This window comes from Janthinobacterium sp. SUN026, from assembly GCF_030397625.1.
Taxonomy (GTDB): Bacteria; Pseudomonadota; Gammaproteobacteria; order Burkholderiales; family Burkholderiaceae_D; genus Janthinobacterium; species Janthinobacterium kumbetense.
On sequence record NZ_JAPQNU010000001.1, the window covers coordinates 1698744 to 1810442 of the forward strand.

The window sequence follows — 111699 nt, forward strand, 5'->3', positions numbered from 1 at the left end:
CAGGTCGAAGGGCTTGCTGATGAAGTCGCGCGCGCCCGCTTCCAGGGCGGCGATCTTGAAACTCGGTTGCGCCGTCAGGGCCAGCACGGGCAGGTAGCCGCCATGTTCGATTTCTTTCAAGCCTTTCATGACCTGGAAACCATTGAGTTCCGGCATTTGCAGGTCGAGCAAGATCAGGTCGTAGCAATGCTCCCGGTGCAGGGGGCAAACCTGGGCCGGACGCATGGTGGCCGTGACGTTGGTATAGCCGGCATCGCGCAGGATTTCCAGCATCAGGTCGACATTGTCGGGTGAATCGTCGACGACCAAAATTTTGGCTTTCAAAATCTCATCTTGGCTGGGCATGTAAGGTCTCGGTTATACGGTCTATGCAACGCTGGCTTCTACCGCAGATGATGGGCTGACGGCGGTGGAAAAGATAGTAGCGCCTTGCAACAAGATAGGGCGCACAACTGCGCATGAACTCGCTTCTGCCGTTCTCCCCGGCCAAGGTCGCCGCTTCCAGCCTGCCGTGCAGGTGTGCTTCTGCATTTCAGTGTAGCAAACTTCAGCTTAGTTGCTTGTAGGACAGTGCCGCGTCTGAAAGTAGGAAGGCTGACCCATGAAAATAGTCATTTTGTACTGCACTATTTATTTCTTTGCATCATCTTTTTAAGATGGTGTTTTGCGCTCCCGTCCCTGGCGCGCAGCGGCCAGCTGCGCCACGGCCGCCACCAGTCCGGCCGGGTCGAGCGGCTTCGAGATCCAGGCCTGGAAGCCGCTGTCGAGCGCCCGCTGGCGATCTTGCGGCTGTGCAAACGCCGTCAGCGCCAGCGCGGGCAGCCGGGCCAACTCCGGGGCGGCGTGCGCGCGCACTTGCGCCAGCAAGTCGAAACCGTCGGCCTCGGGCATGCCGATGTCGCTGACCAGCACATCCGGGCGCACCTGCTCCAGCAGTTGCAGCGCTTGCGCCACGCCGCCGGCGCCGTGCACTTCGGCATTGTTGTCGCGCAAGATGCGTTCCGTCAGTTCGCGCGCGTCGGCGTCGTCATCGACCAGCAGCACCTTGACGCCGCGCAAGTCATCGTTGGAGGGTAGGGCGCTGCCCGCCTGGCGCGCGGCGGCCGGCGTGCCCAGCGGCAGGCGCACGGTAAAGCTGGCGCCCTGCATGTCACCGGCGCTGCTGACGGTGACCGTGCCGCCATGCTGCTCCACCAGGTGCTTGACGATCGCCAATCCCAGCCCCAGGCCGCCGTGCCGGCGCGTGGTGGAGGCATCGGCCTGGCGGAAGCGGTCGAACACGTGCGGCAGGAAATCCTTCTTGATGCCGACGCCGTTGTCGGCCACCGTGATGGACAGGCGCGACGCCTCGCGGCGCACGCCGATGTCGACCCGCCCCCCTTGCGGCGTGAACTTCAGCGCATTCGACAGCAGGTTCCAGATCACTTGCTGGATACGGCTGGGGTCGCCCGTGATGGTGCCCGCATCGCTGGCGATGTTGCAGTGGATGGCGATGTGCTTGGCGTCGGCCGCCGGGCGCAGGGTTTCGATGGCCGAGGCGATGATGCTGGCGGGCGCCAGGGTTTGCAGGTCGAGCAATACCTTGTCGGAGGTGATGCGGCTCATGTCGAGCAAGTCCTCGATCAGCTGCGCCTGCGCGCGCGCATTGCGTTCGATGCTTTGCAGGCCGCGGTGCAGGTCGGCCTGGTCGCGCGTGCCGCGCCGCAGCACCTGGGCCCAGCCGAGGATGGCCGACAGGGGCGTGCGCAGTTCATGCGACAGGGTGGCGAGAAAATCGTCTTTCAGCTGGTTCGTGCGCTCGGCCTCGGCGCGCGCCTCGCGTTCGCTGTCGAGCAGTACCTTGCGCTCTTCGGCCGCGCGCGTGGCGGCCGCGTACAGGCGCGTATTGTCGAGCGCGACGGCGGCCTGGGCCGCGATGGCCGAGACGATGCGTTCGCTGCGCGCGCTGAACATGCCCGCCTGCGGATGGCCGAGCAGCAAGCGCCCCAGCAACAGGCCCGAGCGCGAGCTGACGGGCAGGCTCAGGCAGCTGCGCAGCGGCGGCGCGCCATCGGCGCTGGCATCGGGCGCGGCCAGCAAGTCGTTCTGGCGCATGGCCGGCCCCTGGCGCAGTTCGGTGGCGATGGCCTCGGCCTGGCGCAGGCTGATGCCGTTGACGGCGCGCGCCGAGGGCAGGGGCGCGGCGCTGTCGGGGATCTCGCCCGCATCGTCATAGTAGAAGGCGCCGAAGCGCGCGCCGCTGATGCGCGTGGCCGCATCGACGGTTTCCTGCAGCAGGGCGGGCAAGTCGAGGGTGCCGGCCAGGGCCGCCCCTGTATTGTTGAGCAATTCGAGCACGCGCGTTTCATCGCGCAAGGCTTCCTGCGCGCGCTTGACCTGGTCGACGTCGGTGCTCGTGCCAAACCAGCGCAGCAGCTGGCCGCCCTGGTCGCGCACGGGATTGGCGCGCGTCAGGAACCAGCGGTACTGGCCGTCGGCGCCGCGGATGGGAAATTCCATTTCGAAGGGCGTGCCGTCGCGCAAGGCAGCCTTCCACGCGTGCAGCATGGGTGGCAAATGCTGCGCGTGATAGGCGATGCTCCAGCCGTCGCCCGCCATCTGTTCGGCGCTGGTGCCCGTGTAGTCGTGCCAGCGCTGGTTGTACCAGGCAATGGTGCCGTCGAAGCTGGCGATCCAGGCCAGTTGCGGGATGGAATTGGCCAGCGCGCGCAAGTCTTCCTCGCTGTGGCGCAAGCTTTCCTCGGCCGCCTTGCGCTGGCTGATGTCCTGGATGTACGTGGTCAAGCCATCGCTGGAAGGGAAGATGCGCACTTCCAGCCAGCGCCCCAGCGGCCGGTACAGCAGTTCAAAGCTGCTGCTGTGCTGCTGCGCCATGGCGCGCCGGTATTGCACTTCCAGTTCCGTCCCCTGCAGGGCGGGGCAGGCTTGCCACAGGCTGCTGCCCGCCAGGCTGGCGCCGGGCGGATGCTGCGGTGCGAGCATGTCGGCGCCGCGCGTGTTGATATAGCGGATGGTCCAGTCGCGGTCGAGCAGGCAAAAGCCATCGGTGATGCTTTCCATTAAGTTTGCCAGGCGCTCGCCGGAGAGGCTCAGCGGCGCTGATGGGGGCAGCAGATCTTGCGTGCGGTCAGGCTTGGCCATCGGAAATCCTGCAACAGTGAGTCTGCCGCACGGGCTCTTGCCCCGCCGGGCCGCCGCCGCTAAGCTCAGTTAAATGGGTCATGATGGTCAATGCCCGCGCCATGAATGAGGGGAGGCACAAGCGCCCCTGTCTGGCTGGTATTGTAGCCCCAAGCGGCGCAGCGCCACCGCACGCTTGCGCGTTGCCTGCAGATAGCACTGGACAGGCTGGAAAGCAGTCCCTATAATCCCGCTTCTTTCGAGACAGCAACTTCTCGATTCGCTGGAGGCTCCTGTGAAAGCAGAAGTGTCCATCGATAAAAAGGCGTCAGCTTTTTAGCAGTGAAAAGGTAGTCGATCATGCGGGGCGGTATTCTGCAAAATCAGCTAAGCGATTGAAAAATCGAACTTTTCAAAGCGAAATGAATACGCTATAATGTTTGCCTGCGCGGCTGTAGCTCAGCTGGATAGAGTACTTGGCTACGAACCAAGGGGTCGTGGGTTCAATTCCTGCCAGCCGCACCAGAATACTGAAAATCAGACTTTGCCTGGTTTTGTTGTAACAAGTTTCACCTCCATGTCGTTAGTGGAATGTTGTAGAAGTTTTGCGGCTGTAGCTCAGCTGGATAGAGTACTTGGCTACGAACCAAGGGGTCGTGGGTTCAATTCCTGCCAGCCGCACCAGTATTGCCAGCATCGGGTTTTTCCCGTGTTGATGAAAGTTTCAAGCTTCGCGCCGTCCGGCGAAGTGTGTCAGAGTTTGCGGCTGTAGCTCAGCTGGATAGAGTACTTGGCTACGAACCAAGGGGTCGTGGGTTCAATTCCTGCCAGCCGCACCAGTATCAGCAGTAAAGAAAAACCCGGAAAGTTCGCTTTCCGGGTTTTTTTTCGTCCGGCGCAACTGCAGCGGGCCGCCGACGGCGCGGCCTGCCGCAGTTGCGCCAATATCCCATCAATTCGGATACGGCTGGCCCGAGGACGCCTGGTTGCCCAGGACGATGGTGGTCACCCACAGCCCGCCATTCGTCACCGGGCCGGTGAACTTGAACAGCGAGCCGCCCGACTGCGCCGGGTCCGCCACATTCGACGCCAGGCTATTCAATCCCGAGGTCGTGAAGGTGCACGCGGTTTCTTGCCCAACAGCATTTTGTTCCGCGTTCAGCACGGGCGTGGCGCCATTGAACAGGTACAGGCCGCAATTGTCCATTTTCGATCCGTAGGTGGCGGACTGCGTGTAATTGAAGGTCACCGCGCCATCGAGCAGGGTGGCGGCCGGGATGGACGACAGTTTCGCCGGCGTGATGCTGGTGATCGTGGCGAACAGGCTGGCCTGGTTTGCCCGGGCAAACGCTTTCGACAGCGGCACGGCATTAATCTGGAAGGGGAAGGCGCTGACGGGGCCGTTCGCTGTCTTCAGGGTCCAGACATACACCTTGCCAGGCGCCACTTTCGTCTCGTCGATGCAGGCTGTGCCGGCGCCCAGGCCCGGCGTGCCGGCGGGCAAGCTGGCCAGGTCCTGGCAGCTCTGGATCGCTTCCGCGTTATTGTAGAAGGCGCTGGCAGCGCCATTGCTGTCGGCAATCCGCATGTGGGTGTAGCCCGTGGCTGGCAGGATCAGCTGCAATTTGCTGCCGGCCGTGCCCGGTATCTGGAAGTCGCCGAATGTCGTCAGGCCCGGTCCCCGCACGTCGATCTTGTTGATGGCCGGATTGTCCTGCAGTACGGTGTCGAGCTCGACGTGCGCAGCCCATTCGCGCGCAAAGGTGGCCGCGCCCGCACTGTCGAGGCTGCGCTGGATGCGCGCATTCATGTGCATGTCCAGGTGGCCGCTGCCGGCCAGTTTCCAGCCGCCGGCACAGGCGCTGGTATCGCTCGTCTTGACCAGCTTCCAGTTGAGCATGCCTGCATCTGTTCCTATGCGCAACTGTACCCAAGCGCTGCTCGGCTTGCCTGCGGTGAAGCCGATGGCCGTCGCCCCGGCGCCCAGGCGGTTGTTGATGAAGTCGGCGACGCGCGATGTCGAGGTGCTGCTCGACGACGTCAGCGTAGCGATTTCATCCGTGCTCAACGGTTGCATGTTGACGCTGGCCAAGCCCAGCGCTTCGATGGTCAGCCCGGCATGGGCGGCCTGGTCCGTGCTGGTCAGGGCCGACACGATTTCCGCCTGGCCCACACCCGTCCCTATATTGAAGGCGCTGTCGATGAACGGCGACACGGCCGCCGTCGACGGCGCGACGAAGCCCGTCTTCGGATACAGGGCGCTGAGCGAAGCCATGCAGGCGCGGATTTCCGGCAAGACGCTGGCCGCGGCGTTTGCCTTGAGCAAGTCGGCATCCGATGGCGGCGTCGCTGCGGGGATGGTGGCGGCGCCGCCGGCGGCTGCAGGCAAGGTCACGCTGCCCAGCGTGCTGTTGGTGGCAATCAGGGTGACCGTTGCCATCGCGCCTTGCGCTTCCGCGGGTGCGACGAGGATCTGGTCCAGCACGGCATCCATGCCCGTGCCGTTGGCAGCAAAGGCGCCCGTCAGCGGATTGGTGTTGCTGGCGTTAATCGGTTTGATCATGGCGACGACTGCGGCGATGGCCGCGTCGAGCCGTTGCTGGGTCGCGGCACTGGCCAGCGCCGCGGTGCAGGCGGCCGGGACGGCATTGGCGACGGGCGCGCAAACGCTTGCCAGGGCGGCGCCGCCGGGCTGGCCCGACGCCGTGGAAACGATCAGGTCGGTCAGCGGCGTGATATTGACGGTTTGTCCCGCTGCCGTGGCGATGGAATTCATGGTCACTTGCTTGCCGCCGGCCGTGCCGGTGATGCTGAGGAGAAAGGGCGCCGTCATGCCGCCCACGTCGAGCGTGTATGCCCCGCCGGCGCCGGTACTGACGGCCACGGATACTTTGCCCTTGCTATCGATGGCAATCACGCTGCCCGCGACGGGCGCGCCGACGGCGGCGGTGCCGCTGAGCGTCGTGGCTGGCGGCGGTACAACGGGCACGACGGGAGGGATGGGCGCAACGGGTGCGACCGGGTCGGCGGGGCTGCTGCTGCCGCCGCCGCACGCGGCCAGCATGAGGGCGGCGGCGCAGGCGGCAGCCAGAGGCAATAATTTGTGCAAGTTCTTCTTCATGGTATCCCCTTAGTATTTTTATTAAAATTACTGCTAGTAAACATTCTCAAAGTTTTCCATGAATTGCAATTTATTTTTCTTGGATGCATTAATAATGAGCAACAAGTAACAAAGCTGTCGGTTTCGCGCCGCAGTCTGAAAAGAAATGTGATGAAATGAGCAAGACTGCGGCGTGCGTGTGCCGCCGCAAGACAGGAGTGGCCGCCAATTGTGAAATATCGCCGCCACGCCTTTGCCATTCTGCAAAGCCCTGCTATAATCTTGTCTTAGGCGGCTGTAGCTCAGCTGGATAGAGTACTTGGCTACGAACCAAGGGGTCGTGGGTTCAATTCCTGCCAGCCGCACCAGAATATTGGGGGTCAGATTGTAAAATCTGATCCCCTTTTTCGTTTCCGAATGGATTTACGCAGCGCCCGTGGCGCCGCGCCGGTATTGCTGGCGAAACGCGCGCGGCGTCACCTGCCTGGCGGCGCGGAACTGGCGGTTGAAATGCGCGAGGTTGCGGTAGCCCGCCTCTTGCGCGATGACGGCGATGGCCAGATTGCTTTCGATCAGCTGTTGGCAAGCGCGGCCGATGCGCAGCCGCGCCAGGTACTCGCCGGGCGTGCAATGCGCGTGGCGCTTGAAACAGCGGTGGAAGGCGCCCAGCGACAGGGCCGCCCGCTGCGCCAGCGTTTCCAGTGCAATCTCTTCCCGGAAATGCGCGTGCATGAAGTCAAACACGATTGCCATGCGCTTTTGCTGCCCATCGGCATGCACCGGCGCCAGCGCTTCCGAGGCCAGCGGCTGCGCACCGCCATCGCCAGCCAGGTCCAGCAGCACGTCGAGCAGCAGCGGCAGGCGCTGCGGCACGGGCAGCGCATTCAATTGCAGCAGTTTCTCTGCGCTGCGCGCGCTCGTTGCCGGCGAAAAATGCAGGGCAGGGCCGGCGCGGCGCGCCAGTTGCCGCACGCCGTGCAACTCCGGAAAACAGGCCGCCAGCTGTTCCACCCATTCCAGCGAAAACCACACGACGACGGCCAGCATCGGCTGCGTGCTGTCGATGCGCTCGCTGGCCGACCAGGTGTGCGGCAAATTCGGCCCCAGCAGCACCAGGTCGCCCGGTTCGAAGTCGCCCAGGTGGTCGCCGATATAGCGTTGCCCCCGCGCATTGACCGTCAGGGTCAGCTCGAATTGCGGGTGGTAATGCCAGAGGAAGGGAATCGCATCGAGTTCGCGCCACAGCAAGCCCCAGGAGTGGCCCGTCGGAATCGTGACTTGTTCAAATAAAGGCGTCATCGTGACGTTTTAAGGAGGACGATGGTCAGGATAGTATCAGTTTTGGTTGCTGCGCACGCATTTTACGCGGCACTGCCGGAGCACAATCTGTCCACACCAACACAGGAGACAGCGATGCAAAACCGATATCAATACGGCGAAGACCGTCCCGGCAATCCATCCGTGGCTTACACGGAACAAACCCAGTTGCGCGACATACAAAAACAGCTGCCCCTGCGCGTGCTGTCCGACAGCGATTTCCTGCACTGGCAAACCTACGGTTACGTCATCGTCAAGGATGCCGTGACGCCGGAACAGGTGCGCCGCACGACCGATTTCCTGTGGGAATTCCAGGGACTGGACCAGCACAACCCCTCCACCTGGAACCGGGACCAGCTGCGCGACCACGCGATGAAAGAGCTCAACGGTTCCGGCATGGTCGAGGCCTATCACAACCAGACCCTGTGGGATAACCGCCAGACCCAGCGCGTGTATGACGCCTTTGTCGACATCTGGGACCGTCAGGATTTGTGGGTGACCATCGACCGCGCCAACCTGAACACGCCGAACAATGGCAAGCGCAAGTTCGGCGGCTTCATCCACTGGGATGCCGACACCACGCTCGACCCGCTGCCCGTCAACGTGCAGGGCGTGCTGGCCCTGTCCGATACTTCGCCCGACAGCGGCGGCTTTCAATGCTATCCGGAATTGTTCAACAACTTGCTGGCGTGGCGCAAGACCGTGCCGGAAGACCGCAACCCGTGGCAGCCTGACCTGGCGACGGTGCCGTACCCGATGGAATTCATCGCCATGAAGAAAGGGGAGTTGTTGATCTTCAACAGCCTGCTGGCGCATGGCATCCGCCCGAACACATCGACGGACCAGGTGCGCCTGGCGCAATACATTTCCTTCACGCCAGCGCAGGAAGACAATCAAGCCTTGCGCGACTGGAGAGTGCAAAGCTGGCGCGAGCGCAGCGCGCCGCAAGGCTATGCGTTTCCTGGCGACCCCGAGGAAAAGGAACAGCTGCGCTATCCGCAGGCGCAGCTGACTGCGCTGGGCGAGAAGATCCTCGGCGCGCGCGACTGGTAAGTGTGGCGCCAGGTCCGGTGGCATTGCCTGCCGGATAGACAATTGCAGGCAAATGCACGATCATGGTTCGACTTGCCATCGACCGAGGAAACGCATGAGTATCATCACCTGCATCGAAGACTTGCGCGTGCTGGCCCAGAAACGGGTGCCGCGCATGTTTTACGACTACGCCGATTCCGGCTCCTGGACGGAATCGACGTACCGCGCCAACAACAGCGATTTCGCGAAGATCAAATTCCGCCAGCGCGTGGCCGTCAACCTGGAAAACCGCAGCCTGGCTTCGACCATGGTGGGCCAGCACGTAGCGATGCCGGTGGCCCTGTCGCCCACGGGCTTGACGGGCATGCAGCATGCGGATGGCGAAATCCTCGCGGCCCAGGCGGCCGAGCGCTTCGGCGTGCCGTTCACCCTGTCGACCATGAGCATCTGCTCGATCGAGGACGTGGCGGCGAACACGACGAAACCGTTCTGGTTCCAGCTATACGTGATGAAAGACCGCGAATTCATCAACCGCCTGATCGACCGCGCCAAGGCCGCCAAGTGCGGCGCGCTGGTATTGACGCTGGACTTGCAGGTGCTGGGCCAGCGCCACAAGGACTTGCGCAACGGCTTGTCGGCGCCGCCGAAACTGACCATCCCCAACATCCTCAACATGGCTACCAAGCCGCGCTGGGTGGCGGGCATGCTGGGCACGAAACGGCGCGGCTTCGGCAACATCGTCGGCCACGCCACGTCCGTGTCGGATATGTCGTCCCTGTCGGCCTGGACGCAGCAGCAGTTCGACCTGAGCCTGTCGTGGGCGGACGTGGAATGGATCAAGCAGCGCTGGGGCGGAAAACTCATCATCAAGGGCATCATGGACCCGGAAGATGCGCGCCTGGCCGTGGAAAGCGGCGCCGACGCGCTGATCGTCTCGAACCACGGCGGACGCCAGCTCGACGGCGCGCAATCGTCGATCGAAGCCTTGCCCGCCATCGTCGACGCCGTCGGCAGCCAGATCGAAGTGCACATGGACGGCGGCATCCGCTCGGGCCAGGACGTGATCAAGGCCGTGGCGCTGGGCGCGAAAGGCGTGTACATCGGCCGCCCGTTCCTGTACGGCCTGGGCGCCATGGGCGGGCCGGGTGTCACCAAGTGCCTGGACATCATCCGCAACGAACTGGACTTGACGATGGCGTTCTGCGGCTTGCGCGACCTGCAGCAGGTGGACAAGAAAATCCTGCTGCCGGGAACGTTTTAAGCGGCAATCCGCACGATTTCAAAACCTTCCGATGCCTGGGGCGGCACGAAGTGGCGCGTGATGTCATCAAATTGCGCGTCGCTGGTGGAAAACGGGTGCAGCCCGCTGGCATTGCGCTGGCGCAAGCGCGCCTTGCATTCCTCATCCGTCACGTCGAGGTAATGCAGCACGTGCGGCGTGCCCGCCTGCTGGAACAGGTCGCGCATCCAGGCGCGGCTGGCCGGCGTATTCGCGGGAAAATCGAGGACGACGGACACGCCCGCCTGCAGCATCTGCAGGGCCAAAGGGGCGATGGCCGCGCGCAGCCGCGCAGCGCAAGCCGCGTAGTCGGCCAGGCTGGCGATCTGGCCCGGATACAGTTGCGCCAGCAAGCTGTCTTCGCTGATGCGCACGGTGTGCGGCGCCGCCGCAAGGCGGGTGGTCAGGGTGGATTTGCCCGAGGCAATCTTGCCGCACACGAGGTGCAGGGTGGGGGAAGCGGTGGTGCTGGAGGTAGGGGACATGGTCGCTCGCTAGAAAGAAATAATGCCTGCGAGACGTCTTGCTCTATTGCTGCAAATCAAAGCCGCCTCCCGGGCGGCTTTGGCAATCTCAGTCCTGCCAAGCCACCATCGGTCGAATGGCGGCAATAATCGATGGCAGGGGCGGGAATGGCGATTGCATGACTGAACGATGCCATGGAATGGCGGGCGCTGTCAATTGTCCAGGCGCGTCCACGGCTCGCGGAACGCGGCCGCATCGAGCGGCTGCGCATGTGGGTCGTCGTGCTGGAACAGGCCGCCGATCAGCATATCCTGGATGGCGCCCGTGAAACCGCCGTATGGCGAGGCGCTACCCCACTGGCGTTGCGTGTGGGCGAAGACGACGGCGTCTTGCTGCGCCGCCAGCTGCGTCAAGGCGTGCCGCAAGGCGGCGGCCGCTTCCGGACCCATGTCCGTGGCGATGGCGCACACCAGGCGCTGGCCAAATTGCAAGGGTTTGTCTGCCAGTCCCAGCAGCGACTCATTGGCCAGGGCGAGGAACACATCGGGCGCCTGGTCGTCCTTTTCGCAAATGGTCCAGGTGGGCGCCCACGCTTCCAGGCTCATGAAGCGGGCGTCGCGTGTTTCCGGCGTATGCGTCCACTTCGCGTGCGACTTGTCGTCCCAGCCCAGGCGGCCAAAGGAAATCGGCTTGCCTTTGGGATTGTATTGATGGCTGCGCACGCCGGGCTTGCCCCTCGCGCTTGCCTGCGCCATGAGCCCATCGAGGCCGGCGGCGAACGGCGTCCATTGCGCCGCATCCCACAGCGGCGCCGCAGCGGGCGCGGCCAGCAGCAGGAATACCTCGTAATCACGTGAAAAAAACGCCATGCAGCTTCCTCGGCAAATGGATGGAAAATTATGTCGCAATATTATAGTGGCGCTTGCGACAAGGCGGCGCGCTGGCTGGGGCGCAGCAGGTAGACGCCGTACAGGCACAGGGGCAGCACGGCCAGCAGGGCGATATACGGCAGGATAGACGCGCCGTCTTCGGCCGGGTTGGGCAAGGTGGCCGTCACCAGCGCGTAGTCCCACAAGCCATGCACGAGCACCATGGGCCAGATGGAGCGGGTGCGCAGGCGGATGGCCGCGTAGCCGACGCCTTGCAGGGTGGCGGCCACGGCTTGCCACAGGGCGCCGCTGACGTCGCCCGTGGCCAGGCCGTTGGCCGTATGGGCCAGGCCGAACAGTGCCGAGGACATCAGGACGGCGGGCCAGACGGCGTAGCGCTCCAGCATGCCTTGCAGCAATATGGCGCGGAACATCAGCTCTTCCGAGACGGCCACCAGGGCCGCATTGCAAGCGACGATCAGCAGCACGCGCGGCTGCGGCCAGCCGCCGGCCCAGGCCAGCAACAGCATCAGCAGCGCATACAGCAGGGGCGGCGAGACGAGCCACAGCGTTTTCCATGGCTGCGGCGCGCACAGGCCCGCCGCGCGGCGCCGGCTTGAGGCCAGCAGCAGCGCCAGCGCGAACAGGGCGGCCAGCGCCCACGACAGGCCGATACGGCCGGTGACGGCGGCGCCCGGCAAGGCGTAGCCGGCCGCTTCCAGCCAGCGGCCGCCCAGGCTCAAGCCCAGCCAGATGGCCAGTGCGATGAGGGTGACCGGCATGGTGAGGGCGATTCTTTTTCCTGGCATGGGCGGCGTCATGCTGCTGGCCCGCCGCCGCTGACGCGGTTGCGGCCCGTATTTTTCGACTGGTACAGCAGGGCATCGGCCTGGCGTATCAGCTCGCTGCTGTCGCTGCAGCGCTCCCGTGCGGGCTGCAGCGTGGCTGCGCCCAGACTGACGGTCACGACACCGTTCGCGCTGGCTGCATGGGGAATCTGCAAGGCTTCCACGCCCGAGCGGATGGCTTCCGCCACGTCCAGCGCGCCCGCAGCGTTGGTGGCGGGCATGATCACGGCGAACTCTTCGCCGCCATAGCGTGCCGCCAGGTCTTCGGTCCGGCCGACGCTGCGGGCCACGGCGCCGGCAACTGCCTGCAGGCACTCGTCGCCCGCCACGTGGCCATATTGGTCGTTGAATTTCTTGAAGAAATCCACGTCGAGCATGATCAGCGACACTTCATGGCCGCTGCGCTGGGCGCGCTTCAATTCCTGTGCCAGCGTCTCGTCGAAACAGCGGCGGTTGGCCAGCCCCGTCAAGCCGTCTTGCGACGCCCGCGCCGCCAGGTCCGCATTCGCGTGCCGCAGCTCCGCCGTGGCCAGGCGCAGGCTGGCTTCGATGCGGTCGCGTACGGCAATCTGCCGCATCAACTTGCGGAACAGGTAGATCAGCGCCGCTCCCGCCGCCAGCGACGCCAGCACGATTTGCATGCTCAGCCGTTGCCACTCGGCAAAGACGTCTTCCTTCGATAGCCCCGCCGCCACGATAACGGGAAAGCGTTCCAGGTGGCGATAGCTGTACAGCCGTTCGATTTCGTCCACCTTCGCCGTCATCATGGCCGTGCCGACAGGTCCTTTTTCGCGGTAGGCGCGCAAGAGTGCGCCCGACGAAATATCCATGCCGATGACATTGGGCTGGAACGGCCGCCGGTAAATCAGCGTGCCGTCATCGAGGGCAAAGAATGCCGTGCCCGTGTTGCCAAGGTTGAGGCTATCGTAGATGCGTTCGAAGGAGGCAAGCCCCAGGGTGACCAGCACCACGCCGGCAAAGGAACCGTCCGCCAACTCCACCCGGCGCGACACGGGCAAGACCCATTGCCCGCTGGATTTGCTGCGCACGGGCGCACTGATGCGGCTGCTCAGCTGCGCATGCGTCTTGTGATAGGTGAAATAATCGCGGTCGGCGTTGTTGCCGTCCTGCCTGGCGCCGGACGAGGTGGCCAGCCAATCCCCCTGGCTGTCAAAAATGAAGACGCCGGCAATTTCCACGATATTCCTCGACAACTGCTGCAGGTGCGATTGCAATCGCTCGCCGGTGGCGTCATTATTGCCTTCGTTGCGGATGTGTTCGACGATATCTTCCAGCATGACATCGGCGACTTCCAGTTCCATGTAGGCTTGCGTGGCAAGGGCGCGCGCCATGTTCTCCGTCGCCGCGTTGCTCTCGCGCAGGCGGACTTCGCGCGAAGACCAGACGATCCAGATGGTCATGCCCAGCAGCATGGCGCACATGCAGAAGAAGGCGATGCTGGCCCAGACGATCACTGGCCGCTTGTGCTTGCTCAAGACCTCGGGCTGCGCCGGCAGGGTGCCCGCTGCGTCCTTGTTTGTTGCATCCTTTACTGCATCCATAGGCGAATCATGAAGTTGCATCAATGATATGGTGGAAATATTGCCATACTACATTAAAAGCAGGCGTACAAAATTGCCACATCGTTATAGTTGCATGGAATAATAAGCCTTCGTCCGTTTGCCGCCAGACTGGAGAGCCATGACCTACAGCAAGACAATCACCACTGAACGATTGATCCTGCGCAAGCCGCAACCATCGGATGAGGCGGCGCAGTTCGCCATGCATTCCGATCCCGAAGTGATGCGCTATTTCAGCGAACCGCCCTGGGAAGACACGGGCCGCGCCACGCGCCAGATTGCCGAGGACATCGCCGCTTTCGAGAAAGAGGAATTCTTCCGCTTCGCCGTCGAACTGAAGGCGACGGGCGAATACCTGGGCAGCTGCAGCCTGTTTTCCGAGCACCGCCAGAACCGCCGCGCCGAGATCGGCTACGCGCTGGGCCGCCCGTACTGGGGCAAGGGTTACATGCACGAAGCGCTGTCGGCGCTGCTGGAATTCGCCTTCATCGAGCGCGACCTGAACCGCCTGGAAGCCGATATCGACCCGCACAACGCCGGTTCGGCCAGCGCCCTGGAACGCCAGGGTTTCAACAAGGAAGGTTTTCTGCCCGAACGCTGGATCGTCGGTGGCCAGGTCAGCGACTCGGCGCTGTATGGCTTGCTGCGCCGCGAGTGGGAAGCGCGGCGCAAGGGCGCCGCGTGAGCGGACAGGTTGGCGGCGCGTTCCAGCGATCGCCAGGCCGCAGCTGAGGAGGATGCCAGGCGATGATCGCTGTCGATTTACCCGCTTCAGGCCACCCGCTGGTGACCTTGCGCCCGCTGGAACGCAGCGACGCGTCCGCCTGGTATGCCTACCTGGCCGACCCTGCCGTCGTGGAGCACACGAGCTGGAACTTGCAGTGCGCCGACGATCTGCAGGCCAATTTCGATGACTATGCATCGGCCCAGCCATCGTCGTCCATACGGCTGGCCGTCGTGCTGCGCGACGGGGGCCGGCTGGTGGGCACGATTGGCTTCAATGCCATTTCCCCGCAGCACGGCACGGCTGAAATCGCCTACGACCTTGCCCCTGCCGTGTGGGGGCAGGGCGTGGCCATGTCCGTCGTGAACGCTGTCGTGGATTGGGGTTTCCAGCGCCTCGGCTTTCTGCGCATCCAGGCAACCGTGCTGGAAAGCAATGAACGATCGATGCGCGTGCTCGAGCGCTGCGCTTTCGAGCGGGAAGGCTATCTGCGCTGCTACCGGCAAATTCGCGGAAGATCCGGCAACTTCTGGCTATACGCGCGCATTGCCGGCGTGCGATGAACAAACTTCCCCTGAGTATCCTGCTGGTGGAAGACCACCTGGCCATCGCGCGCCAGGTGCTCGATTTCCTCGACGGCTTGCGCTGGCAGACGGACCATGCGGGCACGGGCGCGCTGGCCGTGCAATTGGCCACGCGCAACAGCTATGACGTGGTGCTGCTGGACCTGAACTTGCCCGACATGGATGGTTTGCAAGTGTGCCGCGCCATCAAGGCGGCCGCGCCCAGCAATGTGCCGATTTTGATGTTGACGGCGCGCGACGCGTACGAAGACAAGGCGTGCGGTTTTCGCGACGGCGCCGACGATTATTTGACCAAGCCGTTCGACTTGCGCGAAGTGGCCTTGCGCTGCGAAGCGCTGGCGCGCCGGCAGCAGTTGCACGTGCACCAGGAAATGCGCGTGGGACCGTTCACCTTGCAGACGCGCGCAGGGCGCGCCCTGTATGGCGACGCATCGCTGCCATTGACGCAGACGGGTTTTAAAATTCTGCTGCTGCTGTGTCGTGAATACCCGCACGCCGTCTCGCGCTCGGCCTTGCTGCAACAGCTGTGGGGCAGCCAGCCGCCCGACAGCGATGCGCTCAAATCGCACATCTATGCGCTGCGCAAGCAGCTGGAGTTGCTTGGCGGGGCTGGCGCGGCGGGCATGCTGGTGACCATACCGCAGCTGGGCTACCGCCTGGCCTTCGACGCTGCGGCATCGTCATGAGCCAGTCGATCCGGCAGCGCCTGTTTGCCGCCCTGGCCGGCTTCACCATCCTGCTGTGCCTATGCTACACGGGCCTGGCGCTGGTGATTGCCTACGTCACGGAAGACATGCTGGTGCAGCGCCTGCTCGAGCGCGAAGCGGCGGCCGTCAGCATGCGCTGGCAGCAGCACGACAAGCTTACGCCTTCTGGCAGCGACCTCATCACGGTTTATGGCAGTTACCTTGACTTGCCTCAAGCGGTGCGTGCGCACGTGCCGCCGTCCGCCCCGCGCGGGGAAGTGTTTACGACGACGGGCCAGCATTATCACGTGCTGGCGCTGGATATCGTTGCCGCTGGCCAGCCGCAGCGCGCATACCTGCTGGCCGACGTGGCGCCCGTGCTGGTGGTCTCGCGCCTGGCGCGGGAAGTGGGCGGTGTCGTGGCTGGCGTGGCGCTGGCGCTGATCGGCCTGGCCCTGCTGCTGGCGTACTGGCTGGCGCGGCGCCTCGTGCTGCCCTTGCAGAGATTGGCCCAGGAAGCGCGCCGGCTGGCGCCCGGCAGCACCGTCCATTTCAGCGAGCGCGACCGCCCCGACGAGATCGGTTTCCTGGCGCGCCGCCTGGAAACCACCTTTGCCGACTTGCAGGCGGTGTTGCGGCGCGAACAGGCTTTTACCCGCGACGTCAGCCACGAATTGCGCACGCCGCTGACCCTCATGTGCAACACCCTGGCGCTGGACTATGTGCAGCCGCTGGGCAAGCAGGAGCAGGCGCAGCTGCGGCAATCCACGGACGAGATGCGCGCCACCATCGACGTGCTGTTCGCGCTGGCGCGGGCCGAGCAATTGCCGGGCGACGTGGTCGAATTGCGCAGTTGCATCGAGCAATGCCTGCTGCGCCTGCTCGACGAACACCCTTGGAATGCCAGCCTGCTGACCCTGGACTTGCCCGAGCGGCTGGAGGTGGTCGGCAACCCGCAACTGGTCATGTTGCTCCTGAATAATTGCCTGGCGAATGCGTTGTTCCATGGCGGCCCCGATAGCCGCATCGGTATTGCGTTTGCACAAGGTTGCCTGAGCATCCAGAATACCGTGCAGCCGGGGCAAGCGCCACGCATCCACGGTTTCGCGCATGGTCAGGACCTGCTGCTGCGCCTGGCAAAAGCCATGCACTGGGACATTGTTTTCCATCCGGGCGCGACGCAGTTCCGTGTCGCCATCGTTCTGGCCCGGGCGCAATAAAGTCGGTGGATTTCACCGCGATTTCACCTGCCCTTGCATATGCTGGCTGCTCTTTTACTTGAAGGGAAGCCCATGAAAATCGCCGTCAGCCTGTTCATCCTGTCCTGCCTGTCCATGCCCGTGCTGGCCCAGGTGCAATCGCTGCAGCTCAAGGACGAAAAACGCCGCTACATTGTCTACACACCGGCTGCGTATCAAAGCCAACCTCAGAAGACCTTTCCCGTCGTCTTCAATTTCCATGGCGGCGGCATGAGCATGGCGGAACAAATGCTGTACACGCAGATGAACAAGACGGCCGAGCGGCACCAGTTCATCGTTGTGTATCCGCAAGGTATCAAGCAGGATTGGAACGTGGGCTTCGGCATGGATTACCTGGCGGGCACGGACGACGTCGGCTTTACGCAAGCGATGTTGAGCAAACTCAAACAGGATTACCGCATCGATGAGCAGCGCGTGTATGCCACGGGCCTGTCGCGCGGCGGTTTCTTTGCCCTGCGGCTGGCGGCCGAGCTGCCGCAACAGTTCGCCGCCGCCGCCTCGGTGGGGGCGCCCATGCCGGAACCGGTACGGCAGCATCACAAGAAGACGGGCAAGGTCGGCATGCTGCTGATACAGGGCACGGCCGACAAGGTCGTGCTGTTCGAGGGCAAGGCCGCCAGCTATCTGTCGGCGGAAGATACGTTCGATTACTGGCGCCAGCACAACGGCATCGAAGGTGCCAGGCCGCAGCCGCGCCTGCTCCCTGGCCCCGCAGGCGACGCCACGCAAGTGAGCTGGCTGGAGCAGGGCGCCGCTGGCGCCAGCGTGGCCTTGATCACCGTCAAGGAGGGCGGCCACACGTGGCCGGGCGCCGATGCTTTCAACGTCGGCCTGCCCATCGGCAAGACCACGCGCGCCATCGATGCGAATGAGGTCATGTGGGAGTTTTTCAGCCGCCATCGCCGTTGACGCCATGCTAGGATGGCGGCGCATGGCGTAACCATCAGGCAACAGGAAAGGCAGGCACAGTGGCATTATCAACAGCAGGCATCGCGGCCATGGCCGCGGCAATCTTTGCCAAGCCCGGCGCGGCCGTGGCGCAGGCGTATTCGCAGATGGAGCGGGAAACGCTGTATTTCCACTCGCCTGCCGAGCTGTGCGCGTATGCGGCCAGGCTGGAGGCCGAAGGGGCCGGCGAGGTGTTCCTTGCCGTGCATTACCCGGACATGGCCGGGCACTTTGCCCCGCGCCGTATCGCCCTCGACCCGGCCAAGTGCGGCGGCCTCACCTACCGTTACGTGTGCGAAGGCTGGGGCGTCATCCGCGTCTACCTGCGCCTGTTCAGCGGCAAGGGACTGGCCTCGCATGTGAGCGCCAATTCGCAGAAGCGGGCGGAAAAATGGCAGCCCCTTTACCCGGACTTTGGCCAGACCGATGCCTGGGACTGGGCCGCCGTGGGCCGCCATGAACGCCGCCTGATCCGCGTGCTGAAGCAGGCCGTGGCGCACGATGCGGCGGCAGGAGGCTCGGCATGACAGGCGTGACGCCCATCCACCCGGCCGCCATCTTTTGCCGTTCCCTGGCGCAGCTTTCCGCCATGCTGGACAAGACCGGCACCGAGCCGCACATGCTGGCGGCGCGCCTGCACCCGGACATGCTGCCGTTCGCCCAGCAAGTGCGCGCGGCCGTGAGCTTTTCCCTGCGCGGCTGTTGCCCGCTGGCGGGGTTGGAGGTAGCCGATTTCAGCGCCGCCGCCAGCCTGCAGGAACAGATCGCACACACCATGCGCTACCTCAAGGACATTCCCGTGGAGCGCTTTGACGGGCCGCCAGACCGCATCTGCCGCGACCGCGCCGGCTTCACCGACATCGCGCTGCCGGCCGATGAATTCTTGCAGCTGTACATACTGCCGAATTTCTACTTTCACTTCAGCATGGCGTATGCGATTGCGCGCAGCGCCGGCGCGGCCATCGGCAAGGGCGATTTCGATGGCTATCACGCGTATGCGCCGGGGTTTTCCTTCGAGCGGCCTGCCGCGCCGTAGTTCCTATAAGCCCGCGTCTTTCCACGCCGCCAGCCCCAGCCGCTTCAACAGCCGGCCCGACAGCCCGCAGCTCCAGCAACTGATCTGGATTTGCCGCTGCCGCGCCGGGTCCGCATGCCAGGCTTGCTCGGCGTAGGCGAGCAGGGCGTCGCTGAGGGCAGAGTTGTCGGCGACGGGCGGCAGGCGCGACATCAATTCAAGCACGCCGTGGGTGGCCTCCTTGATCTGCAGCAAACCGGCCAGCAGGGCGCGCAGCACGGCGCCGTCGATGTTGCTGCTCGCTTGCGTGAAACGCTGCTGCCAGCACGGGCTGCGCGCCCGCCACAGGGCCAGCAGCGCAGGCACGTCGGCGGACTGCAGTTGCCCGATCAGCTCGTCCGCCTCGAGAAACAGGTCGAGGCGGTCGTATTCATCGTCGTCGCTGCACAGCAGTGCATCGAGTTCCTGCAAGACGTTCATGCCACCACGTTCGTGGGCGCACCCCGTTCGAACGCTTCCACGTTGCCGATCAGGATGTCGGCCAGTTTCTGCATGGCCTCGCCGCTGGCCCAGGCCGTGTGCGGCGTGAGGATGAAGTTGGGCAGGCGCAAATTGAGCAGCGGGTTGTCGGGCGGGGGCGGCTCCTTGGACAGCACGTCGAAACCGGCGCCGGCGATCACGCCGTTTTTCAAGGCCTCCGCCAGTGCCGCTTCATCGACGAGGCCGCCCCGCGCCGTGTTGATCAGCAGCGACGTGGGCTGCATGCGCGCCAGTTCCTTTGCTCCGATGATGTTGCGCGTGGTGTCCGTCAGCGGCAGGTGCAGGCTCAGCACGTCGGAACTGGACAGCAATTCGTCGAAGCCCACTTCCTTCACGCCATCTTCATTGATGGGCGAACGGTTGTGCACGATCACCTGCATGCCGAAGGCGCGGCCCAGCTGGGCCACGGACTTGCCCAGCGCGCCGTAGCCCAGCAAACCCAGGCGGCTGCCGGCCAGGTCGCGGATCGGGTGGCCGAACAGGCAGAAGCGGTCGGACGCCTGCCACAGTCCCGCTTCCACGTCGGCGCGGTAGGCAACGAGCTGGCGGCGCAGGGCCAGCATCAGCGCCAGGGTATGTTCGGGCACGGTGGCGCGCGCATAGTCGCGGATATTCGCCACGACGATGCCCCGCTCGCGGCAGGCGGCCAGGTCGAGGATATCCGTGCCCGTGGCGGCCACGGCGATCATTTGCAGGTCCGGCAACTGCGCCAGCTCGGCCGCGCGCAGCGGCACCTTGTTCGTGATAGCGATCGTGGCGCCTTGCAGGCGAGCCACCGTCTGTTCGCTGCCCCTGGTGTGCGCATGTTCTTCCCAGCTGTGGGCGAAGGCGGGCGGGCGCACGGTGGCGATCAGGCTGTCGCGGTCGAGAAAGACGATGCGGTGCGGGTGCGGCGATGTGCTTGCTGCGGTCATGGCTGGGCCTCGGTCTGGGTGGCGCGCGCGCTGGGAAGGCTGCTCTTGCCTTTCAGTTGCGTGGCCGGGTGGTTGGTAAACATGTCGGCGACCCATTCGACAAACACGCGCACCTTGGCCGACAGATGGCGGTTGGGCGGATAGATCACGTGGATGGGCAGCGGGTCGGATTCCCATTCGCTGAGCAATTCCACCATTTTGCCTTGTTCTATCAGGGGCGCAAGCATGAAATGCGTCATTTGCACGATGCCCAGGCCCGCCAGTCCGGCGGCCGTGTAGGCATTCGAGTCGTTCAGGGCGATATGGCTGGGCATGGCGATCTGGATGCGGTCGCCGGCGCGCGTGAAATCCCAATCGAAGGTTTTACCGGTCTTGGCGGAGAAAAAATTCACGCCTCGGTGCTGCGCCAGGTCGTCCGGATGCAGCGGCGTGCCGTGCTGCGCCAGGTAGCCGGGCGAGGCGCACGTCATGAAGTGCAGCACGCCGACCCGGCGCGCGATCAGGTTCAGGTCGCCCAATTCGCCGCCGCGCACGGCGCAATCGACGCCTTCCTCGATCAGGTCGACGGGGCGGTCGCTGCAGCCCAGTTCCAGCGAGATGTCCGGATAGCGGGCAAAGAAATCGGGCAGGGCGGGGATGATCAGTTCGCTGGCCAGGGCCGTGGGCGCATCCACGCGCAGCCGCCCGCTGGGGCTCAAACGCGTGCGCGACAGCGATTCCTCCGCTTCGCGCACGTCCGACAGGATGCGCACGCAGCGTTCGTAATACGCGGCGCCATCGGACGTGATGCTGACGTGGCGCGTGGTGCGGTTGAGCAACTTAACCGACAGGCTCGCTTCCAGCGACTGGATCAGGGTCGAGACGGTGGCTTTCGGCAGCTGCATGTTTTCCGCCGCGCGCGTAAAGCCGCCCGCATCGACGACTTGGATGAAAACTTCCATGGCTTGCAGCTTATTCACTTAATTCCTTATCACTTTATGCTTGATTATTCATAATCCTGAACAATCAATTCGTCATTGCACTCTTTATCAGATTGTAGATCAAGTCTATAGTTGTTGTACTGCAGCATAAATGTAGATGCCGCAGGAAGTTCACAGGAGAAAAATCATGGGTCATCGGAATGGAATCTTTGCAGTGCTCGCTCTCGCTATGAGCTCGCTCGCTCTGGCCGCGATGGTATCGACGGATGCATACTCGATGGCGGCGCAAAGCGAAGCCAGCGGTTATAGCGCCCTGACCCATGAAGTGGGCGGCGTCGCCCTGTTGTGCCTGAACGACACGGTGCTCGATGCTGCGGTGCAGCCGGTGGTGGCGCAATGAGTTTTGCCGACACCGCTGCCGAACTGGCACCTGGCCAGGCGCTGAAGATACGCGATATCCAGGTGCAGGGCGCGCAGGATGCGCTCGGCGCGCGCGTCTACACGGCCGGCGTGCCGGGCGCCAAGCAGCCGAACCTGATGGTTTTCTTCCATGGCGGCGGCTTTGTCGACGGCGACTTGGACGATGCGGACGACTTCCTGCGCTGCCTCGTGCTGAGCAATCCCGACCACGTGGTGCTGGCCGCGAACTACACGCTGGCCCGCGTGCGGCCATTTCCCGCCGCCGTGGAAGACGCGCATGCCGTGCTGCTGTGGGCAAAAAAGAACAAGTCTAAGCTGGGCTGGACGGGCAAGCAGATGGTGGTGTCGGGCATCGAGGCGGGCGCCAACCTGGCCGCCGTATGCGCCATGATGTCGCGCGACCGGGGCGGACCGCCCCTCGCGGGCCAGGTGCTGATCATGCCCATGCTCGACCCCGGCCTGTCGACCTGCTCGATGCGCTCCTTGCCGACCTGTCCCGACCTGGCCGAAGTGGCGGACCAGTGCGCCGCCGCCTACCGCGGCTACCTGCCGAATGCCGCTGACCGTACCCACCCGTACGCGTCGCCATTGCAGTCGAGCCGCCTGAAGAACCTGCCGCCAGCCTTGATCTTGTCCAGCGAAGACGACCCATTGCGCGACGAGGCTGAACAATACGGCAGCAAACTGATCGCTTGCGGCATCAAGACGACCGTGCGGCGCATGGCCGCCGCGCCGCTGCAAGACGCCACCGCCCGCAATGAGTGTGCGTGCAAGGTACAGGTATTGAGCGAAATTAGCAGTTTCGTCGCCGGACTGGGGCAGGAGCCCGAGTCATGACGCCGCCATCCGCGGCACCGCAAAAAAACTTACACTAATCAGTTTACTTTTTGAGTTTTGGTTGCTACACTACGCAGTGTAGTTCCCTTCCTGCCTGAGTTGTGCGTTCGCACAGCCAGCTTCGTCGTCCCCGTCCGCTTTTAAGCAGCTGGCGGCCTGTTTACCTTTGATCGAGCGCCGTCGGGCGCCATGGCACCACCATTCACTTTTTCAGTTGGGTTGCTTCCTGCCGCCCATACCATTAGAAATTTTCATAAAACAGGGAAATAAAATGAAAAACGTTCAACAATTTTCCACTCTGCTGAAGCCCCTGGCTGCCTCGCTCGCGCTGGCAGGTCTGGTGGCCGTGAGCCTGGCCGGCTGCGATTCGGCCAATAGCAAGGTGCCCGACGCGCCAGCGGCCGGCGGCCCGCCCATCTCGGCCGCCGCCGTGGTGGAAAAACAGATCACGGAAACGCAGGAATTCTCGGGCCGCCTGGAAGCGATCGAGCGCGTGGAAATCCGCTCGCGAGTCGGCGGCTTCATCACGGCCGTCAATTTCAAGCCGGGCAGCGAAGTCAAAAAAGGCGACGTGCTGTTCGTCATCGACCCGCGCCCATTCCAGGCCGAAGTGTCGCGCGCCGAAGGCACGGCCGCCTCCGCCCGCGCCAAGGCGGAACTGGCCAAGCTGGAACTGTCGCGTGCTGAAAAGCTGCTGGCCGAAAAAGCCATCGCCCAGCGCGAATTCGATGAAAAGGCATCGGGCTTGAAAGAGCTGGACGCGAATGCCCGCTCGGCGCAAGCCGCATATGAAGCGGCCAGGCTGAACCTGTCGTACACGCAGGTGCAGGCTCCGATCAGCGGCCGCGTCAGCAAGGCGGAAATCACCGTCGGCAACCTGATCGACGCTTCCGCCATCCTCACTTCCGTGGTGTCGACGGACCGCATCTACGCCAGCTTCGACGGCGATGAAGATACGTATCTGCGCGTGGCCGGCACGGCGCAAAAGGGCACGCCCGTCACCGTCAAGGTGGGCCTGGCCAACGAAACGGGCTTCCCGCATGAAGGCAAGCTGGAATTCGTCGACAACCAGCTCGACCCGGCCACGGGCAGCGTGCGCATGCGCGCCACCTTCGCCAACGCCGAGCGCCAGCTGGTGCCGGGCCTGTTCGCGCGCATCCAGCTCGACGGCGGCAACGGCCCGCAGGCGCAAAGCACGGCGCTGTTGATCAGCGACCGCGCCGTCGGCACGGATCAAAGCCGCAAATATGTGTACGTGGTGGGCGCCGACAACAAGGCCGAATACCGCGCCGTCAAGCTGGGCCCGAATTCGGACGGCTTGCGCGTGGTGCGCGAAGGCCTGAAGGCGGGCGAAAAGATCGTCGTCAACGGCTTGCAGCGCGTGCGTCCAGGCGCACCCGTGACGCCGCAGATGGTGGCCATGGATTTCGACCCGACCGCGCCTGTCGCTCCCGCAAAACCTGAAGTAAAAGACGCCAAGATCGCCGCGAAAGCAGCATCGACTTCCAAGGAATAAACATGAATTTTTCCCGCTTTTTCATCGACAAGCCGATTTTCGCGGCGGTGCTGTCGATTGTCATATTCGTGGCCGGGCTGCTGTCGATTTTCGGCCTGCCCATCTCCGAATATCCCGACGTCGTGCCGCCATCCGTGGTGGTGCGCGCGCAATACCCGGGCGCCAACCCGAAAGTGATCGCCGAAACCGTGGCCGCGCCGCTCGAAGAGCAGATCAACGGCGTCGAGAACATGCTCTACATGTCCTCGCAAAACACGTCCGATGGCGCGATGATGCTGACCGTGACCTTCAAGATCGGCACCAACGTCGAGCAGGCCGAGACGCAGGTGCAGAACCGCGTGCAGCGCGCCTTGCCGCGCCTGCCCGAGGAAGTGCGCCAGATCGGCGTGACGACCGTCAAATCGTCGCCCAACCTGACCATGGTGGTGCATCTGGTCTCGCCGAACAAGCGCTATGACGACATGTATCTGCGTAACTACGCGGTGCTGAACGTCAAGGACCAACTGGCACGTCTGCCCGGCATGGGCGACATCCAGATCTTCGGCGCCGGCGACTACGCCATGCGCATCTGGCTCGACCCGCAGAAAGTGGCGGCGCGCGGCATGACGGCCAATGACGTCGTCGACGCCATCCGCGAGCAGAACGTGCAGGTGGCTGCCGGTGTCATCGGCGCTTCGCCGGCGAAAAACTCGGACTTCCAGCTGACCGTCAATACCCAGGGCCGCCTGCAGACGCCCGAGGAATTCGGCGCCATCATCGTGCGCACGAATGCCGACGGCGCCGTCACGCACCTGAAAGACGTGGCGCGCGTGGAAATGGGCGCCAACAGCTACTCGCTGCGTTCGCTGCTGAACAATAATCCGGCCGTCGGCATGGGTATTTTCGAAGCGCCGAACGCCAACGCGCTGCAATTGTCGTCCGACGTGCGGGCCAAGATGGACGAACTGAAGAAAGACTTCCCGCAAGGCGTGGAATACCGCATCGAGTACGACCCGACGCAGTTCGTGCGCTCGTCCATCGAAGCCGTGATCCATACCCTGCTGGAAGCCATTGCCCTGGTGGTGCTGGTGGTGATCATCTTCCTGCAAACCTGGCGCGCCTCGATCATTCCGCTGCTGGCCGTTCCCGTGTCGATTGTCGGTACCTTTGCCGTGATGCTGGGCTTTGGCTTCTCGATCAACACGCTGTCGCTGTTCGGCCTCGTGCTGGCCATCGGTATCGTCGTCGATGACGCCATCGTGGTGGTGGAAAACGTCGAGCGCAACATTGAGGAAGGCTTGTCGCCGCGCGACGCCACCATCCAGGCCATGAAAGAGGTCAGCGGTCCTATCGTCGCCATCGCCCTCGTGCTGTGCGCCGTGTTCGTGCCGATCGCCTTCGTGCCAGGTTTGTCCGGCGAGTTTTACCGCCAGTTCGCGCTGACGATCGCCATTTCGACCGTGATTTCCGCTTTCAGTTCGCTGACCCTGGCGCCAGCCCTGTCGGCTGCGCTGCTGAAACCGCACGATGCACCGAAAGACGCGCTGACGCGCGGCATGGACATGGTCTTCGGCCGCTTCTTCGCCTGGTTCAACCGCTTCTTCGGCCGCGCTTCGCACCGCTATGAAGCAGGCGTGAAGGGCGTGTTGGGCCGCAAGAGCGCGTCGCTGGGCGTGTATGCGCTGCTGGTCGTTGCCGCCATCTTCACCTTCAAGTCCGTGCCGGCCGGCTTCGTGCCGGCGCAGGATAAGCAATACCTGGTGGGTTTTGCGCAATTGCCTGACGCCGCTTCGCTGGACCGCACGGAAGATGTCGTGCGCCGCATGTCCGACGTCATCAAGTCGGTGCCTGGCGTCGAATCGACCATCGCCTTCCCCGGCCTGTCGATCAACGACTTCACCAATGCGCCGAACGCCGGCATCGTGTTCGCCACCCTGAAGCCGTTCGATGAGCGCGGCAGCAAGGAATTGTCGGGCGGCGCCATCGCGGCCGAGATCAACAAGCGCCTGGGCGGCATCCAGGACGCCTTCATCATGGTCTTCCCGCCACCGCCCGTCAACGGCCTCGGTACCATCGGCGGCTTCAAGATGATGATCGAAGACCGCGGCAACCTCGGTTACGACGCGCTGTACAACGCCACCCAGTCGCTGGCCGCGAAAGCGTACCAGACGCCGGAACTGGCGGGCGTGTTCTCGGGCTACCAGATCAACGTGCCGCAGCTGTTCGCCGACGTCGACCGCGTGAAAGCCAAGCAGATGGGCGTGCAGCTGCAAACGATTTACCAGACCTTGCAGATCAACCTCGGTTCGCTGTACGTGAACGACTTCAACCAGTTTGGCCGCACCTACCAGGTGCGCGTGCAAGCCGATGCCGCGTTCCGTTCGCATGCCCAGGATATCGCGCAGCTGAAAGTGCGTAATGACAAAGGCGAAATGATCCCGCTGTCGTCGTTGATGCGCGTCAAGGATAGCTATGGTCCGGACCGCGTACAGCGCTACAACGCGTATGCTGCAGCCGATTTCAACGGCGGTGCCGCGCCTGGCGTGTCGAGCGGCCAGGCGCAAGCCGCGCTGGAACGCATCGCCAAGGAAGTGCTGCCGCAGGGGATTTCGTATGAGTGGACGGAGCTGACCTACCAGGACATCTTGTCCGGCAATACGATGATCTACGTCTTCCCGCTGTGCGTGCTGCTGGTGTTCCTCGTGCTGGCCGCCCAGTATGAAAGCTGGACCCTGCCGCTGGCCGTGATTTTGATCGTGCCGATGTCCATCCTGTGCGCCTTGCTGGGCGTCAAATTGACCGGTGGCGACAACAACGTGTTTACCCAGATCGCGCTGTTCGTGCTGGTGGGGCTGGCGTCGAAGAATGCGATTCTGATCGTGGAATTTGCCCGCGAACTGGAAGAGCATGGCCGCACCGTCGTGCAAGCGGCGCTGGAAGCGTGCCGCCTGCGTCTGCGTCCGATCCTGATGACGTCGATCGCCTTCATCATGGGCGTGGTGCCCCTCGTGTTCTCGCACGGCGCCGGTTCGGAAATGCGCCATGCGATGGGTGTGGCGGTCTTCGCCGGCATGCTGGGCGTGACCTTCTTCGGCCTGTTCCTGACGCCCGTGTTCTATGTATTGCTGCGCACCCTGGCGCAGCGTTTTGAGAAAAAACCAGCCGATGCTGCCGCCAAGCCTGCCGCCGCGCCAGCATTGAACCTGGAAGGAGATATATATTGAAAACCAAGGAAATCATCTGGCGCGTCAAGCCTGTGCTGACCGCCATGGCCGCAGCCGTGCTGCTGGCCGCCTGCGCGGCGCCCGAGTTCAAGCAGCCGCAGATCGAGACGCCGACGGCGTTCAAGGAAGTGCAGACGGCGGCGGACGGCACGCGCTGGAAGCAGGGCGTGCCAGCCGAGCGCCAGGCGCGCGGCGAATGGTGGCTGGCCTTCAATGATCCGGCCCTCACAAGCCTGATCAACGAGGCCACGCAGGCCAATGCCAACCTGGCCGTCGCTGCCGCCCGCGTCAAGCAGGCGAGGGCGATTGCCGGCATCGCCGAAGCGGACCGCATCCCGCAAGTGGGCGTGAACGTGGGCGGCCAGCGCAACCGCGCCTCCGCCGTGTCGCTCGGCTTGCCGAACGGCGCGCCGGTGGCGGCCACGAATGTCTACCAGGCGAATCTGACGGCCAGCTACGAAGTCGATTTGTTCGGCCGGGTGGCATCGAATGTCAGCGCCTCGCGCAGCGATGCGCTGGCCGTGGAAGCGACCTATCGCTCGGTGCTGCTGTCCTTGCAGGCCGACGTGGCGCAAACCTACTTCCAGCTGCGCGCCACGGATGCGGAACTGGCGACCCTGGAGCAGACGGTGCGCCTGCGCGAGGAAAGCGTGCATGTGAACCAGCGCCGCTATGACCTGGGCGACATCGGCGAATTCGACCTGTCCCGTGCCCGCACGGAACTGTCGACCACGCGCGCCGAAGCCATCGGCCTGCAGCGCCAGCGCGCGACCAGCGAACATGCGCTGGCCGTCCTGCTGGGTAAACCGGCCGCCAGCTTCACGGCGACCGTCAACCCGCTGCAGGACAGCGGCTTCCTGCCCGTGATCCCGGCCGGCATGCCGTCGTCCCTGCTGGAGCGCCGTCCCGACATCGCGTCGGCGCAGCGCACCATGGAAGCGTCGAATGCGCGCATCGGCGTGGCGAAATCGGCCATGTTCCCCGCGTTGACCTTGAACGCTTCCGGTGGCGGTGCGTCCGATACGTTCTCGGACATCTTCAAGTGGAGCAGCCGCTCCTGGCTGCTGGGCGCCCTGATGTCGATGCCCATCATCGATGGCGGACGCAATAAAGCTGCCGTGAGCCGCAGCGAAGCGCAGCTGGAAGAGTCGGTGGCGACGTATCGCCAGAGCGTGCTGGTGGCGTTCGCCGAGGTGGAAGACAACCTGGCCGGCCTGCGCATCCTGTCGGGCCAGACGCAGCAGATCGACGAAGCCGTCGTCTCGGCGCGCCGCTCGGCCGACCTGGCGCAAAAGCTGTACGACGCGGGCCGTTCCAGCTACCTCGATCTGCTGGACGCACAGCGCAACCTGGCGGCCATCGAGCGCAATGCCGTGCAATTGCGCGGCAACCGCGCCGTCACCACGGTGGCGCTGATCCGCGCCCTGGGCGGCGGCTGGGGCGAGACGGAGCCGCAGGTGGCGGCCAACTGATTTCCGGCACCGCGGGCTGGCATGTCCGGCCCGCGGCAAGGAAAACATCGTCAAAACGGCGTCGTGCGCTTGCATGGCGCCGTTTTTTTGTTTTCAGCGAGTTGAATCCGTTTGCGGCAAGGCCGCGTAAGTACTCCTGCAATCACGCAAACGCAGTCATCCAGGAGATACCATCATGCGCACCTTTATTCCCGCAGCACTGTTTGTCACCGCCTTTACTTCCCTGCTGGCCGCCAGCGCACCGTTTGCCGCCGACATGACGACCATGGTGGGTGGCCAGAGCATGTATCCCAGCAAGGACATCGTCGACAACGCCGTCAATTCGGCCGACCACACGACCCTGGTCGCTGCCGTCAAGGCGGCCGGCCTGGTCGATACCTTGAAAGGCAAGGGCCCGTTCACCGTGTTCGCGCCGACGAATGCGGCCTTCGGCAAGCTGCCGGCCGGTACCGTCGACACTCTGGTGAAACCGGAAAACAAGGCGACCCTGACGAAAATCCTCACCTACCACGTGGTACCGGGCAAATACGACTTCAAGGCGCTGGCGAAGGAGATCAAGATGCATGATGGGAAGGCGACCCTTTCCACGGCCAGCGGGGGCAAGCTGATGTTCGCCATGAACGGCATGCACAACATCGTCGTGATGGACGAGGGCGGCAATAGCGCCAACATCAGCACCTATGATGTGTATCAATCGAATGGCGTGATCAATGTCATTGACACGGTCTTGATGCCGAAATAAGCGGACGAAAGAGAGTACGAAATAGCGGACGAAAAAAAAGACAGGGAAAACCCTGTCTTTTTTGCCTGCATGGCGCCGATTACTTGGCTGGCGCTGCTGCTGGTGCGGAAGCTGCCGCTGCGGCCGGAGCTGCTGGCGTTGCCGGTGCTGCTTTCTTCGCCTTGTGATGCTTGGCTTTCTTGTGCGCGGCCGGTTTGACGGCGGCTGGCGCTTCAGCCTTGGCTGCTGGTGCGACGGCGGCGGCAGAAGCTGCTGGAGCGGCCGGTGCTGCAGGTGCGGCTGGCGTCTGGGCGAAAGCGGCGGTGGCGAACAGGCTGGCGATCAGGGTGGCGATAACTTTTTTCATGATGAAATCCTATAAGGTAATGGTGCGAATAAAAATCGGGTGCTGATGGACTGGATTACTTGCTTGCTGCAGGCGCTGCTTCAGCGGTGGCCGACGCCAGTTTGGCATCTGCCTTGGCCTTGGTTTTTTTCGCAGTGTGATGCGCCTTGGCCTTGGTGGTGGCAGCTTCCGTTTTTGCGCTGGCGACTTCCGTTTTCGCGGCGACGACAGCTTTCGCTTCCTTGGCGTCAGCCTTGACGACGGCCTTGGTGTGGGCTGCTTCCACTTTGGCGGGAACCGAGGCTGCGGGAGCTGCTGGCGTTTGAGCAAAGGCAGCGGTTGCGAACAGGCCGGCGATCAGGGTAGCAATTACTTTTTTCATGGTGCAGTCCTCAGTGGTGGTTTGTCTGGTATGTCTGTTGGTGCCGGGATGATTCCCGTGTCACTGAGCATAAAACGCGCCCCCGGACGCTTGCGTTGACGGTCATTACAATCGCTTACATCTGCGTGGCATCCGCGGCCAAAATGGCTTTCAGGATGTCTTCCGAACGGCGCTGCCCGTAGCCCTTGCCGTATGCGCTCGATGCGATGCTCACCACCATGCGGCGCGCCGGTATCACGTAGATCTTGTTGCCGCCATTGCCCGAGGCGAAATGCACGGCGATCTTTTTCCCGGCCACGTCCTGCGTCTTCGCGTACCAGAAATAGCCGTAGCTGTCGGCATAGCGGTCGACGGCGCCGATGGCCACGCGCGGCGCCAGCGCTGCCTTGAGCCAGGCGGCGTCGATCACTCTCTTGCCGTCAAATACGCCGTCGTCCAGCACCATCTGGCCGATTTTTGCCGTATCGCGCGCGCGCAGCGACAGGTTGCCCTGGCCTTTAGGGTGGCGTGCCACGTCGCGGCCCCAGCTCCAGCGCGTGATGCCCAGCGGCGCGAATAGCGCCTTGGCGGCGTAGTCTTCCAGGTCGGCACCGCTGGCGTTTTCCACCACGCGCCCGGCAATGTACGAACCCAGCGAGTTGTAGCGGTAGATGCTGCCCGGCTTTGTTGCGGCCGGCACGCCGCGCACGAAGGCGGCGGGGTCGGGCGCTGCATCGAGCTTGTCTTCATTGCCGGGCGAGTGTTCGTCTTCATCGAAGGCGGCCAGGCCCGAACGCATGGTCAGCAAGTCGTCGAGGACGACCTTGCCCGCCGGGCTGGCAGCGACTTCGGGCCAGTAGCCGCCCACCGTTTTTGTTGTCGCCAGCTGGCCGCGCGCCACGGCCGCACCGACCAGCAGCGCGGTGATGCTCTTGCCAGCCGAGCGGATGTCGTGCAGGGTGTCGGCCGTCTCGCCGTTGTAATAGCGCTCGGCGACGATGGCCCCGTCGCGCAGCACGACGACGGCGCGCAAGTCGTCATGGCTGTCGCCATCCTGGGCTTGCAGGACTTGATCGAGGGTGGCGGGGGCGCTGTCCTGCGCCAGGACAGGGCATGACAGGAAGAGGGCACTCAATAGTGAAAACGGCAGGCGGCGCATGGACAGCTCTCGTGGCGATGGTCGGATTGCCAGTGTCGCCCAATTGCGCCGTTTTGTCGCGCGCAAGCTGGCCTGTTCGATGAAGTTTGCGTGAAGGCGCGCCGGACGAGCGCCATGCAAAAAAGGACAGCCGAAGCTGTCCCTGGTACTGGAAGTGGCCACGCAAGCGCAGACCCGGCGGATGCGCTTGCGTGGCTACATTTGGCTTACTTTGCCGGTGTGGCAGCAACTGCGGCGTCCGCTTTTGCCGCATCCGCTTTTACCTTGGCTTTGCCGGCCTTGTGATGGGCCTTGGCCTTGGTGGCTTTGGCGTCGGCCTTGGCGCTGGCGACATCGGCTTTCGCATCGGCTGCGACGACCGCTTCCTTGGCGTCCGCTTTCACGACAGCCTTGGTTTCCTTGGCCTCTGCCTTGGCGACGGCTTTCGTGTGGGCCGCTTCCGCCTTGGCGGGAACCGACGCTGCCGGGGCGGCAGGGGTTTGGGCGAAGGCTGCGGTAGCGAACAGGCCGGCGATGAGGGTAGCGATAACTTTTTTCATTTTATTTTCCTGGCAAGTGGTAAGTGATGGTGTGTCGATGATTACTTGGTGGCTGCTGGCGCTGGTACAGATGCTGGCGCTGCAGCGGTGGCCGAAGCCAGTTTTGCGTCGGCCTTGGCCTTGGTTTTCTTGGCTTTGTGGTGCGCCTTGGCCTTGGTGGCAGTTGCTTCCGTTTTTGCGCTGGCCACTTCCGTTTTCGCGGCGACGACGGCTTTCGCTTCTTTTGCATCCGCTTTCACGACGGCTTGCGCTTCCTTGGCGTCGGCTTTGACGACAGCCTTGGTGTGCGCCGCTTCCACTTTGGCGGGGACCGACGCTGCCGGGGTTTGGGCAAAGGCTGCGGTAGCGAACAGGCCGGCGATCAGGGTAACAATTGCTTTTTTCATGGTGCAGTCCTCTGTGGTGGTTTGTCTGGTATGTCTGTCGGTGCCGGGATGATTCCCGTGTCACTGAGCAGAAAACGCGCCCCGAAAGGTTATGGTTGACCTTGTTTACACTTTCTTACAATCAGGTGATTTAAGCGACGTTCATTGAAGAAGGCGGTATGAAAATGCAAAAAGACAGCCGAAGCTGTCTTTTTGTGTGGCGCTGAAAATGCGCGGAGGGAATTACTTGGCTGCTGCTGCGGTCGCTTCAGTCTTGGCTTCGTCAGCCTTGGCTTTGGCTTTTTTCGCTTTGTGATGGGCTTTTGCCTTGGTGGCGGCTGCGTCGGCCTTGGCGCTGGCGACATCGGCCTTGGCATCGGCGGCGACGACTGCTTCTTTAGCATCGGCTTTGACTACGGCTTTGGTTTCCTTGGCTTCTGCTTTTGCCACTTCCTTGGTGTGCTTGGCTTCGGCCTTGGCAGGCACGGCTGGCGTTTGAGCAAAGGCTGCGGTAGCGAACAAGCCGGCGATCAGAGTAGCGATTACTTTTTTCATGGTGCAGTTCCTCGAGAAGTGGGGTTGTAGTTCAGGAGATGCATTTCCCCTGTCACTGAGCCAAAAACGCGCCGCACGGCAATCGCGTTGACAACGATTTGATCTAATTACAAACACTTACATTTGCCGGGGCGGGCGCTCTGTTAGCTGGCGTACCGCGCCAGGTGCCGCGGCGGCCTAGACTCAAGGCCACGCGCCGTTCCGGGGACGGTGTCAAGCTCAAATGCGGGCTGCGCCAGGAATTCGACACCGGCGGCGGCCCGATCGACAGGGAGAAGACGATGCAGAACACCTCCACGCCGGACGGCGCCTTGCCGGCCAGTTTCAGGGTCAGCCATGCGGACCGGGTCATCGACAGGGACAGCGGCGCCAGGAAGATCGATCTGGTGCGCTATTACGCGCTGGTGGGCAGGCTGATGCTCGTGCACCTGCGCAGCCGGCCCGTGTCGCTCGTGCGCGCGCCGGCCGGCGTGGGCGGCGAGTTGTTCTTCCAGAAACATGCGGAGTCGTCGGCCATGCCCGGCGTCAAGCAGCTCGATGCCCGGCTGGACCCCGGGCACCCGCCCATGCTGGCAGTGGCCAGCCTGCAAGGCTTGCTGGCGGCGGCGCAGTGGAATGTGGTGGAGTTTCACACGCAAAATGCGCTGGCCAGCGCCTACGACACGCCGAACCGCCTGGTGTTCGACCTGGACCCGGGCAAGGGCGTGGCCTGGCCAGCCATCCGGGAAGCGGCCGTGCTGCTGCGGGCCTTTTTGACGCAGCTGGGCTTGCCCGCGTTCCTGAAAACCAGCGGCGGCAAGGGCTTGCACGTCGTCGTGCCGATCCGCCCGCAACACGACTGGGAGACGGTGAAGGCGTTTTCGCAAGCCATCGTGGCGCACATGGCGCAGCACATCCCGGCGCGTTTTGTCGTCAAGAGCGGTCCCGCCAACCGGGTCGGCAAGATTTTCATCGATTATTTGCGCAATGGCCGGGGCGCCACCACCGTGTGCGCCTGGTCGGCCCGCACGCGTTCCGGGCTGGGCATTTCCGTGCCGCTGGCCTGGGATGAGCTCGACAAGCTGAAAGCGGGCGACCAATGGAACGTGGGCAATGTCCACAGCCGCCTCGACGTGGGCAACGCGCCGTGGAATGGCTATGCGCGCAGCGCGAAGGGACTCGATGCGGCGATGAAAAAGCTGGCCTTCAGTCCTCTTGCCTGAACGGCAGGACGGCGCGCGCCAGCTGCAGCGCTTCCTCGATGGCCGCGTTGAGCAGGGTGATTTCGACGGGCTTGGTCAGGTAGCGGAAAAAGCCCGCGGCCAGGCCATGCCGGATATCGCCCTTCATGGCATTCGCCGTCAGGGCGATGACGGGGATGTGTGCCGTGCGCGTATCGTTGCGCAGGATGCGCTGCGCCTGGTTGCCATTCATGCCGGGCAGGTTGATATCCATCAAGATCACGTCGGGGCGGCGTTCCAGCGCCAGCGCGATGCCCTGGCGGGCGTCGGTGGCCGAAATCAAGCGCAGGTGGGGCAGGAAGCTGACGATGTCTTCCACCAGGCGCAGGCTGGCCGGATTGTCTTCCACGTACAGCAGCAGCGCCTGGCCGCCGGCATCGTCCCCGGCATCGACGGCATCGCCGGCGGCTACGGGCAGGCATTCCGTTTCCGCCTGCCCGGCGGGCGGCGCAGTCATCGTATCGAGTTCGATCCAGAACACGCTGCCCACGCCGAGGCAGCTGTGCACGCCCATGTTGCCGCCCATTAGCTCCACCAGGCGCTTGGTGACGACCAGGCCGATGCCCGTGCCTTCCTCGCTGCCCGCCTCCTGTCCCAGGCGGTTAAACGGCTGGAACAGCTCGGCCATCTGCGCGTCGTCCAGTCCCTTGCCCGTGTCGCGGATGGCGATGCGCACGCGTTGCGCCTCGGGCTGCGAGACTTCCAGCTCCACCTTGCCGGCCGGACGGTTGTACTTGATGGCGTTTGACAGCAGGTTCAGCAGCACTTGCTTGAGGCGCGTATGGTCGGCCCTGAGCGTCAGCGCCTCGCAGGCTGGAAACACCAGGTGAATCTGGCGCTGCTGCGCCTGTTCTTCCACCATCACGCGCACTTCCTCGATCAGCGCGGGCAGCGTCACCGCTTCCATCGACAGGCTCAGACTGCCTGATTCGATCTTCGCCAGGTCGAGGATTTCATTGATCAGGGTGAGCAGGTGGCGGCCCGAGGTGACGATGTTTTGCACGAAGGTGCGCTTTTGCAGCGCGGTCGCGGGCAGGGCTTCATTGGCCAGCAGCTGGGCGAAACCGAGGATGGCGTTCAGCGGCGTGCGCAGTTCATGCGACATGCTGGTGAGAAAGCGGTCCTTCGCCTGGCTGGCCCGTTCCAGCTCGATTTTCTGTTCGTTCAGCGTGCGCTCGATGCGCTTGCGTTCCGTGATGTCGCGGATGGCCGACGAAACCAGCATGCCTTCCTCCGTTTCCAGCGGCGACAGGCTGATTTCGACGGGAAACTCGGTGCCGTCGCGGCGCAAGCCGTACAGTTCCAGGCCCGCGCCCATGGAGCGGGCGCGCGGCGCCGTGGAAAAGGCCTGGCGGTGGCGCGGATGGTCGGTCGCGTAGCGGGCCGGGATCAGCACTTCCACATTGCGCCCGAGCAACTCCGCGCGCGAGTAGCCGAACAGGCGTTCCGTTTGCGAGTTGACGAGCACGATCTCGCCATCGCCGTTGACGATGACGATGGCGTCCGGCGCCGATTCGAGCAAGCCGCGGAACTTTTGCTCGGCCCGGCGGCGGTCGCTGACATCGCGGATGGCGCTGATGACGAAGGTGCCGATTTCCGTCTGGATGGGCGACAGGCTGATTTCCACGGGGAATTCGACGTTGTCCTTGCGCAAGCCCAGCAATTCCAGGTCGGCGCCCATGGTGCGCGTGCGCGGCTGGTCGAAATAGCGCGCGCGGTGCCCCACGTGCGCATGGCGCAGGCGCTGCGGCAGCAGGCTATCGATTTGCCTGCCGCTCAATTCGCCTTCTTCATAGCCGAACAGGTGTTGCGCCTGCTGGTTGGCCAGCACGATGGCGCCCGTCGCATTGACCATGATGACGCTGTCCGGCGTCGACTCGAACAGCACGCGGTAGCGCGCGTCGACGAACTGGGCGTCGCGCGCCGCCTTCAGCAAGGTCGTGTCCTTCATGGTGGAAATCAGGTAGCGGGGGCCGTCCGGCGCGGCTTGTGCGGCCTGGCAAGCCACGTCGACGTAGATGAGTTCGCCATCCTTGCGCCGCCGCAGCGATTCGCGGTCGTAGCTGCCGTGCAGGGCCAGCTGTTCGGCGATCAGCGGGCCAGCCTCGGCCTGTCCCGGCAGCGAGATCAGTTCCCACAGCGTGCGGCCCAGCGTTTCGTCGCTGGCATAGCCGAAAATGCGCTGCGCCCCGGCCGTCCAGCGCACGACGACATGGTCTTCGTTCGTGATGACAACGCCGCCAGGGGCGCCGCTGAGGATAAGCTGATCTAACTCGGCATCCATTTTTCCGTACGCATGACAGGGCTTGCCGGGTGGCAGGCTGTGTGCATAACGTAGCGAGAAGCCTGCTCAAAGTCAATGCATTTATCTTCCTGGCGATGCGCCCGCAGCGGGTGCGTGGTTCAGGCCGTCTTGCGCAAGTTCCCGCGCGCCATCGCTCAATCCCCTGCGCTGCCGGTGACGGGCAGGACGATGCCGCTGATGTAGCTGGAACAGGCGGGCGAGGCCAGGAAGACGTAGGCGGGCGACAGTTCCTCGGGCTGGGCCGGGCGGCGCATGTCCGTGTCCGCGCCGAATTGCCGGATGTCCTCGGGCGACTTGTCGGCCGGGTTGAGCGGCGTCCACACGGGGCCGGGCGCGATGGCGTTGACGCGGATGCCCTTGTCCATCAAGTTGCCGGCCAGCGCCATGGTAAATGCGTGGATGGCGCCCTTGGTGGTGGAATAGTCGAGCAAGTGCTTCGAGCCGCGCAAGCCCGTCACGGAGCCCGTGTTGATGATGGACGCACCGCGCTGCAAGTGGGGCAGCACGGCCTTGGCCATGTGAAAGTAGCCGTAGACATTGGTTTTCATGGTGAGGTCGAAGCGTTCCTCGCTCAGCTCCAGCAGCGATTCGGCGTGTTCCTGGAAGGCGGCGTTATTGACCAGCACGTCGATATGGCTGAACTTGTCCAATACCTGGCTGACGGCTTGCTGGCAAAAGCCCTGGTCGCGCACGTCGCCGGCAATCAACAGGCAGCTCTGGCCTTCCGCTTCCACGTAGCGCTTGGTTTCGTGGGCGTCCGCGTGCTCGTTCAAGTAAATGATGGCGACATCGGCCCCTTCGCGCGCATACAGCACGGCCACGGCGCGGCCGATGCCCGAATCGCCGCCCGTGACGATGGCCACCATGCCGGCCAGCTTGCCGCTGCCGCAGTAGTCGGGGGCCAGGAAACGGGGTTGCAGCTGCATCTGCCCTTCGACGCCCGGCTTGTCCAGGTGCTGGGCGGGCAGGGGAGGCGCCGGCTGGCTGCGGCTGCCCGTCTGCACGGGGGATTTGCTGTCGCGTTTGTCTTGCCTGGCGGCATCGGGCTGTTTATCTTTCTGATCTTGCTCCTGCTGGATGCTGCGCTGCAAATTGCCGGCGGACTGGTCCTTGTTCTCGTTCATGCTGGCCTCCCTGGAAACGACTATCCAGTATCGGCGCGGCACCCGCATCGAACGGTGCGCTTGCTAACAGAGTGGCGCAAACGGGTGCAAAGTTATATGATGGTTGACATAAATGTGGGAGGCAGCATGAAAGTGAGCAGGGAGCAGGCGGCGCTGAACCGCGAGCGCATCGTGGAGGTGGCGGCAAGGTTGTTCCGCGAAAAGGGCTATGACGGCATCGGCGTGGCCGACCTGATGAAGAACGCGGGCCTCACGCATGGCGGCTTCTATGGCCATTTCGCGTCCAAGGAAGACTTGATGATCGAGGCGTGCCAGCATGCCTTGAATAAGTCGCTGGAAGGTTGGCGGGCGAAGGTCGCCAGCGACCCGCAGCGGGCGCTGCCGGCGATTATCGACAACTACCTCACCCCGAAACACCGCGACCAGCCCGGCGGCGGCTGCCCGGCGGCGGCCATGGGCGTCGACGTGGCGCGCATGTCGCCCGGCGCGCGTCCCGCGTTTACCCAGGCCACGCAGCAGCAGTTCGCCTTGCTGCAGGGCTTGCTGCCCGACGGCGCGCCGGAAGAGCAGCGCCAGCAGGCCATCGCCACGTTTGCCGCCATGGTGGGCGCCATGGTGCTGGCCCGTTCCGTCGATGACGAGTCCCTGTCGGGGGAAATCCTCGACGCCGTGAAGGCGCAATTGCTGCAAGACTGATCCCGTGCCCCCTGTCAGCCGGCCTCGTCGCATGATAGGCTTCGGTTTTCAGATTTCGGGATCATTCATGCTGCTCTGGCTCAGGCAATACCGGCGTCCTCTGTTGGCCGGAGACATCACCGCCGGTATCGTGGTCGCCATGATGATGGTGCCGCAAGGCATGGCTTACGCGTTGGTGGCCGGCTTGCCGCCCGTGGTGGGCATCTACGCCAGCATTTTGCCGCCCGTGCTGTACGCCCTGGTCGGCAGCAGCATGACACAATCCGTGGGGCCCATGGCCATCGTTTCCCTGATGACGGCCGCCGCCCTGGCGCCGCTGGCCGACCCCGGCTCCTCCCTGTATATCGTGCTGGCCGCCCAGCTGGCTTTCATCAGCGGCCTCGTCCTGCTGCTGTGCGGCGTGCTGCGCCTGGGCTTCATGGCCAGTTTCCTGTCGCGCCCCGTGATCAGCGGTTTCAGCAATGGCGCCGCGATATTGATCATCTGGGGCCAGATCACGCCCTTGCTGGGGGCGACGCTTCCCCACTGGCATGCGCCCAGCCTCGTGCTTGGGCTGTCCGGCCTGCTGTTCCTGTGGCTGGCCAAGCGGTACGCGTCGCGCCTGCTGCGGCGCTGCGGCCTGAACCAGGTGGCGGCCGACGTAGGCGCGCGCCTGGCGCCGATGGCGCTGGTGCTGGCCGGCATCGCGCTCGTTGCCTATGGCGGCCTGGAAGCGATGGGCGTGCAGACGACGGGCCACGTGCCCAGCGGCTTGCCGGGCCTGAACCTGGCGACCTCGAGCGCCCATTGGCGCACTTTGCTGTCGCCAGCGCTCTTGATCGCCTTCATCATCTTCCTGATGAGCATGTCCGCCGCACAGACCCTGGCGCAAAAACGGGGCGAAAAGCTGCATACCAACCGCGAACTGCTGGGCCTGGGCGCGGCCAACGTGGCCAGCGCGCTGTCAGGCGGTTTCCCCGTCACGGGCTCGATTTCGCGCTCGGCCGTCAATTTCCAGGCGGGCGCCAACACGCCGCTGGCCAGCATCATCACGGCCGGCTTGCTGGCGCTGGCGCTGGTGGCGCCCACGGGCTGGCTGGCCCTGCTGCCGCTGCCCGTGCTGGCGGCCACCATCATCTTTGCCGTGTCCAGCCTGCTGGACTGGGACACCTTGAAACTGTCGTGGCGCTACGACCGCAGCGATGCGCTGGCCCTGCTGGCGACGACGGCCGGTGTGCTGGTGCTGGGCGTGGAAGCAGGCGTGGTGATCGGCGTGCTGTTGTCGATGGGCACCCTGATCTGGCGCGCCAGCCGCCCGCACATCGCCGTGCTGGGGCGTATCCCGAACAGTGAGCACTTCCGCAACGTGGAGCGCTATGAAGCGCAAACTCTGCCGGACGTCTTGCTGTTACGCATAGATGCGGGCTTGTTCTTCGGCAATGTCGAGGCCGTGACGGAGAGGGTGGAAGACGAATTGCGCGGCCACCCGACGGCGCGCCACCTGGTGCTGGTGCTGTCAGCCGTCAACCAGATCGACAGCACGGCCTTGCTGGGCTTGATTGAACTCAATAGCGCGCTGGCCAAGCGCGGCATCAGCCTGAACCTGGCAGAAGTGAAGGGCCCCGTGATGGACCGTTTGCGCCAGAGCAGTTTATTGAAAGACTTGAGCGGCAAGCTGTACCTGAGCACGGCGCTGGCGACAAACGATTTGAGCGGGAAAAAGAGTGGAGAACCGGCATGACGATGGAATTGAATCTGCATGGCGAACCGCGCGCCGTTGACACCATCGCTGCGCTGGAACAGGCGCTGCAGGAGGCGCGAACTCTGGCCCAGTGCGAACTGTGGCTGACCCTGGCCGCGGATGCGGAACAGGGCCCGGCCCTGTGCATGCTGCGCAATGGCGGCAACGCCTGGCTGATGTATCTGTCGGGGCAAGACGATCTCAGTTACCACTCGCTGGGCGACGAGGAGGCGGACGGCGGCTGCAGCTACCTGTTGGCCAATGGCCAGGTGGACGAGTATCCGGAAGCGTGGTGCGTGGAGGTGGAAGAATGCCAGCACGCCTTCGTCGCATTCTTCAAGACAGCCGGGGCGCGGCCGGCCGCCATCGCGTGGGAGGCCGATTGAGATGCCGCAAACCATCATCGCCGACATCGACAAGGACTTGCTGGCCGCGCTGGACGCCAGGGCAGGGTTATTGACGCTGCGCGCCATCCTGTTGCGCTACCGCGCCAGCGGCGTGACGGCGCAGCAAGTGGCCGGCTTGCTGCAGGAATTGCGTTCCGCCACACAAGAGGGGCCGCTGGAAGACGTGATACTGGACGCCCTCGACATGGTGACAGGCTGGTGCACGCCGCAGCTGCGGGTATGGGACGAGGCAGGAGGCGAGCATGCATCCTGACAAGTTCAAACAGGTGGCGGGGCTACAGTCCGCCGAGCGCCATGCCTACTTTGTGCGCAAGGTAGCCGATACGCAAGAAGTGTGGGGTTTGCACCATGACGGCTGGGCCACGGCGCAGCTTGACGGCAAGGTGGCGATACCGTTCTGGCCGGAAGCGGCATTCGCGCAAGCGTGCGCCAGCGGCGACTGGGAACATTTCCAGGCGCGCGCCATCGGGCTCGATGATTTTCTGGCTAAATGGCTGCCCGGCATGGCGGAGAATAAACAGTTGGCTTTCGTGTTTCCCGTGCCGCAAGGCAGCGCCAGCATCGCGGCGCCGGGCGACTTGCTGGCCGACCTGCGAGAGGAAGCCAGATAATATGAATAATCAGGAAGAGCGCCTGGACGCCTGGTATGACGGCTCGGCCATCTGCCTGATCGCCGTCGGCGCGCAAGGCGACCCGCTGGACCTGGGCGGCGATGAAGTGCGCGCGCTGATCGCGAAACTGCAGCAATGCCTGGCCGAGTCCGAAGCCGGCCAAGACTGAAGGCTCAGGCGGCCGCCAGCGCCTTTTCCATCGCCACGCTGGCCAGGCTGATGCCGCTGGGGTGCGCATACGCTTCCTCTCGCAAGGAAATAAACCCTGCGGCCCGGTAAAACGGCACGGCATTGAGCGATGCGGACAGGTGCAGACGCGCAATGCCGCGCCCGCGCGCCAGTTGCTCCAGCGCCGCCAGCAGCCGCTTGCCGATGCCGAGTCCCGCGCGCGCCGGATCGACGAACACGGCCTCCACTTCCTGCTTGTCCGCATCGAGCATGGCGTAGCCAGCGATGGTTTCGTTCTGCATCGCCACGACGCCGCCACCCGCGGCCAGCATGGCGGCATACGCCGGCGGCACAGGTGTAGCCGTCCACGCAGTAATTTGCTCCGGCGCATAATGCGTGGCGCAACTGACCCGCACGGCCACCGTGCGCAGGGCCCACAGGGCGTCGATATCGGAATCAAGGGCGGGGCGCAGGGTGATGGTCATGGACGCTTTCCGGGCAAAAGACCATGCTAGCGCAATGTCTGGCAGCACGCCAGCAAGAGTTCATGCCGCGCTCAGCCAGCAGATGACCGGCGGCGCCTGGGTCATATAGAAAGACATGGCAATCACCAAAAGATTGCCCTAAGGAATAGACTTGCCCCTGCAGTTGACGTTATCATGTTTTTGTAAGTGTCGGTGGCTGAGCAGTCAGCGCATAGTTGAAACATGGTGACAGGCGGGGGTGAGCATGGGCATGGCGAAGGATGCGTGAGGTGCCTGGCGGCGGGCTGGGCAGGGCAGCGGTGCGCCGCTGTGGCTGCGCATTGCTGCTGGTATGCTGTGTTGCCGCGGCCCCTGCCGCCGTGCCGGCCGCGACGCCGGCCTCGGCGGCGCCGCACCAGGGGCAGCGCGTGCTGTTCCTCAACGCTTACGATTACGGCCGCGCCGGCGTGGAATCGTACACGCGCACCTATGTGGCCGCCATGGCCGCCGCGGGCCTGGCCAGCGAAGACATCATGGTCGAGCACCTGAACCTGAATACCCAGGGCGACCCGGCGCTGCGCAATGAGATGCGCGATTTGTTGCTTTTAAGATACACCAAGATGATGGGCCGCAAGGCCGACCTGATCATCGCCATGCAGCAGCCGGCGCTCGATTTGTTGCTGTCGGACCTGGCGCCGCTGGCGCGCGGCGTGCCCGTGCTGGCGATCAATACCTCGGGCAAGGCCTTGCCGGCCGGCAGTCCGTCTTCCATCTGGCAGCAAAAGGCGAACGTCGATTTTGCCGGCACGCTGGCGCAAGCCATGGCGCTGTTCCCGGAGACCAAGACCATCGTCATGGCCGTCGGCGCCAGCGAGGCCGACCAGGCCCTGAAGCGCAACATGCAGCAGGCGGCGCAGGCGTGGCAGGGCAAGGTGGCCATGCGCTACCTCGATGACCTGACCCTGGAACAGATGCGCGCGGCCGTGGCGCGCTTGCCCGCCGATACGCTGCTGGTGGCGGGCAATGTCAACCGCGACGTGGACGGCAATATCGCCACGCCGGTGCAGTTTGCGGCCCAGCTGGCGCGGCTGGCCAATGTGCCCGCCTTTGGCATGTATAACGCGACGGTCGGCAAGGGCATCCTGGGCGGCTCCATCCTGCACATCGAGCGGGCCGCGCAGCAGGTGGCGCAGATGTCGCTGGCCGTGTTGGCCGGCAAGGCGCCTGCCGCGCCGGGCGCCTTGCTGCCGCCGGCGCACCCGGTGCCCATGTATGACTGGGAACAGCTGCAGCGCTGGGATGCGGATATCAGCCGGCTGCCGCCGCACACCCTGTTCTTCAACCGTCCGCCGCAGCTGTGGCACGAGCACCGCGTCGCCGTGCTGTCGGCCGGCGCCGTATTTCTCGCCATGGCGTGCATGCTGAGCGCCTTGCTGCTGCAGCGCCGCCGCCTGCGCCGCGCCGAGAGCGATGCGCGCGAAAGCGAGCAGCGCTTCCGCATCCTCGTCGAGCATGCGCCCGAAGCCATCGTCGTGTATGACCTGGACCTGGACCGCTTCATCGACGCCAACAGCAGCGCGCAGCGCATGCTGGGGATGTCGCGCGAAGCGCTGCTGGCGCGCGGGCCGTTCGACCTGTACACGGGCGAGCAGCCCGATGGCCTGCCGCTGGGACTGATGATGGAAGAGCATCTGCGCCGCGCCATGCTGGGGGAACCGATCCTGGTCGAGCGCAATGTGCGGCGCGCCGACGGCAGCATCTTTCCCTGCGAAGTGCGGCTGGTGCGCCTGCCGATGGAAGGGCGGCGCCTGGTGCGCAGCGGCATCGTCGACATTTCCGAGCGCAAGCACAGCGAGCAGGAACTGCTCGGCTACCGCGACCACCTGGAAGAGCTGGTGCAGCAGCGCACGGCGGCCCTGTCGGTGGCCGTCACCGAGGCCGAATCGGCGAACCGCGCGAAAAGCGTCTTCCTGGCCAACATGAGCCACGAATTGCGTACGCCCTTGAATTCCGTGATCGGCTTTTCGCAGATGATGGCCGATTCGAGCAGCATGTTCGAGGAAGAAAAGCATAACCTGGCCATCATCAACCGCGCCGGCCATCATTTGTTGACCTTGATCAACGATATCCTGGAATTGTCGAAAATCGAGGCGGGCCGCATGCAGCTGCAAGCGGGGCCCGTGGACTTGAACGGCTTGCTCGACGAGGTGCTCGAGATGGTGCGCATGCGCTCCGGCGACCAGGGCATCGCGCTGCGGCTGGAGCGTTCCGGCGTGCCGCCGCTGGTGCGCCTCGACGGCGCCAAGCTGCGCCAGGTGCTGCTCAATTTGCTGTCGAACGCGCTCAAGTTCATCGAGCAGGGCAGCGTGACCCTGTCGCTGGCCTGCCAGGCAGACAAGGATGGGCAAGTGGCGCTGGCGTTTGCCGTGCGCGATACGGGCAGCGGCATCGCGCAAGAGGACCTGGAACGCATCTTCGAACCGTTCGTGCAGGCCGACAGCGCCGTGGCGCAGGCCGGCACGGGACTGGGGCTGACCATTTCGCGCGAATTCGTGCGCCTGATGGGCGGCGAGCTGCGCGTCGAGTCGACCTTGGGGGCCGGCTCCGTGTTCCACTTCGACTTGCGCGCGCCCTGCGTGCAGTGCCCTGCCGCTGCACCGCTGGCGCCGGGCCGCGTGGCGCGCCTGTCGGCGGGCCAGCGCGGGCGTACGGTGCTGCTGGTCGACGATGACGACAACTGCCGCAAGCTGCTGGCTGGCTTGCTGGCGCCGCTGGGCTTCCAGCTGCAGGAGGCGGCGGGCGGCGTGCAGGCGCAAGCCATGCTGGCGGCGCAGCGCTACGACATGGTGCTCAGCGACTGGCGCATGCCGGACATGGATGGCCTGGCGCTGACGCGCTGGCTGCGCGCGCAGCCGGCGCTGGTGCAGCCGCGCCTGGTGATCATGACCGCCTCCGCCTTCGAGGAAGAAAAGCAGGAGGCGCTGGCCGCCGGCGCCGACGGCTTCCTGCGCAAGCCGATCGAACAGGAACACCTGTTCGCCATGCTGGAGCAGCAACTGGGCGTGCGCTTCCAGCGCACCGCCGCCGCGCCGCCGCGCGTGCCGGCGGCCGCCTTCGACCTGCAGCAGGCGCTGGGCCAGCTGGGCGCGGCCGAACGGCAGGCGCTGCTCGAATCCGTGCGGGCCCTCGATTTGCGGCGCAGCGCCATCGTGCTGGCCGGCGTGGCGACCAGCCTGCCGCAGCTGGCCGCGCACATCGCCGCCATGCTGGAACAGCACCAGTACCAGCCGCTGTGCGCCTTGCTGGCGCAGCTGGCCAGCGAACCGCAGGGCGAAGACGCATGACGGTTCACGCATCCAAGGGCGCGCGCCTGGGCGGCGTCTCCATCGTGCTGGCCGTCAGCGTGGCGCTGACCTTTGTCGTCACTGCGCTGCTGCTGGTGTTTGCCGTGCTGTTTTACCAGTCCGAACGCGAGCAGCGCTGGCAGCAGCTGCACCGCAGCCTGGCCCTGAGCGCCGACCAGCTGGCCGTGGCTATCGAACTGCCCTTGTGGAATCTCGATGAAAAGCAGATGCAGGCCATCATGCGCAGCACGCTGGGCAAGCGCGACCTGGTGGCCAGCTCCCTGACGCCGGGCATCGGCAAGGAAGCGCTGGTCCTGCGCCGCACGGCGACCGGCGCCATCGGCAGTTTCTCCTCGCTGTCCGCGGAACCCGGCTGGCTGGTGCAGCGGCGCCCCGTGACGATGGGCGGGCAAGTCATCGGCAACGTGGCCGTGTATGCGACGCCGGCCCTGCTGCACGCGCAGCTGCGGCAACGCGCGCTGGGCATCGGCGCCATGATCGTGGCGCTCGACGTGATCCTGGTGGCCAGCATCTGGCTGCTCATGTGGTGTCTGATGCTCAAGCCCCTGAAGGCGATCGGCCAGTATGCGGCCGGCGTCCAGGCAGGGCAGAGCGAAGCGGCCGGCACGCCGCCGAAAGCGTGGTTCCTGGGCGAGCTGCGCACGCTGTACCGTTCCATCCGCGACATGGTGGCGCTGCTCGACAGCCGCTACCGCGCCTTGCAGCGCAGCGAGGAGCGCGTGCAGATGGCCACCGGCGCGGCCAGCATCGGCATCTGGGACTGGAACGTCATCAACGATGCCTTGCAGTGGGACGAGCAGATGTATGCGCAGTTCAAGGCCGATGCGGACAGCGCGATGGCGCCGGCGGCGATCTGGCGCGCGGCCCTGATGCCGGACGACGTGCCGGCGGCCAAGGAGGCCCTGCGCGCCGCGCTGGGCGCCGGCCAGGCCTTCACGCACGAGTACCGCATCCTGTGGCCCGATGGCGCCATCCGATACATCAAGGCCGATGCCGTGATCTTCCGCGACGGGCAGGGGCGGCCCATGCGCCTGGTGGGTTCGAACTACGACATCACGGCGCACCGCGAGGCCGAACTGGAACTGCTGCGCCACCGCCATCACCTGGAAGAACTGGTGGCCGAGCGCACGAGCGCCCTGTCGGTGGCCGTCAGCCAGGCGCAGGCGGCGAACCGCGCCAAGAGCACCTTCCTGGCGAACATGAGCCACGAACTGCGCACGCCCTTGAATTCCGTGATCGGCTTTTCGCGCCTGATGGCCGCCTCGCCGAACATGCAGGACGATGAAAAGCGCAACCTGGCCATCATCCACCGCTCCGGCAATCACTTATTGACGTTGATCAATGAAATCCTCGAACTGTCGAAGGGCGAGGCGGGGCGCCTGCACGCGCAGACGGCCGTGGTGGCGCTGGCGCCCCTGCTGCAGGAAGTGATGGACATGCTGGGCATGCGCGCCGAGCAGCAGGGGCTGGCCTTGCGCCTCGATTGCGCCGATGTGCCGGCGGCCGTGCTGCTTGACGCGACGCGTTTGCGCCAGGTGCTGCTGAACCTGATGTCGAACGCCGTCAAGTTTGCCGGCGGCGGCGAGGTCGCCTTGCGCGTGCGCGGCGAGCGGCGCGATGACGCCACGTGGCGCCTGTCGTTCGCCGTCAGCGACACGGGCATCGGCATCGCCCCGGAAGACCAGCAGCGCATCTTCGAGCCTTTCGTGCAGGCCGACAGCGCGGGACCGAAGGATGGCACGGGCCTGGGCCTGGCCATCTCGCGCGAATTCGTGCAATTGATGAAAGGCGAACTGACGGTGGAATCCATGCCGGGGCAGGGCGCCACCTTCCGTTTCAGCATACCCGCGCAGGCGGCCGAGGCACCCGTGGCGGCGCCCGTGCCGCTGCCCGTGGCGCCGGCGCCCGAGGCGCCGCCGGCATTGCGGGCGCAAGACTTGCTGCTGCTGGCCGGGGAAGAGCGCGCCGCCTTGCTGGTGGCGCTGCGCGAATTGAACCTGGCCAGGGTGGCCCTGCTGCTGGGCGCCTTGCCGCCGGCGGCCGCGCCCGTGCTGGCGCCGCTGCAGGCGATGCTTGACCAGCATCAATACCGTCAGCTGTGCGACTTGCTGGAGAATGAGGGCGCGCTGGCGCACGCTTGAAAAGTGTGGGCTGACAACATCGGATTCGCTGAAAAGACGGACTAAGTGCCGCCGATGGATGGTGCTAAATTGCAATAAAGATTATGATGATAGTACGTAGTTCATCGCAAAGAAATGTCTTGTCCAGCGCGGCAACGGACCGCCGCGCCTCATCCAAAGCTGAGAGAACTGCTACATGCACCGCGATTTTTCGGAAGTGAATTCGAAGGGCGAAGTACTGATCGTTGAAGATACGCCGGCTTCGCTGAAGCTGTTGAGCGATTTGCTGGGCGGCGCCGGCTATGCGGTGCGCCAGGCGCCGAACGGCGAACTGGCCCTGTGGACGGCCCAGGCGCGCCCGCCCGAGCTGATCCTGCTCGATGTGCGCATGCCCGGCCTCGACGGCTTTGAAGTGTGCCGCCGCCTGAAGGAAATACCGTCCCTGCGCCAGGTGCCGGTGATCTTCCTGTCGGCCCAGTACGACACGGACGACAAGGTGCGCGGCTTCGCGCTGGGCGCCGTCGATTTCATCGCCAAACCCTTCCAGGCCGAGGAAATCCTGGCCCGCACGGACGCCCACGTGCGCCTGGCGCGGGCGCAGCTGCAGCTGGCGCAGGAGCGCGCCAACCTGGAACGGCGCGTGGCCGAACGCACGGCCGAACTGGAGCAGGTGGCCAGCACGCTGGCGCGCGAAGTGCAGATCCGCCGCGCCAATGAAGAATTGCTGCGCCTGTCGGGCCAGGTCTTCGAAGCGACGCAGGACGCCATCCTGATCACCGATCCGGCCGGCGTCATCGTCACGGCCAATCCCGCCTTTACGCGCATCACCGGCTACGCGGCGCAGGAAGTGGTGGGCACGGACATTTTGCGCCTGCACGCCGAATACACGGGCGAGGCCGTGCTGCTGGCCCTGCGCCAGGGCTTGCGCAGCAGCGGCTGCTGGTCGGGCGAGGTGCAGACGCGGCGCAGGAGCGGCGACACCTATCCCTGCCTGCTTAGCGTCTCCACCGTGCACGGCCCCGACGGCGCCGTCGTCAACTACATCGGCGTCTTCCTCGACATCAGCGAGCGCAAGGCCGAGCAGCATCTGATCGATTTCCTCTCCTACCACGACGCGTTGACGGGCTTGCCGAACCGCGTGCTGCTGCGCGAGCGCTTCGAACAGGCGCGCGCGAACGCCCTGCGCGACAGCCAGCAGGTGGTGCTGATGTGCCTGGATCTGGACCGCTTCAAGAACATCAACGATTCGCACGGCCAGGCCGTGGGCGACAAGGCGCTGCAAGTGGTGGCGCGTTTCCTGTCCGGCTGCGTGCGCGAAGGCGACACGGTGGTACGCCAGGGCGGCGACGAATTCCAGATCCTGCTGCAGGACGATGCCCTGCTGGGGCGCACGCTTGCGCTGGCGCAAACCATCCTGGCCGGCTTGCGCGAGGAACTCAGCGTCGATGGCGAGCGCCTGGCGCTGACGACCAGCATCGGCATCGCCATGTGTCCGGCCGATGGCGACAGCCTCGACGACGTGCTGCGCCACGCCGACACGGCCCTCGTGCGCGCCAAGGAAATGGGGCGCGACCATTACGCCTTCTTCACGGAGCGCATGGGCAGCGACATCCGCGCCCGCCTGGCGATGCAGCAGCAGCTGCGCGGCGCCATCGGCCGCGATGAATTCGAAGTGCACTACCAGCCGCAGATGTGCTTGCGCACGGGCGCCTTGCTGGGCGCGGAAGCCTTGCTGCGCTGGGATAACCCGGTGCTGGGCAAGGTGCCGCCCGGCCTGTTCATCGCGCTGGCCGAGGAATATGGCTCGATCACGGCCATCGGCGAATGGGTGCTCGAAAGCGTCTGTGCGCAAATCCGCGCCTGGCACGACGCGGGCCTGGGCAGCATCAAGGTGGCCGTCAACCTGTCCGGCAAGCAGTTCGCGCAAGACCGCACGGTGCCGTTCGTCGAGGCGGCCTTGCGCAAATACGCCATCGCGCCCGCCTGCCTGGGCATCGAAATCACGGAAAGCACGGTGATGGGCGACCCGGACAAGGCCGTGGCGGCCCTCACGCGCCTGAAGGATATCGGCGTGGGCATTTCGCTCGACGACTTCGGCACCGGCTATTCCAGCCTGGGCTACCTGAAACGCTTCCCCATCGACGTGCTGAAGATCGACAAATCGTTCGTCGACGACGTCACCACCAGCAGCAGCGATGCGGCCATCGCCCGTTCCGTCATTTCGCTGGCGCATAACCTGGACATGCGCGTCATCGCCGAAGGCGTGGAAACGCGCGCACAGGTGGATTTTTTGACGGAGCACGGCTGCGACGAAATGCAGGGCTATTATTTCAGCCGCCCCCTGGCCGCGGAAGCCTTCACGGCGCTGCTGCGCGAACGGCGCGTGCTGACGGTGGCGCCGGCAGCCGTGTCGGCATAAGAGCACCCCGCGCCGCGCCTGCACTGTAATTGCACTGATATGGTGCGGGCGCCGCAATGCGGTGCATGATTCTCACGTTTCTTCCCTCTGACGCTGGCATGCATCCTGCTTTGTAGATCGTTATTTACACGATTGCAGTGCATGCCAGACAGCCCACATTTCGCAACGCCTTCTGCCGCCAGCGCGCACAGCGCCTGGCAGGCGCATTTGCGCCTGGGCTTTGCGCTGCACGATGGCGTCAGCCGCCTCGTCGAGCGCACGCACAGCGGCCCCCTGCGCGTGCAAAAGCCCCTGTATCCGGAAGGCGCTGCCGTTTGCCACGCCATCATCATCCATCCGCCCGGCGGCGTGGTGGGCGGCGACCAGCTGGCCGTTGACGCCACGGTGGGCGAGGGCGCGCACGCCTTGCTCACGTCGCCGGGCGCCGCCAAGTGGTACCGCGCGAACGGCCATGTCTCGGGCCAGCACCTCGTGCTGCGCGCCGGCAGCGGCGCCGCCATCGAGTGGCTGCCGCAGGAAAGCATTTTCTTTGACCAGGCTTGCGTGCGCCTGCGCCACGAGGTGGAACTGGCGCCGGACGCCCGCTACATCGGCTGCGACATCGTTTGCCTGGGCCGCGGCGCCTCGGGTGAAATGTTCAACATGGGCAGCATCAGCCAGCAGGTGCAGATACGCCGCGGCGGCAAGCTGCTGTGGTGGGAGCAGGGCGTGCTGGCCGCCGACGGCGCCCTGATGGCCAGCCCGCTGGGATTGGGGGGCCACACGGTGTGCGCTACCCTGATCGCCGTCGGCATGCCCGTTTCTCCCGCCGTGCTGGCGGCCGTGCGCGAGATCGCCGTACCGGCCGGCGCCGCGTTTGGCGCCACCCACATGAAAGCGCTGGTGGTGGTGCGCCTGCTGTGCGGCGACAGCGAGGCGGCGCGCCGCATCATGCTGGCCGCCTGGCAGCTGCTGCGTCCCGCCATGCTGGGACGCGACGCCGTCGTGCCCCGTATCTGGAACACTTAATCAGGAAAGAAGCGCAAGGAAAACCATGGACCTGACTCCCCGCGAAAAAGACAAGCTGCTCATTTTTACGGCCGCGCTGCTGGCCGAACGGCGCCTGGCGCGCGGCTTGAAGCTCAATTATCCGGAAGCGGTGGCCCTGATCAGCGCCGCCATCATGGAAGGCGCGCGCGACGGCAAGTCGGTGGCGCAGCTGATGTCGGACGGTACGAAGATTCTGTCGCGCGCCGACGTCATGGACGGCATCGCCGAGATGATCCCCGATATCCAGGTGGAAGCGACTTTCCCCGACGGCAGCAAGCTGGTGACCGTGCACCACCCGATACCGTAGTTTTGATTGCATGGCAGGGCGCCATCCGCGCCGTGCCTGTGTGGCGCCGGCGATCCGCCGGCCAGCGTAGAGCGCTTTGACGAAGGAAAACATTATGACCCCAGGCGAATACAAATTGGAAGAAGGCGAAATCAGCCTCAATGCGGGCCGCGCCACGGCTACCGTGGTGGTGGCCAACCGGGGCGACCGGCCGATCCAGGTGGGCTCGCATTTCCACTTTTTCGAGGTCAACCCGGCGCTGGCCTTCGAGCGCTGGCGCGCCTATGGCATGCGCCTCAATATCACGGCCGGCACGGCCGTGCGCTTCGAACCGGGCCAGCAGCGCACGGTGGAACTGGTGGCGCTGGCGGGCGAACGCAAGGTCTACGGCTTCAATGGCGCAGTGATGGGTGAACTGCAAGACACTCCACCGGGAAAGGATTGAGATGGCCAGCATTCCCCGCAGCGCGTACGCCGAAATGTTCGGCCCCACCAAGGGCGACCGCATCCGCCTGGCCGACACGGAACTGTTCATCGAGATCGAGCATGACTACGCGATCTACGGCGAAGAGGTGAAATTCGGCGGCGGCAAGGTGATCCGCGACGGCATGGGCCAGTCGCAGCGCTGCGCGGCCGAGGTGATGGACACCGTCATCACGAATGCCGTCATCCTCGACCACTGGGGCATCGTGAAGGCGGACATCGGCCTGAAAAACGGCCTGATTTTCGGCATCGGCAAGGCGGGCAACCCGGACATCCAGCCCGGCGTCACCCTCCCCATCGGCGGCGCGACGGAAATCATCGCCGGCGAAGGCATGATCGTTACGGCCGGCGGCGTCGACACGCATATCCACTTCATCTGCCCGCAGCAGATCGAGGAAGCGCTGATGAGCGGCGTGACCACCATGCTGGGCGGCGGCACGGGGCCGGCCGTGGGCACGGCCGCCACTACCTGCACGCCGGGGCCGTGGCATTTGCACGCCATGCTGGCGGCCGCCGACGCCTTCCCGATGAACCTGGGCTTCATGGGAAAAGGGAACGTCAGCTTGCCGCTGCCCCTGGAAGAGCAGGTGCGCGCGGGCGCCATCGGCCTGAAACTGCACGAAGACTGGGGCAGCACGCCGGCCGCCATCGACAATTGCCTGTCCGTGGCCGACCGCATGGATATCCAGGTGGCGCTGCACAGCGATACCCTCAACGAGGGCGGCTTCCTGGAACACACGCTGGCGGCCTTCAAGGACCGCACCATCCACACGTTTCACACGGAAGGGGCGGGCGGCGGCCATGCGCCCGACATCATCGCCGCCGTCGGGCAAGCCAACGTGCTGCCCTCGTCGACCAACCCCACGCGCCCGTTCACCGTCAACACGCTCGACGAGCACCTGGACATGCTGATGGTGTGCCACCACCTCGATCCGGCCATCGCCGAAGACGTGGCGTTCGCCGAGTCGCGCATCCGCCGCGAAACCATCGCCGCCGAAGACATCCTGCACGATATCGGCGCCATCTCGATGATGTCGTCCGACTCGCAAGCCATGGGCAGGGTGGGCGAAGTTATCATGCGCACCTGGCAGACGGCGCACAAGATGAAGGTGCAGCGGGGCGCGCTGGCGCCCGACACGGCGCGCAGCGACAATTTCCGCGCCAAGCGCTATATCGCCAAGTACACGATCAATCCGGCCATCACGCATGGCATTTCGCACGTGGTGGGCTCGCTCGAGGCGGGCAAGATCGCCGACATCGTGCTGTGGAAGCCGGCCTTCTTCGGCGTCAAGCCATCGATGATTTTAAAAGGCGGCATGATCGCGGCCGCGCAGATGGGCGACCCGAACGCCTCGATTCCCACGCCCCAGCCCGTGCACTACCGCATGATGTTCGGCGCCTTCGGCGGCGGCCTGAAAAAGTCGTTTACGTTTGTCTCGCAGGCGGCCTACGACCTCGATATCGGCCACCAGCTCAAACTCAACAAATCCGTCATCGCCGTGAAGAACATGCGCGGCTTGCGCAAGCACGACATGGTCCACAACAGCGCCACGCCGCACATGGAAGTGGATCCGGAAACCTACGCCGTGCGCGCCGACGGCCAGCTGCTCGTGTGCGAGGCGGCATCCGTATTGCCCATGGCGCAGCGTTATTTTCTATTTTAAGCGGGAGACAAGCATGCTCACTTTGCATACCAAACTGACGGCTGACGACCATCGCGCCGCCGTCGCCCAACTGGTGCTGCCCTACGACCAGCGCGAAAAATGCCGGCTGCGCGCCGTGCTGTCGAATGGCGAGGATGTCGCCGTGTTCACCGTGCGCGGCACGGTGCTGCGCGACGGCGAACGCATGACGGGGCCGGAAGGAACTGTGGTGCAGATCGTCGCCGCGCGCGAACCGACCTATCTGGTGCAGTGCGCGGATGCGCATACCCTGCTGCGCTGCGCCTTCCACCTTGGGAACCGCCACACGCAGGCGCAGGTGGGCGACGGCTTTTTGCGCATCCGCAAGGACGTGGTGCTCAAGGAGATGCTGGAAGGCTTGCAAGCGACTGTGACGGAAGAAAGCGCGCCGTTCGAGCCGGAGGCGGGCGCGTATGGCGGCGGCCATGGCCACCACGACGGCCACGGCCAGCATTTGCTGGCACCCGTGCCGCTGCGGCAAAAGATCCACCGCCCCGGTGATACGCCGGGCGCGCCAGGCGCCGCATGATGCAGGCGTCGGCCCTGCTGCATCTGCTGCAGTTCGCCAGCCCGGCCTTGCCGATCGGCGCCTACAGCTATTCGCAGGGGCTGGAAGCGGCGCTGGAGTCAAACCTGGTGACGGATGCGGCCACGGCGCGCGAATGGATCGCCCAGCATCTGGCCCAGGTGGTGGCGCGCTGGGAGGCGCCCCTGTGCTGGCGCTTGATGCAAGCCTTCGAAGCGCAGGATCTGCGCGCCGTGCAGCGCTGGAGCGAGCGTTTCATCGCTTCGCGCGACACGGCGGAATTTCGCGCCGAAACCATCCAGATGGGATATTCGCTGACCAAATTGCTGGCCGAGCTGGGCGTGGCCGACGGCGTGCTGATCGACATGCTGCAGGGCCAGCCGGAAGTGGCCCTGCCCACCGCGTATGCCTGCGCCGTGGCGGCGCTGGCCATTCCGCGCGAAGAGGCGTTGCTGGCCATGCTGTTCGCGTGGGCGGAAAACCAGGTGCTTGTCTGCGTGAAATCCGTGCCGCTGGGGCAGGTGGCGGGCCAGCGGCTGCTGCTGTCGCTGCGGCCGGACCTGGAAGCGGCGGCCTTCACGGCGCAAACCTTGCAAGACGACGAGATGGGCAACTGGGCGCCTGGCCTGTCGCTGCTGTCGATGCGGCACGAAGTGCAGTACAGCCGACTGTACCGCTCCTGAACACTACCACGAGAGACTACAACATGACATCGATTACCTCAAACCCCCTGCGCGTAGGCATCGGCGGCCCCGTCGGCTCGGGCAAGACGGCCCTGTGCGAAATGCTGTGCAAGGGCATGCGCGAGCGCTACGACATGGCCGTCATCACGAACGACATCTATACCAAGGAAGACATGGAAATCCTGCTGCGCGCCGATGCCTTGCCGGCCGAGCGCCTGATGGGTGTGGAAACGGGCGGCTGCCCGCACACGGCCATCCGCGAAGATGCGTCGATCAACCTGGAAGCCATCGCGCGCATGCAAGCAGACTTTCCGAATCTCGACTTGATCCTGGTCGAATCGGGCGGCGATAACCTGGCGGCCACCTTCAGCCCGGAATTGTCGGACTTGACGATTTACGTGATCGACGTGGCTGGCGGCGAAAAGATCCCGCGCAAGGGCGGGCCCGGCATCACGCGTTCCGATTTGTTGATCATCAACAAGACGGATCTGGCGCCCTACGTGGGCGCCAACCTGGACATCATGGCGCAGGACGCCAGGCGCATGCGCGGCGAACGTCCCTTCGTGTTCACCAACCTGCGCAGCGGCGACGGCGTGCAGGTCGTTATCGATTTTATCCGCGAGCAAGGTTTGCTCGATCAACCAGGCAAGGAGCTGCAATGAGCGCAAGACTGATGAAGAAAACGGCCGCCGTGGCGGCGCTGTGCCTGCTGGCCTTGCCCGCCATGGCCCATCCCGGTCATGGCGAGAACGCCGGCTTCCTGGCCGGTTTCGCCCATCCGTTCACGGGCATCGACCATTTGCTGGCCATGCTGGGCGTGGGCATCTGGGGCGGCCAGCAGCGCGGCGGCCTGGCCCAGCCCGCCACTTTTCTCGGCATGATGCTGCTGGGCGCGCTGGCCGGCATGGTCGGATTGACGGTGCCGGGGCTGGAAACGGGCATCGCCGCCACGGTGGCGCTGGTGGGGCTGGCCATCGCGCTGGCGCTGGCCTTGCCGAACTGGCTCGGCATGGGCCTGGTGGGCGTGTTTGCCTTGGCGCATGGCAATGCGCATGGCCAGGAATTGCCGGCCGCCTCGGCCGCGTGCGGCTTCATGCTGGCCTCGGCTGTCTTGCTGGGGGCGGGACGTTTCCTCGGCCAGGTATTGGCCGAGCGCATGCTGCGCGTGGCCGGCGTGGCCTTGACGGCAGCCGGTGTGGTGTTGATGGGACTGAATTAAGAACCGGGACGGCGCTCCGACAGCACGATGGGCGCCGCCTTTTCCGGGTGCAAGCCCTGGTGGCCCGCATACACGGCGGCGATGGCGGCCATGTCGGCATCCTTGTCGCCCGTCAAATATAAATGGTCGACAACGCCCAGCACCTTGTTCGGGTAGTCGATGTACACCAGCAACAGCGGTACCTTGGCAGCCACGGCCAGGTGATAAAAGCCGCTTTTCCAGTTCGGACGGTAGCTGCGCGTCGCTTCCGGCGTGATGGCCAGCCAGTACCAGTCGGCGGCCAGCATGCGCTCGGCCTGGCGCTGAATGGTGCCGCTGGTGGTGCTGCGGTCGACGGGTTCGCCGCCCAGGTAGCGCAGCACCTTGCCCATGGGGCCGCGGAACAGGGAATCCTTGGCCAGCCAGCGGAAGGGCAAGGACAGCGCCCATTTGCCGAACAGGCCCACCATGAAATCCCAGTTGGACGTGTGTGGGTAGACGACGGCGATGCCGCGCGGCCCCGGCAGGGGACGGAAGCGCATGCGCCAGCCAAACAGGTGCAGCACGCGCAGCGCGCAACGCTGGTGCCAGGTCGGCAAGTCGCCCGCTTGTACAAATAAATCGTCCATTGATACCCTTCAGTGACACTGTTCTTAATGGGATGGCGCTGGTGGCCATTTTCCTTGAAGCAAAATTCTGCGCAGGCATTCTATACGGGGCTGGCGATGGCGACAAGCAGCCGAGGCCGCTATTCATGCGGTGTCGGGGCCGTTGCTGCTGCTATTTTAACGATGCTTGACCTCCGTGTCGGGCACTAAATGCGCACAATGTGGTCAAAACTTCATGCAGTGTTGATCCACCCGACAGGGAGCCATGGCATGAAAAACAGCATCGACGAGGTGAATGGGGAGAATGTGCGAACGGACAAGGTGATGGCCGAGCTCGTCGAGCGGGGCGTCGCCTTCCACCACGCACTGGGGCGGACGGTGGCGACAGCGTATTTGCGCGAGCACGCGGTACCGGTCGAGGTGATACGCCGCGTCTTCAGCAGCGTGCAGGCGCGCCGTCCGGCCCGGCCGGCACGGCGCCGATGGCGCTGAAGGTGAGGGAACGGCGCGGCGGCGTCAATAAAAAAGCGGCGGACGCGGCGATCGTCACGCAGTCAGTGCGTTGGCATCGTCGCGTACGCCGCCAGGGGAAAGGAGCGGCGCAGCGCCGCTCAGGTGGCTTTCAGGGTGCCGTTCAGCTTGCCGTTCAGGCTTGTGCCGCCAGCGCCGGGTAGTCCGTGTAGCCGGCAGCGTCCGGCGCGTACAGGGTGTCCGGGTTCAGCGGATTCAAGGGCGCGTCGCTGTGCAGGCGGGTGGGCAGGTCGGGGTTGGCGATGAACCACAGGCCAAAGGCGACGGCATCGGCTTCGCCCTTGGCCAGCAGGGCTTTGGCCGCCGCCTTGTCCATTTTTTCGTTGGCAATGTACACGCCGCCGAATTCCTGCTTCAGGTACGGGCCCAGGCGGTCTTCGCCCAGCGCTTCGCGGGCGCAGATGAAGGCGATGCCGCGCTTGCCCAGCTCGCGTGCCACGTAGCCGAAGGTGGCGCGCGGGTCCGAATCGCCCATGTCGTGCGCATCGCGGCGCGGCGCCAGGTGCATGCCCACCTTGTCGGCGCCCCAGACTTCGATGCACGCGTCCGTCACTTCCAGCATCAAACGGGCGCGGTTTTCAATCGAACCGCCGTAGTTGTCGGTGCGCAAGTTGGTGCTGTCTTGCAGGAACTGGTCGAGCAAATAACCATTGGCGCCATGGATTTCCACGCCGTCGAAACCCGCTTTTTTCGCATTTTCGGCGCCCAGGCGGTAGGCTGCCACGATGCCGGGAATTTCTTCCGTATCGAGCGCGCGCGGCGTGACGAACTCCTGTTTCGGACGCACCAGGCTCACGTGGCCGGCCGGCTTGACGGCGCTGGGCGCCACGGGCAAGTCGCCATCGAGGAAGACGGGGGCGGAAATGCGGCCCACATGCCACAGCTGCAGCACGATCAGGCCGCCAGCGTCATGCACGGCCCGGGTGATGTGTTTCCAGCCTTCCACCTGTTCCTCGGACCAGATACCCGGCGTGTCGGCGTAGCCCACGCCCTGCGGCGTGACGGCCGTCGCTTCCGAGATGATCATGCCGGCCGAGGCGCGCTGCGTGTAGTACTCGGCCATCAGGGCGTTGGGCACGCGGCCCGGATTGCCGGCGCGCGAACGCGTCAGCGGCGCCATGATGATGCGGTTTTTCAGTTGCAGACTGCCAATGGTGATGGGGTCGAATAAAGTTGCCATGATTATCATTTCCTTGTTGGGGCCACTCGAGCGGCGTTGAGACGGAGTTGTCAAGATGAAAGCTGTGCTTACAAACCTTGCTGCATGTGATCGAGAAAGGCCTGGATGGTGGCTTCGTTGCGGCTGAAGAAACTCCATTGGCCCACCTTGGTTGCGGAAATCAGACCCGCCTTTTGCAAGCTGGCCAGGTGCGCCGAGACCGTCGATTGCGACAGGTTCAGGCGGCGGTCGATCAGGCCGGCGCACACGCCCAGGTGCAGCGGGTGGTCCTGCTCCTGGAAATACTGTTCCGGCTCCTTGAGCCATTGCAAAATCTGCCGGCGCACCGGATTGGCCAGCGCCTTGTGGATGGCGTCGATATCCATATTGTTTCTCCTGAACATACAATTCGCTTTTCAGCGATGTATATATCGTAGTTGTTCAATTCTAATATCGCTGTTTTGCGATATATCTATCTTACGATATAAATGAAAAGCGTGCTGGCGGCGCGCGTTTTTGAACGGATTCAGGCGGGAAGGGGATTGCGCTGCAGCACGGCCGGGCCCGTCAACACGATGCGCACCAGGTCCACCTGGCGCTGGGCGCCGGCCTTGGCGGTGGCGCTCTTGATCTGCGTGCGCGCCGTGTGGATGGAAATGCGCTGGCGTTCGGCGTATTCCTGCAGGGAATAGCCGTTGACGAGCGCTTCCGTCAGGCGCGCCTCGGCCACCGTCATGCCATAGAAATTGCGCAGGGTGGCGGCCAGGGATGTGATCAGGTCGCTGCTGTCGCTGAGAAAGACGGCGATGGCGCTGGCCGAGCCGAACGGACTGTGCCAGGAGGGCAGGGGCGTGACGCGCAGGCGCAGCTGTTCTCCCGTCAAGCCGCTCAGGTTGAGCACGCCGCCGGGGCCGCCTGCCGCCGCCGTGCCCGTTTGCGCCGCCTCATGCAGCATGCGCCGCAGCGCGCCGTTGTCCGCTTCTCGCGGGCAATACAGGGGCGCGCCTTCGCGCAACTGCAGCAGCCGCGTCGCAGCCGTCATGGCCAGCGCCCGCTCGTTGGCGTACAGCAATTGCGACGTGGCGTCGAGCAGCAGCACGCCAAACGGCAGCAATTCCAGCACCTGGGTGGAACTCCGGGACAGCACTTCCAGCCGGCGCAGCTTGCGCTGCAGGGCAAAGGCCGTCTGCAAATGCGGCATCAGGCTGCGGATCAGCGCCAGCTCGCCCGCCTCGTAGGCGCCTGCCCGTTCGCGGCGCACCACGGTGACGTTGGTGGAGCGCTCGGCGCGCAATTCGACGATGGCCGCCGCCGTATAAAAGATGTCTTGCGGGCGCAGCCAGTCCGTCCAGTATTCGGTTTTCTTCAGGCAATGGTCGGGAAACAGCATGGAGCCGGTGACGACGGCGCCTTCGTGGTGCAGGGTGGCGTCTTCCAGCCAGACATTGCGCGCGCCGTAATAGCTGGCAAAGCTGGCCATGGCATCCGTTTCGAAGCCATAGGTGGCGGACAGGCCGCTGCCGGGCAGCTGGACGTCGACCGAGCGGTTGTTGAAATCATTGGCCCAGATCAAGCCCGCGTGCGATTTCAACTGGCGTGCAAAGGCGGCAAGGAAATCTTGCCATTGGATATGTTGTGTGGCCGCTTCATAGATCAGGGTAATCAGTGCCTGGCTGGCGACGGCGAGCGATGGCGTCATTGGCGATCCTCATGGCGGCAAGCGGTGGACAAGGCATGGCGCGGGCGGCCTTGGCAGCGGCCGCCCGGCTTCCCTAGCGCGATTCCAGCCAGCTTTTACCGCCGGAGGTGCACGTGCTGAGGCTGGCGTACTGGCTCACATAGTTATAACCGCTGCCGCAGCCCCCTTCGCCGGATTTGACAGGGCCGTAGCAAGCGCCTTCATAGCTGAGCTTACCATTGACGGTGGTGCTTTTGACACAGAAATTGTAGTTGCTGGCCACGGTGTTGTTGGGCAAGGTGGTGCCGTTGTTTTGCCCGCAGCCGAGTTCCTTGCTCACGGAGCGCGCGTAGTCGACCATTTTCTGGTACGTGCCGCTGTAGTAGGTATCCGCCTTGGCCTTTTCGCCCTGCTTGCAGGCGGCGATCACGCTGTCATAGCCGGAATCGGCCTGGGCGTAGTTGCCCGATACCTGGATGCCGCAGGCGCTGGCCTGCTTGCGTTCCGTATCGCTGATCAGATTGTTGTACTGGCAGGTGGACGAGGTGCCGCCGCTGGCGCTGGTGGAACCGCCGCCCGAGCCGCTGTCGGCGCTGCCGCCACCACCGCAGGCGGACAGCATGAGGCAGCCGAGCAAAGTGACGGCAAAGGTGGTTGGATGTGCTTGCATGATTTTCCCTGTGGACGGTGACTTGCCACCATGTGTCTGGTGGTATCTTTGCTACAAGGAATTGTATCGGGCATGTTTTTTGGAAACATCACCCATTTGGGGTATGCGCCGGCGGCACGGAGTGGGGTAGGGCGGCCGGCTGGCCGCCCCGGCGGGGATCAGGCGAAGTGGAACAGCAGCAAGGCGATGACGGCAGGCACCGTTTGCAGGTAGAGGATGCGCGTCATGACGGTGGCCGCACCCCATGCGCCGGCCACGGCGATGCACGCCAGGCCGAACACGGTAAACGCATGGGCGATGGCCGCGTCCGGGTGAAAAAAGCCCAGCGCCAGCGCCGCGACGAGAAAACCGTTGTAGCAACCCTGGTTCGACATGGCGGGACGCACGATCTCCGCTTTTTCCTTCGACAGGCCAAACACCTTGCGTCCGCGCGCATCGAACAGCACGGTTTCCAGCAGCACGATATACACGTGCAGCAGCAGGATGAGGGCGGTAAGGATTTGGGCCAGAAGTAGCATCATTGTTCCCGAAAGTGAATGGATGCGCCAATTATGCTGCCAAGTGCATGTTTTTTGGCAACTTTCGATTGGAGCGGCCACACTAGAAAAATGTGCTTGCGGCAAGCCTTTTCACCCAATGGTATACTTTTCCTTTTGCTCCTGTGGGGACGACCCCGCTCGATGACGGGGCTGCATGGCGGGGACGACCCTGCCGCCTCAGGAGAGTACGATGGCGTGGATTATTTTGGTATTGGCTGGTTTGCTGGAAATCGGCTGGGCCATCGGCCTCAAATACAGTGCCGGCTTTACCCGCCTCGTGCCATCCGTGCTGACGGCTATTTCCATGCTGGGCAGCGTGGTGATGCTGGGCCTGGCCTTGCGTACCTTGCCGCTGGGCACGGCGTACGCCATCTGGACGGGCATCGGCACCGTCGGCACGGCCATCTTCGGCATCATGGTGCTGGGCGAGCCGGCCAGCGCCGCGCGCATCGCCTGCATCGCCCTGATCGTGTCGGGCATCCTGGGCTTGAAACTGCTCAGCCCCCAATAAAGGATGCCAGCATGAGTCTCGCCATGACGTATTTCTACCTTGCCATCGCCATCATCGCCGAAGTGATCGCCACCAGCGCCTTGAAGGCGTCCGAGGGCTTCAGCCGCTTGTGGCCCAGCGTCATCACCGTGCTTGGCTACAGCATCGCCTTCTGGTGCCTGTCCCTGACCTTGAAGGTCATTCCTACCGGCATCGTGTACGCGATCTGGTCGGGCGTGGGCATCGTGCTCATTTCCGCCGTCGGCTGGTTCTGGTTCAAGCAAAGCCTGGACACGCCGGCCCTGATCGGCCTGGGGCTGATCATTGCCGGCGTGCTCGTCATTAACTTGTTTTCAAAGTCCGTCGGCCACTAAGAGCCTATCCCAGTAGATGAATACATCCCCTGCTGGCGCCCCTCAGAAGCGGGGACTGCGTTGATCGTCGTCGCGTGGCTCGCCACGCGTCCTCCTCACGCCTTGTCCGCGCTCCTGATGAGCTACCAGCAGATGACGCTCCCTACTGGAATAGGCTCTAATCAAAAGCTGCTGGCCACCCGCGCCAGGTAATACCACTCCGCATTGGCTGCCGCATTGACGTCCGGAAACAGGATATAGGCGTCGAATTCGGCCGTCACGGGCGTGCCGTCCGCGCGCACGCCGATCTGCTCGCCCTGTTTGACCTTGTCAAAACTGGACCAGGTCTTGATGAAGCGGTCGCTTGCATGCAGTTTGTCGTGCACGACGACCATGTTCAGCGCTTCCATGTCGGCGTCGGCGATGGCTTCCGGTTGCGGCACGTCAATGAAACCGAGGAAAGCCAAGGTGTTCATGATGGCGCGGTAAGCCACGTCCGGCGCGGCCGGGTCCGCGTGCTGGCCGCATTCCAGGGTGAGCGCATAGCCGCCCGTCGAGCGCATGTATTCGGTGGTGCCCACGCCGTAGCGCAAGACCAGGCCCACCTGGTCACTATTGCCCAGGCGGCGCTGCACGCCCTGGCCATACGCATGCAGCCAGCCGTCGACGAAGCGGCGCACGCCCAGGCGGCGCGCCAGCGCGCGTTCCTTTTCTTCATGTTTAAAAGGTTGCAGCGGGCCGTCGTTGTTGCGCGGCCCCACCATGACGAAGGGTTGGCTGTCGGCATTGAATGAGTGCAAGTCGAGCAGCACGTCGTGCTGGCCCAGCAGCGGGCACAGCCAATTGGCGATGCGGTCTTCGAAATCTTGCGGATCGTCGTTCGGGAACAGGTTGCGGTTCAGGTTGCGGTCGCCGCTGCGCACGCCCTTGGCGTAAGCGAGCGGGTTGGTGATGGGCACGAAAGTGACGCTGCCGGCCACGATGGACAGGGCGCCGCTGTCGAGTTCAGCCATCACGCGGTGGATGCCCTTGGTGCCGCAGGTTTCATTGCCGTGCACGGCGCCGGTGACGATCAGGCGCGGGCCGCTGCCCTGGCCCGTGTAGTTGATGGACTTGAAGTGGAGTGCGCTGCTCATGCTGGACATATCCTATTGGTATCAGGGAAGGGAAAGCGGGGTCGGCATATTTTAGCGGGATTCGCAGCGGCACCCGTAAAAATGTCGCCAGGAATGTACCCATCACCCACCCCGGCATGGCATGATCGGCGCCAATGTTGTTTTCCCTTGCCGATTCCATGACCAGTACGTCCCATCCTTCCCGCCTGTACGGCCTCGACACCTTGCGCGCGCTGGCCATCGTGCTGGTCTTCATGAACCATTATTTGTTGTTCGTCAGCGAGGGCGGGGCCTTTGGTTTCTGGGGAGAAATCGGCTGGACGGGCGTGGACCTGTTCTTTGCCCTCAGCGGCTACCTGATCGGCAACCAGATCTTTGCGGCCTTGCGCAGCGAGCAAGGCTTTTCCTTGCCGCACTTCTATGCGCGCCGTTTCCTGCGCACCTTGCCCAGTTTCTATGCCGTGCTGGCCCTGTATTATTTGTGGCCCGCGTTTCGCGGCGATAGCGCGCTACTTCCCCTGTGGAAATTCCTGACGTTTACGCAAAACATCAATCTGACGCCGGGCACGGCGTTTTCCCATGCGTGGTCCTTGTGCGTGGAAGAGCAGTTCTACGTGCTGCTGCCGGCCGTGGCGCTGGCGATCGCGGCTTGCCGCAAGTCCCTGCTGTGGGCGTGGGTGGCCGTGGCCGCCAGCTTTATCGTCGGCATGCTGCTGCGTGCTTATCTGTGGGATGAATACGTGCACGTGCCGCGAGGCGGCCTCGGCTATTACAAATACATTTATTACGCGTCGTGGTGCCGTTTCGACGAGCTGGTGGCGGGCGTGGCGCTGGCGCTGCTGAAAAACTACCACCCTGGCGCCTGGCTGCGCCTGACATCCTATGGCAATCGCACCTTGCTGGCGGGAATCTTTGGCACGGCGCTGATGTTTTATGTGTTCCTCGCCGATCACTATGGTTATTGGGTGACGGTGTTCGGTTATCCGGCCCTGGCCGCCAGTTTTACCTTATTGCTGATCGCCGCGCTGAGTCCTGCCAGTGTTTTATATCAACTGCGCGTGCCGGGCGCGGCCAGCCTGGCCCTGTGGTCGTATGCGATTTATTTGCTGCACAAGCAGCTGTGCATTCTGCTGCGGCCCTTGTTGCAAGACTTTGGCTACGGGCCGGACGGTGCGCCGGCGATACTTGCCAGTATCGCTGTCAGCATCGTCACGGGCTGGCTCTTATATAGATTGGTGGAAACGCCGTTCATGCGTTTGCGGGCGCGCTATGTTCCCGCGAATCATGCGTGACGATTACATATCGATCACATCCAGTCCCCGCGGCGTACCCACCAGCAGTTCCAGGATGGCATGCACGCGCAGGTTCGTCTCTTCATGTTCCGTGTTGAAGATCAGGGCGCGCAGGCCAGGCACGGCTTCCATGATGTGCTCGCTGGCGTAGGCATTGATCAATAACAAGACCAGGTCCGTGGCGCCCGCGCCGGGCTGGCGCCGCAGCCGGTCGTGGATCACGTTCAGCAGCGCGCGCTGCATGCGCGGCGTGGGATTGGTGATGTAGGCGAAGACGCTCGGCGTGTTGGCAATGGCTGCGCAGAGGCGCTGTTCCATCTCGTCGGGTTTTACGTCGGAGGCGATATCGAAATACGCAGCATCCCAGCGCGTGCGCGCATACGGGTGGCCGGGCGGGAAAGAGTCGGCCGTTTCAAAACCGCAGATGCGGCTCAGGGTTTTCAGCCAGGCGAATAGGGTGGAGTTCATGCCGCGATTCTAGCGGCATTCCGCGTGTGCCGGGCCCTCTCTATATAAAGGGGGCTGACGCCCCGAGAAATGATTAAAGTTTCCTGTAAAAGAGCCCTTGTCATTCTGGGAAAGCCTCTCTATAATGCTGGTCTTCGGGGCGGTTAGTTCAGCTGGTTAGAATACTTGGTCGACATCCAAGGGGTCGGGGATTCGAATTCCTCACCGCCCACCAGAATTTAGCAGTAAGCAGTTTTCAAGAGTTTTAAGCTGGCGCAAGCCGCAAGCGGTCATTTGAAATACAATGATCAACAAAAGTTTTACGGGCGGTTAGTTCAGCTGGTTAGAATACTTGGTCGACATCCAAGGGGTCGGGGATTCGAATTCCTCACCGCCCACCAGAATGCAGTTAGAGAGAAAGGTAAAACCGGTTATGACACCGCGAACTACTACCAAGCTTTGGGAGTGACGCTAGTCGAACGGGTTTCCTTTGTCTCAAGAAAGTGAAAAACGCGGCTAGTCCGCGTTTTTTTGCGTCTGCGTTTTCCTTTCAGTTATTTACCCATCACATTGCAGTTTTACCTGGCGCCAGCGCCGATATGGAGATCAATATGCTTACAATCCGACTTCCCGATGGTTCCGCCCGTCAATTTGACGGCCCGGTCACCGTGGCCCAGGTTGCGGCCAATATTGGTACCGGCCTGGCCAAGGCTGCCCTGGCCGGCAAGGTCGACGGCAAGCTGGTCGATACTTCCTATCTGATCGAGCAAGACGCGGAACTGGCGATCGTGACGGACAAGGACGCCGACGGCCTGGAAGTGATCCGCCACTCGACGGCCCACTTGCTGGCGTATGCCGTCAAGGAATTGTTCCCGGAAGCGCAAGTGACCATCGGTCCCGTGATCGACAACGGTTTTTACTATGACTTCGCCTACAAGCGCCCGTTCACGCCGGAAGATCTGGTCGCGATCGAAAAGAAAATGGCGGAACTGGCCAAGAAGGATGAGCAAGTCACGCGCAAGGTTGTCGCGCGCGACGAAGCCATCGAATACTTCAAGGGCATCGGCGAAGCCTACAAGGCTGAATTGATCGGTTCGATCCCGGCCGACCAGGAAGTGTCGCTGTATTCCGAAGGCAAGTTCACGGACTTGTGCCGCGGCCCTCACGTGCCATCGACGGGCAAGCTGAAAGTCTTCAAGCTGATGAAGCTGGCCGGCGCCTACTGGCGCGGCGACTCGAAAAACGAGATGCTGCAGCGTATCTATGGCACGGCCTGGGCCAAGAAGGAAGACCAGGAACTGTATCTGCACAACCTGGAAGAGGCGGAAAAGCGCGACCACCGCAAGCTGGGCAAGCAGCTCGATTTCTTCCATTTCCAGGAAGAAGCGCCAGGCCTGATCTTCTGGCACCCGAAAGGCTGGTCGATCTGGCAGCAAGTCGAGCAATACATGCGCAATGTCTACCAGGTCAATGGCTACCAGGAAGTCAAGGCGCCGCAAATTCTCGACCGTGGCCTGTGGGAAAAAACCGGCCACTGGGATAATTACCGTGAAAACATGTTCATCACGGAATCGGAAAACCGCGCCTATGCGCTGAAACCGATGAATTGCCCTGGCCATATCCAGATTTTCAACAATGGCATGCGCAGCTACCGCGACTTGCCATTGCGCTACGGCGAATTCGGCCAATGCCACCGCAACGAGCCGTCGGGCGCCTTGCACGGCATGATGCGCGTGCGCGGCTTTACGCAGGACGATGGCCACATCTTCTGCCTGGAAGAGCAGATCGCCGGAGAAGTGACGGCGTTCCACCAGCAGGCGATGGATGTGTACACGGCTTTCGGCTTTACGAATATCGACGTGAAACTGGCGCTGCGCCCGGATAACCGCATCGGTACGGAAGAGTCGTGGGATTTCGCCGAGGAATCCCTGCGTTCGGCCCTGCGCGCCTGCGGCGTGGAGTGGACGGAATTGCCGGGCGAGGGTGCATTCTATGGTCCGAAGATCGAATACCACCTGAAAGACAGCCTGGGCCGCGCATGGCAAGTGGGTACCGTGCAGATCGATCCGTCGATGCCGGGCCGTCTGGGCGCCGAATATGTGGCCGTGGACAACACGCGCCAGGTGCCCATCATGCTGCACCGCGCGATCGTCGGTTCGCTGGAACGTTTCATCGGCATCCTGATCGAACACTACGCGGGCGCCATGCCGCTGTGGTTGTCGCCGGTGCAAGTGTCGGTGTTGAATATTTCCGACGCTCAAGCCGATTATGTACAAGAAGTAACAACAAAACTGCGCAAAGCGGGGCTGCGCGTACAGGCTGATTTGCGTAACGAGAAGATTACCTATAAAATACGTGAACATTCCGTACAAAAATTGCCTTACATCTTAGTGATTGGCGACAAAGAGCGGGATGCGAATACAGTGGCCGTGCGGGCGCGGGGCAATGTCGATCTGGGCGTCATGTCCGTCGATGCCCTGATTGAGCGACTCAAACATGAAGTCGACACCAAGGCCTGACGAGGAAACTCGCTGCACGACCGTCTTACAAGATTTTTAAAGGAAATTACAATAGCTACTGACAAGTCACATCGCATCAATGGCGAAATCACTGCCCCTGAAATGCGTTTAAGCGGGGTCGATAACGAGCCACTCGGTATCGTAAGTTTGGCTGAAGCCTTCCGCCTGGCGGAAGAGGCAAACGTCGACCTGGTGGAAATTGCGCCTACCGCGCAGCCACCGGTGTGCCGTTTGATGGACTACGGCAAATTTAAGTATTCGGAGCAAAAGAAAGCTCACGAAGCCAAATTGAAGCAAAAGATCATCCTCGTGAAGGAAGTCAAATTCCGTCCGGGGACTGATGATGGTGACTACAATATCAAGTTGCGTAATCTCATCAAGTTCCTCGAAGATGGCGATAAAACCAAGATCACCTTGCGTTTCCGCGGTCGTGAGATGGCGCATCAGGATATTGGCTTCCGCATGCTGGAACGTCTGAAAGCCGATCTGGAGCCGTACGGCCAGGTCGAGCAGTTCCCGAAGATGGAAGGCCGCCAAATGATCATGGTTCTTTCGCCTAAGAAGAAGAAGTAAGATACAATAGCGTTTTACTGTGGGTGGAAACTGCTCGCGCCGGCATTGGCGCGGTGTCAAACCCCAGGCAGAATTTGCGCGGCCCGGTCAGCAATGTCCGGGCCGCGTGAACTGTAGTGGACTCGCATCCGCTGCACAACATGTGAAAGCAGGCATCTAAGCGCAGCGTCGTGTTGCCACCTGCAATCCTGTTATAAATGGAGCTGTCCGTAAGAGGACAGATTGCTATGCCTAAAATGAAGACCAAAAGCTCCGCGAAAAAACGTTTTCGCGTGCGTCCAGGTGGAACAGTCAAGTCGGGTCACGCGTTCAAACGCCACATCCTGACCAAGAAAACCACCAAAAACAAACGTCAGTTGCGCGGTACCCGTAACATCAACGCATCGGATGTCACATCCGTCATGCGCATGATGCCGACTGCTTAATCTCACACTCAATTTAAGGAGTTACTATGCCTAGAGTAAAACGTGGGGTTACAGCTCGTGCCCGTCATAAGAAGATTCTTGTTCAAGCTAAAGGCTACCGTGGTCGCCGCAGCCGTGTATACCGTGTTGCCAAGCAAGCAGTTATGCGCGCTGGCCAATACGCTTACCGCGATCGCCGCAACAAGAAACGCGTTTTCCGCCGCCTGTGGATCGCCCGTATCAACGCCGCTTCCCGTGAGCATGGCGTAACGTACAGCGTATTCATGAACGGCTTGAAAAAAGCAAATATCGAACTGGACCGTAAAGTCCTGGCCGATATGGCTGTGATGGACAAGCCAGCATTCGCTGCGATTGTCAACGCAGTTAAAGCAAAAATCGCTGCGTAAGCATCGGTCATTGCACAACGTCATCCGTAGGGTGACGTCATAAAGAGCGGGGCAGGGGTTTTAACACCTTATGCCCCGTTTCCGTTTTTGATTGTTGGATTTTAGATAACTGAGTCCAGAATTGATGTCCAAAACAGGAAATGCCGCATGAACTCCCTAGAAGAACTCGTCGTCTCGGCCCAGGCTGACTTTATCGCCGCCGCAGACGCTGCCGCACTTGAAAACGCCAAAGCCCGCTACCTGGGCAAGACTGGCCAGATTACCGAAATGATGAAGGGCCTGGGCAAGCTGGACCCGGACGCGCGCAAGGCGCAGGGCGCCTTGATCAACGCCGTTAAAGTGCAGATCGAGGACGCGCTGACGGCGCGCCGTGATGCACTGGCCGATGCCCAGATGCAAGGCCGCCTGAACGCCGAAGCGATCGACGTGACCCTGCCAGGCCGTGGCCGCATGCCTGGCGGCATCCATCCCGTGATGCGCACGTGGGAACGTGTCGAGGAAATCTTCCGTTCCATCGGTTTCGACGTGGCCGACGGCCCCGAAATCGAGAACGACTGGACCAACTTCACGGCGCTCAACAGCCCGGAAAACCATCCAGCCCGTTCCATGCAAGACACTTTCTACATCGACGGCAACGATACCGATGGCAAGCCCTTGCTGCTGCGCACGCACACGAGCCCGATGCAGGTGCGTTATGCGCGCACGCACACGCCGCCGATCAAGGTCATCGCGCCGGGCCGCACCTACCGCGTCGACAGCGACGCCACCCATTCGCCGATGTTCCACCAGGTCGAAGGCCTGTGGATCGCCGAAGACATCAGCTTTGCCGACCTGAAGGGCGTGTACCTGAACTTCGTCAAGGCCTTCTTCGAGACGGACGACCTGCAAGTGCGCTTCCGCCCGTCGTACTTCCCGTTCACGGAACCGTCGGCCGAGATCGACATCGCCTTCGGTTCGGGCCCGCTGAAAGGCCGCTGGCTGGAAGTGTCGGGCGCCGGCCAGGTGCATCCGACCGTGGTGAAGAACTTCGGCCTCGATCCCGAGAAATTCATCGGTTTTGCTTTCGGCTCCGGCCTGGAACGCTTGACGATGTTGCGTTACGGCATCAACGACCTGCGCCTGTTTTATGAAGGCGACTTGCGTTTCCTGAAGCAGTTCAACTAAGCATTGTTCCGTTTGATTCATGGCGCTTGAGCGCCTGTGCGCTCGCGCTGTGAGCTTTGACCCTTTGAAGGCTTGATTATGCAATTTTCCGAAAACTGGCTCCGTACCATGGTCGATCCGAAGATGACTTCGGACGAACTGGCCCATCTGCTGACCATGTCAGGTCTCGAAGTCGAGGACGTCGATCCTGTCGCGCCCCCGTTCTCGAACGTGGTGGTGGGCCTGGTCCTGGAGATGGAAAAACATCCGAACGCGGACCGCCTGAATGTGTGCCAGGTCGACGTCGGCACGGGCACCATGCTCAACATCGTCTGCGGCGCGCCGAACGTGCGCCCGGGCTTGAAAGTCGTGTGCGCCATGGCCGGCGCCGTGCTGCCGCCTGGCGCCGATGGCAAGCCGTTTGAAATCAAGGTAGGCCAGCTGCGCGGCGTCGAGTCGCAAGGCATGCTGTGCTCCGCGCGCGAACTGAAATTGTCGGAAGAAAACGCCGGCTTGATGGAATTGCCGGACGACGCGCCGATCGGCCAGAATTTCCGCGATTACTTTGCGCTCAACGACTTAAAATTCACCATCAAGTTGACGCCGAACAAGGCGGACTGTCTGTCCGTGCTGGGCGTGGCGCGCGAAGTGTCGGCCTTGACGGGCGTGCCCCTGAATGCGCCGCAGTTCCGCACCGTGCCTGTCACCAGCGATGAAGTGTTGCCAGTGAAAGTCAGCGCGCCGGACCTGTGCGGCCGTTTCACGGGCCGCGTCATCCGCGGCTTGAACGCCCGTGCCGCCACGCCGGACTGGATGAAGCAGCGCCTCGAGCGCAGCGGCCAGCGTCCGCTGTCGGCCCTGGTCGACATTTCCAACTACGTCATGCTGGAACTGGGCCGTCCCAGCCACGTGTTCGACCTGGCAAAGATCCACGGCAGCCTCGACGTGCGTTGGGGCAAGGCGGGCGAATCCGTCAAGCTGTTGAACGGCAACACCATCGCCGTCGACGAGTGGCTCGGCGTCATTGCCGATGAGCAGGAAATCGAATCCTTGGCCGGCATCATGGGCGGCGACGCCAGCTCCGTATCTGATGATACGGACAGCATCTACCTGGAAGCGGCCTTCTGGTGGCCGAACGCCATTCAAGGCCGCGCCCGCCGCTTGAATTTCTCGACCGATGCGGCGCACCGCTTCGAGCGCGGCGTCGATTTCGCCACCACCGTCGAGCACATCGAGCGCATCACGGCCCTGATCGTGGAAATCTGCGGTACGCCAGCCACGACCGTCGGCCCCGTCGACGACCACGTGGTGAACTTGCCGCAACGCCAGCCTGTGTCGATGCGCACGGCGCGCGCGCAAAAAGTCATCGGCGTGCCGCTCAACGATGAGCTGATCGCCGATATCTTCACGCGCCTGGCCCTGCCATTCACCCTGGCGGACAGCGTGTTTTCCGTGACCTCGCCCAGCTACCGTTTCGACATCGAGATCGAGGAAGACTTGATCGAGGAAGTGGCGCGCGTGTACGGCTTTGAAAACATCCCGACCTTGCCGCCCGTGGCCGCGAACGTGATGCAGATTGCACCAGAAAATACCCGCTCCTTGTTTGCGGTACGTCATGAGCTGGCCGACCTGGGCTTCCAGGAAGTGGTTAACATGAGCTTTGTCGATACGGCATGGGAGCGCGATTTCTCGGGCAACACGAATCCGATCAAATTGCAGAACCCGATCGCCAGCCAGATGAGCGCGATGCGCTCCTCGCTGATTGGCAGCCTGATCGCCAATGTGCGCTACAACCTGAACCGCAAGACGAACCGCGTGCGCATCTTCGAAGTGGGCGCCATCTACCAGCGCGACGACAGCGTGGAAAACGGTCCCCTGTCGGTGGCCGGTTACGCCCAGCCGAAGCGCGTGGCGGCCATGGCTTACGGCGCGGTGGCCGACGAGCAGTGGGGCCAGGCTGCCCGCACGGTCGACTTCTTCGACGTGAAGGCGGACCTGGAAGCGCTGTTCGCGCCGCTGGTCTTGCGTTTCAGCAAGGCGGAACATCCGGCCCTGCATCCGGGCCGTTCGGCCAACGTGGAGCTCGATGGCAAGGTCATCGGTTTCATCGGCGAACTGCACCCGCGCTGGATGCAAAAGTATGACTTGCCGCTGGCGCCTGTGCTGTTCGAAGTCGACGCCGCTGCCCTGACGCAACGAGTCGTGCCCGTGTACCAGGAAATCTCGAAATTCCCTGGCGCCAGCCGCGACCTGGCCGTGGTCGTCAAGCAATCGGTGGCCGTGCAGGATCTGCTCGACAGCTTCCACGCCGCCGCCAAGTCGAGCCCGGCAGCGCGTATCGTGCAAGCCATTGTTTTATTTGATGAATATCGTGGAAAAGGGCTGGAAGCGGATGAAAAAAGCCTTGCTTTCCGGATTAGCTTGCAAGATACTCAAAACACCCTGCAAGACGATGTCGTCGATGGCCTGATGGCCGTCCTGGTCGATGCGGCCAAGCAGGGCCACGACGCGAAACTGCGTTCGTAATTACCGGACTGGCCGTCGCCTTGCGTGACGGCCTTTCCGTCGTCAACCGTAGACGAGCTTGCCATGTGGCGAGCTCGGGCGCACAGAAAAGGCAGGGCAGGAAAATTAATAACAGCGACGTTGATTCCGCCGTACTGCAGTCCGCACTGGCCGCAGATCTGCATCGGGCCATGCTGGTTGCCAAAGTGCGCCAGGAAGCGGAAAAAGATTTACCCACCTTGACCAAGGCGGAACTGGCCGAACTGTTGTTCGAGCAGGTGGGCCTGAACAAGCGCGAAGCGAAGGATATGGTCGAGACCTTTTTCGACGAGATCCGCAATGCGCTCGAGCGGGGCGAGGCCGTCAAGCTGTCCGGTTTCGGCAATTTCCAGTTGCGCGACAAGCCGCAGCGGCCGGGCCGCAATCCGAAGACGGGCGAAGAGATTCCCATCACGGCGCGCCGCGTCGTGACCTTCCATGCGAGCCAGAAGCTGAAAAGCATGGTCGAAGAGACCAGTCCGCTGGCACGTGCTGCCTGAGTGAGTGGCGATGAACGAGCGCATCAGTAAAACCGAGTTGATCGCCTTGCCGCCCATTCCGGCGAAACGCTATTTCACGATCGGCGAGGTGAGCGAGTTGTGCGGCGTCAAACCGCATGTATTGCGCTACTGGGAGCAGGAGTTTTCCCAGCTCAAGCCGGTCAAACGACGTGGCAACCGCCGTTATTATCAGCACCATGAGGTGCTGTTGATACGCCGCATCCGCGAATTGCTGTACGAGCAGGGCTTTACCATCAGCGGTGCCCGCAACAAGCTCGATAGTCGTGGCGCTTCGCATGCCATCGCCGACGAGCTGCCAGTGCTGCCGGCCGTGCCCGTCGCGCCGCAGGAAGCGCCGCTGGACCGCGTGTGGATACGCAATGAATTAATTGCGATTTTAAACTTGCTAAAATAAGATTTGTACCAATATAGGTGGGGTTGTCCGGTAGCAGTTGACTAAGTTGACTATACTGCATGGGCGCTCGGCCTTGGCGCTGACGCTACCGTACGGCGCGCCATATTTTGAATATAATGTTAATGTTGCGTTTTTGTTAGTGACGCTGAACCGGAGCAGCGTTCAGGTTCCGGTAGTCTTTCCCAGGCCAGGAAAATTTAAGGGGAAACAATGATACGCGTTGCCATTTGTGATGATCACCAAATAGTACGAGCTGGATTCAAACAGATTTTTTCGTCGTCGAGCGATTTCAGTGTGGTGGCGGAAGCCGGTACGGGGCGCGAAGCGCTCGATATCGCCCGCCGCGAAATTTGCGATGTATTGCTGCTCGATATAGCCATGCCCGATCAGAGCGGCATCGATACCTTGCGCACGATCCGCCAGGGCCAGCCGGAATTGCCCGTGCTGATACTCAGCGGCTATCCCGCGCAGCAATACGCGTTGAACCTGTTCAAGATGGGTGCGAATGGCTATCTGAACAAGGAATGCGAGGCCGACGAGCTGATGACGGCCGTGCGCACCGTGTTCCAGGGGCGCCGCTATGTCAGCTCCACCGTCGGCGAGTTGCTGGCGCAATCGTTCGACCGCGATACGAATGCCGCTTTGCACACGGAATTGTCGGACCGCGAATTCCAGGTCTTCCTGCGCCTGGCGCGCGGCGCCACCGTGTCCGATATCGGTGTCGCCTTGTCGCTGAGCATCAAGACGGTGAGTACTTACCGTACGCGCATCATGGAAAAAATGGGCTTGCAATCCAACAGCGACTTGACCTATTACGCAATGAAAAACAATTTGCTTGACTAGCGCTGCGGTGCGATCATGGAAACATGATCGCTCAGCCAGCCAGCCGGCACGACTTGTGCAGTGCAGCAGTTTGTGGCGAGGACTATAATTGGCCGGCGCCGGCGTTTTTTCCCGCGCCGAACCTTGCTAAGGATGCACATCAGGATGTATTTCACCGCTGAACCGGCCCCGAATCACCGCCTGCCCCTCTACAAGACGATCCTGTGCGTGACTTGCGCCTTGCTGCTTGTACTCAATGGTTTCAGTCTCTATCATAATCTGCAATCGCTGAAGGGCACGAACGCCTTGCTCAGCCAGAGCGCCCGCGTGGCGGACCGCCTGCAGTATTTGAACGTGCTCGTGCTCGATGCGGAAAGCAGCTTGCGCGGCTACTTCATTTCCGGCTCCGAAACCTATCTGGGGCCGTCGAAGACGGCGACCACGGAAATCGAAAACGAATTCAACGAGCTGCAAACCTTGCTCGCGGGTAGTCCTACCCAGTTGAAAAACCTGGGCCAGCTGAAAAGCTTGATCCGTCGCAAGATGTCGATGCTGCAACAGTCGATCGATGTCTACAAGCAGGGCGGGCTGGCCGAGATCGTCAACATTTCCCGCGTGACCGATGACCGCGCCACCATGGACGAGATCCGCCTGCAAGTGGTGATCATGACGCGCGAGCAGAATGAAGCGTTGTCTTCCGGCAGCGCCGCCTTTTACCATGAGTACCAGAAAGCCGTGCTGCTCGGCATCGGCATCAATGCCCTGGCCATCCTCGTGCTGATCATGTTTTACCAGCTGGTGCGGCGCAGCTTCCAGAACCGCGCGGCCGTCGAGTATGCACTGCAAAATGCCAACGACACCCTGGAATCGACGGTCAGCAAGCGTACGGAGCAGTTATCAGTGCTGTCGCGCCATTTGATCAGCGTCAATGAAGTGGAAAAGGCGCGTCTGGCGCGCGAATTGCACGATGAACTGGGCGCCAACCTGACGTCGATCAGCATGGACCTGGGCGCCGTCACGCAGCAACTGGCGCACACGCAGCCGGAACTGGCCGCGCAATTGCGCCGCGCCAAGGCCACCTTGCTGGAAACGGTGGAACTGAAGCGCCGCATCGTCGAAGACCTGCGCCCCAGCCTGCTGGACAACCTGGGCCTGTGCGCCGCCATCGAAAGCTATTGCGAGGATTTTGCGCGCATGAGTTCCGTGCGCTGCGAAACGGACGTGGCCATCAATATCGACAACCGCGAAGCCACCCTGACGATTGCCCTGTTCCGTATCGTGCAGGAATCGCTGACCAACATCCTGAAATATGCGCGCGCCGGCATGGTCAGCGTGACCTTGAAGCGCAATGAGCACGGCCTGGTGCTGCGCGTGATCGACGATGGCATCGGCATCACGGAAGATGCGCTGCAAAAACCCATGTCGCACGGCTTGCTGGGCATGCGCGAGCGGGCCTTGTTGCTGGGTGGCACCCTCACCGTGCGCCAAGGGCCGGAAGGCAAGGGCACTTGCGTGGAAGCCGTGATTCCCCTGCCGCTGACGCCGGAGCCGGAAGACATCGATGCGGATGCCGAAGCGTAATGGACGTTGATGCAAGAAAAATGGCCGGGCATGTAGCCCGGCCATTTTTTTATCTGTCTTGCCTGATCAGCAGCGGATCAGCAGCGTGATACGTCGCGCAGCAAACGGTCGTATTCCGTCTTCGCCACCTTGTAGCACTCGCCCGCATAGCATTCCAGGCCGGCGCGGTCCAGCACCGTGATATTGCCGCGGCGATAGTGGATCAAGCCTTCTTCCTGCAGCTTGCCGGCGGCGGCCGTGATGCTTTCGCGGCGCACGCCCAGCATGATCGAGATCAGCTCTTGCGTCACTTTCAATTCGTTCGATGGCGAACGGTCCAGGCGGTCCAGCAGCCAGCGGCACAGCTTTTGCTCGATCGAGCTGTGACGGCCGCCGACGGCGTTCTGCGCCATTTGGGCAAACAGGGCGTTGGTGTAGCGCATCAGCAGCTGGGGCAGGGCACCGCCCTGGTTGAAGGCGTCGCGCAAGCTTTGCGTTTTCAGGCGGTAGCCGTAGCCGGCGCTTTGCACGACGGCCGTGCACATGGCGCGCTCGCCTGCCAGCAGCGAGGCACCGGCCACGCCTTCATGGCCGACGACGGCGATTTCCGTCGTGGCGCCGTCTTCCATGACATACAGCAAGGAAATGATGGCGGTGGTGGGGAAGTAGCTGTATTCCAGGTTGTTGCCGTAGGCATACAATTCCTTGCCGAAAGGCAGTTCCACCAGTTCCAGGTCTTCGAACAGCGATTCGAGCGCGGCGCGCGGCAGGGCGGCCAGCAATTCATTCTGTTGGGCACTGCTGAGGCTAACCCGCGACGCAAGCTTGATTTCCCGACCGGCCGCCGGCATGGCGCGCGGCAGCAACTGGTTCTTCTGGACCGGGGCGATAAGTTGAGTATGGCTCATAGTATTCCTCACAGGCTTTTTACATCGGAGTGCGACTGCCGCGTTGCTGGTCAAAAAAGTTGCCGCATCCCTCTGGAAACAGCGTTTTTTTTCGACCGCGCGGTGCAGATCGCGATGTAGCTACTTTAAAAGCTTATGTAAGTGGCGAACATAAGATTAGCAGTCGCCACTTTGTAGTCTCTTTTGAGGCGAAATTGTAGTCCTTGTCCTACGTGCACACTTTTGACTAGCTAGCCTTGCGCCGTTCTGCGCGATTTTGTGATATGACGCGCGGCTTGTTGGCGCTCCACAGGCCGGCCGGACGCACGCTGGGCAAGCCGTCGCGCATGGTCGCGGCGCTCGCCTGGCGCGCGGCAGGCGCCTCGTGTTCCCCCAGGCGGAAGCGGCTGACGGCCTGTGTCAGCGCCTCGCCTTCCTGGTGCAGGCGCTGCGAACCGGCGCGCGCCTCGTCGACCAGGCTCGCATTCTGGCGCGTCATGTCGTCGATTTGCGCCAGCGCGCCGTTGATGCGGGCGATTTCGCCATTCTGCTCGGCGCCGGCGCTGCTGATGCGCCCGATGACGACGGACACCTGCTGCACCGCGTCGACGACTTGCCGCATGGTGCTGCCGGCCGCGTTGACCAGGTCGCCGCCCGCGTCCACGGTGGCGACGGAGTCGCCGATCAGGCGCTTGATCTGCTGCGCCGCCTCGCTGGAGCGCTGCGCCAGGCTGCGCACTTCGGACGCGACGACGGCAAAGCCGCGCCCCTGTTCGCCCGCGCGCGCCGCTTCCACGGCCGCGTTCAGGGCGAGGATATTCGTCTGGAAGGCGATGCCGTTGATGACGCCAATGATGTCGACGATCTTGTGCGAGCTGGCCTTGATCGAGGCCATGGTCTCGACCACGGCGCTGACGGTCTCGCCGCCGCGCAGGGCCACTTCGGCGGCCGACGCCACCAGGGTGCGCCCCTGTCCTACGTGGGCTTCGTTGCGGCCCACGGTGGCCGTCAGCTCGCGCATCGAGTCCACGGTGGCGCCCAGCGCGTCCGCTTGCGTGGCCGTGTGGCCGGACAGGGCGGCGTTGCCCTGCGCGATATCGGCGCCGGCGGCGGCGATGACGGCCGCGCCGCCGCGGATTTCCTGCACCAGGGTGGCCAGGCCATGCGTCATGGCGCCGAAGTCGCGCACCAGGTCGCCGATTTCGTCGTGCGCCTGCGAGGTGATGCGCTGCGACAGGTCGCCCGCCGCCGCCGCGCCCACGGCCACGCGCAATTGCTGCACGTCGCGCGCGAAGGCGGCATAAAAGCCCGCGCACAGGTAGGCGGCGGCCAGCAGCACCAGCAGCATGGCCGCCAGAATCAGGGCGCGGCGCGCCTCGTCGCGCGCGATGCGCTGCGCCAGCAAGCCGTCCAGCGCGGTGGCGGAGGCGCCGGACAGCGCGTGCAGGGCGTCGATGGCTTGCATGCCGGCCGCGTGGAATTGCGCGCCCGACGTCTGGTCGTAGGAATTCGTCACTTCATTCTTCGTGCGTTCGAGGAAGGCCAGTGCCGCCGGCACGGCTTTCAGGGCCGGCTGCAGGCTGGCGCGCAATTCCGGCTTGGCCGCGATGATTTCGTCGAAGCGGGCCGGCAGGCGTTCCAGTTCGTGGCGCGCGATCAGGGCGTTGGCATTGACCAGTTGATCTTCATTCGCCTCGAACAGGCCCGTGTCGATGTAGGCGGCGCCGCGCCCGCCGATGTCGGACAGGCTCTCGGCCAGGTCGGGCAGGGTGGCGGTGAAGGCGGCGCTCAGGTGGTTGGCGCCCGCGTCCGGGTCCAGACTCAGGTGCGAGCGGTCGGCCACCAACTGGCCCAGCTTGGCCGCCTGGCGCAGCAGCGCCGTGTGCGCCGCGTAGCTGTCGCGCGCCGCGAGGCCCGCCTGGCGGCCCAGCAGGGCTTGCCACTGTTTCGTCAGTTCGGCCGCCTGGGGCAGGCCGGCGCCCGCCGGCAAGCGCGCCAGGGCGGCCAGAGCGGCCGTGATGCGCGCGTTCAGGGCCGTGTTGTCCATGCCCGCCTTGCCGCTCAGGCGCAAGTGCTCGAGGCCGCGCCGCTGCTGCAGCAGCCGCGTGCCTTCCTGCAACTGGCGCACATAGGCCACGCCCCGCTGCGCATCCTGCGCCTGGGCCAGCGACTTGCCCAGTTCCGAGATCAGCAGGGTGGTCGCCAGCGCCAGCGGCAGCAGGAAGACCAGGCAGACAAGCATGAATTTGGGCAGCAGGCGCAAGCGCTGCATGAGGCGGATGGCGGGGGTGAGGAGCATTTTCATCGGGTTTCCAGGGTAGGGTGACAACATTTCTGCAGTGCAATGTTGCCTGCGGATTGTGACCCCTTGATGAAGTGCGCCGCGATGCGGTCAGTTTTGCCGTTCGCCAGAGTGAAGCAGTTCACACGGAAGGCCGATCCTTCTGTAAAATCGAGGGTTTTTTGCGAGGGCCATATTATGGTCACCAATATGGCCAACGAGAACGACATCAACACCCCCGATTCCAGCGACAGCGCGGACAACGCCGCAGCGCCAGTGAGCAGCAAGGCGCCGGCCGTGATCGCGCGCGAAGTGCAGCGCCGCCGCACCTTCGGCATCATTTCCCACCCGGATGCCGGTAAAACCACCCTGACGGAAAAACTGCTGCTGTTCTCGGGCGCGATCCAGATGGCCGGTACCGTCAAGGCCCGTAAATCGGGCCGCCACGCGACGTCGGACTGGATGGAGATCGAGAAGCAGCGCGGCATTTCCGTCGCTTCCTCGGTGATGCAGTTCGAATTCCGCGACCACGTCGTCAACCTGCTCGACACCCCGGGCCACCAGGACTTCTCGGAAGATACCTACCGCGTGCTGACGGCGGTCGACTCGGCGCTGATGGTGATCGATGCGGCCAAGGGCGTGGAAGCGCAGACGATCAAGCTGCTGGCCGTGTGCCGCATGCGCAATACGCCCATCGTCACCTTCATGAACAAGATGGACCGCGAGACGCGTGATCCGCTGGACCTGCTCGACGAACTGGAATCGGTGCTGAAGATCCAGTGCGCGCCCGTCACCTGGCCTATCGGCATGGGCAAGAACTTCCGCGGCGTGTACCACCTGCTGAACGACGAGATCATGCTGTTCAAGGCTGGTGAAGAGAAGGCCGACGGCGCCTTCGAAATCATCAAGGGCATCGACAACCCGCGCCTGCAGGAGATGTTCCCGCTTGAGATGGATCAATTGCGCATGGAAGTGGAACTGGTGCACGGCGCGTCGAACCCGTTCAACCTGGAAGAATTTCTCTCCGGCGTGCAGACGCCCGTGTTCTTCGGTTCGGCCATCAACAACTTCGGCGTGCGCGAGATCCTGTCCGCGCTGGTCGACTGGGCGCCGGCGCCGCGCGAGCGTGACGCTACCGTGCGTTCGGTGGCGCCGTCCGAGCAGCCATTTACCGGTTTCGTCTTCAAGATCCAGGCCAACATGGACCCGGCCCACCGCGACCGCATCGCCTTCCTGCGCGTGTGCTCGGGACGTTTCGAGCGCGGCATGAAGGTCAAGCACTTGCGCCTGGGGCGCGAGATCAAGGTGTCGAACGTGGTGACCTTCATGGCTTCCTCGCGCGAACAGGTGGAAGAAGCGTACGCGGGCGACATCATCGGCTTGCCGAACCACGGCAACATGCAGATCGGCGACAGCTTTTCCGAAGGCGAGATGCTGACCTTTACGGGCATCCCGTACTTCGCGCCAGACTTCTTCCGCTCGGTGCGCATCCGTAATCCCTTGAAAATCAAGCAGTTGCACAAGGGCTTGCAGCAGCTGGGCGAAGAGGGCGCGGTGCAGGTCTTCAAACCGGTGCAGGGCGGCGAGCTGGTACTGGGCGCCGTCGGCGTGCTGCAGTTCGAAGTGGTGGCCAGCCGTTTGCTCAACGAGTATGGCGTGGACGCCGTGTTCGAAGGCACCAGCATCAGCAGCGCCCGCTGGGTCAGCTGCGACGACAAGCGCATCCTGCAGGATTTCGAAAATGCGCTGGGCCACAACGTGGCCTACGATGCGGCCGGCAACATGGCCTACCTGGCGACATCCGGCGTGAACCTGCGCCTGACGGAAGAGCGCTGGCCGAAGCTGACATTCCACGCCACGCGCGAGCATTCGGCCAAGCTGGCCTGATGACTCTGAGGTAGCGACGAGGGGCAGAACCACTGGTTCTGCCTTTTTTTACGCCGGCAGGATCGTGCGCGTACTCCAGTCGCGCCGTTCCAGCAGCAATGCCGTCAATTGCGCCGCCGTCATCGGGCGGGCAAAGAAAAAGCCCTGCACGTTGTCGCAGCCCGCTTTGCGCAAGAACTCCACCTGCTGCAGCGTTTCCACCCCTTCGGCCACCACTTTCAGGTGCAGGCTGTGCGCCATGGCGATGATGGCCGTGACGATGGCTTCGCCCTCGCCGGGCAGGTCGTGCACGAAGCTGCGGTCGATCTTCAGCTGGTCGATGGGCAGGCGTTTCAAGTACGACATCGAGGAATAGCCGGTGCCGAAATCGTCGATCGACAGGTGGATGCCCGTTTCCTGCAGGCGCCGCATCAATTCCACGTTGGCGTGGACATTGTCCATCAGGACGCCTTCCGTGATTTCCAGCTCCAGCAAGCCATGCGGCAGCTGCGTTTCGTCCAGGATAGCGCGGATATCGTCCATCAGGCCCGGATCGCGCGCCTGGCAGGCCGACAGGTTGACGGCCACGTGTTCGAGCGAATCGAGCAGGCCCGCCTTGCACCAGGCAGCTGCCTGGCGGCAGGCGCTTTGCAGCACCCAGCGTCCCAGGTCGACGATGATGCCGCTTTCCTCGGCCACGGGGATGAATTCGGCGGGGCTCAGCTGGCCCATGTCGCGGCAATGCCAGCGTATCAGCGCTTCCACGCCGACGATGCGCCCGCTGCGCAAGTCGATCTGCGGCTGGTAGTGCAAATACAGTTCCTCGTTCTGCAGGGCGCGGCGCAGGTTCGCTTCCATGCGCAGGCGGCGCTGCGCGCGCAACTCCATTTCGGCCTTGAACACGGCGTAGCGGTTCTTGCCCTGGTGCTTGGCGTGGTACATAGCCGTATCGGCATTGCGCGTCAGGGTGGCCACGTCCTGCGCGTCGAACGGATACAGGCTCACGCCGATGCTGGCGCTGACGTACAGCTGGTGGCCTTCGAGGGCGAACGGTGCGGCCAGCACGGCGAGGATCTTGCGCGCCACGCTGGCCATCTCCGAGGCGTCGTCGGCCGGTTCCACGATGACGACGAATTCGTCGCCGCCGATGCGGCAGATGATGTCGGTGCCGCGCAGGATGGCCACCAGGCGCTCGGACACGAGCTTGAGCAGCTGGTCGCCGCAGTGGTGGCCCAGCGTATCGTTGACGATCTTGAAGTTGTCCAGGTCCAGCAGCAGCAGGCCCACGCTGCTGTCCTGGCGGTCGGCGCGCGCCAGCGCATAGGCCAGCGCATCGTTGAATTCATGGCGGTTCGGCAGCTGCGTGACGGGGTCGACGTGGGCCAGGTAGTGCAAATGGCGCTCCGCATGCAGGGCGGCGGTGCGCGTGCGGCGTACCATCAGGAAGGTCAGGCCGAATGCGCACAGGCAGACCAGCAGGGTGAAGGCGGCAAATTGCGCCAGGCTGGCGTACAGCGGCGCCAGGCTGGCGCGCAGGTACAGCGCGCCGCCGCCGGGCAGGGCCGTCAAGATGGCAGCGCTGCCGTCCAGGTAATCGATCTGCAGGCCGCTGCGTGGCGCCGAGGGTGCGGTATCGCTGCCGCTGCGCGCATAGCGGGCAAACGGCGTGCCATAGGGGCTGTAAAGCAGTGCTTGCCGGATATGCGGGGCGGCGGCGAGGGAAGCGAGGAGTTGTTGCGCTGCAAGACGATTGTCCTGGCGCATGGCCTGCGTGGCGGCAGGCGCCAGCATGTCGGCCTGGATGCGCAGCGTGCGCTGGAAGGATGCCTGGAGGGAAAACAACTGGAAGAGGATCAACAGCAGGCTGGCCATGGCCAGCATGGCCGCCGCGGCCAGCAAGTTCAGCCTGGCTATGCGGTCGCCGCGCAATTGCGCCGACGGCAGCATCAATGGCGCCATCATGACGCTTTCTCCTGCCGGCCCCGCTTGCCGCCGCCCCGTGTGATCCCGCCTCGCCCTGCCATACTTTACGTTCCAGTCTGATGAAAACCGAAGTGAGCCGGAACTCTCGACGTGTTGTTAAGGCCGACATATTGTCATTTTGCAGCGTGAAAGTACAGGGCGCGCGGCAATTTTGTCTGCATGCCACAGGCCGGTGGCAGCAGGCTAAGTAGGTCGTAATAAATTATTGTGATTTCTGACTTCCATAACCGGCGCTCTGCGGCGTTACCCGCTGCTAGCAGTGCCTGCACTGCGTCGCAACGGGCGCCTTGCAGCGCATCCGGTTCTGTTCGTCATAACTTCACAATAATTTCCCACGACCTACTTAGGCGACAAGTCAGGCGGAAAAGGTGGGGCGTGTCTTTCTAATAATAATCCAAGCTGAATTTTAATCCTTTTTTTGCCGGCTGTTTTTTTCCTTTAAAAACATGCTGACAATAAACAAAATGCCATCAAGAATAACTTCAATGGCCCCAGCATCGCGCGCGGATTAACTTTTTGCCTGCATAGGCCATTGCAAGTCATTGATTTTAATAAATTTTAATGAAGAATGCGAGAACGCTATGGCCTTGCTCCGCGAGTTCGTCCATAATCCGCAGATGATGGACGTCCTGATGCTGTTTGTTTTGTCTGCCGCGGCCAAGCAAGCTGCCGCCAGCAAAACCGGACGTCGCCCTAATGATCAATAGTGAGGATATCTTGGAAAAAAAACCAAAAATTATTTTGTCGTCACAAGACCTGGAACGACTGGAAGCGTTGTTGTATGCCTTGGGTAATAATCTGTCGCCGGACAAGGCCGCCTTGCTCGACGAACTGGGCCGCGCCGAGGTGCTCGAGCCGCAAGAGATTCCCCCGACCGTCGTGACCATGAATTCCACCGTGCGCTTCACGGTGGAAAACAAGGAGGAATTCTGCCTGACGCTCGTGTATCCGAAGGATGTGGAAGGCCAGGCCGACCGCATTTCCGTGCTGGCGCCCGTCGGCAGCGCGCTGCTGGGCCTATCCGTGGGCGACAGCATCGCCTGGCCTATGCCGGGCGGCGTGGTGAAGGTCAAGATCGAGGAAATCGTTTACCAGCCTGAACGGGCTGGCGAATACCACCGTTAAGCAGCAATGGCGGACGGCGCCCGCCGTTCGCTTGCCAGGCCGTGCCGGGAGCGGAGCTAACTGTTCTTCTGCACGCGGACCACCAGCCATCCCGCCACCACCGTGAACGTGACGATGATGGCGACGATGATCCAGAAGCCCTGCGGATGCTGGGCCAGCGGAATTCCCCCCACATTCATGCCCAGCATGCCGGCGATGATATTGATCGGCAAGGCCAGCACGGTGACGATGGTCAGCACGAACAGGCTGCGGCTGTTTTCCTCGTTGACGCTGGCGGCGATTTCTTCCTGCAGCAGCTTGATGCGTTCTTGTAGCGACGACATATCGCTGAGGACCACCGAAAATTCCTCCGTCGACTGGCGCAATTCCAGGCTGTCCAGCTCCGACACCCACGCGGGCGGGCGTTGCAGCAGGCGGAACAGGGCGGCCGGTTCCGGCGCCAGCAGGCGCTGCAGCCGCACCAGCACGCGCCGCATGGCGCCCAGGTCTTCGCGTTTCGGCACCAGGCGCCCGGCCAGCAAGTGGTCTTCGATATCGTCGACCCGCGCCACGGCGTCGCGCACGATGTTGACCAGCACGTCCGCCTGGTCGCGCAGCAGGTGGATCAGCAGCTCCACCGACGAGCGGATCGGCTCGTGGTTCTTGATGACGGCCTGGCGCAGGCGCTCGATCGACTGCAGCGGCGCGCGCCGCGCCGTGATGACGAGGTTTTGCGCCACGCTGGCCCACATGGTGGAAATGTCGGACGCCTCGAACGAAAAATTGTGCACCACATCGTTGACCACGGCGATCAGGGTGTTTTCCGCCTGTTCGATGCGCGTCGAGCGGGAACCCTGGTGCAGGGTTTCATAGAATTCGTCGGCCAGCTGCGTGTGCGTCATCAGCCATTTTTCGCTGGCCGCATGCGACAGGTTGAAATGCAGCCAGACGAATTCCTGCGCCGGGCGCGCCGCGCCATCGGCCAGCCAGGCCAGCGCGGCCGTCGAGTCGAGCGCCAGCGGCTGCGCCTCGCGGCCAAACAGGAAGCCCCAGACCAGGCCCGAGGTGTCCGAGCCGTAGGTAAAACCGGCAGTTTCCATCGCCATCGTGAATCTTTCTCGCGCAGTGTGATTGATCGTCGCGCGATTTTAATACACGGATGTGTCGGGAAAATGACAAGGCCACCGCGAGGGGTGGCCTTGATGCGACTTGGTGCTGACTACAGCCGAGTATTAGCTGCGGTTCGGGTTGTCCGGACGCCGGTCGTCGCGGTTCGGCACGCCGTCATGGTCGCGGTCGTGGCGGTTGCCATTATCGCGGTCATAGCGGTTGGGGATGCCGTCGCGGTCGCGGTCGCCGTTCGGGCCCCGTGGCGACCAGCGGCCTTGCTCCATCTGCCAGCGGCCGTCGCGCTGGTTCCAGGCGGGCGGCGCATACGCATAGCCGGGGCGTTCGGCGATCCACACGCCTGGCGTCCAGGCGTAGCGCTGGCTGCGCCATTCCCAGTGGCCGGGCGCCCAGATGTAGCCGTGGCGGGCGCGCGGGATGGCTTCGCGGCGCGGCGGCGGCGGGGCGATGCGGATCTCGTCGTAGCGCACGGGCTGCACTTGCGCAGCGACCCAGCCGCCACGGTCCAGGCGCCAGCGGTTGTTTTCCTGTATCCAGGCGGCGCGGCGGTACTGGTTGCCGCCCCGTTCGCGCAGCCATTCGCCATTGTTCCAGACATGGCGCTGGCCATCCCAGTTCCAGTAGCCGGGCGCCCACACATAGCCGGCGCGCGGCGCTGGCACGCTTTCAAACCGTGGCGGAGGCGGGGCGTTGCCGACGACAATGCTGACGCCGAGCTGATTCTGGGCCATGGCCTGCGCGGGCAGGAAGGCCGCGGCGCTGATGGCAAGCATGGCTGCTGCGTAGAGTGTGATGGGTTTCATGGGTTGCTCCATTTCGGTGATTGCGTGAAATGGACTATAGGCGCTTGCCGGCGATTTTTCGCCTTTGATTCAACTTATTACAATTGACACAATGCTGTGTGTCCGTGTATCCGTGGCGGATACAAATCAGATACCAATGGCGGCCCGGCGCGGCGACTGTCCGCAGTGCGCCAGGCGGCGTGGTGTCAGCATCGGCGGCTCACAGGGTGCTGGCGCTAGCGTTGCCCAGCAAGGCTTGCCGCTCCTCGATCAGCGAGATTTTCTTTTCCTGTTCCGTCAGGCGCTTGGCGCTGACCACCACGACGGGGATGGCGCCCGCTTGCGCCACATCGGCGGCCTTGGCGGCCGATGGCTGCATGAAGCTGGCATAGCTGGCACCGCAGGCGATGGCGACGGCGACGGTGAAGATGGCTTCCATGTTTTTCAAGGCTTTCATGATGTTTCCTTTCGGGTGGCGGGTGGGTATGCATGCACTGTAGCCAGGTGCGGGCCGCTGCGCCATGCGGATGCGACCAGCCGTGGTTTTGGCGGGATGGCCTGCAAAAAAACGGCGCTGAAATGCCTGCGCGCGGGGCTGGCAAGCCGACCGCTTGAATTGAGGCCTAAATTGCCCTGTATCCGGGCATATGAATGTAATTGCCGCGTGGCATTATTTGACGCTGCACACTGCCGCGCGCGGCAAGTGCAGGGCCAGCTGTCCTGCTAGAATCGGCATGGCGGCCCCGTCGCGTGGATAAAAATATCATCAGGAGTCACACATGTTCCAATTGTTTGGTTTTGGCGGCGCCCGCTGCCCGCGCTGCGAGCACAAGAACGGCGCTGCCGCCGGCTATTGTGCGCAATGCGGCTTGTCGCTGGGGGCACCCGACAGCGACGCGGTGCTGCATGCCAATCAATGGCATCTTGCTGATGGGCAACTGGCCCTGTTCTTCGGCGTGCGCGAACTGTCCTCGCTGTTCGGCAGCGCGGCGCGCCGCCTGCAGGTACCGGCCGAGTCGCGCGCCTGGATCGTGCAATCGGACGCTTTCACCTTGATACCGGCCAGCGACTACGACAGCGCTGCCTTCTTTGCGCGCCTGCCCGCGCTGCTGCCGGCGCGTCCGGCCGAAGTGCTGATCGCGCGCGCCGACGCCGTCAGCCTGGAATTCGACTTGCCCGGCCTGGCCAGTACGGAACTGCTGAACGTTGCCGTATCCCTGCGCGTGGATATCGCCCTGGGCCAGCCCGACGCGTTCGCGCGCCAGTTCATGCGCGCGCCGGGCGCCGTCACGCGCGCCCACCTGCACGCCTTGCTGCTGCCATCCGTGCGCCAGATCGCGCTGGAATTCATCGGCAGCCGCGCGCTGGGCGAGATGGACGCGAATGCGGACCTGCGCCCGGAACTGAACGAGCGCCTGCAATCGGCCCTGACGCAGCGCCTGGCGCCCAGCGGCCTGGCCGTGGCGCGCGTGGAAACCCTGGCGCTGCGCCACGACAAGCGCGAGGGCGACGTTGGCGCCAACATCGGCACCCTGTGGCTGGGCGGCTTGCCAGCGCAGGAACTCGAGCAGCACAGCCTGGAACGCATGAAGCAGCTCGACCAGCTGTATGACGAGGAAGAGTGGCAGCGCATCCGCCGCGAGGAACTGGCGGCGCGCCATGCGCACCGCCGCGCCGAGCTGCAGCAGGATGCGACGGTGGAAAAGGCGGAGCTGAACCACCAGGAAGCGGAGCGCCTGCAGGCGCTGCGCGGGCGCCAGATCGACCTGTATGGCCGCATCCTGGAAGCGAAATCGCGGCGCCAGGCGCTCGACCATGGCGCCGCGCTGGCGCTGGGCGAGCTGGAACAGGAACTGGCGCAGAAGGGCGCGCAGCGCGCCGACGAAACGGCCAGCTGGGAACACGTGCGGGCGCTGGCCGCCATCAAGATGCGCAGCGAGCTGGAATTGTCGCAGCTGCATGGGCGCGAACAGATCCAGCTGGCGCAGCAGCGTTTTACGCATCAGGTGCATTTGCAGTCGATCGCGCAGCAAGTGGAAAGCGCGCTGCTGATCGACGACGAAACGGGCCGCCGCACCCAGCTGGCGCGCCTGCGCCAGGCGGAAGCGGATGCGGCCCAGCGCGAGGCGCAGCTGGAGGCGGAGCAGCACCAAGCCGCCTGGCAGGGCCTGATGCTGGCCAATGCGGCGCGCAAGCGCGAAGCGGAGCGGGTGCAGGAGTGGGAAGAGCAGATGCAACTGGCGCGCCAGCGCGAATTGCTGCGCGCCGAGGCGCACAAGGATGAAGCGGCCCAGGTGCAGGCGGCGGAAATCGCGGAAAAAGTGGCGGCGCTGCGGCGCGGCGGCGCGCGCGAAGACGCCATCGCGCAGCAGGAAAAGCTGTTGCGCACCATCGAAGCAGACGGCGTGCACGCGCGCCAGCTGCAGCAGCAAACGCAGCTGGCGCAGCTCGACGCGCTGGCCATCGAGGAACAGCGCCAGCAACTGCGCCAGCTGGAACAGGAAGCGCAATGGCAGCGCGACTTGCTGGCCATGGCGCAGCAGCGCGAAAGCGATTACGCGCGCTGGAAGGGCGAGTACGAGGCCTTGCTGGCGCAGCAGGCGCATGCGGCCGAACTGGCGCGCATCGACATCGACCGCATCGAAAAAATCGGCTCCCTGAGCGACACGGGCAAGGTGGCCATGGCCGCCGGGCAGAACGCGGCCGCGCTGGCGCAAGTGCTGAAAGTGCAGCTGCAGGCGGGCATGAGCGCCGAACAGATCCACGCGCTGGCGGCGCTGGCGGCGGCCGAGAACAGCGTTTCTCCCGCCGAGGCGCTGCGCATGGCGCAGGACAGCGCGGCGCAGGAGCGCAGCTACCTGGAAGGCCAGGCGGAACGCGAACGGCGCCAGCAGCTGGACTTGATCAACCTGCAGAACGCGGCGCACGCGCATGGCCTGTCGGCGCAGGCGCAGCTGGGCGTGGCCGTGGCGCAGGCGCTGCAGCCAGGCGCGGCGTCTGCTACCGGCGCGCCGCTGCGCTGCAAGAACGGCCATGCGCAGCGCGCGGGCCATCCGGAAGATAAATTCTGCGCCGCCTGCGGCGTCGCCTTGCAGCCTTGATGGAAGCGTTTCACCCCAGATGATGCAAAAAGCACGAGACAAACTGCGGGAACTGCGCGCCCTCCACGACGACGGGCTGCTCAGCGAGCAGGAATTTGAACGCCGCAAGAACGCCATCCTCGACGCCGAGTACGCGCCGCCCGGCGCCGCACCCGTGGCCGCGCCGCTGCCCGTGCGCCAGGGCACGGAGCTGGGCTTCATGACGGGCCAGGAAATCGGCCCGCAAAACCGCCGCTACCGGCTCGAACGCCTGATCGGCACGGGCGGCATGGGACAGGTGTGGCAAGCCACCGACCTGGCCACGCACGCGGAGCTGGGCAGCAGCGAAATGGTGGCGCTGAAGATCTTGCCGCCGCAGCTGACGCAAAGCGCCACGCACGCGAAACTGCTGATCGAGGAAGCGACCCAGGCGAGAAAACTCGCGCATGAAAACATCGTGCGCGTCTACGAGTGGGCGCAGGACCCGGCCACGGCCAGCTATTTCATCATCATGGAATGCCTCGATGGCGAAGACCTCGAACACTATCTGGGCCGCCAGGGCGCGCTGCCGCTGGCCACCGTGCAGCAGCTGCTGCACCCGGTGGCCGAAGCCCTGGCGTATGCGTGGGAGAAGCACAAGCTGGTGCACCGCGATATCAAGCCGGGCAATGTCTTCCTGACGGCGAAGGGCGATGTCAAATTGCTCGACTACGGCATCGCGTCGCGCGTACGCAATGCGGACAGCAGCCTGGCGCTGGAGATGCCGAATGCGGGCACGCACGGCTACCGGGCGCCCGAGGCCGGCGCCAACCAGCGCCAGCCCAGCCCGCGCCTGGACGTGTATGCCGTGGCCGTGATGATCTATCAGATGCTGGAAGGGCGCATGCCGTTCGACGACACGCGCAGCGCCAGCCACCTGCCGTCCGCGCCGCAGGCGCTCAACGCGCAACAGTGGCAAGTGCTGCAGAACGGTTTTTCGCTGACGGCGGAATTGCGGCCGCTATCCGTGCAAGCCTTGCTCGAAGGGCTGGAGCGGGCAGCCGGGCCGTCGCCCGAAGAACTGGCGGAACAGGCGCGTCAGCAACAGGCGCGCCTGGCAGAGCAACAGCAGCAGGCGGCGCTGGCGGCGGAACAGGCCCGCGAAGCGGCGCTCAAGGAGGCGCGTGCGCGCCAGGAAGAGCTGGACCAGCGCCGCAAGGCGGAAATCCAGGCGGCAGCGCTGGAAAAGCAGCGGCAGGACAAGCTGCGCCGCGAGCAGGAGGCGCAGCGCCATTTCGAAGCGGAAGAGGCGCGCAAGCTGCGCAAGGAAGCGCTGCGCGGCCAGCTGCGCGCGCGCCGCGAAGCCGATGCCGCCACGGCTTTGCAGGAACACCAGGAATTGCAGCGCAAGGCCATCGTCGCCAAGGCGGAGGCGGCGTATCGGGCCGAGCAGGAACGCGCGCGCCGCGAAGAGGCCAGCCGCGCCGCGACTGCCGCCGTCCCTTCGCCGGCATCCGCGCCGGCGCCGGAACTGGAACCGGAACACGCGGAACCTGTGGCCAATGCCGAAGGCATCTTGCGCGATGATTGGCTCGATGGCTCGGGACAGGGGCCGGAACTGGTGCTCATTCCCAGCGGCCGCTTCCAGATGGGGGCGCACGAGACGGAGCACAAGGCGGCCATCCAGGCCGGTTCGCAGCAGTCATGGCTGGACCGAGAAACGCCGCAGCACTGGGTCGGCATCGAGCGCCCGTTCGCGCTGGCCCGGCACCCCGTCAGCGTGGGCGAGTGGCGCGCCTTCGTCAAGGCGACCGGATGGGCGGGCGGGTCGGAAACGGACTGGGATAATCCCGGCTTCGTGCAGAACGACCAGCATCCGGTGGTCGGCGTGAGCTGGAATGACGCGCAGCTGTACCTGGCGTGGCTGTGCGAGCGCACGGGCCGGCAGTACCGCCTGCCCAGCGAGGCGGAATGGGAATACGCGTGCCGCGCCGGTACGCGCACGGCGTTCAACGTGGGCGACACCATCAGCACCGAGCAAGCCAATTACGACGGCTTGTACGTGTACAACGGCGGCCCGCGCGGCGTGTACCGGGGCGGCACCACACCGTTGGGCACGTTCGCGCCGAATTCCTGGGGCCTGTTCGACATGCACGGCAATGTGTGGGAATGGGTGCAGGACGTGGTGCACGACAATTACGAGGGCGCGCCCGTCGACGGCAGCGCGTGGGAAGAGGGCAGCGACAGCAGCCGGCGTATCCTGCGCGGCGGCTCCTGGCTGTACCACCCGCGCTATTTGCGCTCGGCCCTGCGCAACGGCTTTTCCACCGTGCTGTCGAACGACATCGTGGGCTTCCGGGTGGCGCGCACGCTGGACCAGGCCGGGTAGGCGGGGATTGTCATATTGCTCATCTTGACGGATACTTCATGCACCTTAACCGTGCCGGAGTGTCCGTGTTCAAACGCCGCCTGCTGTCCATCGTGTTCGCCTGTCTGCCCATCGCCGCCCTGGCCGGCGATTTGCCCTCCTATCCCTTCATTCATGCTACGGGCACGGCGTACAGCTTCGTCATGCCGGACCTGGGCGAGATCGACTTCGACGTCAGCGTCTTCGACCCGGCGCCGGACGTGGCCACCGCGCTGGTCCAGACGCGCATCGCGGAAATCAGGGCGCTGCTGGTGGAGCAGGGCTTGCCCGAGGCGGCCGCCGGCATCGAGGTACGCGACGTGCGCAAGGAAATCCGCAAAGGCGCGGAGCAGGACCCGGCCAATCCGCAATACCTGATCAAGGCGAGCGTGCATGTCAACGTGGCGGATTTGTCGAAATGGCCCGCCGTCATGCGTCCGCTGCTGGCCATGCCCAACCTCGATGCGTTTGCCGTCACCTTCGGCGCCACGGAGCGCATCCGCCTGGAAGAGGAACTGGTGGGCGAAGCCGTCAAGGATGCGCAGCGCAAGGCCGATGCCATGGCGCGCGGCTTCGGCAAGCGCGCGGGCGCCGTGGCCGGCATCTCGTCTGACCAGCTGAAAAACCTGGGCAATGCCGTTGGCCTGGTGCCGTCCGACCGCTACAACCGCGCGAATAGCCGCCAGCGGCAAAATCCCGACGACATGCTGATGGTTACCAGCCTCAAAATGGCGCAGACGGTCGACGCCCTGTTCCGTATCAAATGACCAGGTAGCAGGGGCGCAGGCTGCGCAAAGCGGGCAAACGGTGTAAATTGTGGCTTTCCAAACGCACCAAGGAACGCCATGACCATCAAAGCCATCCGCGACCAGTCGCAACCCATGCGCCACATCGTGCACGTGCGCGACCACATCATTTCCGCCGACGCTTCGGTGGCGGAAGGGGGCGGCGATGCCGGCCCGTCGCCGCACGACCTGTACGACGCGGCCCTGTCGGCCTGCAAGGCGCTTACCGTCGTCTGGTACGCCAAACACAAGGGCATCCCGCTGGAACACGTGGAAGTGAGCACGGAGCGCGATGCCAGCGAAGAGCGCAAGGGCGTGTACCGCCTGGCCGCCACCCTGCACCTGACGGGCGAGCTGACGGATGCGCAGCGCGAGGAATTGCTGACCGCGGCCGGCAAATGCCCGTTGCATAAATTGATGACGGCGGTGACCACCGAAGTGACGACGGTGCTGGCATGAGCGCGGCCATCCTGAAAAGCCACGAAAAAGACCTGGGCGGCGGCTTTGTCGTGCGGCGCTTGCTGCCGTCCGCCGTGAAACAGGCTGTCGGCCCCTTCATTTTCTTTGACCATTTCGGCCCCATCGACGTGGCGCCCGACGCCAACCACGACGTGCGCCCCCACCCGCATATCGGCCTGGCCACCGTCACCTATCTGTTCGAGGGCGCGATCAACCACCGCGACAGCATCGGTTCGTACCAGCGCATCGAACCGGGCGCCATCAACTGGATGACGGCCGGGCGCGGCATCGTGCATTCGGAACGCACGCCGCACGACCTGGCGGGCCAGCCGCACCGCACGCACGGCTTGCAGCTGTGGGCTGCGCTGCCGAAGGCGCACGAGGAAGATGAACCGAGTTTCACGCACACGCCGCAGGCCGACATTCCCGTCGTGCCGCTCGATGGCGCCGTGGTGAAGGTCTTGATCGGCACGGCGTTTGGCCGGACCTCGCCCGTGCGCACCTACATGCAGACGCTGTACCTGGACGTGGCGCTGGAGGCAGGCAAGGAGCTGCGCCTGGACGGCTTGCCGGCGGAAGCGGCGATTTACCCGATCAGCGGGGAAGTGCTGCTCGATGGCGTGGCGCTGGTGCCGCACACCATGGCCTTGCTGGAAGCGGGCGCCGTGCGAGCGGGCGCCGTGCCGGTCGTGACGGCAGGCGGCGGCCCGGTGCAGTTCGTCGTCATCGGCGGCGAGCCGCTGGACGGCCACCGCTTCCTGTTCTGGAACTTCGTCTCGTCGAGCAAGGAGCGCTTGTCGCAGGCGGCCGACGACTGGAGCGCCCAGCGCATGGGACAGGTGCCGGGCGAGACGGAATTCATCCCGTTGCCGAAGGCGCCCCTGCGCCCGGCGACCTGAGTCCCCCTTAGAAACGCGCGCGCAAGGTCAGTTGCGCCTTGCGCGGCTCGCCGTAGAAATTGCCCCACGCAGGTGCGCTCACCGTCTGGTAGTAGCGCTTGTCGAGCAAGTTCGTCACGGACAGCGACGCCGTCCAGTTGCGGTCGATCTGGTACGCGGCGCGCGCGCTCCACAAGGCGTACGCGCCTTGCGCCACCTTCACGTCGCGCGTGGTGCGCGAGCTCTCCGTCTGGAAGTTCACGCCGCCGCCCACGCTCCACTTCTGCAGGGCGCCGGACAGGCGGTAGTCGCTCCACGCGCGCAGCATGTGGCGCGGCGAGTAGGTGCTGGCGAACATCACGCCCGCACTCGACGTCTGCTCCAGGTACTTGAAGTTGTTCAGCGTGTAGCCGGCGAACAGTTGCCAGCCCGGCGCCACTTCGCCGCTGATTTCCGCATCGACGCCTTCGCTGCGCACCTTGCCCGCCGAGAAATAGCACTCCGTGCCGGACGAGCAGGTATTCACCAGGTCGAGTTCCGCGCGGTTGCGCTGCTCGATGCGGAACAGCGCCAGCGAGGTATTCACCTTGCCGTCGAACAGTTCACCTTTCACGCCCACTTCCAGGTTGCGGCCTTTCAGCGGGTCGAGCAGGGCGCCGTCGGCCGTGCGCTGGTTTTGCGGCTGGAAGATGTCGGAGACGCTGGCATAGCCTGACCAGCGCTTGTCGAACGCGTAAATGACGCCGCCATATGGTGTGACGACGCCGTTTTCGCGATACGGGTCGATATACACCTCGCCCGTGTCGCGGTACACGCTGCTCGATTTGTAGTTCGACACGCGCGCCCCCGCCACCACGGTGAGCGGGTCGCTGACGCTGAAGCGGGCCACGCCATACGCCCCCGTCTGCGTCATGCTCGTCAGGCTGTGGGCGCCGCCATACTTTTCCTTGCGTATCCAGGCATCGCTCGGTTCCGCCACGGCGTGATTGGGTTGCAGCGCGCTATTGGGCAGCTTCATCATGGCCAGGCTGTAATCGCTGTCGCTTTCCAGCCGGTTCGTGCTGATGCCGGCGCTGAAGCCGTGGCGGCGGCCGAAGGCGTTGAATTTGCCGTCGAGCGACAGGTCGACACCCTTGTTGGTGGTGCCATAGTCGAACACGCCGGTATACATCATCATGCCGGCCAGGGTGGCGGGATGGAGCGCGCCCAGGTTGAACATGTATTTCACGTCATGCTGCTCGCGCGTGTAGTTGGCGCTGGCCTTGAGCGACCAGTCGGCATCGAAGCGGTGTTCGAATTCGGCGAAGGCGGCCGTCTGGCGGCTGTCCCAGCGGTTCCAGTTCGCGCCCAGGTAGGTCGAGCGGGGCAGCTTCGGGTCGCTGCCATCGAGGTAGCGGGGCATGCCGGAGAAAAACGGCGTCGACTTCAGCTTTTCGTAGCTGGCGCCCGTCGTCAGCTTGCTGCCCGGCGCCAGGTCGAATTCCAGCACGCCGTACAGCACGTCCGTGCGGCTGTCGGCCACGTCATAAAAATAATCGCGCTGGTCATGCGCGGCCACGGCGCGGCCGCGGATGCTGCCCGACTCGTTCAAGGGGCCGGTGACGTCGACTTCGCCGCGCACGTCGTTCCAGCGTCCCGCGCCGAGCGCCAGCTGCACCTGCTTTTCCGCCAGCGGGCGCTTGCGCACCATGTTGATGGCGGCGCCCGGCGAGCCCGTGCCCTGCAGCAGTCCCGTGGCGCCGCGCACGATTTCCACCCGGTCCAGCATGGCCGTATTGCTGGTAAAGCTGTTCGCCTGGGGGTAAAACATGGCGCGGTTGACGCCGTCGAACTGGTACGTTTCGACCATGAAGCCGCGCGAATACACATAGCGCCCGCCCATGGGGCTGTCGTACATGGTGATGCCGGTGGTATTGGCCAGCACCGCGTCGATGGTGTTCAGGTTCTGGTCGTCCATCTTTTGCCGCGTGACGACGCTGACGGATTGCGGAATCTCGCGCAGGGTTTGCACGCCCTTGCCGACGGTGACGGCGCGCGCCGCATACGAGTTGCTGTGTTCACTGACGGGGTCGCGCTCCATGCTGGCGCTGACCGTCACGGGCGCCATGGTCTTTTCCGCGCCGCTCGCCGAGGCGGAAGGCACGGCCGCCAGGCGCAGCACATAGGCGCCGTTCGGCAGCTGCACGGCTTCCATGCCGCTGCCGGCCAGCACCTGGGCGAACCCCTGCGTGACGTTGAAGCTGCCGCGGACGCCGGGCGAGCGCAGTCCCCGCGTCTGCGCGGGATCCGTCGACAGGCTGACGCCTGCGGCGACGGCGAAGTCGTTCAGGGCAGTGGCCAGCGGGCCGGCCGGCACGGCGTAGGCTTGCGGCGCCGTGGTGGCGGCCTGGCCTTGCGCCAGGGCGGGCGCGGCGATGAAGGCGGCGGGGGCGGCGCAAGCCATGGCGAGGACGGCCAGGCGGATGGCGCGCGCGGCGGGATGGAGGACAGGGGTGGTCAGCTGCATGCTCGGTCTTTCTGCTCAGAGGGATAAGAAAATGGCCAATGAATCGGCTTCTTACTTGTCAAGCCGAAGCAGCGCATCGAAACACCAACCCCAAACGCAAAAAAACTGAAAATAATTATGCCGGCCGGGCCGATACCGTGGCCCAGTAGCGCGTGAAGTACGTCACTTGCAGCCCGTGCGAGGCGCACAGGCTTTCCAGCACGGCGTCGATATCGTCGAGGCGGTAGGTGCCCGTGACGGGGCGCCGCGCCACGGCGGCATCGCAGGCGAGACGCCCGCGCCGGTAGCGCGCCAGCTCCGCCACCAGCTGTTGCAGCGGCCAGTCGGCGGCCACCAGCATGCCGCGCAGCCAGCTGTCCTGGTGCGCGGGCGTGCTCAATACCTCATCCGCGCCGGTGGCGCCGAAGCGCAGCTGCTGCCCCGCTTCCAGGCGGCGCACGGCGTCCGGGCGCGCCGCGCAGCGCACTTCCACGGCGTGCTCGAAGACGCTGACGGTGCTGCCATCGTCGTCGCAGCGTATGCCGAAGCGCGTGCCCAGCGCGCGGATCACGCCGTGCGGCGTATCGACGAGGAAGGGGCGCGGGTCGGGCGCCGTCGTGATCATGATTTCGCCACGGTGCAGGCGGATGCGGCGGTGCGTGGCGCTGTAAGCGACATCCAGGGCGCTGGCCGTATTCATCTCCAGGCGCCCGCCATCAGCCAGCGTCACGTGGCGGCGCTGGCCCGGCGCCGTGCGCAGGGACGCCGTCAGGGCTTGCCATGGGCCGGATTGCAAGCCCGCCTGGCCCAACGCGATGCCGCCGCCGGCCGCCACCAGCAGGGCGAGTATCTTGGCGGCCGCGCGCCGGCGCTGCTGCGCCGCCTGCAGCGCCGGCATCGCCAGCGCTGCCGGTATCGCGCCCAGCTGGCCGTCCATACGCCGCAGCAGATCCCAGGCCCGTTCATGCTCGGCGCTGGCGTCGCGCCACGCCTGCAGGGCGGCCGGGTCGGCGCTGCCGCACTGGAGTTCCACATGCCAGTGGGCGGCGGCGGCCAGCACCTTGCGGGCGATGGGGGCTGAATGCGGGGAAGAAGGGGAAAACATCAGGCGGCCGCCAGCATCAGGCATTCCGTGTAGGCGCGCACCAGGTGTTTTTTCACGGTCGGCAGCGAGATGCCGAGGCGCCGGCTGATGTCCACGTAGCTGAGTTCTTCGATTTGCGCCAGCAGGAAGATGGTCCGCGTGCGCGCTCCCAGGCCGTCGAGCAGGCGGTCGACGGCGAGCAGGGTTTCGATGATGATGGCATGCGTTTCGGCGCACATCGATGCTGGCTCGGCTTGCTGCGCCAGCGCTTCCAGGTAGGCCTGCTCCAGCGCCTGGCGGCGGTAGCGGTCGATCAGCAAGCCGCGCGCGATCGTCGCCAGGTAGCCGCGCGGTTCGCGCAGGGGCGCCAGCGGTGCCACCTCGCGCTTGCCCAGCAGGCGCAAAAAGGTGTCCTGCGCCAGGTCGGCCGCTTCGGCGCGGTTGCCCAGCTTGCCGCGCAGCCAGCCATACAGCCAGCCGTGGTGCTCGCTGTACAGGGTGCTCAGGTGGTTGGCATGGACGGGACTGACGGTGCTCACTGCGTTCTCCAGACAAGGGAAGGGCTGGGCTGACGGAACGCGGGGTGCCGGCTGGCTGGGCTGTTTGAGAATGATACTCATTATCACATTGCCACGCCGCCGGCGTCAATTGGCGTCGCCGCCCAGACGCCAGCGCAGCTGCCATTGTTGCAGATTTGCCCAGGCCGTCTGCAGTGCCCCAGCGGACCAGTGCAGCAGGCCCTCAAGCGCCAGCACGGTGCGGCGCAGATGGATGCCGTCAAAAAACACGTGGTCGGCCACGACGGTGGCGGCCAGCCAGGCGGCGATGATGACGATGATGTCGTGGCGGCCGCTTTTCCACCAGCGCAGCGAGTGGCGGCGGAAGATCCACGGCACGCCCAGCGGATTGGGCCAGTCGGCCAGCAAATGCATGATGCCGCCGGCCGCAAAGCCGAACAGGGGCGGCGCCCACAGGTGGTGCGGCAATTGCATCCACGTGTAGACGAGCAGGGCGATCCACGCCAAGCCCCAGTGCGTCCACGTGCGGTGCGTGATCCACAGCCGGTGCGTGCGCGCCCACCAGGCCACTTCCAGCCAGTCCGGCGCCGTACCGCCCAGCGCGCCCATGACAAAGGCGAGCATGCTCAGCACTTGATAGGGGCCGCCGGCGCCAGCGTGCGCGACCAGGGCTGCGGCGATCACGCCGGCAGCCCAACCGGTTGCGTGATGCGCTTTGTTGGAAGCCATAGGAAATGTAAAACGCCGTGCGGGCGCTGTGCGAAGTTCAGGAAAATATTAACTGGATGAATATACAGTATGCAGGGGCAGGAAGGGGTGCTATTTGCAGAATATCGGCGATTGAATTGTTAAATTGTGTGTCGGAATAGCCTGGCCAGCGAACTCGGCAACTCATGCCGGCCGGTCAAGTGTGTTGTGCGGCTGATAATGTAATCGGCGCCGGGCGCGCTATGCTGAAAGCAGTGCTGCGTTTTTGAAGAGGTTTCGCCATGAAAATCCCACGCGAATTACAGATTCCCGCCATCGTATTCACGCTGGAAGCGGTGTTTATACTGGGCCTGTCGATGATTTTTCTCGTGCTGGTGCCACGCTAGCGTCCGAAAAAAGGCCATAGCTGCGTTGCACTGCCTTGCCGTACATTCGTACTGTCTTCGGCAGCGCGCCTTGCTCTGACCATTTTTCAGACGCTAGCGGTCAGGTGGCGGGAGGCGTTGTATCAGGCAGTTTGCATGGTGCTATCGCACAGGGCCGCGCCTTCGGTGCGGATGATCCAGCATTCCGGATACGGTTCGCTGGCGAAGCGGTTGTGCCGCGCGAAGCCGCTGAGCTTGTCGAGCGCGGTGGCGGGCGCCAGCGCGGTTTCCTTGCCGCTGGCCGTGTCCAGGTGCCAGAAACCGCCATTGCGGTGGAATAGCACGGGCAGGCAGCTGGCTTGCGGCGTGGCAAGGTGGCTGGCCGGCGCAGGCTGGGCTTCCGGCAGCAGCAGGTAAAAACACTCGGCACGGGCGCCGTGGTCGATGCGGTGCAGGATCACGCCGTGCGCGAGCAGGGCCGTGACGCTGAGTACGACGATGCCCTTGATGCTGGCAGATAATTCGATGCGCATGCCCAGGCGCAGGGCCACGGGCTTGTGCTTGCCGGGCCACACGCCATCGAGCAGCACGCCGTAGCGCGACACATCCTCGATTTCAAAGCCTTGCTGGCCGCGCCGGATGATGGCGTGGCGGCCCGACAGGCGGCGCGTCAAGCCATTGTTGTCCTGGCCGTCGGGGCTGAAATGGCTAAGCAGCACATCGGCTTCCGGGTCCACCAGCTCAAAACGCCCCAGCATGCATTCTTCCAGCGCGAACAGGCGGATCTGGCGCTGTTCGCCCGCTTCCGGCGCCGCATTGACGAGGCAGGCGGCCTGGCTCGGGTGCGGATGGCAGTGGCTGGCGGCGGGCAGATCGACTTCGATCAATTCCTCGTCCCAGGCGATGGTGGTAAAACCCATGTCGATCTTGCCCTGCGGCGCAGACAGATCCACGTGGGCGATGCCGGCATTGCGCGCCGTCACGTCGAGGTTGCAGCCGTCGCCGCCCGTCACGCGGGCGATCGAGGCGTCGTCGGCCATCACGCGCACGTTTTTATGCGTGCTGAGGAAGATCTGGTGGATTTCCGTCAGGGTGGCGTCGCGGCGCGGCACGAGGATGACAAAGGTGCACACCCATTTCTGCGCCACGGCGCCATCGACGTGGCTGTGCACTTCGACTTCGATCTGGTATTGCCCGTGTTCCTTGTTGCGTGAGGAAAACTCGACAAACACGGGACGCCAGTCGCCGCGCGTGGCGCGCACGAAATCATGCTGCACCTGGCCGCGGGGGATCAGGTCCGAGCGCAGGCGCAAGGTCAGCTGCGGCGCGCAGGCGGCGCTCATGCCGCGCAATTCCATCTTCAGGGTTTGCCGTCCGCCTGCTGCGCGGGGATCGAAGCCGCTGATGTGCAGGTGGGCTTGCACGGGCTGGTAGGCGGCGTGGGCGGCAGCGGTGGCAGCAGGCGTGGAAGCCGGCATCGCCGCGGAAATGCGGGTGGGCAGCGCTGGCGCGACTGCGCCCGTCAGCGGTGCGGTAACAGCGTCAGCAGCAGGGGCGTGCGGAAGCGCCGTTGCCGATGGCTCGGAACGGGCGCTGCGCAGTGCGGTCAACAGGTCGTAGCTGCTGGGGGCGGTCGTCGCTTGCGGGTGGTTGCCCGCGCAGACTGTTTCCCCAGGCAAGACCCAGAACGTACAGTGCGGGTGCTCCGGGTTGCTGCATTTTTTCATGACATTCTGACTCGAATCGAGCGGGGACATTTTGCCCTCTGTTATACATGAGAGCTTACGCGCTTTTGCGCTTGCTTGGCAACTTTCACGGCAGCGGAATGCGCTCTTTTTGTCCAAATTCATGTCCCTGGTCACACCTCGCAATATATCTCATGGAAACTATTGCTCAAAAACACATTTTATGTCTTTCTGGATATGTTATTTTGATATTGTATGAAACAGGTTTTCCAGCCATGCGCGTGGACGCCGGTCGCGCATGGTGATGCCTGCGGCAAGATCTGGAAGGCGTTTTGTATTATGCTGGCACAGCCGTTCCCCCGATGCCGCCTGACTTCGAAAGACGACCATGCCTGCCCAACGTCCGCTCCAGCTTGCCATTGCCTATGGCGCCACCCTGTGCGTATTCCTGGCCATCGATGCCCTGTGGCTGGCAGTGCTGATGAAGCCGGTGTACGCTGCGGCGCTGGGGCCGCTGCTGGCGGAGTCTCCCCGCTGGGCGCCGGCGACGCTGTTTTATCTGCTGTACGTGGCGGGATTGCTGGTTTTCGCCATTTTGCCGGGCTTGCGTGCGCGCCGCGGGCGCACGGCGGCAGTGCTGGGCGCGCTGCTGGGCCTGCTGGCCTACGGCACCTATGATTTGAGCAACTATGCGACCTTGCGCGACTGGCCGCTGGCCTTGACGGCGATCGACATGGCCTGGGGCGCCGTGCTGTCGTCCGTGTCGGCGACGGCCGGCTACCTGGCAGCTAGCCGGCTGGGGCGGTGAATTCCGCATCGAAGCGCAGCGCCAGCACGGTAATGTTGTCGCTATGCAAGCCTTTGGGAGGATGCGAGAGGAAATCGTCGAACAGGGCGCTGACGGCTTGTGCCGCAGTCTTGCCGGCGCACAAGGCGGGCCAGCGGGCCGTAAGGGCCAACGGGTCCTCGCAGGCCCAGAAGCCGTCGCTGGCCAGCAGATAGTGGGCGCCGGGGCGCACGCGCAGCACGCGGCGGTCGCCCAGGTGCGCGAGGAAGGGCGGCAAGATGGCCGCATCGAGGCCGCGCAAAGGCTTGTCGAGCTGCAAGCTGTCGCCGATGGCGTTGCCTAAAATGAATGCCTGCGAGATTTGCGGGTGGTGTTCGCCGTGCACGGCGGCCCGCCAGCGCGCCTCGTCGAGCGCGCCGCGCATGGCGTACACGGTGGCCGGCACGTGGTCCACGGTGAGGATGCTGGCAGCCCCGTCGGCAATTTCGTACAGGCGCGAATCGCCCACGTGATACAGCAGCGGCGCTTCGCCGGGCGGCACTTCCAGCAGGGTCAGGGTGGTGCCGGGCGGACGCGCCTGGGCTGGCGCGGCCTGGGCGAAACTGTCCTGCAGCCGCGTGTGCAGCGCGTCGAGCCTGGCGGCCAGGCTGGCCGTGTCAAGATAGGCGGGCATGGCCAGCAAGCCTTGCACGGCCGCTTCCGCCGCTTCGCGTCCGTGGCCGTGGCCGCCCATGCCGTCGAGCACGGCTGCGCGCACGTGGCCGCGCGGCCAGCCCGGCACCTGGCAGTGGAACGGCGCCTGCCGCGACAGGCAGACGGCGTGGCCGCTGGCATCGATCAGCAGGAAGTTGTCCTGGTTTTCGCGGCGCGGCAGGGGGCCGGCGCCCACGCTGGTGCCGGCGGCGGCGTCGAGCCAGGGGCCGAAGTCGAGCTCGTCTTTGATTAAATGCATCGGTTGGTGCGGTCCAGGCGGCCAGCAATGTTGATCATAGGACACAGCTTAGCCGATATTGTGCAGGGGCGATACCTTGCCTTTCACGCAAAAAAACCTGCGTCAGCAGGCTGGCGCAGGTTTTTCATGGGGCAAGTGCAGGGCGCTGCTTAACGGCGATGGCCCCAGCCACGGCCATGGTCATGGTAGTCTCCGCGGTCATAGTAGTCGCGGCGGCCATGGTCGCGGTAGTAGCCGCGGCCCGGTTGCACGTAGACGACAGCCGGCGGGCCGTAGTAGCGCGGTGGCGGTGCGTAATACACGGGCTGCGGGGCAGGGGCGTAGTACACGGGCTGCGGCGCCGGCGCATAATAGGTTTCGCGGTAGCCGCCGCGATAGCCGCCACGGTCGTAATAACGGTCGTTCGTGCTGATGCTGTTGCCGACGGCCGCGCCCAGCACGCCACCGACGATCGCGCCATTGCGGCCGCCGGTGCTGTTGCCAATGGCCGCTCCGACAACGGCGCCTGCAACGGTATTGAAGTCGCGGTCACCGGCGACTGCGGCCGAAGACACAGCCACTGCCGCTACCATTACCGCACCCAGGAGTTTCTTGTTCAACATGGCATTTCCTTCCATTCCGGCGAGATCACAATGATCTGCATGGACTGGACTATATCTGCTGTCGCAACCGTGTTCCATGTCTAATACAACTTATTACAATCCTGCCCCGGCCGTAACAAGTCAGCGCAGGCGCGCCTGCCATTCGGGACGCAGCAGGCTGTACATTTTGACATCGCGCATCACGCCATTGATAAAGAAGGCCTGGCGCAGCAAGCCTTCCTGGGTAAAGCCGTTCTTTTGCGCGATGCGCTCGGAACCGATGTTCAGCGGGTCCATCAGCAGCTCCAGCCGGTGATACGGATAGGCGTTGAACAGGTAGTCGACCAGCAGGCGCGTCGCTTCGCTGATGTAGCCGCGTCCATCCCGCTGCCGGTCGAACAGGCGGTAGCCGATCTCGCGCGAGGCTGGCGTGCGGCTCTTGAAGTGCGTGATCGTGCCGATGATGTGCTGGGCGTGGTCTTCGATGAGGAACAATTCGCTGTCCTCGGTCACGAAGCCCGATTGCAGGAAGTCGCGCCGCATGGCCTCGGGCGACTTGAATTGCATCGAGAAAAATTCGCCGCGCGAGGGCAGGTCGTTGACGAGGGAAATATAGGTATTCAGGTCGGCGGCCTGCAAATGCCGGACGGTACAGAGTGTTCCCTTGAGCATGGCGGTTTCCGGTAGCGATCACGATTCTGATGGTAATCGACTCTGGGGGGCGAGGCAATCGATCCCGTAAAAGTTGCTGCAATGACAGAATAAATACGCTATCGTAGAAAAAGTCGCGCCTTGCCCATGGCCACGGCGTACCCGCTTCGACCTCGTTGACTGGATTTGAACACATGCATAGCATCCTGACTGGCGCGCCACTGCGCCGTTCCGCCGTATCCCTTGCCCTTGGCTGCATCGTCAGCGCCGGCGCCTTTGCCGCCGCGCCGGGCAATGCGCCGCAAGCGCTGGCGCAGGTGCGCGACACCGCGCTGCAAAGCGACTGGGCGTACGCCCGCCTGGCCGACATGACGGATCTGATCGGCCCGCGCCTGTCCGGGTCCGCCGGCGCGGCGGCCGCCGTGCAGCAGGTGGCCGACACCATGCGCCGGCTGGGCGCCACCGTCACCTTGCAGCCCGTGAAAGTGCCGCACTGGGTGCGCGGCGTGGAAACGGCGGAAATCGTCGATTACGCGGGGCGTCCTCAGGGCGTGTCGCAGCGCGTGGTGCTCACCGCCCTGGGCGGCTCCGGCGCCACGCCGGCCGCCGGCCTGACGGCGCCCGTGATCATCGTCAGGAGCCTGGATGAACTCAAGGCGCGCGCGTCGGAAGTGAAGGGCGCCATCGTGCTGATCGACACGCCGTTCGACCAGGAGATGGCCGAGCGCGGTCTGGCCGGCGTCACCTATGGCCAGGGTTCGCGCGCGCGCTTCCTCGGGCCGAAGGCGGCGGCCGATCTGGGCGCGGCCGCCGCGCTGGTGCGCTCGGTGGGCGGTGCCGACTTCCGCATCCCGCACGCGGGCGCCACGGGCCTGGACGAGAATAAACGCATTCCCGCCGCCGCCGTCACCGTGGAAGACGCCTTGCTGATGGGCCGCCTGGCCGCGCGCGGCCCCTTGAAACTGCACCTGACGCTGACGCCGCAAAACCTGCCGGAAGCGGACAGCTACAACGTCATCGCCGACTGGCCGGGCACGGACAAGGCCGACGAAGTGGTGGTGGTCTCGGGCCACCTCGATTCCTGGGACCTGGCGACGGGCGCGCACGACGACGGCGCCGGCGTGGTAGCAGCCATGGGCGTGGTGGAAACCCTGAAAAAGCTCGACTACCGTCCGCGCCGCACCATCCGCGTGATCGCCTGGATGAACGAGGAAAACGGCGGGCGCGGCGGCCAGGCCTATTTCGAGGCCCACAAGCAGGCGCTCGGCAAGCAGTACGCAGCCATCGAGATGGATAGCGGCGCCGGCCGCCCGTTCGGCATCCTCGCCAGCGTGGGGCCGAAGTCGGAAAAACTGTTCGCGCCCCTGCGCGCGGCCCTGCTGCCGATGGGCGCGCACGCCTTCACGCGCCGCGATGCGCTGGGCACGGGCGACTTGCACCGCCTGGAAACGGGCGGCGTACCGAGTTTCGAGCCGCTGGTGGACAGCCACAGTTACTTCCACTACCACCACACGGCGGCCGACACGCTGGACAAGGTCGACCCGGAAAACCTGAAGCGCAACGTGGCGCTGATGTCGTCGCTGGCCTGGTTCCTGGCCAATATCGACGGCGAGATCGGCCGCGCGCCGGAGCAGGGCGAGTAAGCGCCAGTGCTGGCGCCGGCAACTTGGCGCCAGCAATGCATGCCAAGGTAAACACCATGTCGCTACCCGATCTGAATCTGTTGATCACCCTCGATGTCCTGCTGGCCGAAGGCAGCGTCACGCGCGCGGCGCGGCGCTTGCGTTTGAGTCCATCGGCCATGAGCCGCGCCCTGGCGCGCCTGCGCGAGACGACGGGCGATCCGCTGCTGGTGCGCGCCGGCCGTGAACTGGTGCCCACGCCGCGTGCGCTGGAGCTGCGCGCAAGAGTCGCTCCCCTGCTGGGCGAAGTGCTGGCCGTGCTGGGGCCGGCGCAGCAGCTGGATCCGCGCCAGCTGGCGCAAACGTTTACGCTGCGTTCGAGCGACGGTTTCGTGGAAAACTTCGGCCCGGCGCTGCTCGCGCATATCGGCGCGCAAGCGCCAGGCGTGCGTCTGCGTTTCGTGCAAAAGCTCGACCGCGAAAGCGTGCAGTTGCGCGAGGGCAGCATCGACCTGGAAACGGGCGTGATCGGCAGCCTCACCAGCCCGGAAGTGCGCACGCGCAGGCTGTTCGGCGACCGTTTCGTGGGCGTGGTGCGCAGCGGCCATCCGCTGGCGCAGGGCGACATCAGCGCCGAGCGCTATGCGGCCGGCCGGCACGTGCTGGTGGCGCGGCGCGACCAGGAGGCGGGGCCGATGGACGACGCGCTGGCCGCGCTGGGATTGCAGCGCACGATCGCCAGCATCGTCGGCGGCTTTACGGCGGCGCTGGCGCTGGCCGCCGGCTCCGACCTGATCGCCACCGTGCCGGAGCGGCATACGGGCAATCTGCGCGCCGGCATGTTCAGCTTTGCGCTGCCGCTGCGCATGCCCGACCTGACCGTGTCGCTGATGTGGCATCCGCGCATGGATGCCGACCCTGCCCACCGCTGGCTGCGCGGCTGCGTGGTCGACGCTTGCGCGGCCCGGATCAACGCCGGCTGACGCCGCCGGCGCGCCAGCTCAGGGCCAGCAGCAGCCGGACAGGGTGGCGCCGCAGGCCAGGGCCAGCAGCAGCGGTAGTCGTAGCGAAACCGGCAGGAGTGCGATTGCACGGGTGCGTATCATGCGGGGTCTCCAGTTTTGCTCAGGGTGCGGCCAAGCACGAAAATGACCAGCGCGGCGAGTATCAGCGCGCTGGCCACGCCAAAGGTGGCGTGCATGCCGCCGATCATGGCGGCTGGCCGGGCGCTGGCGATATCGCCGGCACCGGCAGCGAAGATGGCGCCCATCACGGAGGCGCCCGTGACGAGGCCCAGATTGCGCGACAAATTGAGCATGCCGGAAATGACGCCGCGCTGCTCGGCAACGATATCGCCCATGACGGCCGTATTGTTGGCTGCCTGGAACAGCGCATAGCTGGCCGTGAGCAGCATGATCGGCGCGACGTAGCCGGGAATGCCCAGGCTGGCGGGCAGGAGGGCCAGCGCCAGGCAGGCGGCGGCCGCGCCGCACAGGCCCGCGCCGCCCATGCGCTGCGCGCCGTAGCGGTCCACCAGCCAGCCGGACGGCACGCCGGAGAACGCCGCCACCAGCGGCCCCGCCGCCAGCACCATGCCGGTAACGGCCGTGCCAAGGCCCAGGCCGCGCGCCAGGTAGAAGGGGCCGACTACCAGGGTGGACATCATCACCGTCGCCACCAGCATGCTGGTCGCCAGGCCGGCGCTGAGCATGGGCGCGCGCAGCACGGCCAGGCGTATCAGCGGCGCCGGCGCCTTCAGCTCGACCCGGACGAACAGGATGGCGCCGACGCAGGCGGCCAGCAGCAGCGCCGCGTTGCGCACGCCGAAATGGCCGCGGCCCAGGGTCATGGCCAGCGCATAGGCGGCCAGGGTCAGCGCCAGCAGCACGGTGCCGCGGTGGTCGAACACGGGCCGTCTGGCGTGCGCGTCGCGCTGGTCCGCCGGCAGGTAGCGCCAGGCCAGCAGCAGCGCCAGGCCGGCCAGCGGCACGTTGACGAGGAAAATGGCTTGCCAGCCGAAGCGCGCGATCAGCAGGCCGCCCAGCGCGGGGCCCAGCGTGGTGCCGACGGCGGACATGGTGCCGAGCAGGCCCATGGCGCCGCCCGTCCTGGCCTTGGGGACGGTGCTGCCGACCATGGCCATGGTCAGCGCCATCATGATGGACGCGCCCAGGCCTTGCAGGGCGCGCGCGGCAACCAGCAGCCACAAGGTGGGCGCCAGCGCGCACAGGATGGAAGCTAGGGCAAACAGCGCGATGCCGGCCAGCAGCAGGCGGCGCCGGCCGACCATGTCGCCGAGGCGCCCCACGCTGACGATCAGGGCGGTGATGGCCAGCAGATAGGCGAGCACGATCCATTGCACATCCTGGAACGGTGCCTGCAGGGCCCTGGCCATGTCGGGCAGGCCGACGTTGGCGATGCTGGTGCCCAGCGCGGGCAGCAGCATCGCCAGGGACAGGCTGGCAAGCGCGCCGCGCACGGGCATCGTGGCGTTGCCGGCCTGGGACGCCTGCTGGCTGGGTGGAGCGGGTTTTGACGGTGCATGCATGGCGTGGCTGATCCTCGAATGGGGTCATTACATGGTATCGAGGGATATGGCATGGCGGAAGGCGCATCATTTACATTATGTTGTTGCGTTTGACGCCATGTATGCGGCGCGGCCGGGCCGCCGGGAAGGTCGCTGCCCGCCGGCGGCCAGTACTTCGGACCTTATTTCGAGTAACCCTGCAAATTGTCCGCCGTGTCATGCCGGATGCCCCACCACGGCAAATACGCATTGTTTTCGCCGCGCGCGCGGAACCACGGCTTGTCGTGGGCGATGGGCCGCACCGTGGCTGGCGGCAAGACCAGCACACCCGTGACGCCGTCAGGATCGCTGGTGCCCGCCACCAGCACGGGCTTGCCGACGTGGTTCGCATGGGCGATACCCAGGGCGACATTGGTCAGTGCCGTACCGGCGCCCATTTCGCCCAGCAGGGCCGGCGTATTGAAGGTCTGCGGCAGGAAGTCGAATCCCGGTACTTCCTGGGTCAGCGCTTGCGCCAGCTGGCCCAGACGGTCGGATGACGAGGGCAGGGTCTTGCTGGCGTCGTGGATGACGTAGCCGATGTCTTCTTCCGTCTTGCCGCCATGGCGCGACGCTTCGGCAAACACGGCCTGCCATGCTTGCACGGCGCGCGGCGGCTTGTCCTTGCCCGCTTCAAAATCGGCCACCTTGCGCGTGGCCGGATAAGCTATCCACGCCAGCGCCGCGCGCTCCGTCTTGTAATCGGGGCCGGCCAGCACCAGCAGCACCAGGTTTTCATTGATCTGCATGGTCTTCGGCCGGCTCGGCGCATCCCAGTTCATCACCCACACGGTTTCCTTCGGATGCGCTTCCAGGTAGGCCAGCGCGGCTTTCAGTGAGGTAAAACCCGCGTTGTTGCCGCCCAGGGTGATGCGCACGTCGGGCGGGGTGGCGCGGGTCCAGAGGGTGGGGAAGTGGGGGTTGCCGATGCTGAAGGTGTCGATAATGCGGTCGCGTGTAGTGTTTTTTGCCTCTTCTGGGTCCAAATTGCCCGCAGGCAGGGCATATTCGACGCGGATGCCTGCCAGTTCGCGCCAGTTCTGTTTTTGATCTTTCGGATAGACTCGATAAAAGTAGGTGGGGCTGGAGTAGTAAATGTCATGAAATAGGCTGGTTAATTTCCGCACATATTTATAGTGATAGCCCTTGAACGTTTCCGTGCCATCGATATCGTGGGCAATGGGGGCGACTGCCTGCAAGGTGCTGAAACCCCTGGGATCCGTCCTGACCATATCGTCATTCTTGTTGGGTTTGGCCAGGCCGAGCGTCCAGAGCAGCTGCCACTCGGTGGGATAGTCGAGCCGCTGCAGCGGATTAAGCCACTGCAGGCCCACGACTTGTGCCCGGAAGGGAACGTGAGCCGTGGTTGTTGGGAGGCTTTCTTCTTTCGGCGCAGGTTGCGTGGCGCAGGCCGTCAATAGCGCAAACATGGAGAAGGCGGCCAGCATGGGCAGCGCGAGGAACTGTTTCATGAAGTCTCCAGGTGAATGGACATGCTGGTGACCGGCATAGCCCGACCAGATGGACCAACATGCCAGGAAAATGACGAAGAGAAATGTGGCGAGGGCCCAGGCCAGTCGCTGGCGCGGCGTGGCAATGAACTTATGCACCGTCAGTCCTCGGCGCAAAGTTGGTGGATGCAGGGAGGTGGTGGCGTTGCGCTTGGGATTGAGGAAACCGTCATCCGTCAATTCGCGTGCGTAGGTGGCGGCCTGCATCTGTCCGGCCGCCGGGACCGGGATCGCCAGATCCTCGTCGCGGCGTTTCAGGCGCGCATTCAGGCCGGCGCACAGGCCTTGTTCGGCCTGCTCATACCATTCGCCGTCGGAATTGACGCCATGCACGAAGATGACGATGCCGGGACGGGGCAGGCGCGTGACGGCCTGGAGCAGCGCATGGCTGAACAAGGTCGTGCCTTCGGCTTCGGCGAGCAGGATGCAATTGCCAGCTAGCGTAGGGTCGGGCGACATGCGGGCGCTCCGTCAACGTTAAAGATGAAAAGCGGCGCCCAAGCGAACTCAGGCAATCTGCACTGTATGCGGATTGCCTGAGGTGGGACTTGCGTGGTGTCAAGAAAGGAAGCGCGGCGGGCGGGGAATGCCGGGGGAATCAGATCGCGTTCAGCGGTATTTTGAGGTAGCGCACGCCATTGTCTTCCGGCTCGGGCAGCTTGCCCGCGTTGATGTTGACCTGGATGGCGGGCAAGATCAATGTCGGCATGTCCAGGGTGGCGTCGCGGCTCGTGCGCATGGCCACGAATTGTTCTTCCGTGATGCCGTCGCGCAAGTGGATGTTGCCGGCGCGCTGTTCGGCCACCGTCACTTCCCAGCGCGCCTCGCGGCCGTTGGGCGGGTAGTCGTGGCACATGAACAGCCGGGTCTGCGGCGGCAGCGACAGCAGGCGCTGCGCGGAGCGATACAGCAGCGCAGCGGAGCCGCCGGGAAAGTCGCAGCGGGCCGAGCCCACGTCCGGCATGAACAGGGTGTCGCCGACAAACACGGCGTCGCCGATCTGGTATGCCAGGTCGGCCGGCGTGTGGCCGGGCACGTGCAGCGCGCGCACTTCCAATGCGCCGATATGGAATACCTGGTCGGGCGCGAACAGCTGGTCGAACTGCGAGCCGTCGGCCTTGGCCGCACCCTGGTGATAGACGGCGGCGAACGCCTGCTGCACCGTCTGGATGGCGGCGCCGATGGCCACGTCGCCGCCCAGCTGCTGCTGCAGGTAGGGCGCGGCGGACAGGTGATCCGCATGCGCATGGGTTTCCAGCAGCCAGCGGCACTGCAAGCCGTGTTCGCGCACGAAGGCGATCACCTTGTCGGCCGAGGCGGTGGAGGTGCGGCCCGCCTTGGGATCGTAGTCGAGCACGGAATCGATGATGGCGCAGTCCCGCCCGTCGGCCTCATACACGATATAGGTGACGGTGGCGGTGGCGGGGTCGAAGAAAGCTTGGATTTGTGGAGTCATCACGGCGGCAAGGGACGGACAGGGAATGGCATTATATCGCCAGAGTTCGCTAAAAAAATGCTGTAAATTCACATTTAACATGCGAAAAACAGATAAGGGGGCAGGCATGCGGCCGTCACAGCCGTGCGCACCCCGGCGCTTGCAGCATGGTAACCTCATTCTTCCAAGGAGGAATTCATGAACGATATCACTGCACGCAGCGAACAGTACCGCGGTTTTACGATTTCCGTGACCCCGCAAAAGGATAACGACGATTTATGGGATTTTACCTACCGCCTGCAGCGCGAAGGCGAGCCGGAAGCGCAGGCGATCACGCGCAGCCGCACCCTGGGCGGTTACGCGGCCCCCGAAACGGCTTGCACGGCGGGCCTGCAAGTGGCCAGGACGGAAGTCGATAATCTGCTGCGCCCTTGAGCCAGCGTAAATCGTTTAGCCCGAAAGTGAGCCTGACTACGGCTGGCGCGTGAAACACGTCGCTGCCAGCCGCGCTTCATGCTACGATTTCCACTATTGAGTCAGTCACGAAGGAGGCACCCATGGATAGCAGTTCTAAAATTCACTATAAAGGCTGGGAAATCGTTCCCTTGGCCGTGCCCACCACCGACGGCAAATGGTCGGCCAGTTGCGACATCGAGCGCGCCACGGCCGAAGGCCTGGAAGTATTCGAAGGCTCGACCATGCAATTCGTGCGCGACGACGAGGAGGGCGCCATTGCCGCCGCCTGCGAAGAAGCCGTGCGCCAGATCGACAACATCATCGCCAACCCGCTGGTGCGGCTGGCCTAGTTCTCTACTCTTTCAGTCATCGTGTTCCCGCAGCCGGCATCCGCCGGCTGTTTTTTTTGCGCGCTACCGGCGGCGCGTGTGCCTGCCCCCATCTTTTCATCCAGCGCTGTTGCATGTTTCAATATCATGTTTCAAAATGAAATTATGAAACAATAATGAAACATCGCACGGGACAAACGTGACATCGTTGTTCCCTGGCGTGACAGCCCCGGAGCAGCGCTGGCTGGCCCCTTGTCCCCTGTTTTCACTCTGCCGTCACGTGTTGTTCGCCGCGCCGCGCCGGCCTGGCACGGCATTTGCAATACTGATGCTCATAGCCACTCCGTGAAACATTCGGGACCATCCGAAACCCATAAGGTGAACACATGACTCAATACTCCGCAGGTGCCGCATTCCGCAAGGCCGTTCAGGAAGAATCCCCGTTGCAAGTCGTCGGCGCCATCAACGCCAACCACGCTTTGCTGGCCAAGCGCGCCGGCTATAAAGCCATCTATCTGTCCGGCGGCGGCGTCGCGGCAGGCTCGCTGGGCTTGCCCGACCTGGGTATTTCCAGCCTGGACGACGTGCTGACCGACATCCGCCGCATCACCGACGTGTGCGACCTGCCGCTGCTGGTCGACGCCGACACGGGCTTCGGTTCCTCCGCCTTCAACGTGGCGCGCACGGTGAAATCGATGATCAAGTTCGGCGCGGCCGGCCTGCACATCGAAGACCAGGTGGGCGCCAAGCGCTGCGGCCACCGTCCCGGCAAGGAAATCGTGAGCAAGGAAGAAATGGTCGACCGCATCAAGGCGGCCGTCGATGCGCGTACGGACCCGAACTTCGTCATCATGGCGCGCACCGATGCGCTGGCCGTCGATGGCCTGGAAGCGGCGCTGGAACGCGCCGTCGCCTGCGTCGAAGCGGGCGCCGACATGATCTTCCCGGAAGCCATCACGGACCTGGACATGTACGCCACGTTCGCCAAGGCCGTCAACGTGCCGATTTTGGCCAACATCACGGAATTCGGTTCCACGCCGCTGTTCACCTTGGACGAATTGCGCAGCGCCCATGTGGGCCTGGCCCTGTATCCGCTGTCGGCCTTCCGCGCCATGAACAAGGCGGCGGAAAACGTCTACCAGGCGCTGCGCCGCGACGGCACGCAAAAGAACGTCGTCGACACCATGCAGACGCGCATGGAGCTGTATGAATCGATCAATTATCACGATTTCGAGCAAAAGCTCGATGCGCTGTTTGCCGCGCAAAAGAAATAAGTAAAGAAAAGTAAAGAAGCAGGGGCCGCACGCCGGCCCCGCAGTGATGCAACCGAGACTAGTCAATTTTTGGAGAAATCAATGAACGCACCGCAAGCCGCC

General features: G+C 64.0%; 105 protein-coding genes, 6 tRNA genes and 1 pseudogene (2 of these 112 running past the window's edge). 67 read left to right on the plus strand and 45 right to left on the minus strand.

All coding sequences use genetic code 11. The features are described from left to right. Nucleotides 1–345, minus strand: the start of a protein-coding gene (locus tag OX459_RS07740; protein WP_099667358.1) for a diguanylate cyclase. The gene continues 639 nt to the left of window position 1, outside the view; 345 of the gene's 984 nt are visible here — the first part of the coding sequence; it begins with the start codon at nt 343–345; its stop codon lies beyond the left edge, outside the window. Between the two features lie 306 nt (nt 346–651). Then, on the minus strand, nt 652–3141 hold the full coding sequence (locus OX459_RS07745; protein WP_289904461.1) for an ATP-binding protein: 2490 nt from the start codon (nt 3139–3141) through the stop codon (nt 652–654). Nucleotides 3142–3568: 427 nt separating this feature from the next. Here OX459_RS07745 and OX459_RS07750 point away from each other — a divergent pair. The 3 genes from OX459_RS07750 (at nt 3569) to OX459_RS07760 (ending at nt 3959) form a co-directional block, all read left to right on the plus strand. Beyond that, nucleotides 3569–3645: transfer RNA gene (locus tag OX459_RS07750), tRNA-Arg, on the plus strand. An 82-nt stretch (nt 3646–3727) separates the two neighbouring features. Beyond that, nucleotides 3728–3804: transfer RNA gene (locus OX459_RS07755), tRNA-Arg, on the plus strand. A gap of 78 nt (nt 3805–3882) precedes the next feature. Beyond that, a tRNA-Arg gene (locus OX459_RS07760) sits at nt 3883–3959 on the plus strand. Between the two features lie 113 nt (nt 3960–4072). Here OX459_RS07760 and OX459_RS07765 read toward each other — a convergent pair. Then, on the minus strand, nt 4073–6241 hold the full coding sequence (locus tag OX459_RS07765; RefSeq protein WP_289904462.1) for a hypothetical protein: 2169 nt from the start codon (nt 6239–6241) through the stop codon (nt 4073–4075). A gap of 270 nt (nt 6242–6511) precedes the next feature. Here OX459_RS07765 and OX459_RS07770 point away from each other — a divergent pair. Then, nucleotides 6512–6588 (plus strand) — tRNA-Arg (locus OX459_RS07770). 55 nt (nt 6589–6643) lie between these two features. Here the strand turns inward: OX459_RS07770 and OX459_RS07775 are convergent. After that, entirely contained in the window at nt 6644–7519 is an 876-nt protein-coding gene (locus tag OX459_RS07775) for an AraC family transcriptional regulator (protein ID WP_289904463.1), read from the minus strand. 114 nt (nt 7520–7633) lie between these two features. On the opposite strand from OX459_RS07775, the gene OX459_RS07780 reads away from it, so the two are divergent. Both OX459_RS07780 and OX459_RS07785 read left to right on the plus strand, forming a co-directional pair. Next, nucleotides 7634–8590 (plus strand): phytanoyl-CoA dioxygenase family protein, encoded by a 957-nt coding sequence (locus tag OX459_RS07780; RefSeq protein WP_289904464.1) that lies wholly within the window; start codon nt 7634–7636, stop codon nt 8588–8590. A gap of 94 nt (nt 8591–8684) precedes the next feature. Continuing rightward, nucleotides 8685–9830, plus strand: coding sequence for an alpha-hydroxy acid oxidase (locus OX459_RS07785; RefSeq protein WP_289897354.1), 1146 nt, complete (start codon nt 8685–8687; stop codon nt 9828–9830). On the opposite strand, the gene OX459_RS07790 is transcribed toward OX459_RS07785, so the two are convergent. From OX459_RS07790 to OX459_RS07805, 4 genes are all read right to left on the minus strand, one after another. After that, complete coding sequence (locus tag OX459_RS07790) at nt 9827–10333, minus strand: ATP-binding protein (RefSeq protein WP_289904466.1); 507 nt, start codon at nt 10331–10333, stop codon at nt 9827–9829. The two genes, OX459_RS07785 and OX459_RS07790, sit on opposite strands and share 4 nt — an antisense overlap. Before the next feature lie 192 nt (nt 10334–10525). Beyond that, the gene (locus tag OX459_RS07795) at nt 10526–11182 is read right to left on the minus strand and encodes a hypothetical protein (RefSeq protein ID WP_289904467.1); all 657 of its coding nucleotides are present in this window, start codon (nt 11180–11182) and stop codon (nt 10526–10528) included. A gap of 41 nt (nt 11183–11223) precedes the next feature. After that, nucleotides 11224–11964: a CPBP family intramembrane glutamic endopeptidase gene (locus tag OX459_RS07800; RefSeq protein WP_289904468.1), complete on the minus strand. Its 741-nt coding sequence runs from the start codon at nt 11962–11964 to the stop codon at nt 11224–11226. Between the two features lie 35 nt (nt 11965–11999). Beyond that, nucleotides 12000–13592 carry a sensor domain-containing diguanylate cyclase gene (locus tag OX459_RS07805; RefSeq protein WP_289904469.1) on the minus strand — a complete coding sequence of 531 codons (1593 nt, stop codon included), beginning with the start codon at nt 13590–13592 and terminating at the stop codon, nt 12000–12002. Nucleotides 13593–13731: 139 nt separating this feature from the next. Between OX459_RS07805 and OX459_RS07810 the strand changes: the two genes are divergently transcribed. The 7 genes from OX459_RS07810 to OX459_RS07840 all read left to right on the plus strand — a co-directional run bounded on the left by OX459_RS07810 (nt 13732) and on the right by OX459_RS07840 (nt 18847). Continuing rightward, the gene (locus OX459_RS07810) at nt 13732–14295 is read left to right on the plus strand and encodes a GNAT family N-acetyltransferase (RefSeq protein WP_099667367.1); all 564 of its coding nucleotides are present in this window, start codon (nt 13732–13734) and stop codon (nt 14293–14295) included. Nucleotides 14296–14357: 62 nt separating this feature from the next. Continuing rightward, nucleotides 14358–14897, plus strand: a complete 540-nt coding sequence (locus OX459_RS07815) for a GNAT family protein (protein ID WP_289904470.1) — start codon at nt 14358–14360, stop codon at nt 14895–14897. Then, nucleotides 14894–15604 (plus strand): response regulator transcription factor, encoded by a 711-nt coding sequence (locus tag OX459_RS07820; RefSeq protein ID WP_289904471.1) that lies wholly within the window; start codon nt 14894–14896, stop codon nt 15602–15604. The genes OX459_RS07815 and OX459_RS07820 overlap by 4 nt, the downstream gene beginning before the upstream one ends. Further along, nucleotides 15601–16824, plus strand: coding sequence for a HAMP domain-containing sensor histidine kinase (locus OX459_RS07825; protein WP_289904472.1), 1224 nt, complete (start codon nt 15601–15603; stop codon nt 16822–16824). Before OX459_RS07820 ends, OX459_RS07825 begins: the two co-directional genes overlap by 4 nt. A gap of 72 nt (nt 16825–16896) precedes the next feature. Next, nucleotides 16897–17772, plus strand: a complete 876-nt coding sequence (locus OX459_RS07830) for an alpha/beta hydrolase-fold protein (RefSeq protein ID WP_289904473.1) — start codon at nt 16897–16899, stop codon at nt 17770–17772. Nucleotides 17773–17861: 89 nt separating this feature from the next. Further along, complete coding sequence (locus OX459_RS07835) at nt 17862–18338, plus strand: hypothetical protein (RefSeq protein ID WP_289904474.1); 477 nt, start codon at nt 17862–17864, stop codon at nt 18336–18338. After that, nucleotides 18335–18847: a DUF1993 domain-containing protein gene (locus OX459_RS07840; protein WP_289904475.1), complete on the plus strand. Its 513-nt coding sequence runs from the start codon at nt 18335–18337 to the stop codon at nt 18845–18847. Before OX459_RS07835 ends, OX459_RS07840 begins: the two co-directional genes overlap by 4 nt. Before the next feature lie 3 nt (nt 18848–18850). Here OX459_RS07840 and OX459_RS07845 read toward each other — a convergent pair whose 3' ends face one another. The 3 genes from OX459_RS07845 to OX459_RS07855 are packed head-to-tail and all read right to left on the minus strand — an operon-like array spanning nt 18851 to nt 21239. Then, nucleotides 18851–19306 carry a hypothetical protein gene (locus OX459_RS07845; protein ID WP_289904476.1) on the minus strand — a complete coding sequence of 152 codons (456 nt, stop codon included), beginning with the start codon at nt 19304–19306 and terminating at the stop codon, nt 18851–18853. Beyond that, a complete protein-coding gene (locus OX459_RS07850) occupies nt 19303–20280 on the minus strand; it encodes an NAD(P)-dependent oxidoreductase (RefSeq protein WP_289904477.1) in 978 nt (325 codons plus the stop codon). Before OX459_RS07850 ends, OX459_RS07845 begins: the two co-directional genes overlap by 4 nt. Further along, nucleotides 20277–21239, minus strand: coding sequence for a LysR family transcriptional regulator (locus OX459_RS07855; RefSeq protein ID WP_099667375.1), 963 nt, complete (start codon nt 21237–21239; stop codon nt 20277–20279). Before OX459_RS07855 ends, OX459_RS07850 begins: the two co-directional genes overlap by 4 nt. A 175-nt stretch (nt 21240–21414) precedes the next feature. Here OX459_RS07855 and OX459_RS07860 point away from each other — a divergent pair, with 175 nt between their 5' ends. From OX459_RS07860 to OX459_RS07885, 6 genes are all read left to right on the plus strand, one after another. Further along, nucleotides 21415–21600 carry a hypothetical protein gene (locus OX459_RS07860; protein WP_289904478.1) on the plus strand — a complete coding sequence of 62 codons (186 nt, stop codon included), beginning with the start codon at nt 21415–21417 and terminating at the stop codon, nt 21598–21600. Further along, nucleotides 21597–22457, plus strand: a complete 861-nt coding sequence (locus tag OX459_RS07865) for an alpha/beta hydrolase (RefSeq protein ID WP_251348172.1) — start codon at nt 21597–21599, stop codon at nt 22455–22457. Before OX459_RS07860 ends, OX459_RS07865 begins: the two co-directional genes overlap by 4 nt. A 271-nt stretch (nt 22458–22728) precedes the next feature. Beyond that, nucleotides 22729–23973, plus strand: a complete 1245-nt coding sequence (locus OX459_RS07870) for an efflux RND transporter periplasmic adaptor subunit (protein WP_289904479.1) — start codon at nt 22729–22731, stop codon at nt 23971–23973. A gap of 2 nt (nt 23974–23975) precedes the next feature. After that, nucleotides 23976–27176, plus strand: coding sequence for an efflux RND transporter permease subunit (locus OX459_RS07875; protein WP_289904480.1), 3201 nt, complete (start codon nt 23976–23978; stop codon nt 27174–27176). A 44-nt stretch (nt 27177–27220) separates the two neighbouring features. Continuing rightward, nucleotides 27221–28648 (plus strand): efflux transporter outer membrane subunit, encoded by a 1428-nt coding sequence (locus OX459_RS07880; RefSeq protein WP_289904831.1) that lies wholly within the window; start codon nt 27221–27223, stop codon nt 28646–28648. Nucleotides 28649–28913: 265 nt separating this feature from the next. Then, the gene (locus OX459_RS07885) at nt 28914–29390 is read left to right on the plus strand and encodes a fasciclin domain-containing protein (protein ID WP_289904832.1); all 477 of its coding nucleotides are present in this window, start codon (nt 28914–28916) and stop codon (nt 29388–29390) included. Between the two features lie 79 nt (nt 29391–29469). Here the strand turns inward: OX459_RS07885 and OX459_RS07890 are convergent, their stop codons facing one another. The 6 genes from OX459_RS07890 to OX459_RS07915 form a co-directional block, all read right to left on the minus strand. Next, complete coding sequence (locus OX459_RS07890) at nt 29470–29736, minus strand: hypothetical protein (protein ID WP_152257397.1); 267 nt, start codon at nt 29734–29736, stop codon at nt 29470–29472. A gap of 55 nt (nt 29737–29791) precedes the next feature. Next, complete coding sequence (locus OX459_RS07895) at nt 29792–30097, minus strand: hypothetical protein (protein ID WP_289904481.1); 306 nt, start codon at nt 30095–30097, stop codon at nt 29792–29794. Nucleotides 30098–30212: 115 nt separating this feature from the next. Further along, nucleotides 30213–31235 carry a serine hydrolase gene (locus OX459_RS07900; RefSeq protein ID WP_289904482.1) on the minus strand — a complete coding sequence of 341 codons (1023 nt, stop codon included), beginning with the start codon at nt 31233–31235 and terminating at the stop codon, nt 30213–30215. Between the two features lie 206 nt (nt 31236–31441). Next, nucleotides 31442–31774, minus strand: a complete 333-nt coding sequence (locus OX459_RS07905) for a hypothetical protein (protein ID WP_289904483.1) — start codon at nt 31772–31774, stop codon at nt 31442–31444. A gap of 41 nt (nt 31775–31815) precedes the next feature. After that, nucleotides 31816–32160, minus strand: coding sequence for a hypothetical protein (locus OX459_RS07910; RefSeq protein WP_289904484.1), 345 nt, complete (start codon nt 32158–32160; stop codon nt 31816–31818). 222 nt (nt 32161–32382) lie between these two features. Continuing rightward, nucleotides 32383–32694, minus strand: coding sequence for a hypothetical protein (locus OX459_RS07915; RefSeq protein ID WP_099667384.1), 312 nt, complete (start codon nt 32692–32694; stop codon nt 32383–32385). Nucleotides 32695–32999: 305 nt separating this feature from the next. Between OX459_RS07915 and ligD the strand changes: the two are divergent. Next, nucleotides 33000–33896 (plus strand): annotated as a pseudogene (gene ligD, locus OX459_RS07920) (non-homologous end-joining DNA ligase); the annotation flags it as partial. Here the strand turns inward: ligD and OX459_RS07925 are convergent. Both OX459_RS07925 and OX459_RS07930 read right to left on the minus strand, forming a co-directional pair. Further along, nucleotides 33880–36198, minus strand: coding sequence for a PAS domain S-box protein (locus OX459_RS07925; protein ID WP_289904486.1), 2319 nt, complete (start codon nt 36196–36198; stop codon nt 33880–33882). The pseudogene ligD and the gene OX459_RS07925 sit on opposite strands and share 17 nt — an antisense overlap. A 155-nt stretch (nt 36199–36353) precedes the next feature. Further along, nucleotides 36354–37343, minus strand: a complete 990-nt coding sequence (locus OX459_RS07930; RefSeq protein ID WP_289904488.1) for an SDR family oxidoreductase — start codon at nt 37341–37343, stop codon at nt 36354–36356. Between the two features lie 126 nt (nt 37344–37469). Here OX459_RS07930 and OX459_RS07935 point away from each other — a divergent pair, with 126 nt between their 5' ends. From OX459_RS07935 to OX459_RS07960, 6 genes are all read left to right on the plus strand, one after another. After that, the gene (locus OX459_RS07935) at nt 37470–38039 is read left to right on the plus strand and encodes a TetR/AcrR family transcriptional regulator (protein ID WP_099667387.1); all 570 of its coding nucleotides are present in this window, start codon (nt 37470–37472) and stop codon (nt 38037–38039) included. A 67-nt stretch (nt 38040–38106) separates the two neighbouring features. Then, nucleotides 38107–39759: a sulfate permease gene (gene sulP / locus OX459_RS07940; RefSeq protein ID WP_289904490.1), complete on the plus strand. Its 1653-nt coding sequence runs from the start codon at nt 38107–38109 to the stop codon at nt 39757–39759. Next, a complete protein-coding gene (locus OX459_RS07945) occupies nt 39756–40145 on the plus strand; it encodes an Imm1 family immunity protein (RefSeq protein WP_289904491.1) in 390 nt (129 codons plus the stop codon). The genes sulP and OX459_RS07945 overlap by 4 nt, the downstream gene beginning before the upstream one ends. Before the next feature lies 1 nt (nt 40146). Further along, complete coding sequence (locus OX459_RS07950; RefSeq protein ID WP_289904493.1) at nt 40147–40419, plus strand: hypothetical protein; 273 nt, start codon at nt 40147–40149, stop codon at nt 40417–40419. Next, nucleotides 40409–40777, plus strand: coding sequence for a DUF2750 domain-containing protein (locus OX459_RS07955; protein ID WP_289904495.1), 369 nt, complete (start codon nt 40409–40411; stop codon nt 40775–40777). The genes OX459_RS07950 and OX459_RS07955 overlap by 11 nt, the downstream gene beginning before the upstream one ends. A gap of 1 nt (nt 40778) precedes the next feature. Continuing rightward, on the plus strand, nt 40779–40946 hold the full coding sequence (locus OX459_RS07960) for a hypothetical protein (RefSeq protein ID WP_289904496.1): 168 nt from the start codon (nt 40779–40781) through the stop codon (nt 40944–40946). Nucleotides 40947–40950: 4 nt separating this feature from the next. On the opposite strand, the gene OX459_RS07965 is transcribed toward OX459_RS07960, so the two are convergent. Beyond that, nucleotides 40951–41430 carry a GNAT family N-acetyltransferase gene (locus OX459_RS07965; protein ID WP_289904497.1) on the minus strand — a complete coding sequence of 160 codons (480 nt, stop codon included), beginning with the start codon at nt 41428–41430 and terminating at the stop codon, nt 40951–40953. A gap of 260 nt (nt 41431–41690) precedes the next feature. Between OX459_RS07965 and OX459_RS07970 the strand changes: the two genes are divergently transcribed. The 11 genes from OX459_RS07970 (at nt 41691) to OX459_RS08020 (ending at nt 55221) form a co-directional block, all read left to right on the plus strand. Further along, nucleotides 41691–44753, plus strand: coding sequence for a PAS domain-containing hybrid sensor histidine kinase/response regulator (locus tag OX459_RS07970; protein ID WP_289904498.1), 3063 nt, complete (start codon nt 41691–41693; stop codon nt 44751–44753). Next, a complete protein-coding gene (locus tag OX459_RS07975) occupies nt 44750–46915 on the plus strand; it encodes an ATP-binding protein (protein WP_289904500.1) in 2166 nt (721 codons plus the stop codon). Before OX459_RS07970 ends, OX459_RS07975 begins: the two co-directional genes overlap by 4 nt. 175 nt (nt 46916–47090) lie before the next feature. Further along, entirely contained in the window at nt 47091–49313 is a 2223-nt protein-coding gene (locus OX459_RS07980) for an EAL domain-containing protein (RefSeq protein WP_289904501.1), read from the plus strand. Between the two features lie 141 nt (nt 49314–49454). Beyond that, nucleotides 49455–50321 carry an urease accessory protein UreD gene (locus OX459_RS07985; protein ID WP_289904502.1) on the plus strand — a complete coding sequence of 289 codons (867 nt, stop codon included), beginning with the start codon at nt 49455–49457 and terminating at the stop codon, nt 50319–50321. A 25-nt stretch (nt 50322–50346) separates the two neighbouring features. Then, complete coding sequence (locus OX459_RS07990) at nt 50347–50649, plus strand: urease subunit gamma (protein ID WP_034751936.1); 303 nt, start codon at nt 50347–50349, stop codon at nt 50647–50649. A gap of 94 nt (nt 50650–50743) precedes the next feature. Then, entirely contained in the window at nt 50744–51073 is a 330-nt protein-coding gene (locus tag OX459_RS07995) for an urease subunit beta (RefSeq protein WP_251348197.1), read from the plus strand. A 1-nt stretch (nt 51074) separates the two neighbouring features. Next, nucleotides 51075–52775: an urease subunit alpha gene (gene ureC / locus OX459_RS08000; protein ID WP_289904504.1), complete on the plus strand. Its 1701-nt coding sequence runs from the start codon at nt 51075–51077 to the stop codon at nt 52773–52775. Between the two features lie 13 nt (nt 52776–52788). After that, nucleotides 52789–53322 carry an urease accessory protein UreE gene (ureE, locus tag OX459_RS08005; RefSeq protein ID WP_289904505.1) on the plus strand — a complete coding sequence of 178 codons (534 nt, stop codon included), beginning with the start codon at nt 52789–52791 and terminating at the stop codon, nt 53320–53322. After that, nucleotides 53322–54002, plus strand: coding sequence for an urease accessory protein UreF (locus tag OX459_RS08010; RefSeq protein WP_289904833.1), 681 nt, complete (start codon nt 53322–53324; stop codon nt 54000–54002). The genes ureE and OX459_RS08010 overlap by 1 nt, the downstream gene beginning before the upstream one ends. 23 nt (nt 54003–54025) lie before the next feature. Next, complete coding sequence (gene ureG / locus OX459_RS08015; protein WP_251348200.1) at nt 54026–54664, plus strand: urease accessory protein UreG; 639 nt, start codon at nt 54026–54028, stop codon at nt 54662–54664. Then, nucleotides 54661–55221 carry a HupE/UreJ family protein gene (locus tag OX459_RS08020; RefSeq protein ID WP_289904507.1) on the plus strand — a complete coding sequence of 187 codons (561 nt, stop codon included), beginning with the start codon at nt 54661–54663 and terminating at the stop codon, nt 55219–55221. The genes ureG and OX459_RS08020 overlap by 4 nt, the downstream gene beginning before the upstream one ends. On the opposite strand, the gene OX459_RS08025 is transcribed toward OX459_RS08020, so the two are convergent. Beyond that, complete coding sequence (locus OX459_RS08025) at nt 55218–55829, minus strand: 1-acyl-sn-glycerol-3-phosphate acyltransferase (protein ID WP_099667400.1); 612 nt, start codon at nt 55827–55829, stop codon at nt 55218–55220. The genes OX459_RS08020 and OX459_RS08025 overlap by 4 nt on opposite strands. A gap of 249 nt (nt 55830–56078) precedes the next feature. Between OX459_RS08025 and OX459_RS08030 the strand changes: the two genes are divergently transcribed. Continuing rightward, the gene (locus OX459_RS08030; protein WP_077406246.1) at nt 56079–56300 is read left to right on the plus strand and encodes a hypothetical protein; all 222 of its coding nucleotides are present in this window, start codon (nt 56079–56081) and stop codon (nt 56298–56300) included. Between the two features lie 154 nt (nt 56301–56454). Here OX459_RS08030 and OX459_RS08035 read toward each other — a convergent pair whose 3' ends face one another. The 5 genes from OX459_RS08035 to OX459_RS08055 all read right to left on the minus strand — a co-directional run bounded on the left by OX459_RS08035 (nt 56455) and on the right by OX459_RS08055 (nt 60364). Continuing rightward, on the minus strand, nt 56455–57519 hold the full coding sequence (locus tag OX459_RS08035) for an alkene reductase (protein ID WP_289904509.1): 1065 nt from the start codon (nt 57517–57519) through the stop codon (nt 56455–56457). A gap of 68 nt (nt 57520–57587) precedes the next feature. After that, nucleotides 57588–57884, minus strand: a complete 297-nt coding sequence (locus OX459_RS08040) for a helix-turn-helix transcriptional regulator (RefSeq protein ID WP_034751927.1) — start codon at nt 57882–57884, stop codon at nt 57588–57590. A gap of 140 nt (nt 57885–58024) precedes the next feature. After that, nucleotides 58025–59197 (minus strand): helix-turn-helix transcriptional regulator, encoded by a 1173-nt coding sequence (locus OX459_RS08045; RefSeq protein WP_289904510.1) that lies wholly within the window; start codon nt 59195–59197, stop codon nt 58025–58027. A gap of 73 nt (nt 59198–59270) precedes the next feature. Then, entirely contained in the window at nt 59271–59846 is a 576-nt protein-coding gene (locus tag OX459_RS08050; protein ID WP_289904512.1) for a hypothetical protein, read from the minus strand. A gap of 158 nt (nt 59847–60004) precedes the next feature. Continuing rightward, nucleotides 60005–60364, minus strand: coding sequence for a DUF1304 domain-containing protein (locus tag OX459_RS08055; protein ID WP_150131136.1), 360 nt, complete (start codon nt 60362–60364; stop codon nt 60005–60007). Nucleotides 60365–60575: 211 nt separating this feature from the next. On the opposite strand from OX459_RS08055, the gene sugE reads away from it, so the two are divergent. Together sugE and OX459_RS08065 are read left to right on the plus strand one after the other, a co-directional pair. Next, nucleotides 60576–60896 carry a quaternary ammonium compound efflux SMR transporter SugE gene (gene sugE, locus OX459_RS08060; protein ID WP_034783172.1) on the plus strand — a complete coding sequence of 107 codons (321 nt, stop codon included), beginning with the start codon at nt 60576–60578 and terminating at the stop codon, nt 60894–60896. Nucleotides 60897–60919: 23 nt separating this feature from the next. After that, nucleotides 60920–61249 (plus strand): SMR family transporter, encoded by a 330-nt coding sequence (locus OX459_RS08065; RefSeq protein ID WP_289898402.1) that lies wholly within the window; start codon nt 60920–60922, stop codon nt 61247–61249. Nucleotides 61250–61410: 161 nt separating this feature from the next. Here the strand turns inward: OX459_RS08065 and OX459_RS08070 are convergent, their stop codons facing one another. Then, complete coding sequence (locus tag OX459_RS08070) at nt 61411–62364, minus strand: succinylglutamate desuccinylase/aspartoacylase family protein (RefSeq protein ID WP_257218961.1); 954 nt, start codon at nt 62362–62364, stop codon at nt 61411–61413. 158 nt (nt 62365–62522) lie between these two features. On the opposite strand from OX459_RS08070, the gene OX459_RS08075 reads away from it, so the two are divergent. Then, nucleotides 62523–63635 (plus strand): acyltransferase, encoded by a 1113-nt coding sequence (locus tag OX459_RS08075; protein ID WP_289904513.1) that lies wholly within the window; start codon nt 62523–62525, stop codon nt 63633–63635. Between the two features lie 3 nt (nt 63636–63638). Here the strand turns inward: OX459_RS08075 and OX459_RS08080 are convergent, their stop codons facing one another. Then, a complete protein-coding gene (locus tag OX459_RS08080; RefSeq protein WP_289904514.1) occupies nt 63639–64103 on the minus strand; it encodes a hypothetical protein in 465 nt (154 codons plus the stop codon). Nucleotides 64104–64240: 137 nt separating this feature from the next. On the opposite strand from OX459_RS08080, the gene OX459_RS08085 reads away from it, so the two are divergent. The 12 genes from OX459_RS08085 (at nt 64241) to OX459_RS08140 (ending at nt 74990) form a co-directional block, all read left to right on the plus strand. Continuing rightward, nucleotides 64241–64317: transfer RNA gene (locus OX459_RS08085), tRNA-Val, on the plus strand. Nucleotides 64318–64406: 89 nt separating this feature from the next. Next, nucleotides 64407–64483: transfer RNA gene (locus tag OX459_RS08090), tRNA-Val, on the plus strand. A 210-nt stretch (nt 64484–64693) separates the two neighbouring features. Then, the gene (thrS, locus tag OX459_RS08095; RefSeq protein ID WP_102294334.1) at nt 64694–66601 is read left to right on the plus strand and encodes a threonine--tRNA ligase; all 1908 of its coding nucleotides are present in this window, start codon (nt 64694–64696) and stop codon (nt 66599–66601) included. 51 nt (nt 66602–66652) lie between these two features. Further along, a complete protein-coding gene (gene infC, locus OX459_RS08100; protein WP_071650129.1) occupies nt 66653–67174 on the plus strand; it encodes a translation initiation factor IF-3 in 522 nt (173 codons plus the stop codon). 227 nt (nt 67175–67401) lie between these two features. Continuing rightward, a complete protein-coding gene (gene rpmI / locus OX459_RS08105; protein WP_038493025.1) occupies nt 67402–67599 on the plus strand; it encodes a 50S ribosomal protein L35 in 198 nt (65 codons plus the stop codon). A 26-nt stretch (nt 67600–67625) separates the two neighbouring features. Further along, on the plus strand, nt 67626–67985 hold the full coding sequence (gene rplT / locus OX459_RS08110) for a 50S ribosomal protein L20 (protein ID WP_010399214.1): 360 nt from the start codon (nt 67626–67628) through the stop codon (nt 67983–67985). 147 nt (nt 67986–68132) lie between these two features. Beyond that, complete coding sequence (pheS, locus tag OX459_RS08115; protein ID WP_034751917.1) at nt 68133–69149, plus strand: phenylalanine--tRNA ligase subunit alpha; 1017 nt, start codon at nt 68133–68135, stop codon at nt 69147–69149. A gap of 78 nt (nt 69150–69227) precedes the next feature. Next, nucleotides 69228–71654, plus strand: coding sequence for a phenylalanine--tRNA ligase subunit beta (pheT, locus tag OX459_RS08120; protein WP_289904515.1), 2427 nt, complete (start codon nt 69228–69230; stop codon nt 71652–71654). 170 nt (nt 71655–71824) lie between these two features. Further along, the gene (locus tag OX459_RS08125) at nt 71825–72172 is read left to right on the plus strand and encodes an integration host factor subunit alpha (RefSeq protein ID WP_010399205.1); all 348 of its coding nucleotides are present in this window, start codon (nt 71825–71827) and stop codon (nt 72170–72172) included. A gap of 10 nt (nt 72173–72182) precedes the next feature. Then, a complete protein-coding gene (locus OX459_RS08130; RefSeq protein WP_099667408.1) occupies nt 72183–72587 on the plus strand; it encodes a MerR family transcriptional regulator in 405 nt (134 codons plus the stop codon). A gap of 210 nt (nt 72588–72797) precedes the next feature. Continuing rightward, nucleotides 72798–73430: a response regulator transcription factor gene (locus tag OX459_RS08135; protein WP_034783185.1), complete on the plus strand. Its 633-nt coding sequence runs from the start codon at nt 72798–72800 to the stop codon at nt 73428–73430. A 144-nt stretch (nt 73431–73574) separates the two neighbouring features. Continuing rightward, on the plus strand, nt 73575–74990 hold the full coding sequence (locus OX459_RS08140; RefSeq protein WP_077406205.1) for a CHASE3 domain-containing protein: 1416 nt from the start codon (nt 73575–73577) through the stop codon (nt 74988–74990). 77 nt (nt 74991–75067) lie between these two features. Here OX459_RS08140 and OX459_RS08145 read toward each other — a convergent pair whose 3' ends face one another. Then, on the minus strand, nt 75068–75877 hold the full coding sequence (locus OX459_RS08145) for a Crp/Fnr family transcriptional regulator (protein WP_034783188.1): 810 nt from the start codon (nt 75875–75877) through the stop codon (nt 75068–75070). 226 nt (nt 75878–76103) lie between these two features. Continuing rightward, nucleotides 76104–78161: a methyl-accepting chemotaxis protein gene (locus OX459_RS08150; RefSeq protein WP_289904519.1), complete on the minus strand. Its 2058-nt coding sequence runs from the start codon at nt 78159–78161 to the stop codon at nt 76104–76106. 186 nt (nt 78162–78347) lie between these two features. Between OX459_RS08150 and OX459_RS08155 the strand changes: the two genes are divergently transcribed. Next, on the plus strand, nt 78348–80024 hold the full coding sequence (locus OX459_RS08155; protein ID WP_077409182.1) for a peptide chain release factor 3: 1677 nt from the start codon (nt 78348–78350) through the stop codon (nt 80022–80024). A 48-nt stretch (nt 80025–80072) separates the two neighbouring features. Here the strand turns inward: OX459_RS08155 and OX459_RS08160 are convergent, their stop codons facing one another. After that, the gene (locus OX459_RS08160) at nt 80073–81965 is read right to left on the minus strand and encodes an EAL domain-containing protein (RefSeq protein ID WP_289904520.1); all 1893 of its coding nucleotides are present in this window, start codon (nt 81963–81965) and stop codon (nt 80073–80075) included. A gap of 738 nt (nt 81966–82703) precedes the next feature. Here OX459_RS08160 and rnk point away from each other — a divergent pair. After that, a complete protein-coding gene (gene rnk, locus OX459_RS08165) occupies nt 82704–83111 on the plus strand; it encodes a nucleoside diphosphate kinase regulator (RefSeq protein WP_162835757.1) in 408 nt (135 codons plus the stop codon). A gap of 56 nt (nt 83112–83167) precedes the next feature. Here the strand turns inward: rnk and OX459_RS08170 are convergent, their stop codons facing one another. From OX459_RS08170 to OX459_RS08180, 3 genes are all read right to left on the minus strand, one after another. Then, nucleotides 83168–84196, minus strand: a complete 1029-nt coding sequence (locus OX459_RS08170; protein WP_289904522.1) for a transporter — start codon at nt 84194–84196, stop codon at nt 83168–83170. A 126-nt stretch (nt 84197–84322) separates the two neighbouring features. Then, nucleotides 84323–85021, minus strand: coding sequence for a YXWGXW repeat-containing protein (locus OX459_RS08175; protein ID WP_251348214.1), 699 nt, complete (start codon nt 85019–85021; stop codon nt 84323–84325). A gap of 199 nt (nt 85022–85220) precedes the next feature. After that, a complete protein-coding gene (locus OX459_RS08180) occupies nt 85221–85457 on the minus strand; it encodes a hypothetical protein (protein ID WP_099667411.1) in 237 nt (78 codons plus the stop codon). A 322-nt stretch (nt 85458–85779) separates the two neighbouring features. Here OX459_RS08180 and OX459_RS08185 point away from each other — a divergent pair, with 322 nt between their 5' ends. From OX459_RS08185 to OX459_RS08205, 5 genes are all read left to right on the plus strand, one after another. Beyond that, nucleotides 85780–88101: a hypothetical protein gene (locus OX459_RS08185; protein WP_289904524.1), complete on the plus strand. Its 2322-nt coding sequence runs from the start codon at nt 85780–85782 to the stop codon at nt 88099–88101. 19 nt (nt 88102–88120) lie between these two features. Beyond that, a complete protein-coding gene (locus tag OX459_RS08190) occupies nt 88121–90448 on the plus strand; it encodes an SUMF1/EgtB/PvdO family nonheme iron enzyme (RefSeq protein ID WP_289904526.1) in 2328 nt (775 codons plus the stop codon). 38 nt (nt 90449–90486) lie between these two features. Next, nucleotides 90487–91233 carry an SIMPL domain-containing protein gene (locus tag OX459_RS08195; protein WP_289904527.1) on the plus strand — a complete coding sequence of 249 codons (747 nt, stop codon included), beginning with the start codon at nt 90487–90489 and terminating at the stop codon, nt 91231–91233. Nucleotides 91234–91311: 78 nt separating this feature from the next. Then, nucleotides 91312–91710 carry an OsmC family protein gene (locus tag OX459_RS08200; protein WP_289904530.1) on the plus strand — a complete coding sequence of 133 codons (399 nt, stop codon included), beginning with the start codon at nt 91312–91314 and terminating at the stop codon, nt 91708–91710. Continuing rightward, a complete protein-coding gene (locus tag OX459_RS08205) occupies nt 91707–92609 on the plus strand; it encodes a pirin family protein (protein ID WP_289904531.1) in 903 nt (300 codons plus the stop codon). Before OX459_RS08200 ends, OX459_RS08205 begins: the two co-directional genes overlap by 4 nt. Before the next feature lie 7 nt (nt 92610–92616). On the opposite strand, the gene OX459_RS08210 is transcribed toward OX459_RS08205, so the two are convergent. The 5 genes from OX459_RS08210 to OX459_RS08230 form a co-directional block, all read right to left on the minus strand. Then, entirely contained in the window at nt 92617–95094 is a 2478-nt protein-coding gene (locus OX459_RS08210) for a TonB-dependent receptor (RefSeq protein WP_289904532.1), read from the minus strand. Nucleotides 95095–95209: 115 nt separating this feature from the next. Next, on the minus strand, nt 95210–96178 hold the full coding sequence (locus OX459_RS08215; RefSeq protein ID WP_289904533.1) for a FecR domain-containing protein: 969 nt from the start codon (nt 96176–96178) through the stop codon (nt 95210–95212). Next, entirely contained in the window at nt 96178–96696 is a 519-nt protein-coding gene (locus tag OX459_RS08220; RefSeq protein WP_289897401.1) for a sigma-70 family RNA polymerase sigma factor, read from the minus strand. Before OX459_RS08220 ends, OX459_RS08215 begins: the two co-directional genes overlap by 1 nt. 105 nt (nt 96697–96801) lie before the next feature. After that, nucleotides 96802–97404: a metal-dependent hydrolase gene (locus OX459_RS08225; protein ID WP_289904535.1), complete on the minus strand. Its 603-nt coding sequence runs from the start codon at nt 97402–97404 to the stop codon at nt 96802–96804. A 487-nt stretch (nt 97405–97891) separates the two neighbouring features. Beyond that, the gene (locus tag OX459_RS08230) at nt 97892–99475 is read right to left on the minus strand and encodes an FHA domain-containing protein (protein WP_289904537.1); all 1584 of its coding nucleotides are present in this window, start codon (nt 99473–99475) and stop codon (nt 97892–97894) included. Between the two features lie 346 nt (nt 99476–99821). On the opposite strand from OX459_RS08230, the gene OX459_RS08235 reads away from it, so the two are divergent. After that, nucleotides 99822–100241, plus strand: a complete 420-nt coding sequence (locus tag OX459_RS08235; RefSeq protein WP_099667419.1) for a DUF2177 family protein — start codon at nt 99822–99824, stop codon at nt 100239–100241. On the opposite strand, the gene OX459_RS08240 is transcribed toward OX459_RS08235, so the two are convergent. From OX459_RS08240 to OX459_RS08250, 3 genes are all read right to left on the minus strand, one after another. Beyond that, on the minus strand, nt 100222–101172 hold the full coding sequence (locus tag OX459_RS08240) for a protein phosphatase 2C domain-containing protein (RefSeq protein ID WP_289904539.1): 951 nt from the start codon (nt 101170–101172) through the stop codon (nt 100222–100224). The genes OX459_RS08235 and OX459_RS08240 overlap by 20 nt on opposite strands. Nucleotides 101173–101321: 149 nt before the next feature. After that, on the minus strand, nt 101322–101774 hold the full coding sequence (locus OX459_RS08245) for a glycine zipper domain-containing protein (protein ID WP_099667421.1): 453 nt from the start codon (nt 101772–101774) through the stop codon (nt 101322–101324). Between the two features lie 120 nt (nt 101775–101894). Then, on the minus strand, nt 101895–102425 hold the full coding sequence (locus tag OX459_RS08250; RefSeq protein WP_099378762.1) for a GNAT family protein: 531 nt from the start codon (nt 102423–102425) through the stop codon (nt 101895–101897). Between the two features lie 173 nt (nt 102426–102598). Between OX459_RS08250 and OX459_RS08255 the strand changes: the two genes are divergently transcribed. Further along, nucleotides 102599–104047 carry a M20/M25/M40 family metallo-hydrolase gene (locus tag OX459_RS08255; RefSeq protein WP_289904540.1) on the plus strand — a complete coding sequence of 483 codons (1449 nt, stop codon included), beginning with the start codon at nt 102599–102601 and terminating at the stop codon, nt 104045–104047. Nucleotides 104048–104103: 56 nt separating this feature from the next. After that, nucleotides 104104–105009, plus strand: a complete 906-nt coding sequence (locus tag OX459_RS08260; protein ID WP_289904542.1) for a LysR family transcriptional regulator — start codon at nt 104104–104106, stop codon at nt 105007–105009. A 119-nt stretch (nt 105010–105128) separates the two neighbouring features. On the opposite strand, the gene OX459_RS08265 is transcribed toward OX459_RS08260, so the two are convergent. The 3 genes from OX459_RS08265 to OX459_RS08275 all read right to left on the minus strand — a co-directional run bounded on the left by OX459_RS08265 (nt 105129) and on the right by OX459_RS08275 (nt 109559). Beyond that, entirely contained in the window at nt 105129–106574 is a 1446-nt protein-coding gene (locus tag OX459_RS08265) for an MFS transporter (protein ID WP_289904543.1), read from the minus strand. A 161-nt stretch (nt 106575–106735) separates the two neighbouring features. Beyond that, a complete protein-coding gene (locus OX459_RS08270; RefSeq protein WP_289904544.1) occupies nt 106736–108562 on the minus strand; it encodes a virulence factor in 1827 nt (608 codons plus the stop codon). 139 nt (nt 108563–108701) lie between these two features. After that, nucleotides 108702–109559, minus strand: a complete 858-nt coding sequence (locus OX459_RS08275; RefSeq protein WP_251348231.1) for an MBL fold metallo-hydrolase — start codon at nt 109557–109559, stop codon at nt 108702–108704. Nucleotides 109560–109736: 177 nt separating this feature from the next. On the opposite strand from OX459_RS08275, the gene OX459_RS08280 reads away from it, so the two are divergent. The 4 genes from OX459_RS08280 to prpC all read left to right on the plus strand — a co-directional run. Beyond that, nucleotides 109737–109973, plus strand: a complete 237-nt coding sequence (locus tag OX459_RS08280; protein WP_099667425.1) for a hypothetical protein — start codon at nt 109737–109739, stop codon at nt 109971–109973. 122 nt (nt 109974–110095) lie between these two features. Further along, nucleotides 110096–110344 carry a hypothetical protein gene (locus tag OX459_RS08285; protein ID WP_034783948.1) on the plus strand — a complete coding sequence of 83 codons (249 nt, stop codon included), beginning with the start codon at nt 110096–110098 and terminating at the stop codon, nt 110342–110344. A 365-nt stretch (nt 110345–110709) separates the two neighbouring features. Beyond that, entirely contained in the window at nt 110710–111597 is an 888-nt protein-coding gene (prpB, locus tag OX459_RS08290) for a methylisocitrate lyase (RefSeq protein ID WP_034783951.1), read from the plus strand. Between the two features lie 81 nt (nt 111598–111678). Beyond that, on the plus strand, nt 111679–111699 hold the 5' portion of the coding sequence (gene prpC, locus OX459_RS08295) for a 2-methylcitrate synthase (RefSeq protein WP_251348232.1). 1134 nt of this gene lie beyond the right edge of the window; 21 of the gene's 1155 nt are visible here — the first part of the coding sequence; its start codon is at nt 111679–111681; its stop codon lies beyond the right edge, outside the window.

Bases quoted from the DNA above. Each gene is read 5' to 3' on its own strand.
- OX459_RS07960 (WP_289904496.1), top strand. From the start codon at position 40,779: ATGAATAATCAGGAAGAGCGCCTGGACGCCTGGTATGACGGCTCGGCC.
- OX459_RS08195 (WP_289904527.1), top strand. From the start codon at position 90,487: ATGCACCTTAACCGTGCCGGAGTGTCCGTGTTCAAACGCCGCCTGCTG.
- OX459_RS08225 (WP_289904535.1), bottom strand. From the start codon at position 97,404: ATGGCTTCCAACAAAGCGCATCACGCAACCGGTTGGGCTGCCGGCGTG.
- OX459_RS07865 (WP_251348172.1), top strand. From the start codon at position 21,597: ATGAGTTTTGCCGACACCGCTGCCGAACTGGCACCTGGCCAGGCGCTG.
- OX459_RS07910 (WP_289904484.1), bottom strand. From the start codon at position 32,160: ATGAAAAAAGCAATTGTTACCCTGATCGCCGGCCTGTTCGCTACCGCA.
- OX459_RS08035 (WP_289904509.1), bottom strand. From the start codon at position 57,519: ATGGCAACTTTATTCGACCCCATCACCATTGGCAGTCTGCAACTGAAA.
- OX459_RS08130 (WP_099667408.1), top strand. From the start codon at position 72,183: ATGAACGAGCGCATCAGTAAAACCGAGTTGATCGCCTTGCCGCCCATT.
- OX459_RS07835 (WP_289904474.1), top strand. From the start codon at position 17,862: ATGGCCGCGGCAATCTTTGCCAAGCCCGGCGCGGCCGTGGCGCAGGCG.
- OX459_RS07870 (WP_289904479.1), top strand. From the start codon at position 22,729: ATGAAAAACGTTCAACAATTTTCCACTCTGCTGAAGCCCCTGGCTGCC.
- ureE (WP_289904505.1), top strand. From the start codon at position 52,789: ATGCTCACTTTGCATACCAAACTGACGGCTGACGACCATCGCGCCGCC.
- pheT (WP_289904515.1), top strand. From the start codon at position 69,228: ATGCAATTTTCCGAAAACTGGCTCCGTACCATGGTCGATCCGAAGATG.
- OX459_RS07985 (WP_289904502.1), top strand. From the start codon at position 49,455: ATGCCAGACAGCCCACATTTCGCAACGCCTTCTGCCGCCAGCGCGCAC.
- OX459_RS07955 (WP_289904495.1), top strand. From the start codon at position 40,409: ATGCATCCTGACAAGTTCAAACAGGTGGCGGGGCTACAGTCCGCCGAG.
- OX459_RS07830 (WP_289904473.1), top strand. From the start codon at position 16,897: ATGAAAATCGCCGTCAGCCTGTTCATCCTGTCCTGCCTGTCCATGCCC.
- OX459_RS08125 (WP_010399205.1), top strand. From the start codon at position 71,825: ATGCTGGTTGCCAAAGTGCGCCAGGAAGCGGAAAAAGATTTACCCACC.
- OX459_RS08285 (WP_034783948.1), top strand. From the start codon at position 110,096: ATGGATAGCAGTTCTAAAATTCACTATAAAGGCTGGGAAATCGTTCCC.
- OX459_RS08170 (WP_289904522.1), bottom strand. From the start codon at position 84,196: ATGGCGATGGAAACTGCCGGTTTTACCTACGGCTCGGACACCTCGGGC.
- OX459_RS07965 (WP_289904497.1), bottom strand. From the start codon at position 41,430: ATGACCATCACCCTGCGCCCCGCCCTTGATTCCGATATCGACGCCCTG.
- OX459_RS08190 (WP_289904526.1), top strand. From the start codon at position 88,121: ATGATGCAAAAAGCACGAGACAAACTGCGGGAACTGCGCGCCCTCCAC.
- OX459_RS07905 (WP_289904483.1), bottom strand. From the start codon at position 31,774: ATGAAAAAAGTTATCGCTACCCTCATCGCCGGCCTGTTCGCTACCGCA.
- OX459_RS08270 (WP_289904544.1), bottom strand. From the start codon at position 108,562: ATGTCGCCCGACCCTACGCTAGCTGGCAATTGCATCCTGCTCGCCGAA.
- OX459_RS08265 (WP_289904543.1), bottom strand. From the start codon at position 106,574: ATGCATGCACCGTCAAAACCCGCTCCACCCAGCCAGCAGGCGTCCCAG.
- OX459_RS08070 (WP_257218961.1), bottom strand. From the start codon at position 62,364: ATGAGCAGCGCACTCCACTTCAAGTCCATCAACTACACGGGCCAGGGC.
- OX459_RS08045 (WP_289904510.1), bottom strand. From the start codon at position 59,197: ATGACGCCATCGCTCGCCGTCGCCAGCCAGGCACTGATTACCCTGATC.
- rplT (WP_010399214.1), top strand. From the start codon at position 67,626: ATGCCTAGAGTAAAACGTGGGGTTACAGCTCGTGCCCGTCATAAGAAG.
- OX459_RS07790 (WP_289904466.1), bottom strand. From the start codon at position 10,333: ATGTCCCCTACCTCCAGCACCACCGCTTCCCCCACCCTGCACCTCGTG.
- OX459_RS08150 (WP_289904519.1), bottom strand. From the start codon at position 78,161: ATGAAAATGCTCCTCACCCCCGCCATCCGCCTCATGCAGCGCTTGCGC.
- OX459_RS08180 (WP_099667411.1), bottom strand. From the start codon at position 85,457: ATGAAAGCCTTGAAAAACATGGAAGCCATCTTCACCGTCGCCGTCGCC.
- OX459_RS08205 (WP_289904531.1), top strand. From the start codon at position 91,707: ATGAGCGCGGCCATCCTGAAAAGCCACGAAAAAGACCTGGGCGGCGGC.
- OX459_RS08200 (WP_289904530.1), top strand. From the start codon at position 91,312: ATGACCATCAAAGCCATCCGCGACCAGTCGCAACCCATGCGCCACATC.
- ureC (WP_289904504.1), top strand. From the start codon at position 51,075: ATGGCCAGCATTCCCCGCAGCGCGTACGCCGAAATGTTCGGCCCCACC.
- OX459_RS07880 (WP_289904831.1), top strand. From the start codon at position 27,221: ATGGCCGCAGCCGTGCTGCTGGCCGCCTGCGCGGCGCCCGAGTTCAAG.
- sugE (WP_034783172.1), top strand. From the start codon at position 60,576: ATGGCGTGGATTATTTTGGTATTGGCTGGTTTGCTGGAAATCGGCTGG.
- OX459_RS07930 (WP_289904488.1), bottom strand. From the start codon at position 37,343: ATGAACGAGAACAAGGACCAGTCCGCCGGCAATTTGCAGCGCAGCATC.
- thrS (WP_102294334.1), top strand. From the start codon at position 64,694: ATGCTTACAATCCGACTTCCCGATGGTTCCGCCCGTCAATTTGACGGC.
- OX459_RS07845 (WP_289904476.1), bottom strand. From the start codon at position 19,306: ATGAACGTCTTGCAGGAACTCGATGCACTGCTGTGCAGCGACGACGAT.
- OX459_RS08185 (WP_289904524.1), top strand. From the start codon at position 85,780: ATGTTCCAATTGTTTGGTTTTGGCGGCGCCCGCTGCCCGCGCTGCGAG.
- OX459_RS07800 (WP_289904468.1), bottom strand. From the start codon at position 11,964: ATGCCGGTCACCCTCATCGCACTGGCCATCTGGCTGGGCTTGAGCCTG.
- OX459_RS07925 (WP_289904486.1), bottom strand. From the start codon at position 36,198: ATGGATGCCGAGTTAGATCAGCTTATCCTCAGCGGCGCCCCTGGCGGC.
- OX459_RS07805 (WP_289904469.1), bottom strand. From the start codon at position 13,592: ATGGATGCAGTAAAGGATGCAACAAACAAGGACGCAGCGGGCACCCTG.
- OX459_RS08020 (WP_289904507.1), top strand. From the start codon at position 54,661: ATGAGCGCAAGACTGATGAAGAAAACGGCCGCCGTGGCGGCGCTGTGC.
- OX459_RS08280 (WP_099667425.1), top strand. From the start codon at position 109,737: ATGAACGATATCACTGCACGCAGCGAACAGTACCGCGGTTTTACGATT.
- OX459_RS08160 (WP_289904520.1), bottom strand. From the start codon at position 81,965: ATGATGGCGCCATTGATGCTGCCGTCGGCGCAATTGCGCGGCGACCGC.
- OX459_RS07810 (WP_099667367.1), top strand. From the start codon at position 13,732: ATGACCTACAGCAAGACAATCACCACTGAACGATTGATCCTGCGCAAG.
- OX459_RS07975 (WP_289904500.1), top strand. From the start codon at position 44,750: ATGACGGTTCACGCATCCAAGGGCGCGCGCCTGGGCGGCGTCTCCATC.
- OX459_RS07900 (WP_289904482.1), bottom strand. From the start codon at position 31,235: ATGCGCCGCCTGCCGTTTTCACTATTGAGTGCCCTCTTCCTGTCATGC.
- OX459_RS08230 (WP_289904537.1), bottom strand. From the start codon at position 99,475: ATGAAAAAATGCAGCAACCCGGAGCACCCGCACTGTACGTTCTGGGTC.
- OX459_RS07995 (WP_251348197.1), top strand. From the start codon at position 50,744: ATGACCCCAGGCGAATACAAATTGGAAGAAGGCGAAATCAGCCTCAAT.
- OX459_RS08140 (WP_077406205.1), top strand. From the start codon at position 73,575: ATGTATTTCACCGCTGAACCGGCCCCGAATCACCGCCTGCCCCTCTAC.
- OX459_RS08235 (WP_099667419.1), top strand. From the start codon at position 99,822: ATGCCTGCCCAACGTCCGCTCCAGCTTGCCATTGCCTATGGCGCCACC.
- OX459_RS07775 (WP_289904463.1), bottom strand. From the start codon at position 7,519: ATGACGCCTTTATTTGAACAAGTCACGATTCCGACGGGCCACTCCTGG.
- OX459_RS08260 (WP_289904542.1), top strand. From the start codon at position 104,104: ATGTCGCTACCCGATCTGAATCTGTTGATCACCCTCGATGTCCTGCTG.
- OX459_RS07875 (WP_289904480.1), top strand. From the start codon at position 23,976: ATGAATTTTTCCCGCTTTTTCATCGACAAGCCGATTTTCGCGGCGGTG.
- OX459_RS07990 (WP_034751936.1), top strand. From the start codon at position 50,347: ATGGACCTGACTCCCCGCGAAAAAGACAAGCTGCTCATTTTTACGGCC.
- OX459_RS07850 (WP_289904477.1), bottom strand. From the start codon at position 20,280: ATGACCGCAGCAAGCACATCGCCGCACCCGCACCGCATCGTCTTTCTC.
- OX459_RS07915 (WP_099667384.1), bottom strand. From the start codon at position 32,694: ATGAAAAAAGTAATCGCTACTCTGATCGCCGGCTTGTTCGCTACCGCA.
- OX459_RS08250 (WP_099378762.1), bottom strand. From the start codon at position 102,425: ATGCTCAAGGGAACACTCTGTACCGTCCGGCATTTGCAGGCCGCCGAC.
- OX459_RS08055 (WP_150131136.1), bottom strand. From the start codon at position 60,364: ATGCTACTTCTGGCCCAAATCCTTACCGCCCTCATCCTGCTGCTGCAC.
- OX459_RS08240 (WP_289904539.1), bottom strand. From the start codon at position 101,172: ATGCATTTAATCAAAGACGAGCTCGACTTCGGCCCCTGGCTCGACGCC.
- OX459_RS08255 (WP_289904540.1), top strand. From the start codon at position 102,599: ATGCATAGCATCCTGACTGGCGCGCCACTGCGCCGTTCCGCCGTATCC.
- OX459_RS08155 (WP_077409182.1), top strand. From the start codon at position 78,348: ATGGCCAACGAGAACGACATCAACACCCCCGATTCCAGCGACAGCGCG.
- OX459_RS07890 (WP_152257397.1), bottom strand. From the start codon at position 29,736: ATGAAAAAAGTTATCGCCACCCTGATCGCCAGCCTGTTCGCCACCGCC.
- OX459_RS08175 (WP_251348214.1), bottom strand. From the start codon at position 85,021: ATGAAACCCATCACACTCTACGCAGCAGCCATGCTTGCCATCAGCGCC.
- ureG (WP_251348200.1), top strand. From the start codon at position 54,026: ATGACATCGATTACCTCAAACCCCCTGCGCGTAGGCATCGGCGGCCCC.
- OX459_RS08025 (WP_099667400.1), bottom strand. From the start codon at position 55,829: ATGGACGATTTATTTGTACAAGCGGGCGACTTGCCGACCTGGCACCAG.
- OX459_RS08245 (WP_099667421.1), bottom strand. From the start codon at position 101,774: ATGTTGAACAAGAAACTCCTGGGTGCGGTAATGGTAGCGGCAGTGGCT.
- OX459_RS07945 (WP_289904491.1), top strand. From the start codon at position 39,756: ATGACGATGGAATTGAATCTGCATGGCGAACCGCGCGCCGTTGACACC.
- OX459_RS07825 (WP_289904472.1), top strand. From the start codon at position 15,601: ATGAGCCAGTCGATCCGGCAGCGCCTGTTTGCCGCCCTGGCCGGCTTC.
- OX459_RS07950 (WP_289904493.1), top strand. From the start codon at position 40,147: ATGCCGCAAACCATCATCGCCGACATCGACAAGGACTTGCTGGCCGCG.
- OX459_RS07895 (WP_289904481.1), bottom strand. From the start codon at position 30,097: ATGAAAAAAGTAATTGCTACCCTGATCGCCGGCCTGTTCGCAACCGCT.
- OX459_RS08145 (WP_034783188.1), bottom strand. From the start codon at position 75,877: ATGAGCCATACTCAACTTATCGCCCCGGTCCAGAAGAACCAGTTGCTG.
- OX459_RS07785 (WP_289897354.1), top strand. From the start codon at position 8,685: ATGAGTATCATCACCTGCATCGAAGACTTGCGCGTGCTGGCCCAGAAA.
- OX459_RS08030 (WP_077406246.1), top strand. From the start codon at position 56,079: ATGAAAAACAGCATCGACGAGGTGAATGGGGAGAATGTGCGAACGGAC.
- OX459_RS07885 (WP_289904832.1), top strand. From the start codon at position 28,914: ATGGTGGGTGGCCAGAGCATGTATCCCAGCAAGGACATCGTCGACAAC.
- OX459_RS07745 (WP_289904461.1), bottom strand. From the start codon at position 3,141: ATGGCCAAGCCTGACCGCACGCAAGATCTGCTGCCCCCATCAGCGCCG.
- OX459_RS07780 (WP_289904464.1), top strand. From the start codon at position 7,634: ATGCAAAACCGATATCAATACGGCGAAGACCGTCCCGGCAATCCATCC.
- OX459_RS08135 (WP_034783185.1), top strand. From the start codon at position 72,798: ATGATACGCGTTGCCATTTGTGATGATCACCAAATAGTACGAGCTGGA.
- sulP (WP_289904490.1), top strand. From the start codon at position 38,107: ATGCTGCTCTGGCTCAGGCAATACCGGCGTCCTCTGTTGGCCGGAGAC.
- OX459_RS07820 (WP_289904471.1), top strand. From the start codon at position 14,894: ATGAACAAACTTCCCCTGAGTATCCTGCTGGTGGAAGACCACCTGGCC.
- OX459_RS08215 (WP_289904533.1), bottom strand. From the start codon at position 96,178: ATGTTTTCCCCTTCTTCCCCGCATTCAGCCCCCATCGCCCGCAAGGTG.
- OX459_RS08275 (WP_251348231.1), bottom strand. From the start codon at position 109,559: ATGACTCCACAAATCCAAGCTTTCTTCGACCCCGCCACCGCCACCGTC.
- pheS (WP_034751917.1), top strand. From the start codon at position 68,133: ATGAACTCCCTAGAAGAACTCGTCGTCTCGGCCCAGGCTGACTTTATC.
- OX459_RS08080 (WP_289904514.1), bottom strand. From the start codon at position 64,103: ATGAACTCCACCCTATTCGCCTGGCTGAAAACCCTGAGCCGCATCTGC.
- OX459_RS07840 (WP_289904475.1), top strand. From the start codon at position 18,335: ATGACAGGCGTGACGCCCATCCACCCGGCCGCCATCTTTTGCCGTTCC.
- prpB (WP_034783951.1), top strand. From the start codon at position 110,710: ATGACTCAATACTCCGCAGGTGCCGCATTCCGCAAGGCCGTTCAGGAA.
- OX459_RS07980 (WP_289904501.1), top strand. From the start codon at position 47,091: ATGCACCGCGATTTTTCGGAAGTGAATTCGAAGGGCGAAGTACTGATC.
- OX459_RS08010 (WP_289904833.1), top strand. From the start codon at position 53,322: ATGCAGGCGTCGGCCCTGCTGCATCTGCTGCAGTTCGCCAGCCCGGCC.
- OX459_RS07970 (WP_289904498.1), top strand. From the start codon at position 41,691: ATGCGTGAGGTGCCTGGCGGCGGGCTGGGCAGGGCAGCGGTGCGCCGC.
- OX459_RS07765 (WP_289904462.1), bottom strand. From the start codon at position 6,241: ATGAAGAAGAACTTGCACAAATTATTGCCTCTGGCTGCCGCCTGCGCC.
- OX459_RS08210 (WP_289904532.1), bottom strand. From the start codon at position 95,094: ATGCAGCTGACCACCCCTGTCCTCCATCCCGCCGCGCGCGCCATCCGC.
- OX459_RS08040 (WP_034751927.1), bottom strand. From the start codon at position 57,884: ATGGATATCGACGCCATCCACAAGGCGCTGGCCAATCCGGTGCGCCGG.
- OX459_RS07815 (WP_289904470.1), top strand. From the start codon at position 14,358: ATGATCGCTGTCGATTTACCCGCTTCAGGCCACCCGCTGGTGACCTTG.
- OX459_RS08065 (WP_289898402.1), top strand. From the start codon at position 60,920: ATGACGTATTTCTACCTTGCCATCGCCATCATCGCCGAAGTGATCGCC.
- rpmI (WP_038493025.1), top strand. From the start codon at position 67,402: ATGCCTAAAATGAAGACCAAAAGCTCCGCGAAAAAACGTTTTCGCGTG.
- OX459_RS07795 (WP_289904467.1), bottom strand. From the start codon at position 11,182: ATGGCGTTTTTTTCACGTGATTACGAGGTATTCCTGCTGCTGGCCGCG.
- OX459_RS07935 (WP_099667387.1), top strand. From the start codon at position 37,470: ATGAAAGTGAGCAGGGAGCAGGCGGCGCTGAACCGCGAGCGCATCGTG.
- OX459_RS08075 (WP_289904513.1), top strand. From the start codon at position 62,523: ATGACCAGTACGTCCCATCCTTCCCGCCTGTACGGCCTCGACACCTTG.
- OX459_RS08050 (WP_289904512.1), bottom strand. From the start codon at position 59,846: ATGCAAGCACATCCAACCACCTTTGCCGTCACTTTGCTCGGCTGCCTC.